Here is a 115,343-nt window from a genome sequence, read left to right as displayed (position 1 = left end):
GATGATTCTTTTGGACTTATGTCGCGCTGTAAGCGCATGGTTACTTCGGTGCAAAGCCTTTTAGGGGAAGGGGATGTTTGTCATTTTCATTCCAAAATCATGCAAAAAGAACCGCGCGTAGGCGGTGCCTGGGAATGGCATCAAGATTATGGCTATTGGTATAAAAATGGGTTTCTGTTTCCTGAGTCGATGGTTTCGGTGATGATTGCGTTGACGGATGCAACGATTCAAAATGGTTGTTTACAAGTACTGAAAGGCACACATCACATGCAGCGAATTGAACACCATTTTGCGGGAGAGCAGCAAGGAGCCGACATGGCTTTTGTGGAAGAGGCGGAGAAGGTTTCGGAACTGGTCTATTGCGAATTGAAGGCGGGGGATGTGCTGTTTTTTCATCCTAATTTGCTGCACCGATCGGAAGCGAATTTGTCCGATAATGCGCGTTGGTCGGTTATTTCAGCCTATAATTTAGCTTCAAATAAACCCTTTTTGGAGAAAAACTTATCTTGTATTACGCCTATCAGCATGGTGCCGGATGAGGCCATTTTAGTAAGCGGAAAAAAAGCAGTGATTGGAGCTGACTTCCTCGCTAAAGAACAAGAGATCACGTTAAAAATCAACAAATAATGGCAAAAGTATGTATTCTGGGTGGAGGTTTCATTGGTAGATTCTATGCCGAATCCCTGTGTGGCAGACGAAGCAAAGATAGCGTCACCGTCGTTTATTCAAGAAAGGAATCCACAGCCTCTCGCTTCGCGAAGGATTATTCGGTACCCCATTATTGCACAGAGATGGAAGAGGCCATTGCACATCCGGAATCTGAATTTGTCGTTATTGCCTTGCCTAACTATTTGCACGAAGAAGCGGTCATGCTTTGCGTGAAACATAAAAAAGCGGTTCTGTGTACGAAACCCTTAGGCCGAACGGCCGAAGAAGCGCTGCGCATGACCTTGGCTTGTGAGGAAGCTGGGATTTTTGCGGGGTATTTAGAAGACTTGTGTTATACGCCTAAATTTTTAAAATCAGTCAAAAGTGTGGAAGATGGGGCGATAGGGCGTATTCTTTGGGCTAAATCCCGAGAGACTCATCCTGGCCCACATGCTGATTGGTTTTGGGATATGGAGAAAGCTGGGGGTGGTGCCGTGATCGATTTAGGATGTCATTGCATTGAGATTGCGCGTAATTTTATAGGCAAAGATGTGCTTCCCGTGGAGGTCATGTGCTGGGCTGATACCCAGGTAAAACCCATTGACGCAGAGGATCACGCCATTGGATTAGTTAAATATGAGAATGGGGCTATCGGTCAGTTTGAAGTTTCCTGGACGTTTAGAGGCGGAATGGACTTACGGGATGAAGTGATGGGAACGGAAGGGACAATTTGGGTTAATTCATTTTTGCGTACTGGATTTGAGATGTTCACGAGTGGGAATACGGATAATTATGTTGCTGAAAAAGCAGAAACGTACGTAGGTTGGCAATTTCCAGTGGGCGATGAAGCACATGAATTAGGCTACCCTACGATGTTCAATGACATGTTTGACGCTTATGAAAAGGGCCTACAACCACGCGAAACATTTTATGATGGTTATGTAGTCAATGCGATCATAGATGCGGCGTATAAATCGGCCAAAACGAAGCTTTGGGAAACCGTCCAACTCCCGGAATGGCGTGGAAAAAGGGGACTAACGAAACCGTCAGTCTACCAGGAATACGATGAAAAGCATTGGCTCATCAAAGAAGAAATTCTTCCGAATGGCGATAAAAAAATTATCGTGAAGGATAAATCAACAGGTGTTATTTCAGAAATAGCGTAACTAGGCTAATTTGAACTCACTGGTGAAGTGGAATACTATCTCTGGATTATTTGTTTGATTCATGCGAAGGATCCAGTCAGATTCAGCTAAGAACACGTAGTTGCCGTCTTTGTCTTGGGCGATGTTTTGGCCCTTTAAGCGGACAAATTCTTGCAATTTCTTCGGGTCTTCGGACGTAATCCAGCAGGCTTTTGTTACTGACATGCCTTCAAAGCGACATTTAGCGCCATATTCATGCTCAAGGCGGTATTGAATTACTTCGTATTGAAGTTCCCCTACCGTACCCACGATCTTACGATTTCCGAGTTGTGGTTGCAAGAAAAGTTGAGCCACTCCTTCGTCGGTTAATTGGTCGATGCCTTTTTCGAGCTGTTTGGCCTTCATCGGATCGAGGTTCATTAACTCCTTGAATATTTCTGGAGAGAAAGAAGGGATACCTTGGTAGTTCAATACTTCGCCTTCAGTAAGTGTATCGCCGATTTTGAAGTTACCTGTATCATATAATCCGACTACGTCGCCTGGGAAACCTTCATCGATGACCTCTTTATCTTGAGCCATGAAATTATAGGGATTCGCAAAACGCACGTTTTTCTTTAAGCGAATGTGCTGGTAAAAGGTATTCCGTTTAAAAGTACCGGAGCAGATGCGTAGAAAAGCGATTCTGTCGCGGTGTTTCGGGTCTAAGTTAGCGTGGATTTTAAAGATGAATCCAGTGAATTTCTTTTCTTCTGGTTCCACGATACGTATGTCGGTGCCACGCGCGCGAGTAGAAGGTGCGATGCGAGTGAAAGTGTCTAATAATTCTTGTACACCAAAATTGTTCACCGCAGAGCCAAAAAACACAGGAGCAATATCCCCAGATAAATAATCATTGCGATCGAATGCTTCGTAAACACCGTCAATCAATTCGACGTCTTCGCGCAATTGATGTGCGTCACGATCTCCCACGCGCGTATCTAAGTCGGGGGAATCGATGTCCACTGCAACTACTTCTTTTTCGATTCTGGTCTTATTCGCAGAAAATAAATTCAGCGATTTGTCCATCAAATTATATACCCCTTTGAAGTTTTGGCCCATATTAATCGGCCAGGTCAAAGGTCGCACCGAGATGCCTAATTTTTGTTCTAATTCGTCCAAAAGATCGAAAGGGTTTTGGCCTTCTCGGTCCATCTTATTGATAAATATGATGACGGGAGTCTTGCGCATGCGACAAACCTCCATTAAACGTTCTGTTTGTTCCTCAACCCCCTTCACGCAGTCAATCACCAAAATCACGGAATCTACGGCCGTTAACGTACGGTACGTGTCTTCTGCGAAGTCTTTGTGACCTGGCGTATCCAAAATATTGATTTTTAATTTATTATACTCGAAAGTCATTACGGATGTCGCGACCGAAATACCACGCTGACGTTCGATCTCCATAAAGTCAGACGTCGCGCCTTTCTTAATTTTATTCGATTTCACCGCGCCGGCTGTTTGGATCGCACCCCCGAAGAGAAGCAATTTCTCTGTCAATGTTGTCTTACCAGCATCGGGGTGAGAAATAATCCCAAAGGTTCTACGTTTCGCAATTTCAGTTTCAATCTGACTCATTCGTTCTTCATTAAAAAATCAAGGTGCAAAAATACGCCAAAAAAGGGGGAATTAAAAGGCAAAAAAAGAGCCGGGGCTTTCGCCCCGGCTCCTAACTACACGAAGAGAATTACTCTCTCGTATTCAACAATGATCTTGGTCTACTATATAAGAAGTAAACTACTAATCCGAATACTAACCAAGCCATGGCAAACAATTGCGCCGTACGGCCTAAGTTCAAGATTAAGAACGTGTTCACCAAAATACCTAACGGCGCCACGATATTCAAGCCAGACACTTTGAATGGGCGGTCACGGTTTGGATCACGGAAACGTAAAATCCATACCGCTAAGCATACCATCGTGAAGGCAAATAAGGTACCGAAACTAGTCATATCACCTAATAATGAGATAGGGGTGAAACCAGCTACGATAGAAACTACGGCTCCTACAAGGATCGTTGATTTCCAAGGTGTTTTTAAAGTAGGGTGAACTTCCGCAAAGAATTTTGGCAATAAACCATCTTTCGCCATGCCTAAAAAAACACGTGTTTGGCCTAACATCATCACAAGCATTACAGATAATAAACCAGCTGTAGCTGCCGCCGTTATGATAAATACCGCCCAAGGCTGACCCGCCTTATCAAATGCAAAGGCAACTGGCGCCTTTAAGGCATCACCCGTAATATCTTTGTAATTGATCATTCCTGTTAACACTAATGAAACCGCGATGTACAATACGGTACAAATCAATAACGAAGCAATAATTGCAAATGGCATATCCTTCTTTGGATTAATCGCCTCCCCCGCTTGCGTAGACACGGCATCAAAACCGATGTATGCAAAGAAAATCGCAGACGCACCCGAGATAATACCGCCCCAGCCATAAGCAGGAAGCATTTCTCCATTTTCACGGGCAACGGGTACTTCTGCAGGAATGAACGGAGTCCAATTCGCTACATCGATGTAGAAAGCTCCCATGATGATCACAAACAAGATCACGGCTACTTTTATAACAACGATTAAATTATTTGCGCTCGCCGCTTCTTTGATCCCTCTCACTAAAATCCAGGTCACAAACCAAACAATCACAAGAGCAGGTAAATTCACTGAAGCTCCACCGAAAGTAACCGGATCATTCGTCAAATTTTCAGGTAAATGTATCCCAAAGAGATGGAGGAGCTTATTAAAATAACCCGACCAACTCACGGCCACTGTCATCGCGCCCATGGCATATTCTAAAATCAATCCCCAACCAATAATCCAAGCAAATATTTCACCTACCGTTCCGTAAGCATAGGCATAGGCACTACCTTCAACAGGTAACATCGCTGCAAACTCGGCATAGCAAAGTGCCGCAAAAATACAGCCAATACCAGCGATCACGAATGAAAGCGCTAAGGCTGGACCTGCATGATAATGCGCCGCAGTTCCCGTTAAAACGAAAACTCCACCACCGATGATTGCTCCGATACCGATAGCAGTCAAACTCCATTTACCTAATACACGCTTGAGCTCGCTTTTTTGCATGTCTTGCTCAAACATATGCATAGGTTTCTTTCTCCAAATACTATTGTTCATAATCGTAATTTATTTGATGAAAAATAAAAAAACCGGCCAATCAAACGATCAGCCGGCAAAAATTAGTTCTTTACTTTCTTCGAAGTACCGAAGTCGATCACAATAGGTGCCGCCACGAAAATAGACGAATAAGCACCAAACACAACCCCGACGAACATCGCGAAAGAGAAACCTCTTAACACATCACCTCCGAAAATCAATAACACCGTAACTACTAAGAATACCGTAGTCGCTGTCATCACCGTACGAGACATCGTGTGGTTAATAGACTCATTGATCGTTTTGATCATCAATTCTTTATTACCAAGATCAGCATCTAAACCAATCTCCTCCCGGATACGGTCAAATACTACCACCGTATCATTAATTGAGTAACCGATCACCGTTAATACTGCCGCAATAAATACTTGATCGATTTCTAATTCGAAACCAAACAAACGAACGATACCCACCGCTCCTAATACCACTAAAGTATCGTGAACTAAGGCAACTATTCCACCTAATGAATATTGCCATTTGCGGAAACGAATCAAGATGTAGATAAAGATAGCAATCAAGGCGTAGAAGATCGAAACAAAAGATTGCATCAAAATATCATCGGCTACCGTTGCCCCTACTTTAGAAGTAGAAACAATCTTAGGCGACTGAGCTGAGAATTGTTTTAATCCATTTTCTAAAGCCGTACGAACTGTATTATTCGCCGTAATCGACTCGTCTTCTACTAAATAAGACGTAGTCACTTTCAATTTCGTAGGACCATTGAACGTTTTCACTTCCACTCCTTTTCCACCGAAATCATCCGCCAAAGCTTCTTTCACTTTTCCTGATTCAACCGGCGTCGAGAATTCTACTACATACGAACGACCACCTTTGAAATCCACACCTAGGTTAAATCCACCTTGCATGAATAATACGATGGCACCGATAGCAATTAAAGCCCAAGAGAACCAATATGAATATTTACGCTTTCCGATGAAATCGAAGTTCATTCCTTTGAAAAGATCACGAGAGATGAATGTCTCGAAAGTCATTTCTTTCTCCTTACCTGCTTTAATCGCACGTTTTGCCATCCAATCAATTAAGATGTGAGAGATGTAAACCGCAGTAAATACGGATGTAATTAAACCGATACAAAGTGTTACCCCGAATCCTTTAACAGAACCTGAGCCGAAGATAATTAAGATCACACCGATCAAGACCGTGGTAATATTACCATCCAAAATCGCACTCAATGCTTTCTCGTAACCTACGTTAATCGCATCTAATAAGCCTTTGCCTTTATGTAATTCCTCGCGAATACGTTCATTAATCAATACGTTCGCATCGACTGCCATACCTAAGGTTAACACGATACCGGCGATACCAGGAAGGGTTAATGCTGCTTGAATTTGGACTAAAACACCTGCAATAAAGAAGACGTTAAAGAATAATGACAAATTCGCCATCCAACCCGGAGTGCCATAATAACCGATCATAAATATGATGACAAGTAAAAGACCTAAGCCCATCGACATATACCCTTGATCAATTGACTCCGCTCCTAAAGAAGGACCGATGAACGCATCTTCTACGATACGTGTGGGAGCTGGTAATTTACCTGCTTTCAACACATTCGCTAAATCTTTTGCTTCCTCTACTGAGAAACTACCTGAGATCGACGAACGACCACCTGGAATCTCTCCATTAATAACAGGAGCAGAATATACATACCCATCTAAAACGATCGCGATACGACGTCCGATGTTTGCACCTGTTAAGTTTTTCCAAATACGAGCACCTGTTCCGTTCATCGCCATCGTTACCTCAGCACGACCTGCTTGATCGAAATCTTGCGCCGCATCCGTGATCACATCACCCTCTAATGGAGCTGATTGGCCTTCGCCTTTCTTCAAAGCCTCTAAAGAAAGAATTTCGTCACCATTCTTAGCTGGAATTCCTTTCGCTGCCCAAGCAAACGTTAAGTTCGCTGGGAACATCGCCTTCACTTCTGCACGAGCAAACAAAGCGTTCACACGAGCCGTGTCTTTTACATAAACACCGATGTTATTTCCTAAAGGCAAGAATAATTTCGTTAAAGCGGAACCTGCAGACGTATCTGCTTTTGCTTTTCCTGAATCTTTCGTAGCAGGTGCTGCAGCTAATTTATTTGCCAACGCATTCGCTGCCGTATCTTTAGTTGCCGGAGCCGCCGCTGTTGCAGCCGCCACTGGCGCTTTCGCTTCTTTATCTAATAAAGCACCTAAGGCATTTAAGCCTCCGCCGTACTCGTTTAATTCATAACACTCTACGAATTCTAATTTCGCAGCACCTGATAATAACTTGCGTGCACGCTCTGGATTCTCCACCCCTGGCAATTCTACCTGGATACGGTTTGTACCTGGTAAACGTTGGATGTTCGGGTTAGCTACACCGAATTTATCGATACGTGCTTGGATAATCTTATAAACACGATCTACCGCACCGTCGATTTCCGCATCAATCACCTTCTTCACTTGTGAATCTGTCGATGTAGAGGATATTTTTCCGCGGTTCACTGAATTAGCGAATACCGATGCCAAAGTTTGGTTAGGAGCTGCCTTCGCGAATTCTTCATAGAACAATTCGTTAAAAGATTGCGTAGAACTAGCCTGAGCCGCACCAGCCGCAGCTAATGCTTTCTCAAATGCTGGATCATTACTCTTTCCAGATAAAGCACGCAAGATCTCTGCTGGAGAAACCTCTAAAACCGCGTGCAATCCACCTTCTAAGTCAAGACCTTTTTGCAAGGCATACTGAGTCACTTCTTGTAAGGTATATCCGATATAAACCGGTTGTTTCCAAAGGGAATCAATGAAATGTAAACGCTTCGCCGCATCTACTTGACCATCTGCAGAAGTTGCATATTGGATGGCTTGGTCTTTTAATTGATTAGACTTCCAAGTAAATGATAGGAAGAATATACATAGGGCTGAAACTATCGTAGACAGCCAAATAATGGCACTTTTGTAACGCATAATCTAAATGGTTAATGGTGAATGGTAAATGAATGGTAAATGGTGAGTGGTAAATGGTGAATGTTTGCTGGAGACTGATTACTGTCTACTGGCTACTGATTACTGTCCACTGATTACTGCCTCTCACGGCGCCAGAGTGGCTATAAATTGGGTAAATAAAATTCGTAAGAATTGCGTGCGATGTGTAAAAGCAGGCAATTTAATCGCTTGCATCGAGCGCGTAACGAAGATTTCCGTAGGGCTTGTGAAATTCCAATCTTGTGGAAAATCGAGTTGTAGGTTCGTAGCGACTTGATATACATGCTGCTCTGCCTTTACAATCGTTTGCTTCGAAGTCTTCTCCGTCTTTACTGCACCTGTCTCGACTGCGAACAGCGAAATAGGCTTAGCCACCAGCCAAAATAGCACGGGGATAAACAGAATGAGATGAGATATTTTAACCTTCTTTTGCATTGTGGGTAGCAAAAATAGGATATTTTTCTTAGAAATCAATTCTCCGGGTAATTTTCGTAATTTTGGGAGGTAAAATACCCGCATGTTTAACTACAAAGACCCTTCTTACGTCCAAGCCTTCATTCAATCAGCCCTTCTGGAAGATGTGGGTGGGGGTGACCATACCTCTCTTTCCACTGTTCCGGTAGACGCAAAAGGAACTGCGGAATTAAAGGTAAAAGATAGAGGCGTACTGGCTGGCGTGGAATTATCGTTGGCTATTTTCAAAGAGGTAGATTCGGCATTACAAGTAAAAGTGTTCATACACGATGGTTCTTGGATCGAGCCTGGACAAGTCGTTTTAGAAGTAAGCGGTTCTTCCCAATCCATATTGAAAGCGGAGCGTTTGGTCCTTAATTGTATGCAACGCATGTCAGGGATTGCAACTTATACGCGATCATTAGTGAACATCCTAGAAGGAACCAGAGCTAAATTATTAGATACTCGTAAGACCACGCCTAATTTTCGCTTAGCGGAAAAATGGGCTTGTCAGATCGGTGGCGCAGTCAATCACCGCTACGGCTTGTTTGATATGATTTTGATTAAAGATAATCACGTGGATTTTGCGGGAGGAATTAAGCAGGCTTTGGACAAAGCATTTAGCTATAACCAAACCTTAGCTAAACCGCTCGAAGTGATGATTGAGGTGAGAAATGAAACAGAATTAGACGAAGTGCTAGCGATAGGTGGGGTAAAACGCATTATGTTAGATAATTTTACACCCGATCGCCTCCGCGATGCGATTAGAAAAATTGATGGACGTTTCGCGACAGAAGCGTCTGGTGGAATCACAGAAAAAACACTCCGCGCCTATGGCGAAACCGGGGTAGATTACATATCCGTGGGGGCTTTAACCCACCAGGTAAAGAGTTTAGATTTAAGCCTAAAAGCAAAATGAATTTAATCGAAGAAGCAAATGCTGTGGGCTATATTGCCCGATCTACACCAAAAGGTGTGGAATTAATCACCGAAATCCAACGATTGAAGAAGGAGAAAAATGCGGTGATTTTAGCGCACTATTATGTGGATGGTGAGATTCAAGAACTAGCTGATTATGTAGGCGATAGTTTGGGTTTATCACAAGCTGCGGAAAATACGGAGGCGGATTTGATCGTATTTTGTGGCGTTCATTTCATGGGCGAAACGGCTAAAATATTGAATCCGACGAAGAAAGTGGTAGTACCCGATTTTAATGCGGGTTGCTCGCTGGCGGACTCCGTTCCCGTAGCAGAATTTGCCGCTTTAAAAGCGAAACACCCGAACGCAATTGTCGTTTCCTATATCAATTGCTCTGCAGACATTAAAGCGATGACGGACATCATTTGTACCTCTTCGAATGCGGTCCAAATCGTGGAATCTATTCCAGCGGATCGCGAAATTATTTTCGCCCCAGATGCGAATTTAGGCCGATATGTGGCGCATAAGACAGGACGGGAGTTGATTCTTTGGGAAGGGGCTTGTATGGTGCATATCGATATATCCTTAGAGAAATTATCTGTTTTAAAGCAAGAATATCCGGAGGCGCTTTTGATTGCTCACCCAGAATGCAAGGAAGTGATCTTAAAAGAAGCGGATTATGTAGGCTCGACGACGGCCTTATTGAAATTCGTGGAAACGTCACCTAATTCGACGTTCATTGTGGCGACAGAGGCGGGTATCTTACACAAGATGAAGCAATCTGTTCCGCACAAGCACTTGATTCCAGCGCCTGCTAATGAACAAAATACCTGCGCTTGCAGTGAATGTCCTTATATGAAGATGAATACATTGGAGAAATTATACAATGCTTTGTATTATGAGCTGCCGGAAATTCATTTAGCCGAAGAAATACGCGTTCCTGCCTATAAAGCACTGAAAGCCATGTTAAATATCTCTGTTTAATCGTTTAGCTCGAAAATTGCTTCGATTTCTACCGGAATATTATCGGGCAAAGTTCCCATTCCCACGGCGGAACGAACGCCTATTCCATTTTCCTCTCCCCAAACCTGGGCGAACAATTCGCTACATCCATTGATGACATAAGGATGACGTGAAAAATCCTCCGTGGCATTGACCATGCCTAGGACTTTAATCACGCGTTTGATGCGATTCAGCGATCCTAATTGTGCTTTTAAGGTCGCCAAAATAGCCAAACCCACCTGACGTGCCGCTAATTTCCCTTCCTCGATATCGAGAGCCGCACCGATTCGACCGATGATCAACGATCCATCTGTTTGCACCGTACCATGGCCTGAAACATAATAGAAATGATCTACCTGTAAACCTGGTTTGTAAACTCCTAAAGGTTTAGGAGCCGGGGGAAGCACAAGGCCTAAGGCCGCAAAATTCTCTTCTGGACTAGTTTTTGCCATGTAATTGTCTGATTATTTCGGAGATTAAGCCTGTCCAACCCGTTTGGTGGTTTGCGCCTAATCCCTTTCCTGTGTCTCCATCGAAATATTCGAAGAAGAGGTGTGAATCTTTAAAATGGGGATCTTGGAATTTATTGTATTCGCCGTACATCGGAATTTTGCCGTCTTTACCTGGCACAAACATCGCTAATAAACGTTCGGAAACTCCACGAGCAGCGTCTTTGATATTCATCATTTCGCCTGAATTCGTCGGGAATTCTACTTCATAATCCGTTCCATAATAGTCGGAAAATTTCGATAGTGAGTCCAAAATCAAGTAGTTCATCGGGAACCAAATCGGTCCACGCCAGTTCGAATTCCCCCCAAACATATCGCCTGTAGACTCTGCCGGCGTATAATCAACCTGCAAGGTGCCTCCCTCGTAACTAAATTTATATGGGTTCTCTTTGTGGTATTTGGACAAAGAACGAATACCGTAATCCGATAAGAATTCCGTCTCATCAAACATCCGTTTCATGATCATCTTCATTCTATGACCCCGCAAGATCGAAAGCAAACGTGTCTCCCCTTTTCCTGGTTCATACCAGCGGGAAATTAAACCCGCTAAGTCTGGACGATTAGCTAATACCCATTCCACCCTACGTTTAAAGGCCGGTAATTTCTCTAGCATCTCAGATGTCAGCGTTTCCACAGCGAAAAGTGGAATCAAGCCCACCATCGAACGCACCTTTAATAATTCGGCTGATCCATCTTCTTTATGTAACATGTCATAATAGAATTGATCGTCTTCATCCCAAAGATCTAACTTATCCCCTCCGATCGATTGCATCGCCCCAGCGATATGCAAGAAATGCTCAAAGAATTTCGAAGCCATATCTTGGTATACGGGATTTTCGATCGCGATTTCGCAGGCAATACGCAGCATATTCAAGCTATACATTGCCATCCAACCCGTTCCATCCGCTTGTTCGAGGTGACCTCCGGTAGGTAATTGTGCGGAGCGATCGAACACCCCGATATTATCCATGCCTAGGAATCCACCTCCAAAAATATTATTCCCTCCCTCATCTTTCAAGTTCACCCACCAGGTGAAATTGAGTAATAATTTATGGAAAATACGTTCCAAAAAGACCACATCGCCTTTCCCGCCATTCATCTCCTTGTCTATCTCATACACTTTCCAGGTTGCCCAGGCGTGCACTGGTGGGTTAACGTCGGAGAAGGACCATTCGTAGGCCGGAATTTGGCCGTTCGGGTGCATATAATATTCACGAAGGATAACGGCTAGCTGTCTTTTGGCAAAATCAGGATCTAATCTGGCCAAAGGCAAGGTATGAAAAGCTAAATCCCAAGCCGCAAACCACGGGTACTCCCACTTATCCGGCATAGACAAAATATTTGCCGCAGACATGTGCCTCCACGTACTGTTTCGGCCATTTTTACGACTCGCATCTGGCTTCGGCATAGACGGATCGCCCTTAATCCACTCGAATACATTATAATAATACCATTGTTTAGTCCATAACATTCCCGCACAAGCCTGGCGCTGCAAGGAACGTAAATTCTCCTCCTCGATTCCCTTTTGCAATTCCGCATAGAATTGATCGGCATCGATGATTCGGTCTTCGAATATCTTATCAAAATCTGCAAATGGCTCCCGCTGGGTCACATTACTCAAACGCAAACGATATACTTTCTTGCCTCCCCCCGGTATCTTATCCGTGAATTTCACTGCGGCCTTAGTCCCGATGTGGTTCGGATTTACCGCATGCTTATTTTTATTTACGATATACTCATTTATCCCGTCTTTCGTAAAATGGGAATTATTAGCAGAGTTATGTAAACGCTGAAGATTGGTCTCATTATCGCAAAAAAGGAATTCATCTGCTTCCTCAGCGTATAATTTAAAACGACCCACCACGCGGTGATCTACCTCGATGAAGGAATTTCCTACCCCTGTTAAAAGTGGTTTGTAATTATACTTCTCGTACCCCCAGCACCAGGTATTTCGGTACCAAATGGTAGGTAAAACCGTGATGGGCGCCGCTACTTTCGAGCGATTTTCTACGGTCACTTTAATTAAAATATCCTGTTCGTCTGCTTTCGCATATTCGATGGAAATATCGAAGTATTCATTATTGTCAAAAATCCCGGTATCTAACAGCTCGTATTCCGGCTCTTTCCGGTTACGCTTTTGGGATTCATCGATGAGTTTTTGGTAAGGAAAAGTCTGATGAGGATACTTATACAGCATCTTTTGGTAGGAATGCGTAGGCGTAGCATCCTGGTAATAGTAGAGTTCCTTCACATCTTCTCCGTGATTAGATTCGGCCCCAGTTAGACCAAAAAATCGCTCCTTCAGGATATGATCCCGGTGGTTCCAAAAAGAAAACGCAAAGCAAACGTGTTGTTTATTATCCGAAATACCACCAATCCCCTCTTCGCCCCAGCGATAGGCTTTAGAACGAGCCATATCATGCGTAATCGTACCCCAGGCATTTCCATGGGCAGAATAATCCTCTCTCACCGTTCCCCATTGACGTTCCGTCAAATAAGGACCCCACTTTTTCCACCCTTTATTATCGTTTCGTAATTGCAATCGTGCGCGCTCCGCTCCTATTCCTGACATAATAATTTCTTAAATATATTATTTTCTACTTAGTTATAAATGCAATGACCAATTTACGTAAATTGCCCCTAAAATCAGCAAATTCACTATGAAAAAACTCATCTATTTATGCCTTCTTTTGTCCTTTTTCTCTTGTAAAAAGTCAGACCAACCCTCTTCAGAATTAGCCAAAATCGTAGGCGATTATTACGAAGAACAACTAAAACTAAGTCCTATTTCTGCTACATCTAATGGTGATAATCGCTATAATGATCAATTAAATATTGATTTTACGGATAGTCACCGCGCTTTAGTTAAATCGGTTTTAGAAAAATACCAACAGTCTTTAGCCGCTTTAAATCGGGAAAATTTGAATTCGAACGATCAAATCACTTACGATTTATTAACGCGTGATATTAAACTAGCATTAGAGGGCTTGACATATCCCGATAACCTTACACCATTGAACCAATTTTATGGTTTTCATTTAACATTCGCTCAACTAGGCTCCGGTCAAGTAATTCAACCTTTCAAGACGGTGAAAGATTATGAGAACTGGGAAAAGCGCATGAAAAGAGGTGTGGCTTACTTAGACTCGTCTATCGTTTATTTCCGCAGAGGAATGAAGCAGGATTATGTGTTACCTAAGGCTTTGGTCATCAAAATGATCCCTCAATTTACTTCTTTCGCAGTGAAAGATGTAAAAGAATCCACTTTCTATGGTCCATTGAAACAATTTCCTGCAGACTTTTCTGAGGCTGATAAACAACGTTTAACAGCGGCCTATTCGGCAGCAATTGAAAATGAAATCATGCCCGCTTATGCTCGTTTAGCGACTTTTTTACAAAACGAGTATTTACCTAAGGCACGCACAAGCACGGGTATCAGTGCGTTGAAGAATGGCGCTGCCTATTACCAATATTTAATTCGCGTACTTACTACAACGGATAAACCGGCTGACGAAATTTACCAAACCGGCCTAAGCGAAGTCAAGCGCATCCGCACGGAAATGGAGAAAACGAAAGATGCGGTGGGCTTTAAAGGAACGTTGGCAGAATTCTTCACCCACATGAAGACCGACCCTAAATTCTATCCATACAAGACCCCGGCGGAGGTATTAGCTGCTTTTCATACGATTCACAAAAAGATGGAACCGTCATTAAAAACGATGTTTGGTCGCGTTCCGAAGACGCCGTTTGAGATTCGCCAAACCGAAGCCTTCCGAGCTGCCTCTGCTTCTGCCGAGTATTTCCAAGGTTCAGAAGATGGAACGCGTCCGGGAATTTTTTATGTGCCTATTTTGGACGCTAAAAAATTCAACTTCACATCCGGAATGGAAAGCTTATTCTTACACGAAGCAATCCCGGGACATCATTACCAAATCAGCTTGCAACAAGAAAACAGCGATTTACCTAAGTTCCGTCGCTTCGGCGGTAATTCGGGTTATGCGGAAGGCTGGGCTCTGTATACGGAAAGTTTAGGTAAAGAATTAGGCCTTTATACAGACCCATACCAATATATGGGAGCTTTAGGAGACGAAATTCACCGCGCGATCAGACTCGTGGTAGATGCCGGTATGCACACGAAAAACATGACCCGAGTAGAAGCGATCCAATACATGATGGACAATGAACCATTAAGCGAAGAAGGGACCATTGCTGAAATCGAACGTTATATGGCGATTCCTGCACAGGCTTTGAGTTATAAAATAGGTGCTTTGAAAATCCGTGAGATTCGTGAGCGTTTAACAAAAGAAATGGGGCCTAAATTCAAATTATCCGATTTCCATGACGCACTATTGAAGGATGGAAACATGCCTTTGGATGTTTTGGAGACCAAAATGAATGCTTGGTCAGCCTCTGTAAAGTAATGCAATTAACAACTTCATTTCCCATTCCACCAGCACCTTCACTCTTGAATCACAGGAGTAAGGTGCTGAGTATGGGCTCCTGTTTTGCGGCCTCGATGGGTTCGCGTTTAAGCAAATTGCCTGTAGAGGTGATGACACAACCTTTTGGAACTTTATTTCATCCTTTTGCTATTTCTCGGGCTTTATCAGGGGAGGTTTCTGAGGATTTATATGAGCATTGTGGGTATTTTTTGCATCCAGATTATCACTCGAATTTTACGGATACATCGCAAGCAGAATTAATAAATGATATCCGTTCTGTGGCATCCGACGTTTCAGCATTTATCGGTGTGGCGGATTTTTTAATCCTTACCTGGGGAACTACATTTAGTTATTTTGATAAATATCTAAATAACAGCGTAGCTAACTGTCATAAAATGCCAGCAGAGCGTTTCGAAAAACGATTATCGACGGTAGATGAGATAGTTTCAAATTTCTGCTCTCTACTCTCTACTCTCCCATCTACAACGCAAGTGATTTTAACCGTTTCCCCCGTTCGCCATACAAAAGACGGCATGATGGAAAACCAAGTTTCTAAATCTAGCCTGCGCGTAGCGGCTGACATCGTTTCCAAACAATTCAAAAACGTGCACTATTTCCCTGCGTATGAGATTATGGTGGATGAATTGCGCGATTACCGCTTCTATGAGGCAGATATGATACACCCGAACGAGCAAGCGCAAGATTATATATGGGAACGATTCGCGTCTGTATTTTTTGATGCGGAATTGCAGGTTATTCAGAAAAAATGGGATTCCATTTACCGAACTTTGGCACACAAACCACATCCGGCAAAGTTGTTCGATCATCGCCGAGTTTTAGAGGTATTATTAGCAGAACTGAATGAGGAAAAATACCAAGAAATTGATACGTGCAAAATCGCCGAATACGTCGCGCATGAAATAAAAAACACGTATATTTGAGGTTGAAAAGGAAAAGAGATTCATGGGAGAATTAAGTATTAGTAAAGAGATTATATTAGGTGCCTTAAGTACCGTTCAAGAACCTGATCTGAAGAAAGATTTAGTGACATTGAATATGATTAGGGACGTAGAATTAGGCGTGGGTGAGGTTCGCTTCACGGTCGTTCTAACGACACCAGCTTGTCCATTAAAAGAGAAGATCAGAAAAGATTGCGAGGATGCCATTCATAATTTAGTGCATCCGGACTTGAAAATCGTTATTAACATGACGGCTGAAGTCACTTCGTTGACTTCGAAAGACCCACTCATTCCAGGCGTTAAAAACGTGATTGCTATTGCATCAGGAAAAGGTGGCGTAGGAAAATCTACGGTAACCGCGAACTTAGCTATGGCCTTGAAGAATGCCGGAGCAAAAGTGGGAATTTTAGATGCAGATATTTCTGGGCCTTCGATTCCGGTGATGTTTGGGGCGGAAGATTTACAACCCTTAGTAACCGAAGTAGACGGCAAAAACCGCATACAACCGATTATGCAATACGGCATCAAGATGATCTCCATGGGCTTTTTAGCTCCTAGCGAAAGTCCTGTGCCTTGGAGAGGACCTATGATGACGCAGGCGCTTCGCCAATTTTTTGGAGATACGAACTGGGACGAATTAGACTATTTATTAATCGACCTTCCTCCTGGAACGTCAGATGTTCATTTAACCTTAGTGCAGCTCATTAAACTGACTGGTGCGGTGATCGTGACCACTCCTCAAAAAGTGGCCCTTTCCGATGCAACAAAAGGTTTAGCCTTCTTTAAGCAAGCAGGAATCAATGTTCCGCTTTTGGGTTTAGTAGAAAATATGGCTTATTTTACTCCCGCAGAATTACCTGAAAACAAATATTATTTGTTTGGTAAAGATGGCGGAAAGCAATTAGCTGAAAAATATGCAGTTCCCTTCTTAGGAGAGGTTCCGTTAATTCAGGCCATCCGTGAGGCAGGGGACGAAGGCAAACCGATCGCCTCTAGCGAAGGGCCGAGTGCAGATGCCTTTATTGCGATTGCCGCTAATTTAGCACAACAAGTAGCGATTTCAAACGCGAAAAACCAAGCTTCTTAATATGGAAAATCACCCACTTTACCGCCGCATTCAGACGACCTTAGATAGCATTAGACCTTATCTAATAGCGGATGGCGGAAATGTGGAAATCACCGAGATTACGCCGGATAATATATTGAGATTAGCGCTAACTGGCAATTGCCAAACATGTAACATATCTGCCATGACTTTTAAGGCAGGAGTAGAAGAGGCGATACGCAGAGATGTACCAGAAATTATTGCAGTAGAAGAAGTAAAACCCTAAAGGGCATATGATGCGGATAGGAATATTTTTTGGCGGACCCGCGCGTGAACGGGAAATTAGTTTTTTAGGGGGCAAAACTGCCATGGCTCACCTGAACAAGGCATTATTTCAGCCCGTCCCCGTTTTCGTGGATAGCTTAGGTAATTTCATCTTGATCAAAGAGGAGCTTATATTCGAGGAATCGATACGCTCCTTCTACCCTCCTAAAAGCTCACAAACCGCCCCTTTCGAAGTCTATATCGAGTCTTTGCCAGATGCGGATGCTGCGGCGTTATTAGCAGAGGTGGGAACGGTCATTCAACCGGCTGATTTTGCCTCCCATTTTGACTTTGCCTTCATCGCCATGCACGGCCCTGGAGCGGAAGACGGAAGTATTCAAGGTCTGTTAGAATGGTATAATATACCTTATTCTGGGCCTAGCGTCTTAGGATCAGCTATCGGTATTGATAAGGCCAAACAAAACGAGTGGCTGAAGAAATCCGTGGGTTTGGAGAAGAAATTCTTCGTTTTACAAAGAGACGACTATACTAAATACGGTAGAGAAACACTTTTCGAGCAAATTAAGAAAGAAATCGGTATTCCTTTTGTGGCCAAAGCTCCACACCAAGGTTCTTCCATCGGTCTTGCTTTCGTGAAAGAAGATTCCATCGAAGATTTCGACAAAGCCATCAAAAAATGTCTTTTCATCGAAGAAATCTACCGTGAGGATTGGTTAAAATTAGACGAAAATGGCCAGGTAACCCTTTTACAAAAGATGGTGAATTTAGACGAGGGAATCGGGTTCCCTGTCGTATTCTCAAAACAAATCTACCACCACCCTAGCTCATTATTAAGTGCCTTGGTGGATTATTTCACTCATACCGTTACTAAGGCAAGCATTCAATCCATCCACTCCGAAGACACGATTTTACTCGAGTCTTTCGTGAACGGAAATGAATTCAGCTGTGGTGTGATTCAAACCCCTACCGGTGAGACGGTAGCCCTTCCTCCGACCGAAATCGTCATCGATGAATCAGTCGAAGTCTTTGATTTTAATGCCAAATATAAATCGAAATTAACGCGCAAACGCATTCCGATGCATGCTAGCCTAGCTCACCTACAATTGATTCAAGCGCAAGTAAAACAGGCTTTTGATGATTTAGGTTTTGGTGTATGCACCCGAATTGATGGATTCTTAGACACCCAAGGAATAGTGGTTCTACACGACCCTAATACCATTCCAGGCATGTCCCCTAGTTCCTTAATTTTCAAGCAAATGGCTGAAATAGGGCTAAATATATGCGATTCATTAACCTATTTCGTTCGTCAATCCATCCGCGAACGTTTAAGAACAGGTAAAAACTATTATATCTTAAACCTACAATTAAAGGCATTAGATGAAGCCATTGCTGCCACTTTGCAAGCAAAGGCTGCGCAAGAAGTCCAAATTTTAGAAATCAATGGTGCGAACGAAGAGGCTTTGGAAGCAAGTTTCCAAGCCATCAAAATCCAAGCTGCTGAATTAGCCGCCTTAGGCACAGAAAACTTCCTTGTTTGCACTCCTCTAGAAATCGAAGAAGGCGAAACATTGCTTCCTTTGCATGTGGCTCATTTAAGCAAAGACTCTGCCAAAGAAATGCTAGAGACCATCAAAACAGGCGTACATCCTTTGATCGCTCATACCCGCGAGGCAGCCATTTCCATCACTAAATTTTATACGAATGTCTAATACGGAATTAAACCCTTTGCAATACCCCATCGGGAAATACAAAAATCCGGAGGTCATCACACCAGCAATTAGAGCCGAATGGATCAAAACCATCGCCTCTACAGCAGACGATTTAGCTACCATGTTAGAAGGGGTGGACGAAGCTCTTCTGGAAAAACCGTATCGCGAAGGCAGCTGGTCAGCTCGCAAAGTGATCCACCATTTAATGGATAGCCACATGAACAGCTACATCCGTTTTAAAATGGCTCTAACAGAGGATAATCCTAGTATCAAACCATATAGCGAAGACGATTGGGCATCCATGCCAGATGGCAATCAAGCTCCCATCGCCTGGTCGATCGAAAGCTTGCGTTACATTCACCTTCGTTGGGTATACTTAATGGAAACCGTTTCAGAAGCTGATTGGAAGAGAACCTATTTCCATCCTGAACGCGGAATTACGTATCCTTTGGACAAGGTGTTGGGGATATATGCGTGGCATTGTACGCATCATCTTCGTCACATATCTAGTGTACTTTAGAGTATAGATCTAAAGCACAAAGAATAGAGCATAGAGCATAGAGTTTGAATCGCCTTCGGCGATGCATTCGTGAAATGTTTTATCATTAAAATCAAAAGGGGCTAAGGCCCCTTTTTTCATATATCATTTAAAAGAAAGATGGAGAGATTCTACATTCACAAAATCATTGCGCAGCACGATTTTAGAATGTAGAATCCGACATAGCACGATTTCTGGATTTTAAAGACGATTTTTTATTCCACGGCGCCGTCGTATGACTCGCCATCTGCACCGCTAACGCGATCATCAACAACGTAAATAGAATTAATATCCAGCGAAAGATTTTTTGGTTTTTGTTCATAGTTGGTGGGTAATGATGGCTGAACCTTTGGTGATTTCTGACCAGGAATTCAGACCTGGGAAATGCAAAGATATACATCCAGCCGTTTCCATTTGAATCATTTCGCCGGTTACATAGGAGGCTAAATACGAGATGGATGGATTATGAGCAACTAGGTAAATAACAGGCTCCGTACATTTCATTAATTTTTCTAGATAATCTGGACCGCTCGAGACATACCAAAATTCTGAATTTTCAAATTCAGAAAAAGGTTTTCCGAGTAATTCTGCTGTTTCTCGCGTACGAATGGCATCAGAAATGAGCCAAAAACCAGCAGGGATTTGTTTCAAATGCATCCATTCCCCTAATAACAAGGCTTCTTCGATTCCTCTCTCAGAAAGATGACGACCTTTATCATCGGATGTATGTGGCCCAGCATGGGCATGGCGAATTAAAATAAGTTCCATTATTCGAAATCAGCAGCGGTTAATAGAGGAAATTTTCCTGATTTATGTTCGGCTCCCATTTTTACATAATGAGGAGGGCCAAATTTCAATCGATTGATCTGGTCTTCAGTTAGTGTTTTTACCACTTTAGCAGGGGTTCCTAAAACGAGCGAATAGTCGGGAATTTCCATTCCTTCTGTGACTAAAGCGTGGGCACCGATGAGGCAAAATTTGCCTACTTTGGCCCTATTCAAAACGGTCGCTTGCATTCCTATTAAGCTTCCTTCCCCTATTTCTGCGCCATGGACAATCGCACCATGACCTACGGTTACGTTCGCTCCGATGATGGTCTTTTCGCCTTCATCTGCATGTAAAACAGCATTATCTTGAATATTGCAGCCTTCACCTAAATGAATTTCCTCCACATCCGCACGAATCACGGCACCGTACCAGACGGAGACGTCTTTCGAAATGAGAACACGACCCATCACGCTGGCCGTAGAAGCAATAAAAATAGCCATGTTGTTTTTTATTTAATTCGTCAAATATACCTTAAATTGCGAATCGATGAAAGAATTCTATGAATTTGGGCTTTGGCAAAAAGACGATCACATCACCTCCATAGGCTGTGGTTATGGCTGGTGGGAAGTCAGTCTCTGCCTCCATTATCCTGCGAGGCAATTAACGCTGATCGATCCCCTGGTGGACGCCGATGACGTAGCGGATAGCATTGCCTATTTCACAGAAAAAACGGGAATAATATGGGAGACGGAAGTGGAGTTGAATCCAGCAAGCCTACAGAAATCAAACCAAATTTGGGTCTTCAATGCTTGGCACGAATTCGAGAATTGTGCGCAAATGTTGTTAAAAATCATTGACGCAATTGAAGAAGGTGGAACGATTATTATCGAAGAGGAAATCTCGAAAAGTGTACGTTTACAACACGAGGGATGTGGAAAAGAGTTATTTTTTGAAAAGGAAATCATCGACGAATTCGCAAAAGCTGGACTGCATCACGTAGCCTCTAAAACGAAGGACGAGGTAGCCATATACCTCAAATTCCGAAAATGAAAGTCCCTTTTTAACTTAAAACAAAAACCTTTTCGCAAATTTGCATCTGAATAGTACACATGTCAACAATAGAACGTCCCTTTATTATCGGAATCACAGGAGGTAGCGCCTCAGGTAAAACCCTGTTTTTAAGCCGATTAATGGAGCAATTTCAAACCGACGACATTTGTCTTTTATCTCAGGATAATTACTATCGCTCGATTGAAGAACAAACTAAAGATCATAATGGTATTGAAAACTTTGATCTTCCTGGGGCAATTGATGATAAAGCCTTCGCAGCTGATATAGAGAGATTACGAAATGGCGAAATCGTCAGCCGGTTAGAATATACCTTCAATAACACGGTAAAAGTGCCCGATATGCTGCATTTTTACCCGCGCAAAATCTTAGTAGTAGAAGGTATTTTTGTTTTTCACTTCCCTGAAGTGGCCTCACTTTTGGACCTAAAAATCTTCATCGATGCACAGGATAAAATCAAATTAAAACGCAGAATTAAGCGGGATAACGAAGAACGCGGATACGATTTACAAGACGTGATGTACCGGTGGAAATACCATGTGAAACCTACTTATGAGGAATTCATTCGCCCACACAAGCGTTCTTGCGATATCGTGATTCCGAATAATCAACACTTCGAGAAAGGACTAGACGTCATTGTTTCTTACCTAAAGAATCAGATCTAGGTTATAGTGCAAACCTTTATTTTCGCGTTGTGCTCGGGCGTGTTTGATGATCAAATAAGCCACATTAATCATATTTCTTAATTCGCACAAAGGCACCGTAATCTTAGACTGCCGGTATAATTCCTCATGCTCTAAATAGATTAATTCCAAGCGATCGTAGGCTCTTTTCAGACGGCGATCCGTGCGAACGATGCCTACATAATTAGACATAATGGATTCTAATTCTCGCGTCATTTCCGTCACTAAAACCATCTCTTCTGGATTCCTAGTTCCCTCATCATTCCAAGCTGGAATGCCTGCAGGAAGTACTTGCGTTCCAAATTCCGCCACCGATTTTTCAAAGGCACGGTGCGCAAAGACGATGGCTTCTAAGAGTGAATTCGAAGCTAAACGATTCGCTCCATGCAATCCAGTGAACGAGCATTCGCCAGCTGCGAAGAGATTTTCAATATTGGTTTGGCTGTGTTCATTCACGATAATTCCGCCGCATAAATAGTGTTGTGCGGGGACGACTGGAATCATTTCTTCCGACATATCAATACCTAAAACCTGGAGGCAATGATCGTATATCATCGGAAAATGTTGCAGAATTTCTTCTTTCGGGATATGCCTCGTATCTAAAAAAACGTGATCTGTTCCATGCGTTTTCATTTCCGAGTCAATCGCGCGTGCCACAATATCCCGAGGGGCTAAGGACAAACGTGCATCGTACTTTTCCATGAAAGTGCTACCATCTTGGTTCTTTAATATTCCTCCATGGCCACGAACGGCTTCTGAAATCAAGAAAGAAGGTTTCTTGCCTGGATTATATAAGGCCGTCGGATGAAATTGTATGAATTCCATTCCTTCTACGAAGCCTTTGGCCCGGTAAGCCATGGCAATTCCGTCCCCCGTAGCAATCGTCGGGTTCGTAGTCGATTGATAGACTTGACCTATTCCCCCTGTAGCTAACAAGGTAGTTTTACCTAAAAAAGTTTCAATTTTATTTGTTTTGAGGTTCAAAACATACACCCCAAAACACTTTTTCTCGGGTGTGTCTTTGGTTACTTTTTCACCCAAATGATGCTGAGTAATTAAATCGACAGCAAAATAATGCGTGAAGAAATCAACTGTTTTATAAGACTTGACTTTAGCTAATAAGGCCCGCTCAATTTCGTTTCCTGTCGAATCTTTATGGTGCAAAATCCGTTTGTCCGAATGACCTCCTTCTTTCACTAAATCAAAGGACCCATCTTCCTGGCGATCAAATGCCGTGCCATACGCAATCAATTCCTGTAAACGCTCAGGAGCTTCTTTTACCACTATTTCAACCACTTTTCGGTCGCTCACAAAGTCGCCAGCCACCATCGTGTCGTCGATGTGTTTTTCGAAAGAATCGGCAGAATCCCAAACAGTTGCTATCCCACCTTGTGCATATTTCGTATTCGTTTCCTCAGCTACGGTCTTCGTAATCAAGGCAATTTTGATCGGAATTTTGCGCTCCTGAAAATAGTCTGCGACTTTAACCGTATAGGATAAACCCGCAATTCCAGAACCGATGACAATAAAGTCGTATGTAGGCATAGGTTGTATAAATGGTACGCAAATTAATCAAAAAGAGTCTTCAATCCGAAATGTGAACTTTATTTTGTATTTTTGAGGCATTAAAAATTATAAACCCTTTAAAATCAATTTATAACCAAATGGAACAATCGCCTAATAACAATTCCAAAATTGCCATTATTGTCTTAGCTGTGCTAACGGCAGTATTAGGAGTTTTGTACTTCCGCTCAAACCAAACGACGAAAGATCAAGCAACTCAAATCGAAGAAAAAGCAGTAGAGTTATCCAATACTCGCGCGCAATTAGATTCGATTTCAACTCAATTAGATGCAAAAATTTCTGAAATCAAATCTCTAGGCGGTCAAGTAGCCGATTTAGAAGCATTAAAAATTCAATTACAGCAAGATAAAGCTTCTTTAAAGAGTGCTAATCATGCAACGATTGCTTCATACGAAGCAAAAATCAAGGAATACAACGCCGTATTAACGACTAAGGATGGTGAAATCGTAGAATTGAAAAAGCAAAACGGAATTTTAACAGAGAATAACCAAGTATTAACTACGCAAAACACAACGTTAAATACAGAAAACTCTGGCTTGAAAAATCAAAACCAAACGCTTGCTGACACCCTTTCTTCTGTAAGCCAACGCAATAAGGAATTAGCTCGCAAGGTAAGCATCGCTGCTGCTTTGAAAGCGCAGAACGTTAAAGTTCTATCTGTTAATTCAAAAGGGAAAGAAACAGAAAGATCTCGTTTAAATGGAAAGAAAATCGAGAAATTGAAAGTGGTATTTAGCTTGGCTACAAACCCAATCACGAAATTAGAAAACAAGACCGTTTACGTTCGTATTATCGATGGTGAAGGCGCTACTTTATCGGATGAGGCAATCGGTTCTGGCCGTATCTCTTTTAACGGTAAAGAAGTGGCTTACACAGCTAAGCAAACTTTTGAATATACTAATGATAGCCAAACAGTAGCTGTAACCTACCCTCGTGGTGGTGTAGCTTACAAGGCTGGTAAATATTCAGTGGAATTATATGCAGAAGGTTTCCTAGTAGGAACTGGTGCATTCGAGGTAAAGTAATTTCCTCCTTCGTTTTATAAAATGGGCCATCCGAAAGGGTGGCCTTTTTTATTTCTTTTTCTGCCAAAAAAACTGATTAAATCCTTTGTTATACAACAAGCTGGCACCCACGGTTTGGTTAATCTGGTAGGAGTTAAAGGATCCTAAGATCGTCGTTTGAACGTTTCGATTATAGGTCTTTAAACGCAAACTTCCATCTGGTCTAACGAACCATTCCAAGGCCCAATCACCAAATAAAATTTGAGGACTCGTTTGATTTCGGGCATCCGTAAATCCTCCACTCCGAGTAATTCGAAGTCGATCATTAAAATTATAAGAGGCTCTTAGTTGTAGGTTGGATAGGATATCTTGGTTCAATTCGCCACCGCCTAACGACACGGATATGTCGAGATCTTTATTGATTTTAGAGGCCAAATTACTCAGCTGATTCGAAAGCATTTCCGTGAAATTACCCATCAAATTCCCCAGCGCTAAACCACTTCCACCGAATGGAGAAACTAATTGGCCAAACAATAAGATATTACTTACTTGGCGGGTCAACTCTTGATCATCCGTTTTGATCCGATTAGTGAAGGCCGTAACCGCACCGTTTAAGGTCATGTCTTTCGGATAGTCCCTTATACCAATATCAAAGTTTACGCTAGGCGATAATAATCGGTCCTGCAAACTAATCGTCACATCTACTGGATAACGTCGCTTTAACTCAGGTAAATTGCTTTTGTTAGTCGTATCTAATAGGATAGGGAATAGAGAGGTGTACTGCGTATAAATTGCCTTAATATTAACATTAGCTTCTAACGGATCCCCTGTCCACGAAATTTTGGAACCCCGCTGAATTGCAAACTTTTTATTAATCAAATTTTGAAGCGTAAAGGTATAATCCCCCTGATCGATGGCATAATCCCCCACCATTTTAAAGGCTCCTTTTTTGTCCAAATTCATCTTAATATCACCCGAACCATACATCCGCATCACATCCCCCTTTTTCGAATCGAATTGAACTTCACCGTATGCTTCTGGAGTTAAGGCTAAGCGTAGATCAAGCGTAATTCCATCTTCTTGTAATTTAGTCGAAACAGTGGACTGCACTAAATCTAGATTAGAAGAGGCTAATTCGCTCACAAAACTATAATCCTCAGCTTCTGTCGCATCTTCTTCCCGATCTAGTGGAATGAACAAACGGGTTCCTTTTTCTGATTTCAAATTCGCCGAAACCACTAAATTATCAATCGTACCCGAAACACGCATGGGACCAGAGGCATAGCCTAATCCATAATAAATGGAGTTCGGTTCGCGGCTTGTATTTAGTATTTTATAGTGATCTAAATTAGCCTGAATATCGAGTTCAAAAGGTTTTTGTTCGGGGAAAAGCAAAGCCGTATTAACGACCGCTTTATTGCCCTCGGCATCTAAGACATTCCAGTTTTTGGCATAAATCTTTCGAGGCGTAAAATTAACTGTATCAGACACAGATACGGATGTTTTTAAATAATCAAAGACAGCTCCAGCCTTTGCGAAAACAATTTCGCCCGTAATTTCTGGCTTCGTAGGTAAACCTCCGATATGCAAATTCCCGGAGGCTGAACCTTTTAATCCAGAGAAAATGCCTTCTGTAAATGGTTCCAAAATCTGCAAGTCAGTTTGATTCAACTCCGCATTCACATTCAATTTTTGCTCTTCCTCGAAAGGAAGATAGCTACCTGTCAGCGATAAAACAGTTTCCCCTAATCGATTTAAATTCAGGTTCAAATCCATCGCCTTATCATCTGTCAAATAGGTTCCCACCCCCTGAAAATTGCCTATGTAAAACTTATTCAATTGCAGAGAATCCACTAGTACCCAGGAATCCAAGCGAGTATGATTATACCAATCTTGAATACTAATTTCACCATTTAATTCCCCCTGAGCCTTGGTCGCAAATAGTGGCTTTAAAGTCGATAATTGAAAATGGTTCGCCTTTAACTTAATGGTTTCTGTGGTGTCTGTAGAGAGACTTCCTTGCAGCGAAATAGATTGATTTTGGTTAGACACGACAACCCGATCCGCCTTCCATTCTTGTCCTCGAATGGTGATTTTATTCGCCGCGTCCATCGCCCAATCTTGCCCCAAAATTCGGAAATACGTATCCTTGAATTTCAAGGATAAACCATCTTCCTCGAAGACCCATGCCCCTGCTAAATGGGCTGCATTCTCTTCTCCTTGTTGTTTGAAATCGAGACCAAAATTAATGCGATCTTGATCCCAAAGCGCATCCAATTTTAGATTCTCGGTAGGTGCTAAAAAATTCAATTGCTGCTTTCTGGATGAAAAAACAAGACTAGAAGAAACCTCTGGAGCACCTAAGAATTTAGAGCTTTGGAATGAAAATACCGATTGATAAAAATGATATCCTCCGAATACGAGCGTATCTGGATAGGCCTCTAAGCTAAGCGAAAGCGTTCTTCCTTTGGATATGTTTCCAGAGAAAACCGTATTCTGACCGATTTGAATAGACGGAAAAAAGCGGGATAAAATCGGATCAATTCGATGACAAATCACCGTAAAATCTGCCTTGTATTTCGTCTGCACCTCGTGTTGACGTGTGGCATAATAACCCCAGCGCTCATCCTCTCCTTTTTGGAAATATAAGGCATATTCATCTGCTAACTGACGTAACTGAGATTGCAATATACTCGGTGTAAACTCGCCACTAATTTCGGCTGAAACTAAGTCTGAAGTCAACTTATAATTCCGTTTTTGACCTGGCCCATTTTTAGAGGTGAGCGTCACTAAGTCAACATGCAAATCCGCTTGTTTCGGGGTCCGCAAGGTGGTATTAAAGAATACCGTTCGCCCCTCCAAATCATCAAAACGATCCCCTTTGAAATCTAATTCAAAATCAGTGGATAAACTTAGTTGCGAATCTAATAAGCGGATATTATGTAAGTTCGAATGCGTGAATTCCCCTTGCATTTGATACACTGGCTTAGCGCCTCGAAGGTCAATTAAACCTGACATCGTTGCGACTAAATTAGAGTCTTTAGAGATCACATCCCCCTTGAATAATTGCTTTTGGAAGTTCCCTTTTAAGGCAATTTTATGATAGAGGTATTGATTAAAATATATCTCTGACACTTTGCCATCGAAATCGATATTAGCCGATTTCTTAGCAAATCCACTCCCTTTCAAATTTCCCTCCGCATCTAAGGTTCCAAAGACCGACTCCAATCCTAAAAATTTACCCAGCTTAAACTTCTGTAATTTGATCTTTCCATCATAGCGTGAAAATGCCATCGAATCTTGCAAATTCATCTTGACATCTGCCTCCACATAGCCTAATCCTGTCTTTAACTTTCCAGCTGTTCGAAACACTTTATTATTGCCCTTAAAAAGACCATCAAAGGCAACAGGGCCTAAAATAATCATATTTTCAGCTGCCGGCTTCGTAATATAGGTACCTAAGTCTTGCGGGTAAAATAAGGAGGAACGCATGGTAAAATCCATCTCCGTTTTATCTATATTAGGCAAGCCTTTAAAACCAAAATCACCCCGTAAAACACTCCTATCACCAAAACCTAGTTCGAATTTCCGCAGATTTAAATTAGCCACCGTGCCCTTCAATAATCCTTTCAGACGATACATTCCTTTGTAATCATACATCGCCTCCACAAATCGACCTAAATCCTCTCCTTTCACAAGCGCACCATCAAAATCAGCCTGCATATCTGCGTCCGTTATCCAACGCGTTAGAGAGTTCATGTCGCGGTAATTAACGACGAACTTTCTAGTTACACGAGAATCATTAAAGCGCAAATCCAATTGATCAAAGCGCATTTGGTGATCCGATATCATAAATACCGTATTCAAACTTTTTACGTCAAATCCCGTTAATGGATCTTTCGTCCGCAGGCCAATTGCTTGAAGACCTAAGGTGTCGTTTTTTAAATAAAAATTCTTGACTTTGGAATACACTTTCGCTAGCGTAAAGTGTGAAATATCGAAATGCCGACTGGTTGCTTCGTTCTTTCGAGTCTGGTCATCCAAGGAAAATGCTCCATCAATTACCTCCGCTTCGGGTATGGTAAAAATAGAAGATGGTCCTTTTTCCGCGGTTTTCACCCCACCTGAAATCCACTTATCAAGCCTTATAATAAACTCTTCAATGTTCATTTTACCTGACTTCTTTTCAAAAATCAACTGTACATTTGGTCGAGTTAATCGGGCATAATCTAGACTCGGTTTTCCCGGCTGCAGGAACAAATGCGTAATGCTAAAATTGACATCTAGCTGCTCTATTTGGATCATTTTAGCCCCCCAAGGGTCTTTAACCTCTAATCCATAAATACTCAATTCATCAAAAAATTTGATTTGGATCCCCTTCATTTGTACAGGATATCCAATCGCCTTTTCGACTTTAGGCGCTAAATAATTCGCTAATAAGGTTTGATTAACGGGGGCTCGTAAGAGAAGAACCGTGGCAAAAATCAACAAAAAAATCCCCAGCAACCCGTACAGGATTGTTTTGACGAAGATTTTTAGATATTTGACCATATTGCCGTATTTTTGCGCAGAATTCTATTTTTTATGAAGCTACTGGCTATTGAATCTTCTTGCGATGAAACTTCGGCTGCCGTGATGGTAGACGGCGTTTTGAAGTCTAATATCATCTCGACACAACTCATTCATACCGAATGGGGTGGCGTCGTTCCCGAATTAGCCAGCAGAGCTCATCAAAAATCGATCATCCCTGTCGTGACAGAGGCCCTGCAAAAAGCAAATATAAACAAAAATGAATTGAATGCCATTGCCTTCACAAGGGGCCCTGGGCTTTTAGGGGCTTTATTAATCGGTACCTCTTTTGCTAAATCTTTGGCCTTAAGCCTTGACATTCCTTTAATCGAAGTAAATCACATGCAGGCCCACGTTTTGGCCCATTTTATCGAAGACCCTAAGCCTGCCTTTCCTTTCCTTTGTCTGACGGTCAGCGGTGGGCATACGCAGCTAGTTTGGGTGAAATCCGCGCTCGATATGGAGGTCATTGGTGAGACGCAGGACGATGCTGTAGGTGAGGCATTTGATAAAACGGCGAAGCTGCTCGGGCTACCTTATCCAGGTGGTCCGTTGATTGATAAATTGGCCAAAGAAGGTGATTCCAATCGCTTTCTCTTCTCGCTAGGCGAAATGCCCGGTTTAAATTTCAGTTTCTCCGGCATCAAAACGGCTATCCTATATTTCCTTCAAAAAGAGGTTAAAAACAACCCCAACTTCATCGAAGAAAACAAAGCAGACATCTGCGCCTCCGTCCAAAAATCCCTCATCGACATGCTCTTACGCAAAACGAAAAAGGCGATGAAGGAGATGAATTGTACCCAAATCGCCATCGCCGGCGGCGTATCCGCCAACTCGGGTTTACGAACGCGACTTCAGGAAATGGGAGTTGAAATGGGTTGGGAAGTTTTCATTCCTGCTTTCAGTTATTGCACCGATAACGCCGGCATGATTGCTATGGCAGGGCACTTTAAAGCAGAAGCTGGGGAGTTTTGTGGGCAGGATGTGAGTCCGCTGGCGAGGTACGAGCTCGCGGCGAAGCCGCTCATTTAGTCGTCACTGCGTGACTAAGTCAAAGGGTCGCTGCTACGCAGCTTAGTCATCGCTACGCGATTTAGTCGCCTACGGCTGAGTCGCGACTTCGTCGCTTGGTCAAAGGGTCGTCACTTTGTGACCAAGGCGCATCGCGCCGACTAAATCGCGAAGCGATGACTAAATCCGAAGGATGACTAAGCCGAAGGCGACTAAACGACGCAGTTGTGACTAAGGCGCAAAGCGCCGACTACCCTTTCATTTCCTTCAACGCATTCCAAAATTCCATCTTCAATTTCTTCTCCGCATCCGTCAACGACGAAATGTAGCGGGGGAAGAAATAAACTAATTTGGATTCGATTTTGTCGATCTCGGTGGTAGGTAATTCGGCTTGCCAAATAGCGGGCTGCTGGCCAATAAAGATATATCGGGATGCGCTGGTCTCTTTCAGGAATTCTGTAAAACTAGGCTCGTCTTCCGATGGGGTATAAATGGACCAATCCGCGGGTCCTAAAACCAAAGGAGGTGCTGAAAAAATGAGCTTTAGGCGGGATAGTTCGGCTTCGGCGATTTGGCCTACAACTACCCATGGGGTAGCTATCTTAGGTTTCACCTCAGCGATTGTGTCAGCTGCTACTTCAATAGTAGGGGATTCCGCTAGCTGCGCCTCTGTCTTATCCTGCGGAACCCAGTAGATCTCGTCGAATTTGTACAAATCAGCTAATGAAACCCCTTCCATTTGTATTAGGCTAATGAACCTCTTAACACACAAGCCTCGCGGTCTGGACCGGTAGATATGAAGTTAATAGGTAGGTTCAAGTGTTTTTCTAAGAATTTAATGTAATCCGCTAATTCAACAGGCAACTCGTTAAAGTCACGCATGCCTTCTAAACTGCAAGCCCAACCTTTCAAGGTTTCGTACACCGGCTTCACTTTGATATCGGTGATTTCAAAAGGGATTTGATCTGTTATAGAACCGTTGGGCATTTCGTATGCTGTACAAACTTGAATCTCATCAAAGATATTCAAAACGTCGGCCTTCATCATAATCAACTGCGTCACGCCGTTAATCATCATTGCATATTTCAAGGCTGGCAAATCTATCCAACCACAGCGACGAGGACGACCAGTTGTAGAGCCGAATTCACGTCCTTCAACACGCATACGCTCACCTACTTCATCTTCTAATTCTGTCGGGAAAGGACCAGAACCTACACGCGTGGCATAGGCTTTGAAAATACCGAATACTTCTCCAATATTTTTAGGAGCTACTCCTAAACCGGTACAAGCACCTGCGGTAATCGTATTAGAAGAAGTAACGAATGGATAGGAGCCAAAGTCCACGTCCAATAAAGAACCTTGTGCCCCTTCAGCTAGGATCGTTTTCCCTGCATTGATGGCGTGGTTAACGGAATATTCAGAATCCACTAATCGGAATTCCTTCATGAAAGCAACCGCTTCGAAGAATTCCTTTTCAGCTGCTGCTAAATCATATTCAAATTTATATACGTCCAAAATTGCTTTATGGCGATCAACTAATGCCTTGTATTTCGTAGGAAAATCTGGCGAAATCATATCACCCACGCGTAATCCTTGGCGAGAGATTTTATCCGTATAGGTAGGTCCGATTCCCTTTAAAGTGGAACCGATTTTTGCATCGCCTTTTGCTTTTTCATAAGCCGCATCTAATAAACGGTGCGTAGGTAGGATGACCGACGCTTTCTTCGAAATCTCTAAGTTCTTGCGCAAGTCTAAATTGAAATGAGCTAAGCCGTCGATTTCTTTTTTGAAGATGATGGGATCTAAAACCACCCCGTTACCGATGATGTTTTGAACTTCTTGGCGGAAAATCCCGGAGGGGATTTGATGCAAAACGTGCTTAAATCCGTCGAATTCTAAGGTATGACCCGCATTAGGTCCGCCTTGAAAGCGCGCTACTACTTGATATTTGGGTGCTAAAACGTCTACGATCTTTCCTTTACCTTCATCGCCCCATTGTAAGCCTAATAATACATCAACTGCCATAATATTGTTTTATTCTTGATTTCTTGCTTGGTAATTATCTCTGTGTTCACAACTCTTGTTCGTACAAGAACCGTAAAAAATTAGGGAATGGTGCATTACATTGAATTGCAACATTTCACCTACTAAACTCTGGATGGTTTGAACCCGAGGATCACAAAATTCAGTGACTTTATGACAATCGGTGCATATTAAATGATCGTGTTGGCGACGTCCATACGACTTCTCGAACTGTGCCTGATTACGACCAAATTGGTGTTTTACTACTAAATCACATTCCACTAACACATCGAGCGTATTATAAACTGTGGCTCTAGAGACTTGGTATTTCTTGTTTTTCATGGAAATATACAGCTCCTCCACATCGAAGTGATCGTCCCGTAAATAGATCTCTTCCAGGATCGCAAAGCGCTCTGGAGTCTTCCGCAAACCCTTGTTTTCCAGGTAGGCCGTAAAGATCTTTTTTACTGAATCTAATTTATCTAATTCTTGGGACATTTATAGGAAAAAAACGACGTAAAATAAGCAAAAAATACGGACAAAAACTAAGAAATTTTCCGTTCCACCTCAATCACGCCAGGAACTTGTTCCATTTCAGCACTTAAGGTATCGAGGTGATCGGTGTCTTGCACCATGAGTGAAATTTGGCCTTCAAATAATCCATCTTTCACCCCAATATTTAAACCGGTAATGTTCACTTGCAACTTCTCTGAAATCAAACGGGTCACATCATTTACGAGACCCACGCGATCGATTCCTCGAATGACTAAATCTACATCGAAAGACATCGCAATTTGAGATGCCCACTTCGCTTTGATCACCCGATCTCCGTGACGAGAAAGTAATTCGGGTGAGTTAGGGCAAGCTGCACGGTGAATTTTAATTCCTTCATTGATGGTCACAAAGCCAAACACTTCATCCCCCGAAATCGGATTACAACATTTAGCCAAGGTATAATCAACCTTGTCCATATCCTCCCCGATTAATAACGTATCCGAACCCTTACGTTCATTATGGTACTCTAGCATCTCCTTTTTAAAGGATTTGCTGTCTACGATGGGAGCTTGAATAGATTTCTCAGCCTGTTTGCGCTCGTGTAATTCTCGATCTAACTTCCAGTGTTTCAGTTGATCGATATTGATATAGGCTTTGCCAAAACGGTAGAATAAATCATTCGCGTCTTTAGCATTAAAATAAGCCCGCAACTGATTCGTAATCTCCAAGGTTAACATCGGATAGCCCAAATGCTTCAAGCGATGCTCGATCAAATCGCGTCCTTTAATGAGGTGGGTTTTATTCTCCTCCTTGATGAAGCTCTTGATTTGGGCTTTCGCCTTCGTTGTAAATACGATACGCAACCAATCTTCCGATGGCTTCTGCTTCGAGGAAGTCAAAATTTCTATTTGATCCCCGTTCTGCAATTTATGTGAGAGCGGAACCAGCTTCCCGCCTACCTTAGCCCCTATACAACGCGCACCCACTTCTGAGTGAATCTCAAAAGCAAAATCCAAAGTCGTGGCGCCAGATTGCAAGACGATTAACTTACCTTTTGGACTAAATACAAATACTTCCTCGTGGTACAACGAGTTCTTAATGTCCTCCACTAATTCCACGGCAGATTGACTCTTGTCATTCGCCTCGATGGCCTCGCGCACCTGGGAAAGCCAGGATTCAAACGCATCACTGGTCCGCGTATCGGTTCCTTTGTATTTAAAGTGTGCCGCCACCCCTTTCTCCGCAATCTCATCCATACGCTTCGAACGAATTTGAACCTCTACCCAGCGACCTTCTTTATCATGGGCAAAAGGCTGGCTCATGACCGTGGTGTGCAAGGACTCGTATCCATTCGATTTAGGAGTAGAAACCCAGTCTTTCAAACGGCTCGGGTTAGGGCGGTAATGATCTGTTACGACCGAATATACTTCCCAGCAATCTGATTTCTCCCTTTCTAAGGGCACATCTAACACGACGCGCACGGCAAAGAGATCGTATATTTTATCAAAAGAGGTATTCCCTTTCTTAATCTTATTATAAATGGAAAAGATGGATTTAGGGCGTCCTTTGATTGTATAATTCAATTTTCGCTCATCTAATGTTTTCTTAATCGGCTTGATGAAATTTTCAACGAAGCTCTCTCGGCTACGCTTATTTTCTGTCAATTTATGCGCGATTTCCTTATAAGCTTCCGGCTCCGTATGCTTCAAACCTAAATCTTCTAATTCCGATTTAAATGCATTTAAACCCAAGCGGTGGGCTAAGGGCGCGTACAGATAAATGGTCTCCGAAGCGATCTTCATTTGCTTTTCTTTGGCCATACTAGTCAGCGTCCGCATATTATGCAAACGATCCGCGAGCTTGATCAAAATCACCCGAATATCATCAGATAGGGTTAAGAGCATTTTTCGGAAATTCTCGGCTTGCTGAGACGTTCCATATTCGAAGGTACCGGCGATTTTCGTTAGACCATCGATGATGGCAGCAATTTTGGGATTGAATTGTTTTTCGATTTCTGCCAAAGTCGTATCGGTATCCTCCACCACATCGTGCAATAAAGCCGCTATAATCGAAGTAGTCCCTAAGCCTATTTCCTCCACACAAATCTGTGCAACGGCTAATGGATGATAGATATAAGGTTCCCCTGACTTGCGACGCATATCCTTGTGCGCCTCCGCTGAGATTAGAAAGGCTTTTTTGATTTGCTTCGCGTCATCATCCTTTAGAAATGGCTTCGCCGTCCGCAATAATTTGCGGTATCTCTTCAAAATCTCTAAACGTTCCTTTTCTAAATCTATCTGCATTTTTATGCTTTCATAATTAGAGCTACCGCAGTGGCAGAAATTCCTTCTGCTCTTCCCACGAAACCTAATCCTTCTGAAGTAGTGGCTTTAAGGGAGATTTGGTCTACCTCTACCCCCATTACAATGGCAAGGTTTTCCTTTATGGCAGGAATAATTGGATTTAATTTAGGTTGATCTAAAATCACCGTCACATCCGCGTTCGCTAATTCCCAACCCGCTTCCCGAATCATCTCCATGACCTTTTTTAACAAAAGAGTAGACGCTACTCCCTTCCACATCGGATCTTTGTCCGAAAAATGATATCCGATATTGCGCATATTCGCAGCCCCTAAAAGGGCATCACATAAAACATGGCAAACCACATCCGCATCCGAATGACCTAGTGGTCCTTTATCTGAAGGAATTTCTACTCCGCCTAAGATACAAGGACGCCCTTCCACCCAGCGATGTACATCATAACCTTGACCTACCCGAATCTTCATTTTGCTATTTTTTTATAAAGTAAGGTATTCGATTTTCCTTGAATAAACAAGCGCTGAGCCCATTTTTCCAAATCAGCCACCTGTACTTTGGCTATTTTTTCTGACTCCTCATTCACTAAATTAACATCCCCCGCATTCGCAGCCATGGCTAAATTCATTGCCCGATTCAATACCTCAACCTCCCCAAAAACCAAGCTAGCTTCAGATTGATTTTTAACCATTTGCAGATCCTTCTCTATAATTGGGGAGGCAGCGAAATCTTGTAAGGCTTTCTCCAAAGCCTTCTCCGCTTCTTCGATCTTTACATCATCACTTACCTGGCCTTGAATAATCAATAAACCGGGATCAATCGAACTTGTTTGATACGTTCCGATGGAATCGAAAATGCGCTGTTTTTGAACTAAATGTTCATATAAATACGAGGACTCGCCTCGTCCTACTAAATCCGACATCAAATCAATGGCATAATAACCCGGCTCATACCGACCGATCACTGGATAAGCTTTATAAATCCGATTAGCAGGAACATCCCCACTGATTTCCATGCGGCGATCTTCAGATTGTTCCGGCTCCTGAGGGAGTTTGCGATTCGGTTTAATCCCCGCATCTATGGGCGCAAACCATTTTTCTGCCAAAGCCTTTACCTGATCCACCTTCACGCGTCCAGCCACCACCAGCACCGCATTAGAAGGTACATAATGTTTTTCGAAAAAGGCCCTCACATCACTCATCTGCGCCTCCTCGATATGCTGAATTCCAGCACCGATCGTAGGCCAGCGATACGGATGCTTTTGATAGATCATAGGTCTAAACTTCAACCAAACATCACCATAAGGCTGATTCAAATAGCGCTGCTTGAATTCCTCAATCACCACCTTGCGTTGCGTTTCTAAACTTTGAGTATTGAAGGCTAATTGCTTCATTCGATCCGATTCGAGCCAAAAAGCTGTTTCGATATTTTGGGCAGGAACAGAAATATAATAATTCGTTAAATCAGGCGTGGTAAAGGCATTATTTTCGCCCCCTACTTTTTGTAAGGGCGTATCAAACGACGGAATATTCTCCGAGCCCCCGAACATCAGGTGCTCGAATAAATGAGCGAAGCCCGTTAGATTTTCGTCTTCATCTCGAGACCCCACATTATAGATCACATCTACCACCGCCATGGTCGTGGCCGGATCTTCATGTACGATAACTTGGAGACCGTTAGCGAGGGTAAATTTTTCGAAAGAAATCATGTGGTGGGGTTTATAAACAAAAGTAAAAAATTAGACCCAAAAACCACAGAGCTTAACTAAATTTACAGAGTAAACAATTATGATGATTCGGGTCGCCCTTCTTTTTATTTTCCTTTCCACTTCATTGCAGGCTCAAATCCTCCAGGACCCGGTAGCTAAAGCCCAAATCACCCAAGGCTTATCCAATTTGTATCAATACGATTTTAAAGAGTCTACCGCCCTTTTCACTAACCTTAAAGCAAAATATCCTCGCCATCCAGCCCCCTATTTATTATTAGCCATGCAATGGGAACAGCAATATTTCCCTTTAAAAGATCATCCAGCACAGAGCAAAAACTATTTAGCACACCTAGAAAAGGCCTACGAATTAGCTCAGGAATTATATGACCGGGATGAAAATGACTTAGAAGCGTCCTTTTTCTGCACAGCTTCCCTCGGATTTTTAGCTGCTTATGAAGCAGACGAACAGAATTTTATGAAAGTGGTAAGCTATGCAAAAAAGGCTTATGGATTCTTGAAAATTGGACTTCAAAACACCGAAAAACAGCCAGAATTTCTTTTTTCTACCGGTATGTATAACTATTATAGTGTGGCCTATCCTGATTTGCATCCCGTATTAAAACCCTTGATGTTTTTATTTCTAGAAGGGAATAAACGCATGGGCTTATCTCAACTAGAAGCAGGCACAAGACGAACGACCTTTGTCAAAAATGAATCCTTGTTTTACATGGGATATGTTCAAAATAAATACGAGGGTAACCCCTCGAAAGCCCTAGCCTATAATCAACTATTAGCTGAAAATTTTCCAAACAACCATTGGTACATTTTGCAAAGAGCTGAATTATTAACTTTGACGGGGAAATTCGAAGAAGCAGAACCCTTTATTGAAAAAATGGAGGCCCTGAAATCGAACTATTATACCGGCGCGGCCTATACCTTACGCGGAATGCGGGAGGAAGTAGAACGAAAAGACTTTCATAAGGCGGAGTTTTGGTATACGAAGGCGATCCGCTTCCCCTTCGAAGAACGTCTCACTAAAGACATTCGAGGTCTCGCCTATTTAGGTCTCGCCCGCATTTCTTACCGAGAAAAAAAGCCATTCTTGTTCAAAAAATACCTCAAACAATCTGCGGATTTTATTGAATACAAAAATTCGTTGATCGAATATAAACGACTAAATAATGGAAAGTAGAGAAGCTGGAATCGAACGTTTGTATCCCAAAATCACCGGCCGCATGTCCGCGCGTTATTACTATTTGATTCAATTGCGCAAGCAATTAGAACGCGTCATTTCTTTATATGTTCGAAATTCTCCACACCAATTAGTAGCGGATTATGGTTGTGGGAACAAGCCTTATGAGCCTTTATTTAAGCCCTTTGTGGAACAATACATTGGATTAGATTTAGCCTATAATACAAAAGCGGATGTGGTGGTGGATCCAGCTGGCATCATTGATATGCCTGCAGAAAGTGTTGGCTTTGTGTTATCAACGCAGGTTTTAGAACACGTGGAAGATCCCAAAGCCTATTTAAAGGAGGCGCACCGAATTCTAGAAAAAGAAGGCAAGTTGATTTTATCCACACATGGCTATTGGATGTTCCATCCGGATCCGACGGATTTTTGGCGCTGGACCTCGACGGGTTTGAAGAAAATTGTAACTGAGGCTGGATTCGAAGTGGTTTATTTCGAAGGCATTTTGGGTCGTTCTTCGATGGGATTGCAATTATTCCAGGATGGTCTTTTATTTAAATTGCCAAAGCCATTGCGCTTCTTACTGTCTTTGGTTTTACAACCCTTGATTATCTTTTTTGACAAAATCATTACGGCTAAATCCCGAAACGAAGACGCTTGCACTTTCGTTCTTGTAGCTAAGAAAGTCTAGCTTTTTCGTAAGCGATTGTGGCGTCTAAGGCTTGGTCAAATGAAGTAATTTCCCAGTTTATCCTAGACGAAAGTTTCGAAGTATCTAAGCAGATTTTTTGCACATCTGTCAGCTTTGCGTCTTTGTACTCGACTCTGAATGCTGGTAGTTTCCCTTGAATACGCTTGATAATCTCGTTCAAGGTTAGGGATTCGCCGGAACCCACATTAATCGTCTCATTTTTTACGCCTGCTTGCATCAAGCCATCGATAGCTTTTCCGATATCAGCGGCGTAGATATAATCTTTGGCCTGCGACCCATCTCCCCAAATCGTCATTACCTCCCCTTTCAGCGCCTTGCGAACCGCAATATTTATCACCCCTTGTTTAGGCGAGCGATGAAACGAACCGAAAGGATTCGACAAACGCAAAATCAAATAATCAATCTGGTATAAATTCGCATACAATTCAATATAATGCTCAACCGCCAGCTTAATAATTCCATAGGAACTGATGGGCTTACAAGGAAAATCCTCCGGCACTTTTTCTTGATTCACATTTCCGTAAACCGCGCCACCCGTGGACAAATAAAGTAATTTAGAAACCTGGTGTTTCTTCATCATCTCCATTAAACCGATGGTAGGCAATAGATTAGATTCTATGTCTTGGCGAATATTCTCGGAGGAAATCGCAGGAATGATAGAAGAGGCAAAATGAAATACGCGATTAAAGGAATGCTTTGAAAATAAGTCATCCAAAGCTTTCGCATCCGCATAATCCCCCACCACGAATGTCACAAAGGAAGGAAATTTAACTCCCACCGGTTTTTCATGGGCAAAAACAATCACCTCCGCTGTTGAACCATTCTGCTGCAAATATTCCAGCCAGTTCAAGCCTAAAAAACCACTTCCTCCAACGACTAAATTTTTCTTCATGACGCGTATTTGCTGTAAAAATAGCCGAAAAATTTAGCTAATTTCGGTTTTCGTAAAAAATACCAGCCTGAATGCGTTTAATCATCGCCCGCTCTAATTTCTTTTCTTACTCTGAGACCTTCATTGAAGAACAAATAAAACAATTAGAGCCAGTTCACGTAGTATACGAAGGCTGGCAACCGAGCCGATTAAAAGCAGGTGGTTCTATTTATCCGCTGCCTTTTTCGATCCTAGCAGTAAGAGGGGTTTTGCGGCGCGTGGTGCCCGCCCTCTATCAAAAGATTTATACCTATTACCTTCGTAGATTTTTGCGCGCGTCTAAAGTGGACGCCTTCCTAGCGAATTATGGACCATTAGGTACAACTATTTACGAGGCATGTCTGGCTGAAGGCATACCCTACTCCGTAGTTTTTTTAGGCTTTGACGCGGCAGAAAAGAAGACCTTAGCTACCTATGGCGCACGTTATGCGCTTAGCTTGCCGAGAGCGAAAGCCATCATCTGCGTGGCCGAATCGATGCGAGCGAACCTAGAAGAAATCGCGGGTCCTTTACCGAATTTATATGTGATTCCGTGCGGAGTCGATGTGTCAAAATTCACCCCTAGTACTCCGAGTGATGGATTTAACGTCATCTCCGTGGCACGCTTTGCAGAGAAAAAAGGATCCTTAAAAAGCATTCAAGCTTTTGAGATTTTATTGCAGGAATTTCCAACTGCTCAATTACGAATGGTAGGTGATGGACCCTTATGGGAAGAGGCGAAAAATTACGTTTCTTCGCAGGGACTCTCCGAAAACATTCACTTCTTGGGTGCGATGGGACAGTCGGAGTACTTGCCTTTATTGCAAGAGTCAACTGTGTTTATTCAACATTCGGTCCTAACTCCGAGCGGCGATTCAGAAGGAACGCCAGTAGCCATTTTAGAAGCCTCGGCTTGCGGTTTAGCCATTTGCTCCACCAGACATGCGGGAATTCCGGAGGCAGTGATCGAAGAAAAAACAGGTTTATTAGTAGACGAACATGATGTGAAAGGTATGGCAAAAGCTTTGAAAAAATTAGCTTCGAATCCTTCCCTGACTCGCTCCTATGGTGCAGCGGCGCGTAAACATATGGAAGAACAGTACGACGTGGTAAAACTCTCAGCAAAAATCAAAGGCCTCCTCGTATAAATAATGCCCCGCAAAATCGTATTTTTGTAAATTACTATAATAATAAGGTATGGGGATCGTCATCCGACAAAGTTTAAAGGGCTCTATCGTAACCTATTTAGGTACGGCGATCGGGACTTTTAACGTCATCTTCCTCTACAATAAATTCCTTTCACAGGAGCAGGTTGGTTTAATCGCTGGCGCCTTAGTAAGTATTCCACTCATTTTTGCGTCATTTACTCAGCTGGGAATTCCCCACATTGCGGTTCGTTTTTTCCCGCATTTTGACGACCCAGCGAATGGACATAAAGGCTTTTTTACGTTTCTTCTCGCAGCACCGCTGTTTGGATTATTGCTTTTTGTACTAGGTTATTTAGCCTTAAAACCGCTATTTTTCGATGTATACAGCGCAAATTCCCCACTTTTACCGCACTATTTCTATTATATCATTCCGCTCACCGCAAGTTATCTGTATATGAGTGTGCTGGAGGCCTATGCCCGCGTGCATTTGCGCATCGTGGTGCCGGCGATGATAAGGGAATTGTATTTACGGGTCTCCAATGGGGTTTTGGTGATCGCCTTCGCTATGGGTTATTTGACTTTTGATCAATTAATTCTGGCAATCACTTTGTCTTATGTGGTCGCGGTGGCTGGTTTGTTGGCCTATATAAAACAATTGAAGCGCTTTTATACGAAAGTGGATTTCTCGTTTTTACGCACCCCTATTTTCAAAGAAATGCTCTCCTATGGAGGCTGGGTTATCTTGGCTGGAGCTAGTTTTACCCTCATTCAGCACATCGAAAAAGTGATGTTGCCTGCCTACATGGGAGGTTTAAGTACGACAGCGATTTTTGATATTAATTCCCGGATGGCGATTATGATTTCGATCCCTCGCAATGTGATTGCGGCGATTGCTGCCCCTATTTTAGCCCAGGCTTGGAACCGGAATGACCGCGAAAATATTCAGGATATTTACCAAAAATCGTCCTTAAATCTCCTCCTCATCGGCTGCGTTTTATTCTTGTTGATCTGGTGTAATTTGGACTTCATCTATACCATCATCCCTCGCCACGAAATCTATGAAGCGGGTCGCTGGGTGGTCTTAATGGTCGGCCTAAGTAAGATCATCGATATGGGTACGGGCTTGAATTCTGAGGTTTTAATCAACTCCAAATACTACCGCTACGACCTCGTTTTTTATATTATTCTCGCAGTAGGATTAGTGGTGGGAAATTTAATTTTGATCCCTCTGTATTCGTATAATGGGGCTGCCTTGGCCTCCCTATTGGCTTTAGCGGGCTATAATTTATTGAAGTTTGGATTTATCTGGTGGAAACTTGACCTGCAACCGTTTGATTTCAGATCACTAGGGATTCTTCTTGTCAGCGGGGTGATCTACCTGGTAGTTTCCCAAATTCCTATCATCGAAACTAGTCCTATTTTAGGCTGGTTTTTAAATGTAGGCATCCGAAGCCTAGCGATCGGAGGATTATTTATCCTAGCGGTTACTAGATTCAAATTATCCCCTGACATCAGCGAGTTGGTCGTTAATTGGTTTAAGAAATGAAAATAATGTCCCTGGCCGGTGGCCTGCCTCACTATTATAACCTAGTCCTGAATAAATTGCAACGCGATTATCAGGTGGAGGTTTGCGTGGTGGTGCCCACAGAAAAAGGCGCGACTTTAGGTGCGGGGGTTTATACATCGGACAAAGGCATCGAGTTTAAGGTGTTCCGGCGCGAGGAATACACGACCTATTATGGCAAGAAGTTTTTCCGCGGGATGAAGGAATTGATTTTGGCAGAAAAACCAGACATCTTAATGGTCAACTGGCCCTACCAGGCGTCTTTTGTTTTCTATCCAGGCTGGTACCGCTTTTTACGCCTTAATCATGTTGCGCTCATTTCAAAAGAGATTCCATTCCAAGTGCCTCATTACGATGACGCCATATCCTATTATTTACAAGGTGGCGGGGTGACAGAAAACAACCAAGCACATCAATCGAATCCATCGTTATTAGCGCGTTTAAAATTCTTCATCGTTCGTGAAACCAGAAAGCGTTTTTCCAACCTGGTCGATGCGCACATCAATTATTTAGATGAAGCGGTGGCCCTGCATGGGAGTTACAGTGTTCCAGCTGAGAAAGTATTTATTACGGCAAATTCCCCGGACACGGATGCTTTATTAGCCACAGCAAACGAGCTCAAAAAGGTTAAATCGAATCCGTTTCGCTTATTACACATCGGACGTTTAGTGAAATGGAAGCAGGTGGATTTATTGATTGAGGCGGCCATTGCTTTGCGTCAGAAATTCCCACAGACCGAGTTAAGTATCGTGGGAGATGGCCCACAATTAGCTTCTCTAAAAGAACAAGCTTCTGGTCACGATTTCATCCATTTTCACGGAGGTATTTATGATCCCAAAGAACTAGGCAAAATCACCTGCGAATCAGGCATCTATGTCCTTGCGGGCATGGGTGGCTTATCCATTAATGAGGCAATGTGTTTCTCTAAACCGGTGATTTGTTCAGTAGCGGATGGCACCGAAAAACGTCTCGTGCGTGAGGGATATAATGGACATTACTTCGAATCGGGATCATTAGATAGTCTACAAGCGGTGATTGAAAAGCTATTTTCTAACCCTGAAATGATTACGCAGATGGGCCAAAGGTCTAGAGAGATTATTGAGAAAGAGATTAATATACATACTGTGCTGGGGAATTATATGGAGGCATTTCAGTATTCAGTAGCCAGTAGACAGTAGTAAGTCCGAAGGAAATGAGTCCGAAGGATTTATTTAACGAATTCATCCCCGAAGGGGATTCCTACTTTGGTCTTTGAACTTTGTTCTTTGTTCTTCGTATTTTAGAGCTTATAAATAAGTAAAAATGAAAGTAATTCAAGTCGTAGGGGCGCGTCCCAATTTCATGAAAGTAGCACCGCTACATCGAGCGATCCAAAAATTAGCTGGCTGGACATCCATGATTGTTCACACGGGTCAGCATTTTGACGCGAAAATGAGTGATGTATTTTTCACCCAATTGGAATTACCTAAACCGGATTTCTTCCTAGGAATTGGTGGAGGAAGCCACACGGAGGTAACGGCAAAAATCATGGTGGCCTTCGAAAAAATCGTGGAAGCGGAAAAACCAGATTTGGTTATTGTGGTGGGGGATGTTACGTCGACTTTGGCCTGTACCCTTGTTGCCATCAAAATGGGAATCAAAGTAGCTCACGTGGAGGCGGGTTTACGCAGCTTTGACCGTACGATGCCGGAGGAATTAAATCGTATTCTAACAGATAGCGTTGCTGATTACCTTTTCGTAACAGAAGAAAGTGGAATGCAGCATTTGAAAAATGAAGGCGTAGCAGATGAACGCGTTTTCTTCGCCGGTAATGTGATGATCGATTCACTTGTGCGCTACCAAGAAAAAGCAAAGACCACGACAATACTAGAAGACCTAGGACTACGGGCTTCGGACTCCGGAATATCGACTTCGGACTACATTGTCATGACCATGCACCGCCCTGCGAACGTGGATACGAAAGAAGGCCTTGAGTCTATTCTTGAATTGATCGAATTAAGCAGCAAAGACACGAAAATTATCTTTCCTATTCACCCGAGAACAAGGGCGCACATGGAGAAATTTGGCTTAGCGGAAAGACTTGATCAGGCGAAAAACTTGATTATGACGGAGCCTTTGGGCTATTTAGAATTCATTCAATTAATGTCAAATGCCACCGCGATATTAACAGATTCCGGTGGAATTCAAGAGGAGACCACCTACTTAGGTGTCCCTTGCTTAACCTTCCGCGATTCGACCGAACGACCGATTACGGTAACTTTAGGTACGAATCAATTATTATCTGATTTAGATCCTAAGAAAACCTATGCCGCGCTTCAGGAAATCTTAGCGGGCAAAGTGAAGAAGGGAAGTATTCCTCCGCTTTGGGATGGAAAGGCAGCCGAAAGAATTGCCGCACAACTAGCTGAACTATTCGCTTAATGTCCTTTAAAAAGCTCCATATCGTTCTTTTATCCTACCACGACAGCAATGGCGGGGCAGGAATTGCAGCGGGACGATTACAGGTAGCTTTGGAAAATGCGGGACATCAGGTGGATTATATTGTTCGAGAAAAAGCGAGTTCTTCAAATGCCACTAAATTCGGAAATGGGATTATTTCTTGGTTAAAATTCATTGCAGAACGCTTATTTTTTCTGCGATTCGAGAAAGACAAATCCATCCGCTTCCTGTTTAATCCGGGCGTTTTCGGAAGTGATATTTCTTCGCATCCCATCATAAAAAAGGCAGACATTGTGCATTTACATTGGGTGAATTTTGGCTTTTTATCTGTAGACGACATTGCTTCCTTAACCCGGTTGAATAAACCGATTTTTTGGACCCTGCACGATATGTGGGCCTTTACGGGCGGTTGTCACCATAGTGGAGATTGCGATCATTTTCAACAAAGTTGTGGTGATTGCAAATTCGTAAAAAATCCGAATCCGAATGACTTTTCGCACCGGATGTGGGAAGCGAAAAAGCAAGGATTCGCTTCGAAAAATCTACACATCATAACTTGCAGCGATTGGCTGGGGAATCGAGCCAAACAAAGTAGCATTCTGGGGGATCATGACATCCAGACCATTCCGAATGCCATAGACACGGATTTCTTCTCGCCTACTGCCAACAGCTTAGGATTAGATTCGAGCAAAAAATATATTCTATTTGTAGCTATGCGCGTGAATGCCCCGGCGAAGGGATTTCATTTATTAAAAGAGGCGCTACAATTCATCGATTCCGCTACAACTGAATTATTACTTGTAGGTGGGGAAATGACAGAAGATTTACCACTTAGATCGCATAGTTTTGGGCAAGTGACTGACCCGGCCATAATGCGCGACATCTATGCCGCGGCAGATGTTTTTGTGACACCTTCTTTGGAAGAAAATCTACCTAATACCATTATGGAAGCGATGGCCTGCGGAACGGCCTGCGTCGGATTCGAAGTAGGCGGTATTCCAGAGATGATTGAGCACAAAAAAACAGGTTATGTGGCTCAGGCATTTGACCCAGCAGATTTGGCCAAAGGCATCAACTGGTGCCTAGAATCAACGACAGCAGGAGCAAAATCCAGAGAACGCGCCGTCAACTTATACAATCAAAAAATCATTGCTCAGCAACACCTCGCCTATTATGCCAAAGCTTAGTATCATCACGATCACCTACCAGGCAGAGGCCTACCTAGAACGAACATTTAAAAGTGTGTTCGAACAGGGCCTAGCGGATGAGATCGACTACATCGTAGTAGATGGGGCGTCAAAAGATCGAACTTTAGAAATAATTGAAGCATATAAATCAAAAATTAATCAATTCATTTCGGAGAAAGATAAGGGTATATACGATGCGATGAACAAAGGAATGCAATTAGCCAAAGGCGATTATATACTCTTTTTAAATGCAGGGGATACCTTTGCATCTCCAGACACCTTGAAAAACCTTTTACAAGAACTCGCAAAAAATCCAGATGTACTCTACGGCGAAGCGGTTTTTGTGAATAACGAAGGTCGGCACTTAGGCTTACGTAGCGAGGTGACACCTCATCGTTTACCAGTTAATTTAACGTGGTGTGATTTCAAATTTGGTATGTTGGTTTGCCATCAAGCCTTTATTGCTAAACGAAGTATTTCGCCGCTTTTTGACCTACAATACAAACTCAGTTCAGACATCGACTGGGAAATCAAGGTATTGAAAAAAAGTAGTTCCATTATTAAATCCGAAACTCCTATTTGCAATTATTTGATGGGAGGAGCATCCGTTCAGAATTTAAAACGATCCTGGAAAGAGCGATACCTAGTATTGAAATCTCATTTTGGAGGAGTGGCTAACCTGCTTAATCATGTCAACATTATTTCAAGGGGCGTGATTTTTGCCTTGAAAAATCAGGGGAAGTATTGGTAAATCAGCTATATTTGTCTCTATGAGATTTTCGATTGCGCTTCTTTTTTTATTTATCTCCACTGGAATTTTTGGTCAAAAATTTCGTTTCAACTCCAGCATCGGAGCATCTCATTTCATTTGGCATGAATCACAAATGACAGTAGATTTAGCCGCAGAAATCTCCTTTCAAAATCCGAACAAAAATCGCCGTACTTTCATCGCCTTAAAGACCTTAGGGAATGTCATGGGTAGTTCAGTGGATCGAAGTAAATATCAATTTATCGACCCACCGTTAAATAACTTCAACCAACCATTATCCCCTACAGAAAGCTTGAATTCGACCTATCGAGGTGGAGAGGCTGAAGTAGGTTTGCAATGGAATACATCACCTAAATTGAATAAAACAAGGTGGATTCCGAGTTTGAGTATTTATAGTAAATCGATCGGACGCAAGATAAGTTCAGGAAAAGCGGAGTTTATAGAGGAAGAGAAATATTCGCTACATGGAATTAGTGCAGGCATAGGTTTATATATTCCTGGCACAACAAATGTGTTGATCCAAGCTAAGGTTTTCGAACCTCTTTACCGAGAAGTCACTCTTTATGGTCGTTACATCGGTGTACCTTTCCAATCACTTATTACAGAAAACGACCTAGGCTACAAAGCAAAAATAGATCTAACTAAGGGTAAATTCGGCTTATCATTTAATGTAGAAGTACTCAACTTAGGAGCAGTCGCTAATCCAAAGTCAAAGTCGATTATAGCTTCTCAAACAATTATTCCTTCTACCTTATTTACCTATTTCTTCTAAGATGAAGAAACTGATACTACTCCTACTTTTGTATTTACCTGTTTTGGGCCAAAAGGATTCAACTACTCTATTAGACGAGGTAAAAGTCACTATTTTCGAACAAAAACGCAGTGCCTTAAATACACCAGATGCATTTGTGCGCAGTTTTGATTTGCAGCGCTTCAGTTCGACTCATTTCGTATCCGCTCTAAATTCTATGGCAGGTATCCGAATGGAAGAACGCTCTCCAGGCAGCTACCGTATCGCCATTCGAGGAAGTTCTTTGAGAGCCCCTTTTGGCGTTAGAAATACCAAAGTCTACTGGAATCAAATTCCCTTCACGGATGCAGGAAATAACACCTACATTTCACTGCTAGAACCTGCCCTATTTTCGTCCCTAACAGTCACAAAAGGTCCATCTGCCGGAATATATGGCGCTGGAACTGGAGGCGCTCTACTTTTTGAAAGTGCCCCACAAGGAAATAAAATTAGTGCGGAGAATGTCTACCACTCTTTAGGCGGACTGAAAACTGCGATCGATATCTCCTCTGAAAATCACCGGCTATATGCTTCATTTAACCAACAGGAAGGTTATCGAGCGCAATCTGCCATGAAAAAGCAATGGATTTCGTATGAATTTCACCACAGCTTTGCGAAGGATTTGAACATCGATCTGACGACCTATTATGTGGATTTAGCTTACCAAACACCAGGAGGCCTCACGAAAGCACAATTTCTAGCTAATCCAGAACAAGCCAGACCCGCAGCAGGTATTTTCAAAAGTGCACAACAACAAGGAGCCACATTCAAGATAAAAAGTTATGGATTGAGTGCAAAAGCCTCACAAGTGATAAATAAGCAATGGGCCTGGGACCTCGGTCAATCCTTGCAAGTGAACGATGTCGAAAACCCGACGATACGGAATTATGAAATCCGGAATGAACCCAATTATTCAACTAGAGGAGTCATCCATCGAAAAGGAATCATCAGTTCTGACCTCGGATTTGAATACCAAACTGGTCAGATGAATAGTTCCACCTTTGGCAATAGAAATGGAATAAGAGACACCTTGCAGCTAACTCAAAACACGCATGTGCAACAAGGAAGTCTATTTTTGCAAAACGAATATGCTGGTTTAACTAATTGGGTATTTACCTTCTCCAGCAGTTTGAGCAGCTATTGGACTGAATACATCGGAAACGAAGCCATCTTCTCTCCCCGTTTAGCCATTTTACGTAAATTAGGTAATCACCAAAGTATCGTCGCTAAAGTGGCGCATGGTTATTCCCCTCCTAGTATTTCGGAAATGCGTCCTTCGACCGGAATAATCAATAGGAATTTAAAGGCAGAGAAAGGTTGGAACCACGAAATAACCTACCTAGGGAAATATGCAAAGTTCAACTGGGATCTGAGTGTCTATCAGTTTAATTTAGACGAAACAATCGTCATAAGAAGAGCGGCGGACGGATCGGATTATTTCACGAATGCGGGTTCTACTACACAGCAAGGTTTGGAATTGAGTTCTACCTGGAAGGTAAGTCCCACCCTGACTTTAGAACAATCGCATACTTGGCAAAACTTCCGTTTTGCTAATGGAAACTTCTTGACAGGAACGACTCCTTACCAGCAAGCAACGACTTTGTTTTGGCGCCACCCCTCTGGTTTGAGTTTGATGCAAAACTTTCAATTCGTAGACTACCAATTCTTAAATGATACGAATGCGGAGAAAATGGGCTCTTATCGACTTTGGAATACAAAAATTAGCTATGAAAGAAAAAAATGGACTTTGTGGGCTACTGTAGATAATGTAGGCGATGAACGCTATTCATCCGGTCCAGATTTAAATGCCACCGGTGGTCGATTTTACAATCCATCTCCCGGAAGAAACTTCCATGTAGGCCTACAACTTAATTTAGCCTACTAGCATTCAGGCGCTCCATTAATTCACCTATATGTGAATCGCTCACAGCAATTTCAAAATTGCCTATCTTAATGCGCTGTTGTTTAATCGATTCGATCTTCTTCAAATTCACAATAAATGATTTGTGCACGCGCATAAAATCATGTGGCACCACTTTAGCTTCGACACTTTTCATTGTCTGTTTGGTCAAAATAGGATGGCGCTCCCCCTCCACAAAAATCTTCACATAATCCTTCAAACCTTCCACATAACTGATGGTAGGAATCGAAATCCGAACTAGCGAATATTCCACATTCGCGAAAAAGAAATCTTCCAGTGGTTCCTTCTGAATCACGGTCTTACCCATAAAAATATGGTAGGCCTTGTTCGAACTTAACATAAATCGATCTAAGCTAACAGGCTTCATTAAGTAGTCTACCGCATCCAGGTTATAACTTTCCACCGCATAATTTGCATAGGCCGTGACGAATATAACTAAAGGTTTTATGGCCAAAGAAGATAAAAATGACGTCCCTAAAATTCCGGGCATTTGGATATCTAAAAAGATCAAATCAACTTTTTCCTTCTGCAGCACCTCCATCGCCTCAAAAGCATTCGAACAAGATCCCACCAAATTCAAGAAAGGAATTTGCTTCACATTCTCTTCGATTAATTTACGGCCCATCACTTCGTCATCCACGACTAGGCAATTCATTTTTTCCATCTTATTTTAATTCTAACGTTAGATCCACAGAGAAATTCAATTCATCTTCCTTTATTTCCAAGGTGTGTTTATTCGGATAGAGTAATTCCAAACGCCGTTTCACATTTTTTAAACCAATGCCAGAACTCGGATCTTTAAAAACCTGCTCCTCTTTACCCTTTTTGTTCTTCACCTGAAAATGTAATCGTTGTTCATTCGATTCGAGTTGCACCTTGATAAAAGGCTTTTCCACCAGACCGACCCCGTGTTTCACCGCATTTTCTACAAAAGGGATTAATAACATAGGTTCGATCATCTGCCCCTGCCCATCGCCTTTGACTTGAAAATCAAAAGCAACATTACCGTCGAAACGCATTTTTTGAAGATCTATATAGTTTTCTAAGTACGCTAATTCATTCGTCAAGGGAACCATTGTTTGGTCCGAATCATACAACATATAGCGCATTAAAGAAGATAAACGCATGGTTACGTCCTCCGCCTGCTCAGAGGCTTTGGTCCGAATTAAATAGACAATGCTATTCAGGATATTGAAGATAAAATGCGGACTAATCTGCGAGCGCAAAAAGGATAATTCCGATTTCAATTGTTCATTTTTTTGTTCCTCCTTATTCGAATCCTGCTCTAAAAATTCTAACAACAAACCATAAGAGGACGCAATCGCAGACACCATGATTAATGGAAAAATCCCTAACATTTCCGGCGCTGTACCATGTTCATGTTCAAATTCCAAAAAGAAATGGTGAAATACCTCCTGAAAAAAGAAGAAGCCGACATTAGTAAAAATCAAAACGGCGAAAAATACCCAAATTCCTTTCTTCTTAAATACATAGGGAATCAATAACAGGGTTATCACATAGAATAAGGGCATCACCGTCATGAGCTCCACCCAAATATGCGCGGAAAACTCCGGATTCTGGTGAGGGTTGGGCGTATTATGCGTCTGGTGTACGGGACTTAGCAATGGCAAACCCACCCACATCCCCCAAAGGATCAGATTAAACAACACCTGAAAGGTGCGCTTCGTATTTTTATAATTCCCAGCCTGCCACATAGAAAATTGATTTTTACAAATCTAGATAAATATGCGCAATCCACGCTATGGCTTCATCGATAGAATCAGACCATTAATCTTCAAAATACGACCTTCTATCTAAATAGATTTTTTCAAACGTATTATATTGTATTTTCGTAAAAAAACACACAGATATGAACTATTCAATCCGCCTACTTGCATTTCTACTAATTGGATTCAATTCCTTTAGTCAAGAAACCTTAATCAAAATCAAGAAAGACACTTCTTCTTCCATGAAGACTCTTTTCAAACCGCACAAGCTGACATCTTTCGGCTTATCATTTCAATCTCAAGTGCTATTCGGCAAAGGAGGCCCTGAACGTGGGATGGGATTACAAGTTCATTTGAACAATAAATTATCCCTAGGTATTGCCTCCTTTAATTCGATGGATAGAAGAGATGATCGCAATGGAATGGCTCCTGAACCTCGTCAGCGCTTTAGTGCTTTGACGTTAGAGGCTACACCCATGGCAAACAAGGTTATCCATTTGAGCTTTCCGCTAGCGATTGGAAGAATTCAAGAGGACGGTCCACTAATGGCATATCCTGCCTATTTAAGTAGTATGATGATGCCTCAACCCGGTCCTGGAAGAGGAATGAATAGAAATGATAGGAGAGGACCTGGAACCTTAGGTATTCAACCAGGAATCAATTTAGAAGTAAATCTATTTAAATATGTCAAAGTATTTGGCGGTGCGAACTACCGCTTCGCTTTCGGTGAGGAAAAAACACCAGGCATGTCCAGAGCTGCAGGTACGCTGGGGGTGAAGGTGGGGGTTTTTGACAAAAAAGTGAAGAGATAAGAGAGTATAGAGTAGAGATTTAAAGCATAGAGCACAAAGAATAATGTATAGAGTTTGAATCCGCTGCGCGGATACGTATGTGAAATGTGCTTCACGAAATCATTAAAAAAGGGGATCGAATTGATCCCCTTTTTTAATACAAACTTTATTCTTTGTGCTTTATTCTTTATGCTTTAAAGAAGAGAGTGAAACTTCTAAGCATTTTGAAAAATATCGCGCAGCGCATTTTTAAAATGTTTAGAAGTTTCGCTCACCAGCCTCCCGTTTCCCTAACAACACCGCCCCCACCATCGCCACAAAGAACAAGATAGAAACAAGCTCAAAAGGCAATAGATATTCTGAATACAAAACTTTACCTAGGTTTTCGACCATACCTGTTTGGGAGTTGAAACCTTCTATTTTAGGTGACATGAAATTGTTTTGACGAACTAGAGCGATTAAAACCACTAAAAGGGAACCCGCTACTACGGAGCCTGCTAACTTCGTTAGGTTCGATTTAGACTCTGGTTGATTCTTGCGCAGATCAAACATCATGATCACGAACAGGAATAAAACCATGATCGCACCTGCGTAGACAATAATGTTTACTGCCATTAAGAACTGAGCATTTAACAGAACGTAATGACCTGAGATGCAGAAGAAAGTAAACACCAGGTAAAGAACCGAGTGAATCGGGTTCTTGGCTAAAACGACCATTAGGGCGCTAAGCAAGGTTAAACCTGAAAGAAAATACCAAATATTCGAAATCTCCATAATTATCTTATTTCCAGCCCTCGCGTAAATAGCGTTGGTCCATTTTTTCAACTAATTTATCTTTTCCGTAAATCACTTCATCGCGGCTACTGAAAACAGGAACCATTTGATCGTGACGCAAGAAAATGGCTTCTTTCGGGCAAGCCTCCTCGCAAAGACCGCAGAAGATGCAGCGAAGCATATTAACCTCGTATACTTTGGCATACTTCTCTTCTCTGTATAATTTCTCCTCCCCTTTCTTACGCTCCTCAGCAACCATCGAAATAGCCTCCGCAGGACAAGCCACCGCGCAAAGACCACAAGCCGTACAACGTTCTGCACCTTGCTCATCTTTCTTTAAGATGTGTAGACCACGGTAAATTGGGCCCAAATAACGCGTTTGCTCTGGGTAACGAATCGTCACCGGCTTTGAGAAAAAGTGCTTTAAAGTCGTCGCCATACCGCCTACAATCGCAGGAAGATACATACGTTCTGCTAAAGTCATTTCACCTTGCTCAACTACCTTCGTTCGGTCACTTAATTTCATATCGCTATGCTATTTTTTTCTTAACAAATAATTGATCGTACACCACGATTCCCGCGATGAAAACGACCACTCCACCGATTCCAATTAGAATCTGTTGGTCTAATAAAACACCCAAACCTGTTACCACGATATTAAACATGGCTAAGGGTATTAAGCCTGACCAGCCTAAGCCCATTAATTGATCATAACGGAAACGAGGTAATGTCCAGCGCACCCACATGAAGATAAATACGAAGGCCAAAGCCTTGCCAATCAGTACACCAAAGCCAATCAAATGCGCCGCTGTCTCACCTAATTGAGCCGTCACAAAATCAATGCCTGGATAATCATACCCGCCAAAATACAAGGTAGCCATCACCGCTCCCGAAATAAACATATTAATGTATTCCGCGAACAAATAGAAACCTAATTTCATCGAAGAGTACTCCGTATGATATCCCCCGATTAATTCGGTATCACACTCGGGTAAGTCAAAAGGTGTACGGTTACATTCCGCAAACGCACAAATCAAGAAGATAATAAAGCCCATAGGTTGATACAAGATGTTCCAGTGACCGTTTTGTTGTGCCTCTACAATTGCCTTCGTGGAAAGAGATCCTGTCATCATCAAAATCGCAATAATGGAAAGTCCCATCGCTAATTCATAAGAGATGTTTTGAGAGGCTGCACGAATCGCGCCTAACAAGGAATACTTGTTATTCGAAGCCCAACCACCGATCAAGACGCCATAAACACCTAGAGAAACAATACCGAACACCCATAGAATACCGATGTTCACATCGATTCCTTGTAAGTCAAAGGTCACACCAGAAATGGTTACTGTATCCCCGAAAGGAACCACCGCCGATGTCATCAAAGCCGTCAACATGGACAAACAAGGACCCATAATGAACAACCATTTGTTCGAGTTCGCCGGAATGAAATCCTCCTTCATGAACATCTTCACCGCATCCGCTAAAGGTTGCAAGATACCGAAAGGACCCGCACGATCTGGACCGATACGGTCTTGCATGAAAGCGGCGACCTTACGTTCGAAATAAGTCGAATAAGCCGCAATCCCCAGTGTAATCAGGAATATGATGCTGATGAAGGACGCTTTGGCAATAAAAACTGAATCAATTAATTCCATCTATTTCTTTTTAGCTACAGGTAAAGCAGGTTGAATGCCTACAAAACTACGGTCACGGTCATCATTAATCAGCTTATAATCACGAGCAGCTTGCAACACCGGGAAAGCAGGATTAATCAAATTAGCCCCATATTTATTCGCAGAGATCACCGAATGACGCGACACATTCGTCGGCCCTTCGATCACCCAATCCGCTGTTTTCTTCTTATCAAAACGGCAGCTATTGCAAATGAAATCAGAAACTTCGCCCCATATGTTCTTACGACCAGTCACGCGAATCACTTCCTCGCCTTTGTACCAGATTGTCGCCTTTCCAGAACATTTACTACACTCGCAATGCGCATCCACTGGTTTAGAGAACCAAACACGGCTCTTAAAACGATAGGTTTTGTCGGTTAATGCTCCCACCGGACATACATCAATGACGTTACCCGAGAAATCATTATCAATCGCCTTCTCGATATAGGTACTGATTTCTGCATGATCACCCCGGTTCATGACACCATGAACACGGCCATCTGTGATTTGGTCGGCGGTATACACACAACGGTAGCATAAAATGCAACGATTCATGTGTAACTGAATATTGGGCCCTAAATCCGTCGGCTCGAAGGTATTGCGCTCTTCCACAGTACGTGTCGAAGAAACACCATGCTCGAACGAGAAGTCTTGCAGATGACATTCTCCCGCTTGATCACAAACTGGGCAATCTAATGGGTGATTTAATAACAAGAATTCGACAATCCCCTTGCGAGTTTCGATCACATCCTCGTTCACCGTATTTTCCACAATCATCCCGTCTTGAACGGCAGTAATACAGGCTGGAACTAATTTAGGCATCGGGCGAGGGTCTTTTTCAGAACCCGCAGTCACCTTCACTAAACAAGCACGGCATTTTCCACCTGAACCCTTCAATGGCTCATAATAGCACATAGCTGGCGGAGCAATCTCAGGCCCGATCATGCGAGCTGCCTGCATGATGGTGGTTCCTGGTTCTACCTCAAGGGTGATATTATCTATCGTAACTTTCATATTCGTTAATTTCTGCCAAATTATTTAGCCCAACTAGCCCCCTTACGCATAAATACTGCGCCTGGTTTTGTGGCTAATTCAGGGTGTTCAATATGCCATTCGAACTCATCACGGAAGTGGCGAATCGCCGCAGCCACTGGCCAAGCCGCTGCATCCCCTAAAGGACAAATTGTATTTCCTTCAATTTTCTTTGCTACATCGACTAATAAATCGATGTCTTCTTTGCGACCTTGACCGTGCTCGATGCGGTTAATTACTTTATCCATCCAACCCGTTCCTTCCCGGCAAGGAGAACATTGTCCACAAGACTCATGGTGGTAGAACTTCGCAAATGTCAAGGTATTGTGTACGATACAAGCCGTCTCATCCATCACCACAAAACCTCCAGAACCTAACATCGTTCCGGATAAAAATCCTCCATCCGATAAAGATTCATACGTCATCAAACGTTTCTCCCCTGCCGCTGTGGTTAAGATTAACTCCGCTGGCAAAATAGGTACAGACGAACCACCGGCTACGACTGCTTTTAATTTATGTCCATCACGAATGCCGCCGCACCACTCCTCCGAATAGATGAATTCTTCTACGGTAATTCCCAATGGAATCTCATACACACCTGGTTTCTTAATGTGACCCGATGCCGATATTAATTTTGTTCCTGTACTGCGTCCTACACCGATCGCCGCATACGCATCACCACCGTTATTCACGATCCATGAAGTTGCAGCGATAGATTCTACGTTATTAACTACCGTAGGACATTGCCATAAGCCTTTTACGGCTGGGAATGGCGGTTTATTACGAGGATTTCCTCTTTTACCTTCCAAAGATTCTAATAAAGCCGTTTCTTCTCCGCAGATATACGCACCACCACCTGGTTGAACGAATAAATCTAAATCATAGCCTGAACCTAAAATGTTCTTGCCTAATAATCCTTTATCGTAGGCCTCTTGAATCGCTTTTTCTAAAATAGCAATCACATACATTAACTCGCCACGCACATAGATGTACGAGGTATTTGCTCCCAAGGCAAACGAAGAAACAATCATTCCTTCGATTAAGGTATGTGGGGATTTCCACATCAAATAGTGGTCCTTGAACGTACCAGGCTCTGATTCGTCTGCATTACACACTAAATAACGAGGCACTCCCTCTGGTTTAGCTAAGAATGACCACTTCATACCCATCGGAAAACCTGCGCCTCCGCGGCCACGAAGCCCTGACTTTTTCACCTCTTCGGTTACCTCGTCGGGAGTCATTTTCTTTAATGCTTTTTTGACCGCTGAATACCCCCCATGCTTCATGAACACGTCTATGGTGTCGATGTTAGGTACGTCTAAATGTTCGGTTAATATCTTCATCCTATGCCTTATTTGCTTAATTCATCTATAATTTCATCCACCTTTTCGTTCGTTAGGTGCATGTAATATTTTTCGCGGATTTGGAATACAGGACCCCAACCGCATGCGGCTAAACACTCGACTTCTTTGATAGTAAACTTGCCATCCTTCGTCGTTTCGCCCGTATTAATCTTCAAACGTTTCTTCAAGTGATCGTATACTTCCACGCCACCCATTAAACAACAAGGGCCTGTACGGCAATACTCAATCACGTTCTCTCCTACCGGCTCCAAGTGGAACATCGTGTAGAAAGACGCCACTTCGTAAACCTCGATGGAGCTGATGGACATCAGGGTTCCTACATAATCCATTACCTCTGGCGAGCACCATTTCCACTCAGCTTGCGCTAAATGAAGAATAGGCAAAATAGCCGACTTCTGCTTTCCTTCCGGATAGCGGGCGATAATTTTTTTCACTAATTCCAGCGTTTCTGCTGGGAAAACAATCTTGCTCATACCTTAAGTATCTAACTCTCCTGCAATTACGTTCATCGATGACATCGTTACGATCGCATCTGAAAGGGTGGTTCCCTTGATCATCTCTGGGAAAGCCTGGTAATATATAAATCCGGGACGACGGAATTTCAAACGGTAAGGAGTACGACCTCCATCAGAAACTAAGTGGAAACCTAATTCCCCGTTTCCGCCTTCTACCGAGTGATAAACCTCTCCCACTGGTGCATCAATCTCCCCCATCACAATTTTGAAGTGGTAGATCAAGGCCTCCATATTGTGGTAGACGTCTTGTTTGTCTGGCAAATAATAGTGTGGAGCGTCTGCGTGGTATGGGCCTTCTGGAAGGTTATCCAAGGCTTGCTGGATGATGCGCAAACTTTGCCACATCTCCTCTTCACGTACTAAGAAACGATCGTAGGTATCGCCTTTCGTTCCTACCGGAACATCAAATTCGAAATCTTCATAAGAAGAATACGGATTCAACGAACGCACATCGTAATCAACTCCCGCTGCACGTAAATTAGGACCTGTAAATCCGTAGTTTAACGCACGCTCTGCAGAAATTCCGCCTACATTTTGGGTACGATCCATGAAAATACGGTTACGCATCACCAAACCTTCGAATTCCTTCAAAGCCGCTGGAAGTTCTTTCAATATTTTTTTGATTTTCTCGATCGCTACCGGCGTAAAATCACGCTCCATACCGCCGAAACGACCCATATTTGTGGTTAGACGCGCACCGCACATCTCCTCATAAATCTCATAGATAAACTCTCTCCACTGGTACACGTACAAGAAACCTGTTAAGGCTCCGGTATCTACCGCTAAGATCGAATTACAAACGATATGGTCAGTTAGACGCGCTAATTCCATCATAATCACACGCATGTATTGCGCACGCTTCGGAACTTCGATACCTAATAATTTCTCTACCGTCATGTGCCAGCCCATATTATTAATAGGAGCTGAACAATAGTTCATGCGGTCTGTTAACGTGGTGATTTGGTAGAATGGACGACGTTCTGCGATTTTTTCAAAAGCACGGTGGATATAACCAACCGTTTGCTCCGCATCCACGATTGTTTCGCCATCCATCGTTAAGATGTTTTGGAAAATACCGTGAGTCGCCGGGTGTGTAGGACCTAAGTTTAAGGTAGATAGTTCATTCACATAAGGTCCCCCTTTTTGTGTTTTGTCTAAACCTACGTTAGGATTATTTACTAAAGCTATTTCAGACATGTCTATTTATTATCGTCCAAACAATTCATCAATCTTATCGTTACGCGTCGCATCCTCTAAAGGATATTCCTTCCGCATCGGATGGTAATCCATATCGTCCATATTTAAAATACGGATCAAATTAGGATGACCCTCGAAAATGATCCCATAAAAGTCAAACGCCTCGCGCTCCATCCAGTTCGCAGTCGCAAACAAATCCGTGATGGAAGGGAAATTAGGCGCTTCGATAGGCGCATAAGCCTTAATCCAAAGGCGTACGTTATTTTCCAAGCTATGCAAGTGATAAATAACACCCAATTCCTGGCCTTTTGCTTCTGGAAAATGTATCCCAGCTAAATCCGTTAAAAACTGAAACTTGAATACTGGATGCGCATACAAGAAGTGGATCATAGGCACGATATTTTCTACCGCCGTCGTCACCTGTAAAATGCCATGTGACTCCCCTATTCCATAAACACCGTCCTCGCCAAACTGCGCTTCAAGCGCTTCGATTATCTTTGCGTTCATATCTTATTCGATTCCGTAAGAAGCTAATAATGCCGTATACTCTGGCGTATTTCTCCTGCGTGTACTTTCTTTTTTCGCTAATTCTTGGATTTCCATAAAGCCATCCAATATTTGCTCCGGACGTGGCGGACAACCTGGCACATATACGTCCACTGGAATGATACGGTCAATACCTTGCAAGACAGAATAGGTATCAAAAATACCTCCTGAACAAGCACAAGCCCCTACAGATAATACCCAGCGAGGTTCGGCCATCTGTAAATACACTTGCTTTAAAACTGGCCCCATCTTCTTCGAAATCGTGCCCATCACCATTAAAACATCCGCTTGACGAGCTGAGAAACTTAAACGCTCTGCCCCAAAACGACCAATATCATAATGTGATGCCATCGTCGACATAAACTCAATACCACAGCAAGAAGTGGCGAAGGGTAATGGCCAAAGTGAATTAGCACGTGCTAATCCCACTAAACTATCCAATGACGTAGCGAAAAACCCTTGTCCTTCTACACCCTCCGGTGCTTCTACGATTTTTACAGATGACTCACTCATTATTTCTCCCACTTTAAAATTCCTTTTTTCAATACGTACAAAAAGCCCACTAAAAGCAAGCCCATGAATACAAGCATCTCGTAAAAACCATTCCACGACAATTGTTTGAAATTCACCGCCCATGGATACATAAAGACGATTTCTATATCGAATAGCACAAAAAGAATGGCTACTAGAAAATACTTAACTGAGATAGGAGTTCGGGCATCTCCGATCGATTCGATCCCACATTCAAAGGTATCATCTTTCTTTTGCGAATGTCTTTTAGGACCTAATGCGTGAGTAGCTAACATGGTAGCTACAATAAATGCCAAAGCAGCAGCAAGCTGAACAAAAATCGGAAGAAAATCCTGAGGTTGATAATTCATTACGAAGGCTTAAAATTCAAGACGCAATTTACTGCTAAAAATCTAAATCCGAGAGAAAAATTCAGAAAAGGATTGAATTATTTCAGAAATTTCGTGTAATTTTGTCCTGCAAATAAGGGTAACACACATCACCCTATTCAAATTATTTGCTATGCTTGATTCCAACAAATTTATTTTCGAAGCTTTAACCTACGACGACGTACTTTTACTTCCCGCTTATTCCGAGGTTTTACCCCGCGAAGTAAGCACCTCATCTCGTCTTACACGCAATATTTCGTTACATATTCCGATTGTTTCTGCCGCGATGGATACGGTGACGGAAGCTGCTTTAGCCATTGCACTAGCGCAGGAAGGTGGCATTGGAATCATTCACAAGAATATGACGATCGAGCAACAAGCAGCTCAGGTTCGTAAGGTAAAGCGTTCTGAATCAGGGATGATTATCGACCCAGTGACTTTGAAGGATAATTCCACATTAGGGGATGCGCAACGTATCATGAAGGAATTCAAGATCGGGGGTATTCCGGTGATCGATAATGAGGGGAAATTAGTGGGGATTTTGACGAACCGTGATTTACGTTTCCAAAAACAAACCACTCGTCCCGTGAAGGAGATCATGACGAAGGATAATTTGATTACGGCCAAAGAAGGAATCAGCATGGAAGAGGCCGAAAGCATTTTGCAAGAATACAAAATCGAAAAATTACCCATCATCGATAAGAATGGAAAATTAATCGGTTTGATTACTTATAAAGATATTTTGAAGCGCAAGTCACACCCTTTGGCATCGAAAGATCTCTTAGGTCGCCTTCGCGTAGGTGCCGCCGTAGGCGTGACCCCCGATTTACTCGATCGAGTTCAAGCTTTAGTTCAAGTAGGCGTAGACGTTATCAGTATTGATACAGCGCACGGTCACTCGAAAGGAGTGATTGAGGCATTAAAATCAGTCAAAAAAGCATTCCCTACATTGGATGTTATCGTAGGTAACATCGCCACCGGAGAAGCTGCTGTCGCCTTAGCGGAAGCAGGAGCCGATGCAGTGAAAGTAGGTGTAGGCCCAGGCAGTATTTGCACTACGCGTATTATCGCAGGTGTGGGTATGCCACAATTAACAGCGGTTTATGAAGCGGCCAAAGCTTTACAAAAATACGATGTCCCAGTAATCGCTGATGGAGGAATTCGTTATTCAGGAGATGTGGCAAAAGCCATCGCTGGCGGCGCTAGCACCGTAATGATCGGCTCTCTTTTAGCAGGAACAGACGAAGCACCAGGCGAAATGATCATTTTAGAAGGTCGTAAATTCAAATCATACCGCGGAATGGGTTCTTTAGAAGCCATGGAAGATGGATCGAAAGACCGCTACTTCCAAGACGCAGAAGACGATATCAAAAAACTAGTTCCGGAAGGAATCGTAGGTCGCGTACCGTTCAAAGGTTCAGTAACAGAGATTTTATACCAAATGGTCGGAGGCCTAAAAGCAGGTATGGGTTATTGCGGTGCATCTTCGATCGAAGTAATGCAACAAGCGAAATTCGTCAAAATCACTTCCGCCGGTGTGAAAGAAAGTCACCCACACGATGTGAGCATCTCGAAAGAAGCGCCTAATTATTCGGTATCCTAACAAATGAAAGCCTCCTGATCAGGAGGCTTTTTTTATGATTGATAGTTTTGAATCGTATCCACAAAACATTGAACCTTATCAGGATCAATGTCAGGATAGACTCCATGACCTAAGTTCGCAATATAACGCTGCGTCCCAAATTGACCAATCATCTTCTTCGTCTCCGCCTCTACCGTCTTAAAGTCACCATACAAAGCACAAGGATCTAAATTTCCTTGCAATGTTTTATTAGGCCCCACTAAGCGACGAGATTCTGCAATATCCATATTCCAATCCAAACCAATCGTTGCACAATTCAATGCAGCCATTTCTTCGCGAGCGAAGAATGCCCCTTTGGCAAAAAGCGTCACCGGAACCTCCGTCACCGCATCACAAATTTGCTTTAAATAAGGTGTCGAAAATACCGAGTACTGCGTCGGCGATAGAATGCCAGCCCAGGAATCGAAGATTTGGACTAAATTAGCTCCCGCCGCTACCTGCGCCTTCAAATAAGAAATCGTCGAATCCGTAATCTTTTGCAACAAAGCATGAGCCAATTCAGGCTCTGCATACAACATCTTTTTAGCCTGAGAAAAAGTCTTCGACCCTTTTCCCTCCACCATATAACAGAAAATCGTGAATGGCGCACCGGCAAACCCGATTAACGGAACCTTGCCAGCTAGCTCTTTCTTCACGATCTTAATCGCATCCAATACATATTTCAAATCCTCCTCCGGATTCGCATCGCGAATCTTCGCTAAATCCGCTTTCGACCGAATCACCTCCGGAAAAACCGGACCCTTCTGCTCCTCCATCACGTATGGCAAACCCATCGCCTCCGGCACCACTAAAATGTCCGAAAAGATAATCGCCGCATCCACCCCAAAACGCGTCACCGGCTGAATCGTCACCTCCGCAGCCATCTCTGGATGCGTCGCAAGTCCAATAAATGATCCCGCTTTCGCCCTTACAGCTCTATATTCAGGTAAAATTCTCCCCGCCTGACGCATCACCCAAACTGGGATTCGCTCCACAGGCAGACCCTGCGCAGCACGAAGAAGTAGATCGTTTTGTAGTTTTTCCATAAGCGTACAAAGGTAAGGGAAAAAGCGGGTTGAGGCAAGGGTAGACAGTAGTCAGTAGACAGTAGTCAGGGTTAAATGGGCAGGGAGATCGATAGCCGATAAAGCATTTTACCTATTTCATCAATCTGCTTGTAATAGTTTTTCATTTCTAGATTAGAAAAATAACCTAATTTATTTCCTAAAATTAACATTGATTTTACCTCACTGGATGAGCCTTTGGCAAAATATAAAAACCGATTAAAATCCTTATTGGAATTTCGTTCGAAACCTTCAGCTATATTATTCGAAATTGAAATAGATGCCCTTTTTAATTGATTCGTAAAACCAAAATCAGGATGTTTATCAAAGTGCTTATATAGCTGAACGGCTATTTCTATGGATTTTTGCCAAACTATTAATTCTTCAAATTTACAAACCTTCATGTCCCGATTGTTATAATGTTTGCCAAAAGAATAGTTTTACTACTAGTAGAACAAGAACCAAGCTGATAATTAAGAAAAATTATCACTATCTACTGGATACCGACTACTGACTACTGTCTACTGACTACTGATTACTTTTCCTTACCTTTGTCCCTCAACATCACCCGCCCCATGGCTCAGATTAACGCTAAATTCGTTACCAGTAATACTGACTTCAAGAATTGTCCTCCAGCACGATACCCGGAATTCGCCTTCATTGGCCGTTCTAATGTGGGAAAATCATCGTTGATTAATTCATTGACTTTTCATAAAGGTTTAGCGAAAACATCACAAACACCAGGTAAAACACAGTTGATTAATCATTTCATTATTGATGAAAAGTGGTTTTTAGTGGATTTGCCAGGTTATGGTTTTGCCAAAGTAAGCAAGGAAAAAAGGAAGGAATTTGAAAAGATGATCTTCGATTATTTGATACATCGGGAGAATTTAACCTGTTTATTTGTCCTGTTAGATATACGATTGAAGCCGCAGGCAGTGGATATTGAATTTATGAGCCGAATGGTGGAAGATGAAATTCCATTCTATATTGTGTTTACAAAGGCTGATAAAATATCCCAAAAGCAGGTGAATGAAAGCGTCGAAGTATATAAAAACTTCCTTTTAGATATGTGGGATGAGTTACCTCCTCTTTTTATCACGTCTGCTGAGAAACACGTGGGACGCGAAGATATTTTAAAGTCAATCGATGAATTAATTAAGACATCCCCTTACAGAATAGGGAAATAATACTAATTTTGCCCCCATAACAAGCTAAAAAACATGGATTTATTGAATGAAGTTGCCCATATCTCGGGAAAAAGTGGATTGTACAAAGTGCTAAAACCTACACGAACGGGAGTGATTGTAGAGACGTTAGATGCTGCAAAACATAAATCAGTGGTAGGTGGCCAAACACGTATTTCCGTGTTAAAAGACATCTCTTTGTACTTAGATGATCACCAAGATAGCACCTTACCTTTGGCAGATTTATTCTTACAAATCCATGCTAAATTCAATGGAAACTTACCCATAGAACCGAAGAAAGCAAGTGATGTTGAATTATTTAGCACCTTAGCTGAGGTGGTTTCTAACTACGATTCTGATCGCGTTTTCGCTTCAGATATCAAAAAAATCTTAAGCTGGTACCTGATTTTAGTGACTAATGCTCCGGAATTATTCCCAGCAACTGCGAAAGCTGAAAAGGCGCCTAAGGTAGAAAAAGTAGCTGCAGAAAAAGCAGTAAAAAAACCAGCCGCGAAGAAAGCCGCAAAATAAAACCATGCAAATTCGGCCCATCGAACCCGGAGATAATCAAGCACTGGCGAATATAATTCGGACAGCATTGGCGGAGTTTGGTGCTAATAAACCAGGTACGGTTTATTTTGATCCTACGACCGATGCTTTATTCGAACTATTCCGAACGCCGGGCTCTTATTTTTATGTGGCTATATTAAACGATAAAATAGTAGGAGGGTGCGGAATCTACCCTACGGATAATTTACCAGAAGGAACCTGCGAACTTGTAAAGCTATATGTTGCAAAAGAGGCCAGAGGAACGGGTTTAGGTAAAGAATTGATGGAAAAATCGATGATCTGGGCGAAGGAAAATAACTACACCCAAGTTTATTTAGAGTCCATGCCGGAATTAGCAAAAGCTGTTTCCATTTATGAAAAAGTGGGATTTAAACCACTGGATGGACCCTTAGGTAATAGCGGCCATTGCGGTTGTGATATTTGGATGCTGAAAGAAATCTAAAATAAAAAAGCCCTCGAATTTCTTCGAGGGCTTTTTTATTGTCTATTTAACTAGCGTAGTGAGTTGATAAATTTAGCTAATTTAACTGCATCCTCTTTAGGAACATTAGCCATCGGAGCCATTGGAGGATATCCGGGCCAGTTAGCTGGTTGAGGCTTTGCAATTAAAGCAACTATTTTGTCCACTGAATATTTCTTTTTAGCCACATCTTTATAAGCTGGGCCTACTAAACGAGCATCTACTTTGTGGCAAGCAGAGCACGCATATTTTGTCATTAAAGGTTTGATATCTGCCGGAAAATCTTCCGCTTTTGCTTGAAATCCAAAAGGCATTGTTCCGAATACAAAGGTTAAAATAAGTTTAGATATGTTTTTCATTGGAGGTAGTAGATTAATTATGTTACAAATAAAGCGATTAAAGCGTTATTATCCCAATTTATTTTGTTTGAATTACATCAACTGCATTCCGAACACTTCCGTGCTTTTCTAAAAGTTCTGCTGCTTGCTGCTCGCTTACGCCAGTCGCTTCACAAACCATTCGAATAGCGCGAAGCACTAATTTATGATTACTCAATTGCATATCGACCATTTTGTTCCCCCGCACGCGACCTAGTTGAATCATAACAGCGGTGGAAATCATGTTAAGTACGAGTTTTTGGCCTGTACCTGATTTCATACGTGTGCTTCCTGTCACATATTCCGGACCTACGATTACTTCAATCGGATATTGCGCTTCGGCTGCGACCACACTTCCTGCATTACAAACAATACAACCCGTTAGAATCCCTTTCGCATTTGCATCCCGTAAACCACCCACAACGTAAGGCGTTCTTCCAGAGGCAGCAATTCCGATAACCGTATCCAAACTGTCGATTTTATAGGCATCCATATCGACCCAAGCCTGCTTTTCATCATCCTCCGCATTTTCTACCGCCTTGCGAATCGCCGAATCACCACCGGCAATAATTCCAATGACCCAATCATGCGGCACGCCATAGGTAGGTGGACATTCAGAAGCATCTACCACACCTAAGCGTCCAGAAGTGCCGGCTCCTATGTAAAAAAGGCGGCCACCTTGCTTCATACGTTTCACGATTTCATGGACCAAAGCCTCGATTTTCGGAATGACCTTTTCCACAGCAAATGGAACTGTTTTGTCCTCTACATTGATTTGGCGCAAAATGGTATCGACCGATTGCAGTTCTAAATCCTGGTAAGTCGAGGATGATTCAGTCGCTAAAGCACTTAGATTCTCAGCCATATTATTTCGATAAATCTGCGAATTTTTGGTAGAAATGAGGAATCGTCTCTATTCCTTTATAAAAATTAAATAAGCCATAATGCTCGTTAGGCGAGTGAATAGCATCTGAATCTAGACCAAAACCCATCAAGATCGACTTAATTCCTAACTCTTTTTCGAACAACGCCACGATCGGAATACTTCCTCCTCCACGCGTAGGTACAGGAACCTTCCCAAAAGTTGTCGTCAACGCATCCGATGCCGCTTGAAAAGCCACACTATCGGTCGGCATCAAATAAGCCTCTCCACCGTGGTGAGCGGTCACTTTCACCTTTACCCCTTTAGGAGCAATGGAAATAAAATGCGCTGTAAATAAGCGGGTAATTTCCTCTGATGATTGATTAGGAACTAAACGCATCGATATTTTTGCCTGCGCTTTCGATGGCAAAACGGTCTTCGCACCTTCTCCTGTATATCCACCCCAAATACCGTTCACATCTAAGGTAGGACGAATGGAAGCACGCTCTAATGTCGTAAATCTTTTTTCCCCGTAAACGGTGTCGATACCTAAATCTTTTTCATAAGCGCCTAAATTAAAGGGCGTTTGAGCCATAGCTGCCCGATCGGCCGCACTCACCTCTAACACCCCATCGTAAAAACCTGGGATGGTGATGTGATTAGACTCATCGTGCAGGGAGGAAATCATTTGGCATAAAATATTTACCGGATTCGCCACCGCACCGCCATAGACACCGGAGTGCAAATCGCGGTTAGGCCCTTGAATTTCAACTTCCATATAACTTAAACCGCGTAAACCCACGTCGATGGAAGGAATGTCATTCGCAATGATGGCGGTATCTGAAATCAATATCACATCCGCCTTTAATAATTCTTTATTCGCTGCTACGAAATTGCCTAGATTATCTGATCCAATTTCCTCTTCTCCTTCAATCATGAACTTGACATTACAAGCAAGGTTGCCAGATGCCAGCATTGATTCAAAGGCCTTCACATGCATAAAAACCTGGCCCTTATCGTCGCAAGCACCACGCGCATAAATAACGCCGTCTTTAATCACCGGTTCAAAGGGAGGATTATCCCAAAGTTCTAAGGGATCAGCTGGCTGAACATCATAATGTCCATAAACTAAAACAGTAGGAGCCGCTGGATCCACCATTTTCTCACCATATACAATCGGAAAACCAGCGGTCTCTTCCAGTCTCACCTTATCGGCTCCGGCCTTTTGTAAATTATCTGCTACCCATTCCGCTGCTTTTCGAACATCCCTAGCATAAGCTGGATCCGCAGAAACAGATGGAATTCGCAATAAGTCTAATAGCTCCGCTAAAAACCGATCCTTTTGAGCGGCAATAAATTCGTGTGTTGATTGCATAATAAATGAAATTGTTAGGCTATAAACGACCTTTTCGAGTAATAAGATACATCCGATTTTCCGTTCCTGAAATAATTCGACCGATATTTTTACGGTGCGTAAATATCACTAAAAAGGAAATAATAAATCCAAAATAAATCAATATGGGTTCTTCTTTGCCAAAAACGCTAAACTGAAGCAATAAGGGAAAGATTAACGAAGTAACCATCGATCCTAAAGAGACATAATGCGAAAACCCAAAAACAAGTAAAAAGACTAGGCTACTCGCTAAGGCCGCTTGCGGATGCAAGGCGATAACCATACCTAAAGTGGTGGCTACTCCTTTTCCTCCTTTGAAATCACAGAAAACCGGAAGCAGATGACCAATAATAGCTAAGAATCCGAACAGAATCTTTAACGTAACACAAGTTTGCCAATCTACAACACCAAACGTATACAACACCGTCGCTAAACTAGCTGCTGCAAAACCCTTTAAGGCATCCACAAATAGCACAATTGATCCGGCTTTTTTTCCTAATACCCGAAAGGTATTCGTGGCTCCTGCATTACCACTACCATGCTGTCTAATATCAATACCATGGTAGCGATCACCATACCAAATAGCTGTCGGGATAGAACCTAACAGGTAACTTAATAAGGAGAGTCCCACGAGAATTAATATCATATTGGAATTGATGTAACCTTGTAAATATAGGTGCTCGAACTTATGAAATCAACTAGATGATAAACATTCTTGAAATGTTTAAACTTTCTTCTTCATAATGTTCTAAAAAGAAAAATTTATCGAAGCCATTAACCGGAATTTTTGTGGATTTCCATGATCCAAATAGGTCAAACGATGAAAGGCTTGAATTCTAAAAATCTTAAAAATATTATCAATTCCATAGCCCACTTCAGCAAAGGGTTTATTGGGATCTAAGGAATCAAAGGAGTACTGATCTAAGAATTTGGAACGTAATGGACTATTTACATCCTTCATTATATCACGGTTAGCAGAACGTTGGCTTCCCATCAGAATATTTCCAGAGGCAATAAAGCGCCATTTCAATTTCTTAATGAGCGGAATGCGGTTAAAAAATAGTCCGTCGAAATTGTGATTGTATTGTATTGAAGCATATTGATCACTCACAAATTCAAAATAACTCATCGTTGAATAGGCGGAGCGCACGAAGAAAAATGTCTCATTTCCTAAATGGGGGAATAATAATGGGGCTGGTAAATTAGATGGAGTGTATCCCGCCGTAAAGGTATAATCAGAACGACCTAATGTGCCTAAACGAAAGGTTTGGTAGGCCTTCAACGTCACCCGGTCATAGGTAAAATCCCCACCTAAAAATCCTTTAAATCCATGCTGGTACTTTAATGTTATCACTGGAATTCGTTTAGTAGCTAACGTAATCCGCTCATTTCCATTCATGATAAACGTTTCATTTTTAGCAAAACGCAATTCCAGGGTGGCTAAGGTTTCTTGGTAATAATCTTGTACCGCAGAGGCAGCTCCTAACTCTGGATTTAATCGGTAATGAAAGCGAAATAAAGGATCAAATGAGCGTGTATTTAAGGACGTGGTCACCGTTATACCTTTGAAAAGTTCGGAAGAGAAAAAGGCCTCCGATTCGCGTCTAAAGAAGGCCCCTGAAAAGGCTCCCCAGCGCGTGAAGGCATAAAATAATTTATTGTCTCCGATTAATTCAGGCGTTAAACCCACTCGTTCGATATCATAGGAATGTCTTAACCCAGCTACTGTCCATTTCTTTTTAGAGAAAAGATAATTCACTTCAATGGCGTATTTAGGAACTAGGTCCCTTGTACCAAAACCAACATTACCCCGCAAAATCCAATGCTTATCGAAATTCGCGTTGGTTCTGAATCCGAGGCGGAAACGTGCCCCTTCGACTTTATTGATCGCAAAACTAGAAACATAGGGACCTACTTCGATATCATTAAACTTCTTATAACCACTTAAAACAATCTCCGCAATTTCGACATAAGTTCGGACTACGGGTAGATTTTTAACAGAATCAATCAAGGCCGATGCCATTAAATCTTGTGTACTTAAAGGTTCATGCCGCGCATTTTTCCAAAAATCAGGATTAGGTTGCATCGCATCTTCCGCCACCTCTGAAGTTAAATCATAAAACCCTACTTCGTGGGGTTTATTTACCACAAAATTCTTATTCGAAATGTACATTTTCAGCAACATTCCAGCACTTCCTTTGGTGATTTCCTCCAGGTCAATGAGGAATCTTGTTCTGGCTGGTAACCAAGCTCCTGAACTCGTTTGTTCTAATTCTTGAGATATCTTAATCTTATCGATAAAGTTCAAATTTGCCCCTTTATCCACAGATGCATCGATTTGAACTAATGCAAAGGAGGTTGTATCAATCCACATTTGGCCATTAAAGACTAGATCCATCGGATTCTTGGGATCAAAATCCATCTGGTAGCAAACGTGGCCATCTATATTAACTGTGTCGCCTAAGAAAAAATTATAACTAGCTTTCCAATTATCGCCAATCGGACTTGCAAAGTCCTTGCCGAAGAAGCCTACAAAGTTTTGGTAGAAGTTGTAATTCGCCACTAAATTACCACCCACTAACTGAGAAATTAGTGAACCATCTTTTACCCCTACACCCTTAATATTGGTCTTTAAAATTGTTTCCTTTTTACGCTGAGGACTCTCTAAATAATAAAACTTACCCAAGGACTCTGAGATATAGGTCGGAATAATTAATTTACCATCCTCTCCGGCGATTTTTTCAAATTTCTTAATCGCGGCCTCAATATCCTTCATTACCTTTTTCTCCTTGAATTTCTCCGAGATATTATCTACATCGAGCTCCATCTTCGCATAGGAATCGTATTCATAGGCATTTAGTTTCGAACGATCATTTATCTCTCGATTTCGAATAACTCCACGAAGGATTTTGAAGGCTGGATTTTCACCCGAATAAACAATCACTTCCGCCATTTCGCGGCCTGTTGGATCTAACTGAAAATCAATTTCTTGGTTTTTAGACCCGCGCGTAATTTTTTTAACCCGCTTTTTGTATCCCACAAAGGAAGCAAAAAGACTGTCAGCTGAATACTTTGAATTCAATAAAAACTCCCCTTGAAAATTCGTGGTGGCTCCTTGACTAATACCGACTAAACCAACCGAGGCAAAAGGAATGGGATCTCCATTTTTAGCATCAGTCACACGACCTTTAATCACGAATTGACCTAAGACCGGAATGACTGCAAACGACAAGAAAAACAACAGCAAAATGCTGAATTTCAATTTCATGGAGGGGTTTTATAATGCAAGAACTACAAAAATAGCAAGGGATTTGAATAATCCACTATTCGTCGGCACATTTCTAGTTTTCGTCTATGAAGTTGATGAATTTCTCCAATGCACGAGCCCGGTGTGCGATTAGATTCTTCTCTGCTAAAGTCATTTCAGCAAAAGTCCTTTCTTCATTTTCTGGTTGAAAAATGGGGTCATATCCAAAACCCTGGTTACCCTGAGGGGCCTCCACAATCTCTCCTTGAATCTCTCCCTCAAAAGAATGATAGGCTCCATCATGAAAATAGGTTAAGACGGTCACAAAGCGCGCGCGGCGATTAGCTATTCCGACAAGATTCTTTAAAAGCAATTCGAGGTTCGCTTGATCATTTTTGGGTTCTCCGGCATAGCGAGCAGAATAAACTCCTGGAGCTCCAGCTAATACCTCCACTTCTAAACCAGAATCATCTGCAAGGCAAGAGACATGGAATTTTTCGGCAATGTATCGTGCCTTCTGCAGGGAGTTCTCCACCAGCGTAGCGCCTGTCTCTGGAATTTCTTCTGTAATGGCTAAGGTGCTTAAATCACGCACGATAAAATGATCCTGCAGCAAAGAACTAAGCTCTTCGACTTTGTGCTTGTTTTGGGTAGCTAAATAAAGAATGGGACGCATTATTGTGCAGAAACCACTTCGATTTCAAAGTAAAGAGGAGAATATCCTGGAATAGATGAATTCCCTGCAGTACCATAAGCGATTTTATAGGGCAAGATGGCTTTCGCTTTTTCACCCACCCTCATCTTTAAAACAGTTTCCTCGAAACCGGAAATCAATTGACCTGTACCCGCAATGAAGGTTAAGGTACCAGATCCAAACTTCGAATCATAAACTACCTTATTGCTGGCATCAGTTTGGATATAACCATAACCTAAACGACCTAAATAATTAATTTTGATAGACTGACCCGTAGTCACTGCGGCACCCGTAGGATTTTCTAGCGTCTTTTGAAATACTAAACCAGAAGCTGTTTTTTCTGGATTAGAAAAACCATAGACCGTTTGCATGGAACTGATTTGAGCAGACTCATTTTTTATTGAAACTACTTCGACGTCTGCCTTTATAACAGAATAAGCAGGAACATTACCAAACGTATTACCCCCAAATGCAAGTGAAGAAGGAAGTAAAAACGTCCCTTTATCCCCTACCTTCATCAGAGAAACAGGCAAGGCAAACATACTTTGTGAAACCCCATAAACGATCGACTTCGACTGATTTGCTACTTTAGAGGTAGAATCAACGAAAGTTCCGTCTAATAAAGTCAATTTATAATGCAAGGTAACCAAATCTGCCACAGCGGGAGTGACAGAAGCTCCGGCAGGAACGATAGAATAATACATCCCATCTGTTGTTTTTTGATACGTTAAGTTACGCTGCTTCAGGTAATTCTGAATGTCAGAATCATTCTTAGAAACCTCTAGCTCTACTGGATTTTCTACAGAACAACTCGTTAAACCCGTCGCCAAAGCGAAAAATAAAACAACATACTTCAACATAACTAGTCAATTTTAGCGAGGTAGATTTCAAAACTTAAAGGTGTAAATCCGGGAATGCTGCTATTTCCATTCACCCCATAACCAAGAGCTGATGGGAAAACAATAACTGCCTTCTCCCCCAGACGCATTTTTTCGATACCCATTTGAAAACCGGGTACCGTCTGGGTTCCACCGATGGTAACGCTCATACTATCCGTACGAGACATATTGCCATCGAAAGCTCTAGAACTTAAAAAACGCCCTATGTATTTAATTTTAACAATTTTACCTTTAGCAGGAATTTCTCCAGTACCTGCTTTCAAACGAATGTAACGAAGTCCATCTGTTTGAGTTTCTGTAACTGTAAAAGCATTCCGAGCGATGTACTCCCGAATCAAATCATCTTGAGTACGAACTATATAGGATTTTATTTTCACCTTCATAGGTGTGTAAACCGGTAAATCGGGAAATGCCTGAGCTGTTCCTGGTAAAACTAAAGTGGCTTGTTCTCCTTCGCGCAAGGCTGACATTAAGGTAGCGAAAACAGGATTTGCATAGCCATACCGGAAAAAATAAGGAGAATTAGTCGCCCGATTTGTACTATCAAGCACCTTTCCTGTCACCAAGTTAGAGAACTCATAATGTACGTAAAGCGTGTCGCCCTTGGACGCTAATTCCCCTGCTGGATTCGATTTAGTCACAAAATAATAGCCTCCATTCTCCAGGGAAGATGGGCTTTGACTTTGACCAGCAAAGTAGGCTAAAATTTGTGTTTGGTTTTCTTTCGCATTCACATCGTCCTCTAAGGCAATATCAGACAGACAGGAAAACGTAAAAAAGGCAATAAATAAGAATCCGAAAACTTTCATTCAATTATTTCTTAGACAATACTTCTAATTCAAATACTAAGATAGCATTTGCAGGGATACGTGGAGCAGCACCTTGAGCGCCATAGCCTAAAGCTGATGGGATCACAAATGTACCTTTACCCCCTTTTTTCAATAACATTAATGCTTCATTAAAGCCTGGAACTAATTGACCTACTGGTGGCATAGCTACTCCTGCTCCTTTATCAAATTCTTTTCCATCTAAGAAAGTACCGATATAGTTCACTTCCCATGACTCTCCCATTTGAGGACCTTCGCCAGCACCAGGGTTTGAAATGGATGCGTATAAGCCGGTCGATGTTTTAGTAAATTTCTTACCCGAACCTGCTACATAAGCTTCGATTAATTTAGCGTCTTTGCCTGTTTGCTCTGCCGCTAATTTGCTCATGTCTTTTTCGAAATCTGCACGAGATTGTGCTTTCTTGATTTTTACGATGAATCGAACATCAGTTCCACGCTTCAAGAAGGGAGGAACTTGTTGGTTCGCATCTTTAAATAAACTGTCTACTGGAACAAAGATAGTTGCGCTATCCCCTACCGATAATAGACGAAGACCGTTTTCAAAAGATCCTTTAAATGCTCCTGCAGCAGCAGCTGGGGGAACTAAATCTTGTAAAGGCTTTCCTTCCTTGCGGGAATCTTTAATAGTAGAATCCGCCGCATTTTTGATAACTAAATCAAACGTAATGATATCACCTTCTTTTAATTTAGCGGCGCTATCGTCATGTTCGTGCTTTTGGATTTTAACTCCGTCTACTACTTCGACATTGTTACACGATGCTAGTGCCATTGCCGCTAATAAAATCACTCCTAGTTGTTTACGCATGATATTAGTTTTATAGATTTTTAACTCGATTTATTTCAGAAAGATACAAAGGTAACACTTCCATTAGTTTTTTCTTCGCATCCGCTAAAGTTCCACCAGAAAAACGTCCGCCAGACGCATTCTTATGCCCTCCGCCCTCAAAATAAGATGACGCAAATTCATTTACTGCAAATGGTTCAATAGACCTAAAAGATAGCTTCACGCCATCTGGACGCTCAATCATGAGGATAGACCAGACACAGCCAGCAATTTGCAAACCATAATTTACGATACCTTCCGTGTCGCCAGCTTGCGAATTAAATTTTGTTAAATCCTCCGCAGTTATCCAAATAAAAGCTAGGTGGTACTCGGGTAAGTATTCCATTCTTTGGCCTAATACATGTCCAATGAATTTCAAGCGATCAATACTCGAGGAATCAAACACCTTGCGATGCACCTCATTTGTATTCACCCCTAAACGAATTAAGTCAGCTACTATGGTATGCACATGAGCTGTCGTGTTTGGGTGGCGAAATGAACCCGTATCGGTCATTATACCGGAATATAAACAGGATCCGATGGAAGTGTCTAACAAAGTTTCATCACCCCATTCTAAGATTAAATCATAGATTAATTCGCAGGTGGAGGCAGCAATCGTCCGATGGTAATAATAATCGCCAAAGTCCTCCGGATCCAAATGGTGATCAATCACCACCTTTTTTGCCCTCGACTTACGCACCAAAGGCGCCATGTTATGGAGTCTTTGAATGCCGGAAAAATCCAAACAGAAAATAAAATCTGCTTCGTCTATTAGCGCATCAATTTGCACTTTGTGAAGCAGCTCATCATAGGTCAAAATATCCGCCGCACCCGGCATCCATTGTAAGTTGCCCGCAACGGCAGAAGGTACCGCCACCGTAGCCTGAATACCTTTTTTTGCTAAATGCCCTTGAAAAGCTAGTGTCGAACCTATGGCATCCGAATCCGGATTGAAATGGGCGGTGATCACGACTTTTGTGCCGGGAATTAGCTGGGATTTTAACTCAGAGATGGAGGTCATAAAATGGTTTTGCCAGAAATAAATTTGGGCGAACGCAAAGTTAAAGATAAATTTGTTGAAAATTATACCCATGTCAACAAATAGAACTTTTACCATGATTAAGCCGGATGCGGTTGCAGAAGGTCACACTGGAGCTATCATTCAACAGATTGAGAAAGCCGGATACAAAATTATAGCTCTTACTAAATTGCAGATGAGCCCAACGCAAGCAGCCGAATTTTATGCGGTACATCAAGCGCGTCCTTTTTTCCAAAGCCTATGCGACTTCATGACGATGGGAGAAATCATTCCGATGATTTTGGAGAAAGAAAATGCAGTGGAGGATTTCCGTCAGTTGATCGGTTCGACAAATCCGGCAGATGCGGCGGATGGGACTATTCGGAAGAATTTTGCCAAATCCATTGAGGTAAATGCCATCCACGGATCCGATTCAGATGAAAATGCGGCCATCGAAGGCGCATTCTTCTTCCCAGGAGTCTAAAAATTAGCGGTGTTTGTAGAAGAGAAATCCATTCTCTTCTTTTAAGAAGATCAGGTTAGGGTGATACTTAAACCGGTCTTCTGCATCCGCTTTCATAATAAAAAAAGCAGGTCTATCCAGTTTCTTTGCGGCTAAAAGCACATCGCCAGCGGGTGTCTCTGTGGGCTTTTGGAAATATAATAAATGGGCATAGGACTTAAATCCGACGGGTTCGATGTAGACTTTTTGTCCTGCTTTTGCGATGTAAAAATCAATCACGGTTCCCTGGGTATAGCCCTCGATTTTAGGAACCACCACCGCCATATAGGTCATAATAACGATAATCGACGCGGACATCAGCGAATGCAATTTCTTCGTGAACAAAAAATAGATCACCGAAATACCATAAACCACCCCGATTAAAAACTCCCATCCCGCCCAGTAAACCGGCGCATGCAAATTCCCTTGCACAAAAACATCTTGAATGTAAGGAATGATGACACCCGCATTTTGACCTATTAAAGGAACGGCCGTCAAAACCACCGCCAATAGCAGCCCAACCAATCCCATCGCTGTCATATTCTTCCAATTCCACCGGTATCCTTCCCATTGCCATTCCTGAATAACAAGTGCAGAAAAATAAGTCAATGGAATCCAGCACATCGAAGAATAGTGTACAATTTTCGTCTTCACGATGCTAAATAGAATCAGCACCACAAAAAACAACACTTTCATCCAGTTCGAGAAATCTAACTCCTCTCGCTTCCATCTAAACAAATGTGCGCCTGCCCAAATCGAGACTGGAAAGCAGCCAATCAACAACACCACAAAATGGTAATAGAAAGGCTGTCCGTGTCCGGCATCCCCCGTCGTCATCAAGCGAACTTGGTAGGTGAAAAAATCCTCAATAATCTGCCAGCCAAATTTATAGGCGATCAGTCCATACCAGGCAGCGAAAAATAAAACAGAGATCAAACCTGCTACGACCGCTCCTGTGAATAAACGAGTTGTTACACGCGATCGATAAAATAATCCCACCACCAACAGCGTCAAAGCCCAAAGTAATAATGCTGCGGGACCTTTAGTCAACAACGCTAAACCGATGGCAATACCAGCTAAAATCACATTTTGAAAGCGGCTAGAATCCTTAAAAAACTCAGCGAAAAAATAAACGCCCAGAAAAATTAACAGATTAAAAAGCGGATCAATAATCCCCGAACTCGCGTACACATGCGGGGTAATCGCCACTAAATAGGAGAAGGCCCAAAGATGACCAAAATTCTCATTCCAAGTCTTCTTTCCAATGGCATACAGCGTGCAAAGCGTCGCAATGCCAATTACTGCATTGGGGAAACGGGCCGCAAATTCCATCGAAATATCGGATTGGCCTGAAAAAGAATCAAAGGCCAGGAAGCTCAATGCCTGCAACCACAAGAACAAAGGGGGCTTCTCCCAGAAGGGCTGAAAATTGATTTGGACGCTAAAGAAATCCCCTGTCACAATCATCTCCCGTGCCGATTCAGCAAAATTCACCTCATCCCAATCGAATAAATGTGTTGATCCCAAAAAAGGGATATAGATCGCTGCACCTACGAGAGCCCAGAAAAGATAGGGTTTATTTTGAAGGGCTTTTAGCATAGATCAGGGTATAAAATAAATAAGATGACACGGTGCCGATGGCTGCACCCACCAGGGTATCCACCGGAAAATGTTGAAATAAATAGACTCTAGAATAGGCCACTCCCACGGCTAATAAACCAGCTATTAGGCCCCCGGAGAAACGACGTAGTAAAACCGCTATCCAGAAAAACACAAAGAAAGCGGCCCCCGTGTGTCCTGAAGGCATCGAATTATATTCACTGATCAGCAAACCGGGAATGATATGCCATTTAACACCTGAGTTTGCAAAATAAGCCAAAGGCCTTAAGGACTCCGCAAACACGAAATGCTTCAAGCCTTGAATCAACGCAGTAGAAAAAGCACAGGAATAGACATAAGGCAAAGCGTATTCTTTTCGAAAACGAAACAAGTAAATCAGAAACAGGGTGGGCAAAACCACTTCAGCAATGGAAGTTAGTGCTTGGAAGACAAGGTCGGCAGCAGCGGAATGATTTCCATTGATAAATAGCAGTTGATCAAGGCGCGTAAATGAGCTTACTCCTAGCCAGCCTATCACTTCAAAAATAAAAAAGATCCCTAAAAAAGCTTTTGCAGCCGGAGTCCAATGCTTCATAGCCCGAAATTACGAATTTGTTATCTCCATCTATTGCTGTTTTCGAATATTTTCGTAATTTCGCATTCTTTTTTACCCAAGAGTGAAAATGAACGTCCTAGAAGCATACCAGATACCGATACTTTCTTTAGAGGATAAAGTATACCCGTATTCCTTCACAGGTAACGACGAGTTTTTCGCTGCTTTCGAGCAGGAATGGGTACAAAAAGGCGAATTTAACGCAAAAGTGACGTTAGATAAAGGGGCCACCATGATTCAGGTTAGACTGATCATTGAGGGTCATTTGAAATTAATTTGCGACCGATCGAATGAAGAATTTGAATTCCCTATTCTCCTAGATGAGAAGATTATCTATAAATTCTCGGATCACAATGAAGACATGGGAAATAATTTGTTCTTACTAGACAGAAAGTCCCCTAAGTTAGATTTATCGCAAGATTTATTTGATTTCATTGCCTTGCAGGTGCCTATGAAAAAATTGCACCCGCGGTTCGTAAAACCCTTAGAAGAAGACGTAGATGGCGAGTTGATTTATACAACAGACCCGGAAGACGATAAAGCAGATCAGGAGCCAGAAATGGATCCTAGATGGGCAGCATTAAAAAAATTAACAGATAATAATTAATAAATAACAATACCATGGCACATCCTAAAAGAAAAATCTCTACTACTCGTCGTGATACAAGAAGAGCGCATGATTTTGGAACCCCTAAGCATTTAGGAGTAGATCCACAAACAGGCGAAACTCACCTTTATCACCGTGCTCACGTACATGAGGGAAACTTGTTCTACAAAGGAAAAATGATCGTAGAAGGATTCACGGTTAAGTAATTCCCTGATAGACTGCAGCTTTTCTCTGTTTTTTCAGCAAAACTGAAAAAATCCCGTTAAAATGCTATTTTTTGACTAAATTTAATACTATTTTTGCCAAAAGATTTAGTAATTAAACACAATTGAATGAAAATAGCCGTTGATGTGATGGGCGGGGATTATGCCCCAGAAGCAATAATACAAGGAATACTTTTATCGTTAACCAGTCTTTCAAACGACGACACTATACTAGCTGTAGGTCCTAAGGACACCATTGAGCAATTATTAGCGAAACACGGGTATGCTGGTAAGCAAATTACCATCATTCATGCGGACCAAGTAATTGAAATGGGTGAACATCCGACTAAGGCATTATCTCAAAAACCCAATTCCAGCATCGGAGTTGGGTTTCATCTTTTAAAAGAAGGCAAAGCAGACGTCTTTGCTTCTGCGGGAAATACCGGCGCTATGATGGTCGGATCTTTATTTTCCGTAAAAACTATCGAAGGAATTTCTCGCCCAGCGATCGCCGGTTTCGTACCTCAAGAGGACGGCACCTATGCATTAATGTTGGATATTGGCGCGAATGCTGATTGCAAGCCAGAGATGTTAGACCAATTTGCCCTTTTAGGCTCTGTGTATTTTGAGTCTACGACTGGAAAGAAATCTCCACGCGTGGGCTTGATGAGTATCGGAGAAGAAGAGCAAAAAGGAAATATGCTTACCTTAGCGACGCACGCCCTTTTAAAAGAAAATAAGAAGATTAACTTTATTGGAAATCTAGAGGGGAAAGACTTCTTTAAGAATAAAGCCGATGTGATTGTAACGGACGGATTTACGGGAAACATTATTTTGAAGATGGGCGAATCCCTTTACAAGATCATGAAAGACCAAGGAATCATGAATGAATTCATAGAGAATACGAATTACGAAAAATACGGCGGTAGCCCGATTATCGGGATTAATGGAAATGTGATTATTGCGCATGGGTCTTCGAGTCCTTTGGCCATACAAAACATGATCAAATTATGTAGATCCGTCGTAGAATCAGATGTTTGCGGAAAAATTAAGGCCGCTATCGAGAACCAATAATTATTATGAGCCAAAAAATAAGTGCAGCCATTACCGGAGTCGCAGGATATGTGCCGGATTATGTGCTGACGAACCAAGAATTAGAAAAAATCATTGACACGAACGACGAGTGGATTACCTCGCGTACCGGCATCAAAGAAAGACGTATTTTAAAAGGCGAAGGCCTAGGAACGTCTTTTATGGGAGCTAAGGCCGTAGAGGATCTCTTGAAGAAAACGAATACCAAGCCAGAAGAAGTAGATATGGTCATCTGCGCGACGGTAACTCCAGATTATTTTTTCCCGTCAGCTTCTAACCTTATTTGTAAGGCAGTAGGCATCCGTGAAACGGCGTCCTTCGATTTAGCCGCTGCTTGTTCCGGTTTCCTAAATGCTTTAGGAGCGGGAACTGCCTTTATCGAGTCAGGTCGTTACAAGAAAATTGTAGTGGTGGGAGCAGATAAAATGTCTTCGATTGTAGATTATACAGATCGTACGACGTGTATTCTTTTTGGGGATGGAGCTGGAGCAGTTATGCTAGAGCCTAATTTCGAAGGTTTGGGAGTACAAGATTTCATCTTAAAATCAGACGGAGATGGCTGTGAAGCCTTAATGCAAAAAGGGGGCGGAAGCGCCTACCCTCCTACGATAGAAACAGTCGAAGCTAAATGGCATTATATTCGCCAAGAAGGTCAATCCGTATTTAAATTTGCAGTGACTCGTATGGCGGATGTTTCCGAAGAAATTATGAAGCGTAACCACTTAACGGGCGATGATATTAAATACTTAGTGCCTCACCAGGCAAACAAGCGTATCATTGATGCGACAGCAAGCCGCATGGGTGTGAGTGACGATAAAGTGATGTTGAATATCCAAAATTATGGAAATACAACAGCGGCGACGATTCCACTTTGTCTTTGGGATTACGAAAACAAACTAAATAAAGGAGATAATTTGATCTTAGCAGCCTTCGGCGGAGGTTTCACCTGGGGATCAGCTTACGTTAAATGGGCATACGACCCTAAATAAACAGAAATGGCAACTACAGCAGACATTAAAAATGGTTTGGTGATTAAATACAATGACGATTTATATTCGATCATTGAATTCCTTCATGTAAAACCGGGTAAAGGCCCCGCTTTCGTTCGGACTAAATTGCGTTCATTAAGCTCAGGAAAAGTATTAGACAACACCTTTAACTCAGGTGTGACAATCTATCCAGTGCGTGTAGAACGTAGAAAATTTCAATTCATCTACAAAGACGAATATGGATTCAATTTTATGGATCAAGAATCTTTCGAGCAAATTCTGTTGAATGAGAACCTTTGCGTCATGGCTGATTTAATGAAAGAAGGCCAAGAAGTAGAGATTTTGATAAATACAGAAAACGATGCCGCTTTATCTTGTGAATTACCTCCTTTCGTAGAATTAAAGGTAACTTACACAGAACCAGGCGTTCGTGGGGATACGGCTAACTCGCCGAAGAAACCCGCAACGGTAGAAACGGGAGCAACGATTACGGTCCCTATTTTCATCGAACAAGATGAAATAATAAAAGTAGATACAAGAACCTATTCATACGCTGAGCGTGTAAAATAATTAGCTACCTTTGTAGCGCTTAATTAATAAAAAAGAATGGATACTAAAGAAATTCAGCGATTACTTGATTATATCGCAAAGTCTCCGCTAGCTGAGGTTAGCATCGAAACAGAGGGTTTAAAGGTCTCTGTGAAGAAATTTAGCGAAGCAGCACCCGTAGTTAGTGTAGTGGCGACAACGCCCGCAGCTGCAGCTCCGGCGGCAGCAGCACCAGCGGCTCCAGTTGCAGCAGCTCCGGCTCCCGTAGCAGATAACTTATACACCGTAAAATCACCTATGATTGGTACGTTCTACAGAGCGGCTGGTCCAGATAAAGATAATTTCATCGAAGTAGGATCAGAAATCGCTCCGGGTAAAACCGTTTGTGTGATCGAAGCGATGAAATTGTTTAACGAAATTGATTCAGAGATCTCTGGAAAGATCGTTAAAATCTTAGTTGATAATGCTAGTCCAGTAGAATTTGATCAACCATTATTCTTGGTTGAAAAAGCGTAATCTATGTTTAAAAAGATATTAATAGCGAATCGCGGGGAAATTGCCCTGCGTATTATTCGTACTTGCAAGGAAATGGGCATTAAAACAGTGGCCGTTTTCTCTACTGCTGATCGCGACAGTTTACATGTTCGCTTTGCGGATGAGGCCGTTTGTATCGGACCTCCACCCAGCAAACAATCCTATTTAAATATCCCGGCGATCATTTCGGCTGCAGAAGTAACTGGAGCAGATGCGATTCACCCAGGATATGGTTTCCTTTCAGAAAACGCGGAATTCTCCCGCATTTGTTCAGAACATGGAATTAAATTCATCGGTGCTTCGGCAGAGATGATTAATTCGATGGGGGACAAAGCGACGGCGAAAGACACGATGAAAAAGGCAGGAGTTCCGGTTATTCCCGGATCTGATGGCCTAATTGACACCGTAGAGGAAGCGAAGGAATTAGCTAAAACCATTAAATACCCGGTAATCATCAAAGCTACGGCTGGGGGTGGTGGTCGTGGTATGCGTATCATTCGCGAGGAGTCTGAATTTGACAAATTGTGGGAAGATGCGAAGATGGAATCGGCGGCGGCTTTTGGAAACGATGCCATGTACATGGAGAAATTTGTAGAGGAGCCTCGCCACATTGAAATCCAAATCGTAGGAGATAAATTTGGTAAAGTTTGTCACTTATCTGAACGCGATTGCTCGATTCAACGTCGTCACCAAAAATTATGTGAAGAAACTCCTTCCCCTGCCCTTTCTGACGAATTACGTAAGAAAATGGGGGATGCTGCGATTGCAGGTGCGACAGCCATCGGTTACGAAGGTGTTGGAACCGTTGAATTCTTAGTGGACAAAAATGGGGATTTCTACTTCATGGAGATGAATACACGTATCCAAGTAGAGCACCCGATTACAGAAGAAGTAACAGATTTTGACTTAATTAAAGAGCAAATCAAGGTAGCAGCAGGTATTCCGATTTCGGGCCAAAACTACTTCCCTAAATTATTCGCTCTCGAATGTCGTATTAATGCGGAGGATCCAGCGAACGGTTTCCGTCCGTCTCCAGGTAAGATCACGAATCTTCACCTTCCAGGCGGCCATGGGGTTCGTATTGACTCCCACGTCTATTCTGGTTACACGATTCCACCTAATTACGATTCGATGATTGCTAAGGTGATCGTTTCAGGCCAAAGCCGCGAAGAGGTTCTTCTTCGCATGAAACGTGCTTTGCAAGAATTCGTGATCGAGGGTATCAAAACAACGATTCCATTCCACATTAAATTAATGGATGATCCGATATTCAAATCGGGTAAATTCACGACGGCCTTCATGGACACTTTTGATTTGAATGACTTATAATTTTGCCCATTCAGGGATTGAAAAAGGAGGCTTTCGGGTCTCCTTTTTTTATTATAAAACATTTTCAATTAGACACTTGCATATCAATTGAAGATTTTATAAATTTGCACTCCCATTTTTCGATTGAATGCCCGTTTGAAAGATAAAATAGGTCATAATCAATTCCTTTAGACAAATTCCGTGGTCTAGGTGGAAACGATTGAAACAGTTAAATTATAAACAAGTGGATACTTTAAGTTACAAAACCATCTCCGCAAACAAAGCTACTGTACAGAAAGCTTGGTTTGTTGTAGATGCTGAAAATCAAATTTTAGGACGTGTTTGTTCTGAAATTGCGAAAATCATTCGTGGAAAACACAAGCCTTCTTTTACTCCACACGTTGATTGTGGCGATCAAGTGATCGTTATCAACGCGGATAAAATTCGCTTAACTGGTAAGAAAATGACAGACAAGGTGTATATCCGTCACACGGGTTACCCAGGTGGTCAGCGTTTCGCAACTCCACGCGAGGTTTTAGTAAAGAACCCAAGAGGTGTTGTAGAATCAGCAGTAAAAGGTATGTTACCTAAAAACCGTTTAGGTCGTGAATTATTTCACAACTTATTCGTTTATGCGGGATCAGAACATCCTCACGCAGCTCAACAACCTAAAGTAATTACCTTTTAACGGACATTAAGATAATGGCAGAAATAACAAGTAAAATCGGTAGAAGAAAGACAGCAGTAGCTCGTATTTCTATGACACCAGGTAAAGGCCAGATTAAAATCAACGGCCGTATGTTAACTGATTACTTTCCATCTGAAATTCTTCAGATTGTTGTTAATCAACCATTCGCTTTAACGAACACAGTAGGTTCATTTGATGTAACAGCTAACGTAGATGGCGGTGGTATCAAGGGACAAGCTGAAGCGCTTCGTATGGCGATTTCACGTGCACTTCAAACGCAAGATGCAGAATTACGTTCCCCTTTGAAAAAAGAAGGATTCTTAACTCGTGACCCACGTATGGTGGAGCGTAAGAAACCGGGACGTGCGAAAGCTCGTAAGAGATTCCAGTTCTCTAAGCGTTAAGATTTGTTCGTGGAAAAGGCTTGTCTGTTGCCGATGCCTTTTCCACTTTTATATTATTCACACTTAAACAACCAAAATGGCACAATTAAGCTACAACGACTTGCTTGACGCAGGCGTTCACTTCGGTCACTTGACTCGTAAGTGGGATCCTAAAATGGCTCCATATATCTTTATGGAGAAAAATGGTATCCACATCATTGATCTAAATAAAACTATCTCTTCTTTAGAAGAAGCTTCAGCAGCTCTTCGTTCGATTGTACGTTCTGGCCGTAAGGTTATGTTCGTTGCAACGAAAAAGCAAGCACAAGAAATTGTGACGACAGAAGCAGATAAATTAAAAATGCCCTACGTTACTGACCGTTGGTTAGGTGGTATGTTGACTAACTTCGCGACTGTACGTAAGTCCATCAAGAAGATGTCTAGCATTGATAAAATGTTAAAAGACGAAGTTCTTGTTAAAACGATCGCTAAGCGTGAGCGTTTAATGTTAACTCGTGAAGAAGAAAAATTAAAGCGTGTGTTAGGTGGTATCACTGAATTAACTCGCCTTCCAGCGGCTTTATTCATTGTAGACGTTAAGCGTGAGCACATCGCGGTTTCTGAGGCTAAGAAATTAGGTATCCCAGTTTTCGCTATGTGCGATACTAACTCTAACCCAGACTTAGTTGATTACCCTATCCCAGCGAATGATGATGCATACAAGTCTATCTCTATCATCATCACAGCTATTTCTAAAGCAATCGAAGAAGGTTTAGCTGAAAGAAAGCAGGATAAAGATGATGCTCGTGAGGCGGAAGAAGTAGAAGCTAAAAAAGCAGCGGACGACGATTCACAAGAGGCAGCTAAGGTAGCGGCTAAATACGAAAAAGAAGCAGAACAAGAATAAATATTCATAACATGTCAATTACAGCAGCAGACGTAAATAAGTTACGCCAAATGACAGGCGCGGGAATGATGGATTGCAAAAAAGCTTTGACAGAAGCCGAAGGTGACTTCGAAGCAGCAGTTGATTTCCTTCGTAAAGCAGGTCAAAAAGTAGCCGCGAAACGTGCAGATAATGAAACGAATGAAGGTGTTGTTTTAGTAGCACTTAATGCGGATCATTCTAATGGTAAAATAATTGCTTTAGCTTGTGAAACTGAACCAGTTTCTAAAGTGCCAGACTTCAATAACTTAGCAAAAACAATCATTGACAAAGCAGCAGCGTCTCACGCTCCTTCAGCGCATGATTTATTAGCTGAGCCATTAGCAGATGGACGTTCATTAGAAGGTCACATCATTGACTTAACTGGTAAAATTGGAGAGAAAATTACCTTAGCTGCTTACGAAAACGTAACAGCGGAGAAAGTTGTTTCTTATATTCACTCGAATAACAAAATCGGTGTTTTAGTTGCATTCGAAAACGTTCAAGGAGCAGATGTATCTGAAGTAGGTAAAGATATCGCCATGCAAATTACCGCTATGAAACCAGTCGCTTTAGACAAGGATGGCGTTGATTCTGAGACCATTGAAAGAGAAATCGAAATCGGAAAAGATCAAGCACGTCAAGAAGGTAAGCCGGAGGCGATGTTAGAGAAAATTGCGGTAGGTAAATTAGAGAAGTTCTACAAAGAGCAAACTTTATTGAACCAACAATTCGTAAAAGACTCATCTATCACGATTCGTCAACTATTAGAGCAAACGCAAAAAGGTTTAACGATTTCATCGTTCAAACGTATTTCTTTGGTTTAATAGCACTCGAATTATAGGAAAGGCCCACCCGAAAAGGTGGGTCTTTTTTTTGTCATGAAAATTATCGTCTCTACGCTCAATTTCTTTGATAGAATGCGCTACATTTTCTAACTTGTAGTTGAATTCAAATTCTGAAAATTTTAGTCGAGAATGGCGTTAATTAGCATCTTAGGTGGAGGAGAAAGTGGTGTAGGAGCCGCTTTATTAGCTAAATCAAAGGGATTTGCCGTGTTTTTGTCCGATGCTGGATCGCTAAAAGAAAATCACCAACAGACATTACGTGAAAATCAAATTGAATTCGAGACGGGCGAACATAGTTTAGACCGTATTTTGAATTCGGATGAAATCATCATCAGCCCTGGGATTCCGGAGAAAACGGATATCGTAAAGGCCATTAAAGCAAAGGGGATTTCGCTTATATCTGAGATTGAATTCGCCTCGCGATACACGAAGGCGAAAATTATCGCTATCACCGGATCAAATGGTAAAACAACAACAACCTTATTGACTTACCATTTCTTGAAATCAGCAGGTCTAAAAGTGGGTTTGGCGGGAAATATTGGACAGAGCTTTGCCAAGAAAGTGATGGAAGATCAACATGATATTTATGTGCTAGAGATCTCCAGTTTTCAATTAGACCGCTGCTTTCAATTCCAACCAGATGTCGCTGTATTATTAAATATCACCCCCGATCACTTAGATCGCTACGAGTATAAATTTGAAAATTACATTGCCTCGAAGTTCCGTATTTTCCAAAACGCGGGTGCTAAAACGAGCTGTGTGCTTTGGGCAGATGATGAAGTGATTAAAGCTCACTCAGCTAAAATGCCATCCAATGCGCGGTTAAAAACCGTCAGTTTTCATCAAAAAGCGGATGCTTTTATTTCGGCCGAAAAAATTCAATTCGATGGCGCTGAATTAGTTTTAGCTGATGCTCCATTGAATGGCCCACACAATGCCATCAATATGTCAGTTGCTATTTTAGCAGCACATGAGGCGGGGCTAACCTTCCCGCAAATCCTTCAGTCCCTTCCCTTATTTGAAAATGCCCCGCACCGATTAGAATCATGTGGGTTATGGAAAGGGGTTGAATTCATTAATGATTCCAAGGCCACCAATGTGGATGCCGTTTTTTATGCCCTAAATAGCTATAAGCAACCTTTGATTCTTCTCATGGGAGGTGTAGACAAAGGGAATGAATATGAAGTCTTAGATGCCTTAGTAAAAGAAAAAGTGAAAGGTTTGATCTGTCTAGGGACAGATAATTCGAAATTAGAGAGTCATTTTAGTGCTATCGTTCCGAAGCTTTTTTCGACAGATCAATTAGAGGCCGCTATTCATAAAAGTATGGAATGGGCGAGCGAAGGTGATGTTGTGTTGCTTTCTCCAGCTTGTGCTAGCTTTGATTTGTTTAAGAATTATGAAGATCGAGGAGATCAATTTAAGAACACTCTAAAACGTTTGATCCATGGATAGTAAAATCAAGGCCTTTTTTCAGGAGCATCTAAAGGGGGATTACAAGATTTGGTTGATCGTGTTTATTTTAAACGCGTTTGGTTTAGTAATTCAGTTTTCTGCTAAAGCAAAACTGACGATGGATGGGCCGCTTGAGCCGCTTTCCAGTTTTGTCAAAACTTTAGCCATTTTAGGCATATCCTTTTATTTAATGTCCTTCTTCTCTAAATCAAATTATAGTAGAGTGGCTAAATTTAGTGATTTAGCCTTAATTCTATCTTGGGGATTAGTACTAATTGCCCTATTATTTGGGCCAAAAATAGGGGGTGCAAATCGCTGGGTGAACCTAGGGCCTATCTCCTTTATGCCATCAGATATGGTTAAATTATGCCTCATCACGAGTCTCGCTAAAGATTTCTCCTCTAAACAAGCTGACCCCGAATCATATAATTACGTGATGTTCATTCGAATGCTTTTTAAAATCGGCATTTCGTGCTTCCTAATTATGCTTTCAAACTTTTCGACGAGTGTTTTGATTTTTTTCACCAGTTGTATTCTGATGTATTTTGGTCGTGTTCCGGCGAAGCAAATTATCGCCATTATTGTAGCGGTTGGCGTTTTAGCTGTGACTGTAGTTGGATTGGGCATTGGCCAAAGAGCCCAAACAGTAAAAACTCGAATGGAGAACTTTGTTCAACGTATAGGCAAGAATGAAACAAAAGTAAATAAGGCTGCTAAAAACGAGGACTACCAAATTACGAATAGTCTTTATGCTATTTCCACTGGAGCCATTCACCCGAAAGGACCTGGAAAAAGCCAACAACGCTTTATCTTATCTCAGGCCGAATCCGATTTCGTGTATGCCATCATTATTGAAGAATATGGTATCGTGGGCGGTCTAGCTATTCCGATCCTCTTCCTCATCTTTATGTATCGAGGGGCGAAAGCCATTCAGTATAGCAATAAACCTTTTGGCGGATTGCTATCCGCTGGGTTAACATTCTCCATTGTTTTCCAGGCTTTCATTAACATGTTAGTAGCGGTGGACGCGGGTCCGGTAACCGGTCAACCCATGCCCATGATTTCTGCGGGAGGTACGTCCTTGATTTTTACTGCGATTAGTATTGGATTAATTTTAGCCGTTAGCAAGGACAAAGATCCTGAACCTGTTCAAACTGCTCTAGCCTAATGTCCATTCAACGCGTCATTATTTCTGGAGGGGGAACAGGGGGACATATTTATCCCGCTATTTCAATCGCGAACGCGATGAAGGAAATTGACTCGTCCATTGCGTTTTTATTCGTGGGTGCGGAAGGAAAAATGGAGATGGAAAAAGTACCTAAAGCTGGCTTTAAGATTATCGGTTTACCGATAGTGGGTATCCAAAGAACCCAGGTTTGGAAGAACCTCTTCTTCCCTTTTAAGCTTTTGAAAAGCCTTTTTTTATCCGTTAAAATTTTGCGGGAATTCAAACCAGATGTAGCTGTAGGCGTGGGCGGTTATGCCTCTGGGCCTTTGTTATTAGCCGCTCGATTTCTAGGTATCCCCTATTACATTCAAGAACAGAATTCCTTCGCAGGAATAACGAATAAAGCATTAGCCGCTAAGGCAGAACACATTTTCGTGGCTTATCTTGGTATGGAAAAATTCTTTCCTGCGGAAAAAATCACCTTGAGTGGAAATCCAGTTAGAAAAGACTTACTCGATGCGAAGGGTAAAAAAGCGAAGGCGGCAACTCATTTCTCCTTAGATCCAGCGAAAAAAACTATTTTAATCATCGGCGGAAGTCAAGGGGCGCTCAGTATCAATCAAAGCATCTTAGCCGGATTAGATCGATTAGCGAAAGCGGGAATACAAGTGATTTGGCAAACAGGAATCGCATTCGAATCCACCGCAAAGCAAGCTACTGCAAATCAACCTTCCCTCTACGTCTCCGCCTTCATCTACGAAATGGACTTAGCTTATGCCATGGCTGATTTAGTCATCTCCAGAGCCGGAGCGTCCTCCGTATCAGAGATTTGTTTAATCGGTAAAGCAAGCATTTTAGTCCCTTTACCTGGCGCCGCAGAAGACCACCAAACGGAGAACGCGAAAAGTCTCGTTTCCCAAAATGCAGCCATTTTAGTGCGCGACTCTGAGGTGAAGGAAGCTTTAATTACGGAAGCCCTGAAGGCGATTCAATCTGACTTAAGTTCCATTGAGAAAAATAGTCTTCGTTTAGCAAAGCCGAACGCAGCACATGATATTGCCCAATTCATTTTACACGCATGAAAAAAGAGTTAAGCCTTAGTGATTTAAAACAAGTCTATTTTTTAGGAATTGGAGGTATTGGTATGTCTGCCATCGCACGCTGGTTTTTGCACAATGGATTCCCGGTAGCGGGTTATGATAAAACAGAAAGCCCGCTAACGAAAAAATTAGCCGAAGAAGGCATGGTCATTCACTATGAAGATTCCGTCGATCTAATCCCTACAGCTTGCCTTTCAGACACCGAACATAGTTTATTCATCTATACCCCAGCGATTCCGAAGGATCACATCGAGAAGAATTATTTATTAACACAAGGAATTCGCCTTTACAAACGTTCCGAAATTTTAGGTTGGATCACCCAACAAATCCTTACCCTAGCGGTAGCTGGAACGCACGGTAAGACGACGACATCCTCCCTTTTGACGCATTTATTAATTCATGCTGGTAAAAATGTGACGGCGTTTTTAGGTGGTATAACCGTGAATTACGGCACTAATTTCATCCCAAACCAGTCAAAAGAAAACATCGTTTGTGTGGTAGAGGCGGATGAATACGATCGCTCTTTTTTAACCCTACATCCTCAAGCGGCCGTAGTAACTTCCACCGATGCGGATCACCTGGACATTTATGGCGATGGCGATTCTGTTGTAGAAAGTTTCCAATTATTCGTAAACCAAATCAAGTCAGACGGATTCTTTATCCAGAAAAAGGGATTGAGTTTAAAATCAGCCTTAGGTGGCTCGACTTTTGGGATCGATCAAGGGGATTTCCAGGCAAATAACATTCGAATCAAAGATCACCGAATGATTTTTGATATGAGCTATCCGGGTGGCGATGTGAAAGATATTCCCATGCGAATTCCGGGCTTTCATAATATTGAAAATGCGCTGGCAGCAGCCGCTCTTGCCATGCAAGTGGGAGTTAGCGGGGAAGAAATCAAGGCAGGTATAGCGTCGTTCTTAGGGGTTAAGCGCCGCTTTGAATACCAAGTAGAATCAGATGAACACGTCATGATCGATGATTATGCGCATCATCCGACGGAGATCGCCGCTTGTCTGAATTCGGTTAAAGCACTTTATCCAGGTGTAAAAATTACAGCGGTATTCCAGCCGCATTTATTTTCGAGAACCCGCGATTTTATGGAGGATTTTGCCAAAAGTCTAGCTATCGCAGATGAACTCTATTTATTAGACATCTATCCCGCGCGGGAACTGCCTATTGAAGGCGTCACTTCAGACTGGTTATTGAATAAAATTGAACTGAAAGAGAAGCAAGTTATCTCTAAAAAAGACTTACTCCAGGTGATCGATGAGAAAAAACCCGCTTTATTAGTGACGATGGGAGCAGGAGATATTGATCTTCTTTTGAATGATTTAAAATTGAGCTTATCTTAGTATAATATTTCAAAATGAAAGCAAATTCGACTTTAATCAAGCAGGTAATCGGGATGGTGATTTTATTCACCCTCGTACTTTCTGCGGTCGTATTTGCAGAAATAAGTTTCAATGAAGTCGTTTGTAAAGGTCTGGAGATAAATGTCGATTCCGATAATGAAAAGACGCTTTTGAGTAAAAAAGATATTCAACTAATGGTGTCAGAACAAGGCACAGACTATTTCTTAGACAAACCTATCACCCAGATTTCTTTGCGAAATATTGAAGATCGCGTGAAGCGAATTCCTTTAGTTAAATCATGCGAGGCGCACCACGATTTCAGCGGCATCATTTCGGTTTCGGTCAAAGAATATAAACCGATAGCCCGCATCGTCCGTTCGACGATGGGAACATCGCCCTTTCCGGATCAATACATTTCAGAAGACGGGAAATTCATAGGGACTAGTCCGCTGTTTACTCCACGAATCCTTGTGACTGGCGGTCCCTATTTTGATGGGAAACGCGATCTTCAAGATAAAAGAGGAAAGACATTGATTCCTTTTTTTCAGTACATTGCAAATAACGCCTTTTGGAAGGCGCAAATCTCTCAAATTATCGTCGCAAAAGACGGGGGAATCGTGTTAATTCCGACGATAGGAACTACACGCATTGATTTTGGCCTAGCGGTTAACATCGAAAATAAGTTCAAAAAATTGTTCATATTCTATCAAAAAGTGATCCCGAATAAAGGGTGGAACAAGTATAGCTGGGTGCAGCTAAAATATAAGAATCAGGTTATTTGCGAATAATGGCCAAATGTTTTAATTTAATATTCGTTCTACAAAAAATATATAATGCGTAACGACTTAATTATTGGTTTAGATATTGGTAGCTCACATGTTAGAGCTATTGCAGGAAAGCAAAATGACCGCGGCAGATTAGAAATTTTAGCAACAGGAACCTCTGTTAACAGCAATAATGTGTTAAATGGGGAAATTGTTAATATCAATAAAACGACGGCAGCTATTTCTGAAGCCATGAGTCAAATTTCTCACGTATTAGATGGAAAGAATTCAGATCATTTCTTTTCCTCTAATCTATCAGGATCGCATATTAAAGTGCAGCCTTTTAGCTTATCGAAAATAAGAAAAAATGAAAGAGATGCTGTTTCGAACAATGAGGTAATGAGCCTTTTTGAGGAAGCTAAGCGTACTTTTGCAGACAAAAATCCTTGCGTTTTACATACTTTACCTATTGGATTTAAGGTAGGAAATTTACCTGAAACCCTAGATCCTATCGGTCAAATAGGCCCAAAAATTCAAGCCGATTTCGTATTCATCTCGGCTAATCCAAGCAAGAATGATTTATTAACACAATGTTTGAAATCTGCTGAAACGAAGCATTTAAAGAAAGGAAATGTGTATTTCAGTTCTTTAGCTACGGCGAGTTCTGTATTGAACAAAGAAGAAAAGCAGGAAGGCGTTGTATTAGTCGATTTAGGTAGTGGTACCACGGAGATCAGTATTTTCCAAAACAACCGCATAAAGCATGCTACCGTATTAAACTGGGGTGGCGATTTGCTTACTGCTGATATACAATCAGGCTTAGATATCTCTAAGGACCATGCCGAAACATTAAAAGTTCGTTTTGGCTCAGCGATTCAGAAAGACATTCCCGTAAGTGAAGTAGTCCTGATTCCGGGAATCGCAGGTCGTAAGGCAACGCCGGTATCGGTGAAGAACTTAGCCATCATCATTGAAGAGCGTTTGAAAGAATTAGCAGCCATTGTGGTAGCCGAAGTTTCGAATCACGCTGATTTAAAGAATTTGAAAGCAGGGATTGTATTAACCGGTGGCGGTGCGCAATTGCCTTATATTGATGAATTGTTCCAAAAATTCACCGGCCTAGATGCCCGCATTGGAGATCCTAATGCTTCTTCAAGCAATCCTGAAATTGCCGCAGAAATCAAAGATCCTTCCTTTGCCACGGTAATTGGATTAGTTCAAGTGTATTACGATCAGCAAGAAACAGCTGAGGCAGATGAGGCTCAGATGGCTATCGTGCCTATGAAAGAAATGGCAACAGAATCAGCTTATACTGAATCGAAAACTTCGAAACCAGCTCCACGCATCGGTGATTTATTCCGCAAAATGGTGGATGTCGTGATGGGTGAAGAAGATGAAGGTGAAGCTACGTATTAAAAAAGCTCTTTAGAATAGCTTTGATTCGATCAATTGAATCAAAATGTGGATCACTTTGATGTGGATTTCTTGAATGCGATCTGCGTAACCAAAGTGGTCCACTCTTATTTCATGGCATCCATAAGAGGCTAATTGTCCTCCATCTTTGCCCGTTAATAGAATCACTTCCATTCCTTTAGCCTGAGCTGCTTTTACGGCTTCGATAATATTAGCCGAATTTCCTGAGGTGGAGATTCCTACTAAAACATCCCCTGCATTTCCTAGGCCCTCTATAAATCGAGAAAATATATAATTATAACCAAAGTCATTACTCACACAGGAAATGTGCGAGGGATCTGAGATCGCCATAGCGGCTAAAGCCGGACGATTTTCGCGGTAGCGACCTGATAATTCTTCTGCAAAATGCATCGCATCACAATGGCTTCCACCGTTCCCACAAGACAAAATTTTATTCCCTTTTTTTAGTGCATTAACAAGCACATCAGCCGCCTTTTCGATCGATTCGATCTTCGCTGGGTTGGCTAAAAAGTCAGCTAGAACTTGCTGGGATTCTTGAAGGGATTGGGTGATCAGATTATTCATAAGACAAAGATAATTAAAAATTGCCTCCTGCACCGCCTCCGCCGAAGTCCCCTCCGCCAAAGCCGCCAAAATCAAATCCACCGCCGCCACCAGAGCCACCGCCACTGCCGTAATTCCCGCCACCTAAGAAAATAGGAGGAAAGAACATGCCGCCTCCGCGAGATCCGGGACCACCTTTTCCGCCACCATTGCGTACAGCCTTGATAATGGAAATGATGATTAATAAGAGGAAAATGATAATAACGGGAGGAATACCCTGCGGCTCTTCACCGCTATCCTCGTTTTTAAATTCCCCACTCGCGCGACGCATCATTTCGGTGGTCGCTTCATCTAATCCTTGATAATAGACCCCTGCCTTGAAGGTGGGTTTTAAAATTCGATTAATGATTCGTTTACAAACGGCATCTGGTAAAACATCTTCGATGCCTCGACCCGTCACGATGCGAAGCTTGCGATCTTGCATGGCTACCAGGATGACGACGCCGTTGTTTTTGCCTTTTTGGCCTACACCCCAGACTTTCCCTATATCAATCGCGTAATCGTAAGGATCGCGGCCATTCGTGGAATTAACTAGAACTATCGCAAATTGGGTGGAGGTGGAATCTGCATAACCGCGCATCTTCTGCTCTAGCGCATTTTCCTCTTCCGGATTTAATAGGCCAGCCTCATCTAAAATAAAACCGTTGGGTTTTGCGGGAATGCCTTCTTGCGCAAAAATAGAGGAACAGGAAAGTAAGAATAGGAGGAGAAGTTTCCGCATATATAGGGTTAAATGCCAAAAGAAATTTCGTTCGACAATTCATTGACATCCCCCGCATCGTAAGGGAAAAAGTTAGCTAATACCTCTCCGGTGCGCTTCACACCATGAGCAAGACCTGCGCCAAACTCATTTTTCGCTAAGTAAACCCGCATCTCATCTCGAATGGTTTCCCAAAACTCGGCCGGCACTTTCGCATCGATTCCTTTATCCCCGATGATACTATACTTGCGGTCTTTCATCGCCAGATACACCAAAACCCCATTCTGCAAATCCGTTTTCTGCATACCTAATTGAAAGAATACCTCCTTCGCCCGATCAATCGGATGTCCTGCGCAATGACTTTCAATGTGCACACGAATTTCTCCAGATGTGGTTAATTCCGCATCTCGAATGGCTTGTAAAATTAGGTTTTGGTGTTCTTCTGACAACATCCTTATTTCTTCTCGTCAAAGTTTACTTCTGGCGCTTTATCCGATCCAGCATCCGCTTGGAAGAATCCTTTCTCTGCAAATCCAGAGAACGACGCGATTAAGCTATTCGGAAAAGTAACGATCAAGGTGTTATAGCCCTGAACCGCTGCATTGAAATTATCGCGCTCCTCTTTGATTCGGTTTTCTGTACCTTCTAATTGAGCCTGCAATTCAGAGAAGTTCTCCGTTGCTTTCAATTGCGGATAGTTTTCAGCTACCACCATCAAACGCGATAAGGCACCCCCTAAAGAAGACTGTGCCGCTTGGTATTTTTGCAAATTCTCTGGGCTTAAATCCTTCGAGTCTAATTTCATTTGTGTAGCACTGGCACGAGCTTCGATCACCGCTGTTAACGTCGATTTCTCGAAATTAGCTACGCCTTGAACTGTTTTCACTAGATTAGGAATTAAATCCGCCCGACGCTGGTAGGCACTTTGAACGTTTGCCCACTTAGCTTTTACGTCTTGATCCGATGTAGCCATGCTATTGCGAGAACCTACACCCCAAAAAATCACGAGAGCAATAACTCCCAAAACAATCAATACTGTTAATAAGGTCTTATTCATGTTGATAAATTTTAATTGGTTTTATTTGAAACAAAAATAACTATTAAATATTAAAGACCTGATTTTTGTGCGACAATCATCCGGTCATTTTCTTTAAAGTCCTGCAACAGCTTGACTTCTTGGAAACCCTTGCTAAACAAGAGCTCGACAGTTTGAGTTCCAAAATGCTGGTTAATTTCTAGACATAGATAACCTCCAGCCCGCAAACGCTCCTGAGCAAAATCAGCCAGCGCCACATAATATTTCAAGGCATCGTCATTAGGCACAAATAAGGCTAAATGCGGTTCAAAGTCTAGCACATGCTTTGCCATCTCTTTGGCCTCGTCCTGAGTCACATACGGTGGATTCGAAACGATTACATCCCACGAACCCTCCGCAGAAGGCCAGGTAAAAATATCTTGTTGTTTAAATTCAACCGAAGCGCCCAGCAAAAGAGCATTCTGACGCGCCACCTCGAGTGCCCCTACTGAAATATCCCAAGCCTCCACATTCAATGAGGGACGCTCTAATTTTAACGAAATAGGTATGCAACCAGAACCTGTTCCTACATCTAGTACGGATTCATTTTTAGGTGCATGACGTAATACGAGATCCACTAGCTCCTCGGTTTCAGGCCTAGGAATCAAGGTATCCGAATTCACTGAAAATAAATGATCGCGAAAATAGGTCTTCCCCATCACGTATTGGAGGGGTTCTCCTCCCGCCAGGCGCGCCATTCGCAACGACCAATCTGCTGGCAATTCCACCTCTTTTTTAAGTACGATATCCATAGAGCTCAAATTCCATCCCAGATCAAGGCAGCGAAAAGCGATCGCACGAGCTTCCGAGGCCTCATAATGAACACTAATTGAATCAGTGATTTGTTGGAGGAGAATAGGACTAGAAATCGATATCATTTGTGGATAATTTGGGTAAATTTACGAATTATAAACCGATGAAAACGCTATGAAAAAATTAATACTACCGCTCATCACAATCCTAGGATTCCAGTCGACGGTGAATGCACAATACAAGACGATCGGCAAGATTCATGTCTATGATGAATCCGTTAAAAGCTTGATCGACCCAGCCACTCCTATTGAGATTGTGGCGGAAGGCTATACTTGGTCGGAAGGCCCGGTTTGGGTGAAGAAAGGGAACTACCTTTTGTTCTCAGATGTACCTGAAAATAAAATTTATCAATGGACCGCGGATAAGGGAGCCGTTCTTTATTTGACGCCATCTGGCTATTCAGGCTCCGTGTATTATTCTTATGAACCGGGTGCGAATGGTTTGATTATAAACCAAAAAGGGAACCTGGTATCTGCCGAACACGGAAATAGACGAATTGCGGAGATGCCTTTGGGAAAACCGGAATTAAAAAAATCCCTGAGTGGATTATGGGAAGGCAAAAAACTGAATAGCCCGAACGACGTCATTCAAGCAAAAAATGGGGATTATTACTTCACCGATCCTCCTTATGGTCTGCCGGGCCGCGGAAAAGACGAGCCAGCGAAGGAAATAGCCTTTCAAGGGGTCTACCGCATCACGAAAAAAGGGGAGATGAGTTTGCAATATGCTAAAATGGCTAGACCCAATGGTTTAGCGATGAACCCAAACGAAAGTATCCTGTATGTGGGCTCCTCAGAACCGAAGGAATCACATATTTTAGCCTTCCACGTGGGCAAGGACGGAAACCTGGGCGAACCTAGTGTTTTCTTTGATGCTGCCGAATTAGCCAAACAAGGAATCCGTGGAGGTTATGATGGGATGAAACTAGATAAAATGGGTAATATTTGGACGACTGGGCCAGGGGGAATTTTGATCATCAGCCCAGCTGGGAAATTATTAGGACGCATCGAGACGGGGAACCCGAATTCAAATGTAAATTTTGGGGAAGATGGCTCGACCTTGTTTATTACCTCTAAGATGAATCTGTTGAGAGTGAAGACGATGACGAAAGTGCTGAAATAGCCTAAGCGATACCTAAAAAAAGGCCTCGATCACAAAATCGAGGCCTTTCTCTTTTACAATTCTTTGATCTTAATGTTTCGGTACCAAACCGGATTTCCATGATCTTGCAAAGCAATACGCCCTTGCATATTCACACCAAATCCAGGCATTGTTTTGAATTTAGAACCAGCAATCATTGCCTTCCAATTCGCATCATCTGTACGCGTTTCTACGACTTTCGATCCATTTAAATACAATTGCAATAAGCCTTTGTTATTTACGATACGTGCCGTGTTCCACTCCCCTACCGGCTTAGTTACCTTCACTGATGATTTAATTAAATCATACAAATCTCCTGAATTGTGTTTGATGATTTTTCCATCCGGATGGCCGTCATCATCTAATACTTGCATTTCAGGTCCTGTATTATAGGTGCTGTGGTATTTAACGGCATCTTCTGTGACATTGAAAATAATTCCGCTATTCCCATTAGGTGAGATTCTCCAATCCACCGAGAAATCATAATCCACATAGGCTGCATCAGTAATCAGATCGCCGCCGTCTTTTTTAGTTAAATCAAATCCAATTATGCCATCTTCAATCGTCCAAGATGCCCCTACTTTACCTGGTTTGCCATAGGTATGCCAGCCAGTGAAAGTTTTACCGTCAAATAAAATTTTAGTTCCATTTCTCTTCTCGGCCTTCGAAAGTTGGTTTGCAACCTGACCAAAAGAAGATAACGCTAAGCAAATCGCCGCGCAACTCAAAAGTAATTTGTTCATGTTTGTAAGGTTTATGATTTTTACAATACTACTAAAAGTCTGCAACAATTGTATCCCTTGCGGACAATTTTAGCTTGAAATCTTCGTAAATTGCGGGCTGATATAAAATCCATGAAGACTAAAGTAGCCCCAAAGCCCTCCATCAACATCATCACCCTCGGTTGTTCGAAGAATCTTGTCGATTCTGAAGTACTCTACACCCAATTAAAAGGGAATGGATTAGAGGTGACCCATGAGGCGAAAAAGGACAAGGCGAACATCGTCGTGATTAATACCTGTGGGTTTATTGATAATGCCAAACAAGAATCGATCGACACTATTTTGCGCTATGCAGACGCAAAGCAGGCTGGCAAGATCGATAAATTATACGTGACGGGTTGTTTATCCCATCGCTACAAGGAGGATTTAGAGCGGGAGATTCCGATGGTTGACTCCTTCTTTGGCACGAATGAATTACCTCGCTTACTAAAGGCCTTAAAGGCTGATTATAAGCATGAATTAGTGGGCGAGCGTTTATTGACGACGCCAGCGCACTATGCCTATTTAAAGATTGCAGAAGGTTGTGATCGCCCTTGCAGTTTCTGTGCGATTCCATTAATGCGTGGAAAACACGTATCGACGCCGATGGAGGAATTAGTGAAAGAGGCTTCGTTGCTGGCGAAAAAAGGCACGAAAGAATTGATATTAATCGCCCAAGACCTTACTTTTTACGGCTTAGACCTAAAAGCGGACGGCAAATCGGGTCGCCAATTAAAAGAATTATTAGAGCGCTTATCTGATGTCAATGGCATCGAATGGATCCGCTTGCAATACGCTTATCCAGCGGGATTTCCAGTCGAAATACTGGATACCATGGCAGAGCGCGATAATATCTGTAAATACCTTGACATGCCACTCCAAAGTGGTTCTGACGCCATGTTAAAGCACATGCGTCGGGGAATTACCCGGGCTAAAACGGAGGAATTAATCCATACGGTTCGCGAAAAAGTGCCGGGTATCGCTTTAAGAACGACTCTGATTTCGGGTTATCCAGGGGAAACAGAAGAGGACTTTGAGGAAACTTATTCCTTCGTGGAACGTATGCGTTTCGATCGTTTAGGCATCTTTAATTATAGCCACGAGGAAAATACGCATGCTTACCTAGTGAACGATGATGTGCCGGAAGAGGTGAAGCAATATCGTTCGGATGAGATTATGGCAGTACAACAAGGTATTTCGGAAGAGTTAAATCAGGAGAAAGTAGGCCAAACACTGAAAGTGATGGTCGATCGCAAAGAGAGCGGCTTCTTCGTAGGGCGTACTCAGTTCGATTCTCCAGAGGTGGATAACGAAGTGTTAATTCCGGCGCAACAATACGCACGTTTGGGAGATTTTGTGAATGTGAAGATTAATAAAGCCGAAGAGTTCGACTTATACGGTGATATTATAGCGTAAACGAGCTAATTCGCATATCGCGCAGATCAAATGTCAGTAGGCCTTTTTGGGCTGGCGATTCGAAGCCGGCTAGGTAGAAAATGGCTTCTTTGGCCTGAAATAAACCGATAATTCCTGGCAATACGCCTAAAACTCCTACTTCATCGCAGGACGGTATTTCTTCAGGACTCGGTTCGACCGGAAACAAAGATCGATACGACGGGCCCACCGGATGAAACACCGCAAATTGACCTTCCCAGGCGTGAATCGCACCATAGACAAATGGCTTTTTCAAAGCCACACACACATCATTAATCAAATACCGAGTTTTGAAATTATCCGTGCAATCGATGATAAGATCGTGTTGATCGATATAAGCCGTTGCGTTTTCTGCTGTTAAATTCTCCTCGATGCCTTTGATTATAATCGCTGAATTCAAGACTTGCAATGCCTCCGCTGCCTTAAAAGCCTTTGGCGCTCCCACATCCGATGTTTTATACAGCACTTGACGCGCTAGGTTCGATAATTCAATGATGTCCGCATCCAGAATCGTGATCAATCCCACACCAGCCGCTGCTAAATAAGGCAAGGCGCCACAGCCCAAACCACCAGCACCCACCACGAGAATGGACGCCTCTTTCAGGCGCAATTGCTGCGCTTTCCGCCATTCCGGCAGATTTAGTTGTTTACGGTAGCGTTCGAATTCTAAATCGCTTAACATATACGTGGGTACAAATAAAAAAAGCCTCCCTGAATTTCAGGAAGGCTAATTTCGGTAATTATTTTGAAAACTAAACGCTTAACGTACCCTTACGAGCTGCAGCGATTAAAGTTTTTTCGAAACCATTCTTGTTGATCGTGCGAATTGCTTTCGCACAAACCTTCATACGAACCCAAACACCTTCTGACTCTAAGAAGAATTTCTTAGTCTGTAAATTCGGGTAGAACTTACGCTTAGTCTTGTTATTAGCGTGAGAAACGTGGTTTCCTACTTGAGTTTTGCGTCCTGTAATTTGACAAACCTTTGCCATAGTATTTTTTATTTAATATTGTTCTTTCCTAAAGGGATTGCAAAATTAGGAAATAATTTGAAATAACCCAAACCTCGATTGAAAATTTATAAAATGCAAGACAATGTGTATCTTTGGGGATGGCTAAGCGTAATACGAAGGCACCCCTAAAGAAAAAAATCGTCTCTTCCCTGATCTGGTTAGGAACCTTGCCTTTGTGCCTATATACGCTCCTGACCTATCTTTTGAGCTATTCTCTCATCGTGGAGCATTGGGTCGCCGGCTTTATTATGATGACCATGCCTTACGCACAATTATTGTGCTTTTTCTCCTTGATTTACTGGCTTTTTCAGCGAGCGAAGCGAGCGCTTTTGCCCTTGATCGTGCTAGTGCTAGGTTATGGATTTATCGGGAGAACCATTAGCTTTAATCAACCCGTGGCAAGTTTAGCGAAGCCGATGACGGTGATGAGTTATAATGTTTTTGGGATGTATTCAAATGAGTATGAGGCCAAAAAAGAGCAATTAGAAGAACTGAAAAAAATCATCCGCGATTACGATGCGGACATCAAATGTTTTCAAGAATTCTATTCCCATTCCGATCGCAAAGCCTTTCACACCGTTTCCTTTTTAAAGGAAAAATACCCGCATTATGCCTTCATTCCACTGAAGAAGCAATTATTTGATTCGCACGAGAAAATGGGATTAGTGGTATTTTCTAAATACCCCATCATCCATGAGGAAGGCGAGCAATTCGAAAATTCGGCGAATGGATACCTATTAACTGATATTGTGAAGGATCAAGATACGATTCGGGTGATTAATATGCAGCTTTGGTCCATGGGAATTCGGGTAAATAAGATGACCTCTAAAATTCGTTTGCAGGATTATACGGATGCCCAAAAAGAAGGACGCGGCATCATTTCCTCCCTACGCAAAGGCTTTATTGAGCACAAAAAGGAGATGGACAAAATCAATCGCTTGATCCAAAAAAGCCCCTATCCCATCATTGTAGTAGGGGATTTAAACGAAACTCCCTCTGGCTGGGCCTATGGAACGATTCGCGAGCGCTTAAAAAACTCATTCGAAGAAGCAGGTTCAGGTTTTGGCTTCACTTTGAATCGCAGCCCGTATTTAGTCCGCATCGACGATCAATTCTTCTCGAAGGAATGGAAAGCCATTAACTTCCAAACCCTGAGAAGTATCAAATACTCCGACCACTTCCCTACGGTAGGCCAATACATCTTGCATGGAAAATAAGCTCTGGAAGGTCTTGGGCACCACTTTTGGCGTGGCCGTCACCCTGGGTGGCACCATAGGAACCGGAATTCTCCGTAAACCAGGCCCTATCGCCGCCTCCCTTCACGATCCCGGCTTAATCATTGGCTTGTGGATTCTGGTAGCCATTTATGCCCTTTTAGGCGTTAGCTGTCTTTTAGAATTAAGTTTATCCATTCCCAAAGCCGGTTCTTGGTATGTCTATGCCGAACGCGCTTTTGGCCGTTATATCGGCTTCCTGGTAGGCCTCACGAGTTGGTTAGGAACCGTCACTGCCTTAGGCTTCGGCTCTTATACCTTCAGCGAATACCTGATCATCATATTCCCCTCCTTAAGCCCTTATTTAGTCTATTGCGCCATCGGCATTTTAGCGCTTTTGTGGTTTTTCCATCAATTAGGCGTGGTCATGGCAGGCAAATCACAAGAATGGCTCAGCGGCATTAAGGCCTTAGCTCTCTTACTATTTATCGCTATTTGTTTCTTGTATGGTGGCGGTGGAGTTTTCAATGAGCAGGCCAAAGCCCCAGCAGGACTCCCCCTCGCAACGGGCATCATGACCGCGCTTTTATCTATCTTTTATGCCTTCGACGGCTGGCACACCGCCAGCTATTTCACCGAGGAAAACAAGGATCCCGTCAAATCCATGCCAAAATCGATGTTCATCGGAGTCATCATCGTCGCAGTGATCTATTTATTAATAAACGTGGGCATACTTTATAGTCTACCGCTAGAAACCCTTTCAAGCAGTAAATTAGCGGCTGCAGATGCCATGAAAGCCTTATTTGGCGCAGATATGGGACGCTGGATTACCGTCTTTTTAATGCTAAGTATTCTAGGAATTTTGAACACCCAAGTGATGTTCGCCCCCCGCGTGATTTATTCAATGAGTCGCGATGGCCTGTTTTTCAAACAAGCAGAGAAAGTAAACGCGGCCGGATCTCCTACCACAGCTACTCATTTAACGGTTTTCTCCGCTTGTATTTTCCTTTTAGCAGGCAAAGAGATTAACGAACGTTTATCTGACATCGCCACCTTCTTCTTTGTAGCAAGTTATTTAGCCGGATTCGCATCATTATTAAAGCTACGCGTCTCGGAACCTGATTTAAAACGCCCTTACCTCGTGTGGGGATATCCGATTCTTCCGTGGATATTGGTGATTATCTCGGCGCTATTCTTGATCGGAACCTTGGTGACGAATCTGGGGAGTGTGGTGTATGTGGTGGGGTTTATCCTAGTTAGCTTTTTCATTTTCAAATTTGGTGGACTTTCTAGTCCAAAGAATAAAGCATAAAGCACAAAGAATAAAGTACGATTCGCCTACGGCGATTAATTTGGAAATGTTTTTTCCTACGGACTCATTCCCTACGGACTTTATTCTTTGTGCTTTATGCTTTATGCTTTAATTTTCAATGTATCGCTCTCAAAAACTCCAGCACCGATTGCTTAATTTCCTTCACCGACGTATTGCCCAGATTAGATAATACAGAGAAGGCAAGCGTCTTTCCTTCTTTGGTCAAATAATACCCAGATAGATCATAGGTATTCCCAAAAGAGCCAGATTTCGCCCAAATACGCACGCCGTCATTCAGGTCCTGCACATTCCGCATAGTTCCTGTCTTACTGGCTTCAGGCAAAAGTGCATGCAAGCGATCCGGAGCGACTTCTTTCGCTAATAACTCTAAGATGTAGATGAAATCCTTTGGCCTGAAAAGATTATAACGAGACAAGCCTGAGCCGTCTACCCACCTAATATCTTTCAAAAACTCATTTCCTGGTTCTTTCTTTAAATTTTCTATCACCTGCGCCGGATCCCAGCCCTTCTCGGCTGCGATCATCACTAAAAGCTGCTCGGCAACTGCATTATCACTTTGATGAAGTAAGGATACATACAAACTATCGATCTTACCCGCATAGAATATGCGCGCATCCGGATGAACGGCTAGCGGCATCGTCTCCACCGATTTGTGTAAGGTATCCGTTAACAAGAAGGTCGTCATATCCGGGGACGTGATGAAAGGGACGTCTTGGGCACCGTATTTTTCTGACTTCAGCTCGGGTAAGGTAAACTCATTTTTCAAACGATTGCGTCTCACCTCGAGCGTCGATCCGGTTTTAGCAACCGCCTCAAAAGCATCTGGCATGATGGCCCACCGGCGCTGCGAGGCAGAGAAATTAATGACATTCCCATACAAGGGCATATCAGAAATTTCGGCAGAATAGTAGTCATTATAGTCATCAACAGCCCAGCCAGTCCCTTGTGGGAAAAGTGGCTTTAGGGGTGCTCCATACACTAAAACTTTCGAAGAAGCTGCTAAAAAATCACGTAATGCTGTATTTTTCAGAGTTGGATGCAAGTTGCTAATGTCGCCGGTTCCCCAGAAAAAGAGGGTGTCCTTTGTTTCGCGGTATTTAAAGGAAGGGATTTGATTTCCTAGGATTCGATTAGCTTGTAAAAAAGTCAAAAGCTTCGTGTTAGAAGCTGGCATGAAATAGTGATCTGCATTTTGTTCAAAAAGAACTTTGCCAGTGGCTAAATCCTTAATCATCACGCCACTGGCGCGCTGAGATAGACTAGATTCATTGAAGGCGATCTGTAAATGAGAGCTTTGGCAACCTGCTAAAGCGAGCAGGAGTAAAAAGGCTAAATTTTTCATGCAATAAAGGTAAAAGGTTTAGCGAATTATTACAGCCAAATCTGCTTAATAGTCCCCAAGTAGTGACCCTTCTTTCCAGCATGCACAAAATCAAGAATGGCATCGTTCATAGAAGGATAGATATTTAATTCTGCGATTTTGTCCACAGGCACCCAGACTAAATCGTTTGCCGTTGTTTCACCTGCTTGTAAAACGGGAATTCCTGCAACAATATCTCCTTCGAATATTACATGTAAGCAAGCATCGTAATCGGTTGTAGCGTGTACCTGGCCTACCGCTATCATTTCCCCCACTTCTACCTCGATACCTAACTCCTCCTCACATTCACGTGAAATGCAAACTGGAAATGTTTCGCCTGAATCCACATTTCCACCGGGCAAAGCGAATTTGCTACCACTTGGATAATCATAGCGCAAGAAAAGCACATGATTATTTTCAATGATAAGGGCAGCTGGTCTAATTCGCATAAGGTAGGATAAATTTGAAAGATTAAATATACCATTAGATTTCCTAAATTGCAGGCAAAATGAACGTATTAGCATGCAAATAAGAGAAATTTGTCAGGTGATGGAAGCTTGGGCACCTTTAGCCTGGCAAGAATCATACGATAACGCGGGTCTACTGGTAGGGGACGCTTCCACGGAGGTGAAAGGCGTATTAATCAGCCTAGATTGCACGGAAGAGGTCGTGGAAGAAGCCATTCAGAAAGGCTGCAACTTGATTATTTCCCATCATCCGATCGTTTTCTCCGGTTTAAAGCGGATCACTGGTGCAAACTATGTCGAAAGAACAGTCATTAAGGCCATCCAAAACAATATTGCTCTATACGCCTCTCATACCAATTTAGACCATGCGCCGAAAGGCGTTAGCTACCATTTGGCTGCTAAGCTAGGAATCACAGGACAGGTATTGAAACCAATGCGCGATGCCTTGAAGGCCTTGCAGTATTATGTGCCAGCGACGCATGAGAAAGCCCTGCGAGACGCATTGCACGCGGCTGGTGCAGGAAATATTGGGGAGTATTCGAATTGCAGTTTCACTCAGGAAGGTTTGGGTCGTTTTCAACCTTCCTCTGCATCGAATCCACATACGGGGTCAGCTAATGTTTTATCTGAAGTAAACGAAGTAAAAGTGGAGATGATTTTTCCTGCGCACCTCTCAGGCCCCGTTTTGGACGCATTAAAATCAGCTCATCCCTACGAGGAAGTTGCTTATTCGATTCATTCATTGGATAATTCTTGGCAAGATGTGGGATCTGGATATATTGGAACTTTAGAGAAACCTTTGTCGCCAGACGAATTTTTAGATTTTGTCAAAAAACGTTTAGGCCTGAAAGCCCTCAAACATACGGCTTTAGCTACTGGACCGATTTCAAAGGTGGCGGTTTGTGGGGGTGCCGGAAGTTTCTTGATTAAAGAAGCAAAGCAGCAGGCAGACGCTTATATAACCTCAGATATCAAGTACCACGAATTTTTTGACGCAGAAAATCAATGCTTACTTATTGATGTGGGGCATTACGAATCGGAAGTCATGATTATTGATGCGATACATGACTATTTATCAAAAAAAATTAGTACTTTTGCGGTTCTCCTGAAAAGCAAAACAAATACAAATCCTGTATTCTTCTCTTGATAAAAGGATAGAATTTAGACAATTCAAATAAATTAGAATAATGGCTACAGTTACCGAAACAACAATTGCTCAACGGCTTGAATCGCTTTTAAAGCTTCAATTAATTGACTCCAACTTAGATTCAATTCGTAAGGTTCGTGGTGATTTACCCGAAGAAGTTCGTGATTTAGAAGATGAGATCATGGGTTTAGAGACTCGTTTAGCTAAATTTCAGCAAGATATAGCTGAATTCGAAGAGCAAATCAGCAACTATAAAATCTCGAAGAAAAATTCTGATAACTTAATCATTAAGTATAAGGAACAACAAATGAATGTGCGTAATAACCGCGAATTCGATGCAATTTCTAAGGAAATTGAATTGCAAGGAATCGAAATGGAAATTGCAGACAAACGTATCAAGGAAATTGATTTTAAAGTTTTGAACAAAAACGACGAAATCGCTTCAGTTGAATCAAACTTGTTCGAGCGTAAGAAAGATCTTGAGATCAAGCAAAACGAATTACAAGTGATCATCGCAGAAAGTGAAGAAGACGAGCAAAAATCATTAAAAGATCGCGAGAAAGCTGTGAAAATAGTAGACGAGCGTCTTTTCAAATCGTACACAAAATTACGCGATAACGCACGTAACGGCTTAGCAGTTGTTTTAGTGAAGCGTGGTGCATGTGGCGGATGTTTCAGCTCTGTACCTCCACAACGTCAAACAGACATCAAAGACAAGAAGAAAATCTTAGTTTGCGAGCATTGCGGACGTGTATTTGCCGGCGTGGAAGATGTGATTCCAGCTCCAGAAAAAGAAAAGAAATCTCGTGCTAAAGCAACTCCAGCTGCAGCTAAAGAAGCCGTTGCTGCTGAGTAATTTCAAGAAGTATATAGATAGAGAAAGCCCGCTAGAGATAGCGGGCTTTTTTTGTTACCTAATCATAGATAACAAGATTCTGAAGTTATCTGCAATTAATTCCTCTGGTGGTATGGGTTTATAAGCTAGTGCCGTCAATTCTTTTTTATATCGAGATTTTAACTGACGCCAAATCCCATCAAAATCAGTTAACAAAGGAGAATCGGTAATTAATTTTTCGTTCCAACCAGCTGGCTCATCAAAAAGCGCTAAGTCATGTTCCCACAATTTACTGAAGCGAATTTTAATTGTTTTTGATTGAAATAAGTTAATACAATCTACGTGTGAGCATAAAAAATAAATATCATAAAAATGCCTAATTTTTTTTGAGAGGCTTTCAACAGGATTTTTATCAAAAGAAAATCGGATTAAAGAAACCATTTTTTCAATCAGGGTCTGATCAAGACTCAATACATTTAGTTCAAATGGATGAAGGTTAAAAATGTTGACATAATCCTGATTTTTGCTAAAAGTTAAAAACTCAAAAACTAGACTACTTAACGTCATTCGTTTAAAAGGGAAAGGATTCGCAAATGCATTAACTTCTATAATCAACTTATCAAAAATAGTAGAATCGTGAGATGACTGAAATTGAATGACTGACTTTCGATACCTAGAACCTTTACTTGTTATCCCATCCAAATGAAAATCAATAAAACCTCTAGTTATTTCCTTCTCTATTGACCTCAAGAGATTTTTAACATCATTACCTGAATCTGAACTTTCACTTATGATAGCTATATCTATATCTTCTGAAAATCTATCAATTAATTTATAGGCCTTGGACAATGAAGTACCACCCTTAAAAACAGCATTTTGTACATAATTAGAATAGGCTAGTTGCCTCAAAACAAAAGTTAACCAATAATCTTTTTCAATAAATTCACTCTTTATTTTATGGTGGTTTGAAGTGGCTCTTATTAATTCTATAAATATTGTTTTATCATCATGAAGATTCATTTAATATTCCATTTATTAGTGGTTATAAGTGCTTTTTGCAGCCCTTCAAATTTATAGGTAGTAATGGGATTCAATGTTTTCAATAAAGAGAAGGTTAACTCTTCCTTATTTAACTGATCAAACATGGCACCTGCTAAGGCACGAGTTGCTGGATTGTATTGAAATGCCAACTGCACTAGAGCGCTCTGCTCTTGGGATGACAAGTTAGAAAGTATATCAAGGAGTCTGTAACAACAACTTGATAATGATGCATCAGGTACTTTTTTGATAAATCGAATTGAATCCAATATTTGCAATAAGGGTATTGATGCCGCTGTTATCTTATTTTTTTGCTTAACAAAAGTGATGGAATAAAAATCACGGCTTAAAGGTGGCCTAAAATCATTCCTTCCTATTTGAATAGCGTTACTTACTTGGGTAGTAAGTCCTAATTTATTAAAAATAGAATATCCTGTTAAATACCCTTTTACACAACCCTTTTCTTCTATTAAATCCTTAAGTATTTCATCACTAGATGGCTTAAGTTTACCAAATACGGTTACTTCAGGTTTGTAGAATTTCCCTTTAGCCAATTTTTCAATTTCCCCAGCTTCAACTAATCTATTTAAGGCTTTTATAACAGCTTCCCTTTTAGCATTATCTAACTCAAAGCTAGACTGAGTAAATACTAAACCCACTGGCATTTTCTTTATCTTTTCTGAAATAAATTGTGCGACCTTCATATATTTGTCCAATAATTTATATAAAAAACTGGACAAATATAGATAAAATTTTATACTTTAACACAATGAAAAAAAAGACCCTAACCACTGAAGAAGATTAATTACATCCCCTTCATCCACTCGAACTCCTCAGAAAAGGCATCCATCCAGCAATCTGCGAAGTACACCCGGTTGCGATTCAATCCTAAAACTAGTTCGCGGGTTCCTTTAATGAAGTACGCTTTTGCCGTTTCTTTCGCCCAGGATTCGTCGTCTTGAAATTGCTGAAAGCCATGCGTAAAGGTAGCGTTAACTCTACTCACTAAGGTGGCGATGGCTGGGTTTTGGTATTCTAGCGGTTTTCGAGGATCAGGAGTTCCGTATCTTTTTAACAGCGTCATTTCTTCATAACGTTCATTCGCTGTAGCCGCTAACGGCTGGGTGAGCACGGAGCCTTGGGCTAATCCTACAATCCGTCGCATGAGCTGAAAATGGGATGCGTCGTTAATCCACTCGCTTAAATGTACGGTTCTATTAATCAGAAGCAGGTATAGGTAGAATACAAAATAGGACATCTCGCCTACATTAGCAGAAAAGGGAACTTGTACAAAATTATTATTCATTTCGTACCTAATCTCTAACCGATTTTGATAAACATAAACAAGACCATTTTCGAATGGGTCTGTTTCTTCGTTCGCGAGGACTTTTTCCCTGATCTTTTCAAAGAGTTTTTTAATTACGGCCAAATGTTGTGCAGATACCCCCCCCTCGATAATACCTCTATAACATCCTGGACAAATATATACGCTTGATAAAAGTGTTTCAATTTTACGCTTTTCGACTACCCAGTTATTGAAGCAAGGCTTTGTATCTCGGTGGACAAAAGGAGCTGTTGCAAACACTTCATAATAAGACGAATAATCGGCAGCGCTGTACTGAAACCGGCGAAGTACTAAGGAATAAATTAAATACGCATTAGCATATGCTTCTGCTCGGGTGGAAAGATCTGGGTAAGTGTGCTTCCAGGATTTGGCATGTATGAAACCCCCGCGTGAGTCTCCGTCTGCTAATGCACAAAAAAATCCCATTTGATTGCTCTTCTCAGAAACGACAAAAATGAAATCCTCTGGGCGAATCTTATGTTCAGTTCGGTAGGCATCTGAAATGGCAAAATATTCCTGAAAAGAGGGAAAAGAAGAGAGAGTAAAAGATGTTTTTGTCCGAGGTTTTGCGGTATGGGTTTCGAATAGTTTAGATTTTACCTCGCTCTGAATCACCTCAACTAAGTCATTAAATGTGGTACTAGAGCAGTCGTCAGATTTCAATAAGTGGAGGATGATTCTAGCCATAGATTTTAGAGGTTTATTCTTCCAAAAATATTAAATTTTCTAGATTAAAATTCATCTTTAGAAAAAGAGATTCTTGGCTTATTTTTAGGCCAAAGGCATAGAACTCAAATCCATATTCTTCTTTATAGGTTTTGATCAACTCACCCAGCGTTTCCACGGTATAAAAACGGCTAGCATTTTCTTCAAAATCTGAAAAGACCAAAACATGCTTAGTGTAATCAGCTAGCTCTAAGTGTTCTTGTATCCAAGAACTCGTCATTGCCATGGCATCTATAATAGCAGAACCAGGCTTATAGTCAAATGTCTGTTGCATCTTGTTTTGTAATTCGGCTATCGGTATGGTTAAAATTCGTAACCGGAGATGATCATCGAAAATAGTCAAACCTACCTGGTCAGGATTGGACTTGTTTTGATTTAACTCAATTAGGTGATCGAGCTGATCCAAAAGTCTGGTATAGACTGGGGTATTTTGAAAAACTCGATGGGAGACGCTTGCGTCAATTAAGAAATGGAAGTAGGCCATAGGGTTACATTTTATGTTAGACGAAGGTCGCAGTAAAGAGCAAATTAGGGAATCTGATGTAAGGTTACATCTACTTCATACAGGGTAAATAAGCACGTAAATTTGTGTTAACAAAAACGGCAGATTAAAGAGATGAAATTGTCACTGAGCTAAACTCAATTCGATTTTGTCAATCTAAAAAATACCTATTTTAGTACAATTGAGTAATATTTTACACATAAATCAATTAAATACGATGAAATTTTGACATTGGAATATCAGCTATTTTAAGACACTGTCGAAATGATTTAAAATAAAAAAATAACTTTGCATCCTCATTTAAAAAGACCTGTTCTATGAAGCCAAAAACCTTCCCTTCGAAATCAGTTATTTCTGTAGCAGATTTAGACCTTGGAATTAAAAGTAATTCCAAAAGACAGCGTGTTGTAGCCTTGCTACTTTTCCTTATCCAGCATAAGGGAACCTTCGTAAGTAAGCGTAGAATGTCAGCGTTCCTGGGTGTCACGGATCGTTCGCTGTTCCGCTACTTAGGGGAGTTAAAATCGGTAGTCCCGTTAGATACTAAGAGTGGTATGTACGGAATTAGAAATGTGGCTTAATAGTATAAACCTTAAATGAAAAAACATGAGTAAGACTAAAAAACAAAAAATGGAATTGTTGTACCGTATTTGTAAGGCTTTGTCCCCTTTATATGGTGAGTTAGAAGACGAGAAATTGCGCGGGCAGATCTCTGTGATGTTAGGGGCCCAAATTTTTTATGTTGGGTGTCCAAAGGAATCCTTCCAGAAAATTTCCGTAGAAGGAAAGAAGGAGTTAGCTGCCTTACAGTCGGCGGGTTTGAGTAAGGCGAAGGCCTTACAGAAGTTAACGAAGGAACACCAAACTTCCCCGTAAGATTGGTGGATTACAGTTGATGGAATACATGTCAGGTCACCAGGTGACCTATGAAGAATTTGAGTCTTTGTTACATACCTACTTAGAGTGGAATTATGTGACGAGACAGGAGAATAATAACTTGAAACCTTTCCAAAAAGTGGGAAAGTTTACCACCCCAGAAGAAAGTTACCGCGCTGCGGGTGTGGCATTAACTGATTTTTAATTGTGTTTGTGTGTTTTCATAATTGTTGTTTGGTGTTTAGTTGTTAAACAATGAAATTCGGCTGCTTTTAGCGGCCGAATTTATTTAAAATCTAAAGAAATATGGATGCATTTTTTACCGGTTTAGGCATTATTTCTGTTTTAGGACTGATCATTTCGTTCTTTATGGAGGATCCAAAAGCCATAGATGATATCCATAAAAACCTTCGAAAATTAGGCGTTTATCCACTGGGAAAGGGCAAGAAAAGTCCGTATAAATTAACGATTACTGATAAAAAAGAAGACAAGGTAACATACCCATTAGATCAGGAAAACTTCTTTTTTGTTATTTGTCATTTTTCTCCTGATTGTGAGGCTTTTGCGAACTATATGCTGGAATTATGGTGCTTAACTCCGTTTAATTTAATACTTACCGATGGTTTAGGGGAAACGAAGAAGACTGAAACGCTGGGGCTTTGGCAATATAATGGGAAGCAGCATACGATTAGTATTTGTAGTAAAGACGTGAAAACCGAAGTAATGGCTCTCATCCTTATTCATGAGATTGCCCACCTGCGGATTCATACGCTTAGCTCCTACGCCTATGTCTATAATTTGAGTGGCAAAAAGATTAAGTCGCCCTATTACGGGATGAGTCTGAAGCCTCATGGCCCACAGTTTGCCGCCGTTTTTTCTGAGATTAGCCGGCCCACTTTAGAGATGAAGAAACTATATTCTTCTAAACAAAAGAGGCACCTGACTTCTTATTTTCAATCGCCCAAAAAAGTGCATTTAACTCCCCTCGCAAAGTGCGGCAGCATTCCGGTTTATTGATGAAACAGATAATTACAAATCGCATTCAGACTACCATCTCCATCACTAATGGGGATAGCCATGTGTTTATTCAGACGAATCATGACTCACCTAGCCTGATCCAGGTCAATACAAACGGTATCCATATTCAGATTCAAACGGGTGGAAACGCGCGCGTGAATCCTACCTATGATACTTATGAGGAAGTGAGGCCCATTGCTTTGCCTGGGCCTGTGGCACCTACGCCTATTAGTCCGAAGCCGCCGGTACCTCCTAAGCCTTTTAATCCGGGATTCAACTTTTGGCCTTTCCAAAAATCCATTAAATACGTCAGCGACCTCCCCATTCAAACAACGGAATTCGTTCGCTTAGCGCTGAAGTGGTGCGAGGAGCATATCGAAAAGTCGAAACGCAAGTACACCTACGAATTAAAGTATTATAAGCCCAAAAAGACCATGGGCACCTACCAATATTCCACTCGAAAAATTACGATTTATGTCTATCCCTCTTTAGAACTAAAGTCGCTTTGCAGCACCCTGATTCACGAGTATGCGCACCATTTGCATTTAAAAAGCCAAGCAGATCAAAACGAATATGATCGCTTAGAACGCAAGCATGGCTATTGGAATAATGCTCACGAGAGGCTGAGTCGAGCTTATGAAGCAAAGTTTGGTGCGGCATTGTGGAGGTATATAAAGGTGGCTATTACCGATACATAAAATATGTTTTAAAAGTTATTTTATATATTTATTTAATTACAAAACTATTCTATTATAGTTTTGTAATTAAATAAACACTAATATTCTGAAATGGCCGATTATCAATTGACAAATAACATCAGTAGATGTTTAAATGTGGATTGATAATAATGACATGGATTCATTATAGAGTTTCTCTAAATCAATCCAAGTACTTTGATAATTGCGCAGAAAGTATTGCAAAAAAAATTTATTGATGACTTTACTATTTAAAGAACATTAAAAAAACAATTCAATTTAATATTAAAATATAAATAAAATATGGAATATAAAATCGAAATATCAGATGATAACGGTTTATTTGGTTTAGTTGATGTTACTGGAAAAGTAGTAATAGAATGCAAATATTCAGACATTAGTACAATTAAAAATTATTCTGATTTATCTCTGACAAATTTTTCTACAATCTATCTACTTTTTGGTGGTGATGATGGAGATTGTACTTTTGCATATTTTTCTTACTTTGAAAATGATAATTTAATTATTTCAAAATCTCCTTATTCGTTTTCTGTTATCAGTCATCGCGAGTCCCATTTTTATAAGGGATTAACAATTTGCACATCAAAATCATTGGATGAAATAATAATTAATCTTAAAGAAGAATTAATTGGTGGGCCCTATAATGATTGGGCTGAATGTTATGCAGGTCACAATATTAATTTGGAGGAATACGAATCACTCGTCTGTGAACTTTGTAGATCATACGATTTACTTGGATTTGAGTATGGTTACGGAAACGAAATAAAACCGTATTATAAAAAAGAAAGAGATGAAAATCTATATTATTTGACACCAGGATTTGCTTGGTCTACAGATGAAGAAAGTCAATTAGGCTATGATGTAGCTGAGAGTGAAAGTATGGTTTATAATGAAATACATAATTACAACTTGGAAAATGGACTAGCTTTAGTAAATGATCATGGAAAATTTAAATTTATAAATAGGTATTACTTTGAAATAGGTCAAAGTTTTGATTTACTAGTTTCAAAAGAAGATTTTGGCTTGTTTTTAAAAGATAAGAAATGGGAAATCGGATATAGTTATATTAAAGTGGGGAATACGATCAAAAAGATTCAGTTTACAGGAGACTTTATTAGTGAAATATGTCTTAACCCAACAATATTTACAGAAAATGAAGTTTTAAAAAAATTTATTAGATCGAAAAGATTTTGTGACCCATTAATTCAAACAAACCCAAATAGTATAGTGTATAAAATTGACATTGGTTATTTAGATGAGAAGGAAATTGATGCTAAAATTATCAATGAAAATTTTATAAGAACCAATGAATGGGAAAAACAAATAATTAATACAGATATGCTAGTAGAAGAATTTATTGATAATCATTTACCATTTCAAATATCGCCTAATGCTGATTTAGTTGGATTAAAAAATAATATTCAAGAGTTTAATACCCTTTTTGGAAATGCTTTTAGTGGTTATAAGGTTATTGAAACATATGAAATTTAAAATTAAAGATTTTTTCTTCGATTATAAACTGTCTGTTAATCAGGGACACTTACAGATCGAGAAAGAATTTGATGGGATAAAGATTGACTTAACTAAAATTCCTATAAAAAGAGAAACGAAAAGACCCCATTCAATTGATTTAATAGCGCTATTAAAAGCTAAATATATTTAATAAACTTGGAGCTATTTAAAGGCACCATCTCAAAAAGTGTGTTAGTGGCACCATCTCGTAAAGTGTGTAAGTAGAAATATTTAGGGTTTCGACCTTGATAATTTTTTTTTACTTTTAAACACTAAATAAAATGGAAGTGGAATTACCCGATTCATTAACCGATGCTTTCTTAA

General features: G+C 41.8%; 117 protein-coding genes (1 of these 117 running past the window's edge). 59 read left to right on the top strand and 58 right to left on the bottom strand.

Annotated features, from left to right (window positions below):
• Both ACST13_RS09250 and ACST13_RS09245 read left to right on the top strand, forming a co-directional pair.
• Positions 1-627, top strand: partial view of a phytanoyl-CoA dioxygenase family protein gene (locus ACST13_RS09250; protein WP_459522909.1) — the 3' portion only. The gene continues 189 nt to the left of window position 1, outside the view; the window shows 627 of its 816 coding nt (coding positions 190-816); its start codon lies off the left edge, out of view; it ends in the stop codon at positions 625-627.
• Positions 627-1,814, top strand: a complete 1,188-nt coding sequence (locus ACST13_RS09245) for a Gfo/Idh/MocA family protein (protein WP_459522908.1) — start codon at positions 627-629, stop codon at positions 1,812-1,814. The genes ACST13_RS09250 and ACST13_RS09245 overlap by 1 nt, the downstream gene beginning before the upstream one ends.
• Here the strand turns inward: ACST13_RS09245 and ACST13_RS09240 are convergent, their stop codons facing one another.
• From ACST13_RS09240 to ACST13_RS09225, 4 genes are all read right to left on the bottom strand, one after another.
• Positions 1,815-3,407: a peptide chain release factor 3 gene (locus ACST13_RS09240; protein ID WP_459522907.1), complete on the bottom strand. Its 1,593-nt coding sequence runs from the start codon at positions 3,405-3,407 to the stop codon at positions 1,815-1,817.
• 109 nt (positions 3,408-3,516) lie between these two features.
• Positions 3,517-4,965, bottom strand: a complete 1,449-nt coding sequence (locus ACST13_RS09235; protein ID WP_459522906.1) for an APC family permease — start codon at positions 4,963-4,965, stop codon at positions 3,517-3,519.
• 62 nt (positions 4,966-5,027) lie between these two features.
• Complete coding sequence (secDF, locus tag ACST13_RS09230; RefSeq protein WP_459522905.1) at positions 5,028-7,958, bottom strand: protein translocase subunit SecDF; 2,931 nt, start codon at positions 7,956-7,958, stop codon at positions 5,028-5,030.
• 123 nt (positions 7,959-8,081) lie between these two features.
• Positions 8,082-8,411, bottom strand: a complete 330-nt coding sequence (locus ACST13_RS09225) for a hypothetical protein (protein WP_459522904.1) — start codon at positions 8,409-8,411, stop codon at positions 8,082-8,084.
• An 82-nt stretch (positions 8,412-8,493) separates the two neighbouring features.
• Here ACST13_RS09225 and nadC point away from each other — a divergent pair, with 82 nt between their 5' ends.
• Entirely contained in the window at positions 8,494-9,348 is an 855-nt protein-coding gene (nadC, locus tag ACST13_RS09220) for a carboxylating nicotinate-nucleotide diphosphorylase (protein ID WP_459522903.1), read from the top strand.
• Positions 9,345-10,331, top strand: coding sequence for a quinolinate synthase NadA (nadA, locus tag ACST13_RS09215; protein WP_459522902.1), 987 nt, complete (start codon positions 9,345-9,347; stop codon positions 10,329-10,331). Before nadC ends, nadA begins: the two co-directional genes overlap by 4 nt.
• Here nadA and ACST13_RS09210 read toward each other — a convergent pair.
• Together ACST13_RS09210 and ACST13_RS09205 are read right to left on the bottom strand one after the other, a co-directional pair.
• Positions 10,328-10,801, bottom strand: a complete 474-nt coding sequence (locus ACST13_RS09210; RefSeq protein ID WP_459522901.1) for a RidA family protein — start codon at positions 10,799-10,801, stop codon at positions 10,328-10,330. The two genes, nadA and ACST13_RS09210, sit on opposite strands and share 4 nt — an antisense overlap.
• Positions 10,788-13,430: an MGH1-like glycoside hydrolase domain-containing protein gene (locus tag ACST13_RS09205; RefSeq protein WP_459522900.1), complete on the bottom strand. Its 2,643-nt coding sequence runs from the start codon at positions 13,428-13,430 to the stop codon at positions 10,788-10,790. Before ACST13_RS09205 ends, ACST13_RS09210 begins: the two co-directional genes overlap by 14 nt.
• A gap of 88 nt (positions 13,431-13,518) precedes the next feature.
• On the opposite strand from ACST13_RS09205, the gene ACST13_RS09200 reads away from it, so the two are divergent.
• From ACST13_RS09200 to ACST13_RS09175, 6 genes are read left to right on the top strand one after another with little or no spacing between them, the layout of a single operon-like run.
• A complete protein-coding gene (locus ACST13_RS09200) occupies positions 13,519-15,279 on the top strand; it encodes a DUF885 domain-containing protein (protein WP_459522899.1) in 1,761 nt (586 codons plus the stop codon).
• Positions 15,279-16,241, top strand: a complete 963-nt coding sequence (locus ACST13_RS09195) for a GSCFA domain-containing protein (protein ID WP_459522898.1) — start codon at positions 15,279-15,281, stop codon at positions 16,239-16,241. Before ACST13_RS09200 ends, ACST13_RS09195 begins: the two co-directional genes overlap by 1 nt.
• Before the next feature lie 22 nt (positions 16,242-16,263).
• Positions 16,264-17,346 (top strand): Mrp/NBP35 family ATP-binding protein, encoded by a 1,083-nt coding sequence (locus ACST13_RS09190; protein WP_459522897.1) that lies wholly within the window; start codon positions 16,264-16,266, stop codon positions 17,344-17,346.
• Position 17,347: 1 nt separating this feature from the next.
• Complete coding sequence (locus ACST13_RS09185; protein WP_459522896.1) at positions 17,348-17,590, top strand: NifU family protein; 243 nt, start codon at positions 17,348-17,350, stop codon at positions 17,588-17,590.
• Between the two features lie 7 nt (positions 17,591-17,597).
• Positions 17,598-19,298, top strand: coding sequence for a D-alanine--D-alanine ligase family protein (locus ACST13_RS09180; RefSeq protein WP_459522895.1), 1,701 nt, complete (start codon positions 17,598-17,600; stop codon positions 19,296-19,298).
• Positions 19,291-19,818 (top strand): YfiT family bacillithiol transferase, encoded by a 528-nt coding sequence (locus tag ACST13_RS09175; protein ID WP_459522894.1) that lies wholly within the window; start codon positions 19,291-19,293, stop codon positions 19,816-19,818. Before ACST13_RS09180 ends, ACST13_RS09175 begins: the two co-directional genes overlap by 8 nt.
• A 181-nt stretch (positions 19,819-19,999) precedes the next feature.
• On the opposite strand, the gene ACST13_RS09170 is transcribed toward ACST13_RS09175, so the two are convergent.
• The 3 genes from ACST13_RS09170 to ACST13_RS09160 are packed head-to-tail and all read right to left on the bottom strand — an operon-like array spanning position 20,000 to position 21,104.
• On the bottom strand, positions 20,000-20,158 hold the full coding sequence (locus tag ACST13_RS09170; RefSeq protein ID WP_459522893.1) for a hypothetical protein: 159 nt from the start codon (positions 20,156-20,158) through the stop codon (positions 20,000-20,002).
• On the bottom strand, positions 20,155-20,604 hold the full coding sequence (locus ACST13_RS09165) for a SixA phosphatase family protein (protein WP_459522892.1): 450 nt from the start codon (positions 20,602-20,604) through the stop codon (positions 20,155-20,157). Before ACST13_RS09165 ends, ACST13_RS09170 begins: the two co-directional genes overlap by 4 nt.
• Positions 20,604-21,104 carry a gamma carbonic anhydrase family protein gene (locus ACST13_RS09160; protein WP_459522891.1) on the bottom strand — a complete coding sequence of 167 codons (501 nt, stop codon included), beginning with the start codon at positions 21,102-21,104 and terminating at the stop codon, positions 20,604-20,606. The genes ACST13_RS09165 and ACST13_RS09160 overlap by 1 nt, the downstream gene beginning before the upstream one ends.
• Positions 21,105-21,150: 46 nt before the next feature.
• Between ACST13_RS09160 and ACST13_RS09155 the strand changes: the two genes are divergently transcribed.
• Both ACST13_RS09155 and udk read left to right on the top strand, forming a co-directional pair.
• The gene (locus tag ACST13_RS09155) at positions 21,151-21,654 is read left to right on the top strand and encodes a hypothetical protein (RefSeq protein WP_459522890.1); all 504 of its coding nucleotides are present in this window, start codon (positions 21,151-21,153) and stop codon (positions 21,652-21,654) included.
• 59 nt (positions 21,655-21,713) lie between these two features.
• Positions 21,714-22,337 (top strand): uridine kinase, encoded by a 624-nt coding sequence (gene udk / locus ACST13_RS09150; protein ID WP_459522889.1) that lies wholly within the window; start codon positions 21,714-21,716, stop codon positions 22,335-22,337.
• Here the strand turns inward: udk and nadB are convergent.
• Positions 22,320-23,900 (bottom strand): L-aspartate oxidase, encoded by a 1,581-nt coding sequence (nadB, locus tag ACST13_RS09145; protein WP_459522888.1) that lies wholly within the window; start codon positions 23,898-23,900, stop codon positions 22,320-22,322. The genes udk and nadB overlap by 18 nt on opposite strands.
• A gap of 119 nt (positions 23,901-24,019) precedes the next feature.
• Here nadB and ACST13_RS09140 point away from each other — a divergent pair, with 119 nt between their 5' ends.
• Positions 24,020-24,964, top strand: a complete 945-nt coding sequence (locus ACST13_RS09140; protein ID WP_459522887.1) for a hypothetical protein — start codon at positions 24,020-24,022, stop codon at positions 24,962-24,964.
• 48 nt (positions 24,965-25,012) lie between these two features.
• Here ACST13_RS09140 and ACST13_RS09135 read toward each other — a convergent pair whose 3' ends face one another.
• On the bottom strand, positions 25,013-29,494 hold the full coding sequence (locus ACST13_RS09135) for a translocation/assembly module TamB domain-containing protein (protein ID WP_459522886.1): 4,482 nt from the start codon (positions 29,492-29,494) through the stop codon (positions 25,013-25,015).
• A gap of 33 nt (positions 29,495-29,527) precedes the next feature.
• Here ACST13_RS09135 and tsaD point away from each other — a divergent pair, with 33 nt between their 5' ends.
• Positions 29,528-30,544, top strand: a complete 1,017-nt coding sequence (gene tsaD / locus ACST13_RS09130) for a tRNA (adenosine(37)-N6)-threonylcarbamoyltransferase complex transferase subunit TsaD (protein ID WP_459522885.1) — start codon at positions 29,528-29,530, stop codon at positions 30,542-30,544.
• Between the two features lie 229 nt (positions 30,545-30,773).
• On the opposite strand, the gene ACST13_RS09125 is transcribed toward tsaD, so the two are convergent.
• The 6 genes from ACST13_RS09125 to ACST13_RS09100 are packed head-to-tail and all read right to left on the bottom strand — an operon-like array spanning position 30,774 to position 37,063.
• Complete coding sequence (locus ACST13_RS09125; RefSeq protein WP_459522884.1) at positions 30,774-31,262, bottom strand: hypothetical protein; 489 nt, start codon at positions 31,260-31,262, stop codon at positions 30,774-30,776.
• 5 nt (positions 31,263-31,267) lie between these two features.
• On the bottom strand, positions 31,268-32,548 hold the full coding sequence (locus ACST13_RS09120; protein WP_459522883.1) for an adenylosuccinate synthase: 1,281 nt from the start codon (positions 32,546-32,548) through the stop codon (positions 31,268-31,270).
• A 9-nt stretch (positions 32,549-32,557) separates the two neighbouring features.
• Positions 32,558-33,043 carry a Fur family transcriptional regulator gene (locus ACST13_RS09115; RefSeq protein ID WP_459522882.1) on the bottom strand — a complete coding sequence of 162 codons (486 nt, stop codon included), beginning with the start codon at positions 33,041-33,043 and terminating at the stop codon, positions 32,558-32,560.
• Positions 33,044-33,090: 47 nt separating this feature from the next.
• Positions 33,091-35,343, bottom strand: a complete 2,253-nt coding sequence (locus ACST13_RS09110; protein ID WP_459522881.1) for a RelA/SpoT family protein — start codon at positions 35,341-35,343, stop codon at positions 33,091-33,093.
• Between the two features lie 2 nt (positions 35,344-35,345).
• On the bottom strand, positions 35,346-35,825 hold the full coding sequence (gene ispF / locus ACST13_RS09105) for a 2-C-methyl-D-erythritol 2,4-cyclodiphosphate synthase (RefSeq protein ID WP_459522880.1): 480 nt from the start codon (positions 35,823-35,825) through the stop codon (positions 35,346-35,348).
• A complete protein-coding gene (locus ACST13_RS09100; RefSeq protein WP_459522879.1) occupies positions 35,822-37,063 on the bottom strand; it encodes a M16 family metallopeptidase in 1,242 nt (413 codons plus the stop codon). Before ACST13_RS09100 ends, ispF begins: the two co-directional genes overlap by 4 nt.
• 79 nt (positions 37,064-37,142) lie before the next feature.
• Between ACST13_RS09100 and ACST13_RS09095 the strand changes: the two genes are divergently transcribed.
• Both ACST13_RS09095 and ACST13_RS09090 read left to right on the top strand, forming a co-directional pair.
• Positions 37,143-38,255, top strand: coding sequence for a hypothetical protein (locus ACST13_RS09095; RefSeq protein WP_459522878.1), 1,113 nt, complete (start codon positions 37,143-37,145; stop codon positions 38,253-38,255).
• Entirely contained in the window at positions 38,245-38,946 is a 702-nt protein-coding gene (locus tag ACST13_RS09090; RefSeq protein ID WP_459522877.1) for a class I SAM-dependent methyltransferase, read from the top strand. Before ACST13_RS09095 ends, ACST13_RS09090 begins: the two co-directional genes overlap by 11 nt.
• On the opposite strand, the gene ACST13_RS09085 is transcribed toward ACST13_RS09090, so the two are convergent.
• Entirely contained in the window at positions 38,933-39,859 is a 927-nt protein-coding gene (locus ACST13_RS09085) for an NAD-dependent epimerase/dehydratase family protein (protein ID WP_459522876.1), read from the bottom strand. The two genes, ACST13_RS09090 and ACST13_RS09085, sit on opposite strands and share 14 nt — an antisense overlap.
• A gap of 71 nt (positions 39,860-39,930) precedes the next feature.
• Here ACST13_RS09085 and ACST13_RS09080 point away from each other — a divergent pair, with 71 nt between their 5' ends.
• The 8 genes from ACST13_RS09080 (at position 39,931) to ACST13_RS09045 (ending at position 49,659) form a co-directional block, all read left to right on the top strand.
• Positions 39,931-41,025: a glycosyltransferase gene (locus ACST13_RS09080; protein WP_459522875.1), complete on the top strand. Its 1,095-nt coding sequence runs from the start codon at positions 39,931-39,933 to the stop codon at positions 41,023-41,025.
• A 49-nt stretch (positions 41,026-41,074) separates the two neighbouring features.
• Positions 41,075-42,571, top strand: a complete 1,497-nt coding sequence (locus ACST13_RS09075) for a lipopolysaccharide biosynthesis protein (RefSeq protein ID WP_459522874.1) — start codon at positions 41,075-41,077, stop codon at positions 42,569-42,571.
• Entirely contained in the window at positions 42,568-43,767 is a 1,200-nt protein-coding gene (locus tag ACST13_RS09070) for a glycosyltransferase family 4 protein (RefSeq protein ID WP_459522873.1), read from the top strand. Before ACST13_RS09075 ends, ACST13_RS09070 begins: the two co-directional genes overlap by 4 nt.
• A gap of 124 nt (positions 43,768-43,891) precedes the next feature.
• Positions 43,892-45,010 (top strand): non-hydrolyzing UDP-N-acetylglucosamine 2-epimerase, encoded by a 1,119-nt coding sequence (gene wecB / locus ACST13_RS09065; RefSeq protein ID WP_459522872.1) that lies wholly within the window; start codon positions 43,892-43,894, stop codon positions 45,008-45,010.
• Entirely contained in the window at positions 45,010-46,215 is a 1,206-nt protein-coding gene (locus ACST13_RS09060; RefSeq protein ID WP_459522871.1) for a glycosyltransferase, read from the top strand. The genes wecB and ACST13_RS09060 overlap by 1 nt, the downstream gene beginning before the upstream one ends.
• Positions 46,202-46,966: a glycosyltransferase family 2 protein gene (locus ACST13_RS09055; protein ID WP_459522870.1), complete on the top strand. Its 765-nt coding sequence runs from the start codon at positions 46,202-46,204 to the stop codon at positions 46,964-46,966. The genes ACST13_RS09060 and ACST13_RS09055 overlap by 14 nt, the downstream gene beginning before the upstream one ends.
• Before the next feature lie 19 nt (positions 46,967-46,985).
• The gene (locus ACST13_RS09050) at positions 46,986-47,756 is read left to right on the top strand and encodes a hypothetical protein (protein WP_459522869.1); all 771 of its coding nucleotides are present in this window, start codon (positions 46,986-46,988) and stop codon (positions 47,754-47,756) included.
• Between the two features lies 1 nt (position 47,757).
• Positions 47,758-49,659, top strand: coding sequence for a TonB-dependent receptor (locus tag ACST13_RS09045; protein ID WP_459522868.1), 1,902 nt, complete (start codon positions 47,758-47,760; stop codon positions 49,657-49,659).
• Here the strand turns inward: ACST13_RS09045 and ACST13_RS09040 are convergent.
• The gene (locus tag ACST13_RS09040; RefSeq protein ID WP_459522867.1) at positions 49,643-50,359 is read right to left on the bottom strand and encodes a LytR/AlgR family response regulator transcription factor; all 717 of its coding nucleotides are present in this window, start codon (positions 50,357-50,359) and stop codon (positions 49,643-49,645) included. The two genes, ACST13_RS09045 and ACST13_RS09040, sit on opposite strands and share 17 nt — an antisense overlap.
• 1 nt (position 50,360) lies before the next feature.
• Positions 50,361-51,410 (bottom strand): sensor histidine kinase, encoded by a 1,050-nt coding sequence (locus ACST13_RS09035; RefSeq protein WP_459522866.1) that lies wholly within the window; start codon positions 51,408-51,410, stop codon positions 50,361-50,363.
• Positions 51,411-51,565: 155 nt separating this feature from the next.
• Between ACST13_RS09035 and ACST13_RS09030 the strand changes: the two genes are divergently transcribed.
• Positions 51,566-52,234, top strand: coding sequence for a hypothetical protein (locus tag ACST13_RS09030; RefSeq protein WP_459522865.1), 669 nt, complete (start codon positions 51,566-51,568; stop codon positions 52,232-52,234).
• A gap of 237 nt (positions 52,235-52,471) precedes the next feature.
• On the opposite strand, the gene ACST13_RS09025 is transcribed toward ACST13_RS09030, so the two are convergent.
• The 10 genes from ACST13_RS09025 to ACST13_RS08980 are packed head-to-tail and all read right to left on the bottom strand — an operon-like array spanning position 52,472 to position 60,195.
• Positions 52,472-52,987 (bottom strand): NADH-quinone oxidoreductase subunit J family protein, encoded by a 516-nt coding sequence (locus ACST13_RS09025; protein WP_459522864.1) that lies wholly within the window; start codon positions 52,985-52,987, stop codon positions 52,472-52,474.
• 7 nt (positions 52,988-52,994) lie between these two features.
• Positions 52,995-53,513, bottom strand: coding sequence for a NuoI/complex I 23 kDa subunit family protein (locus ACST13_RS09020; protein WP_459522863.1), 519 nt, complete (start codon positions 53,511-53,513; stop codon positions 52,995-52,997).
• A 4-nt stretch (positions 53,514-53,517) separates the two neighbouring features.
• On the bottom strand, positions 53,518-54,642 hold the full coding sequence (gene nuoH, locus ACST13_RS09015) for an NADH-quinone oxidoreductase subunit NuoH (protein WP_459522862.1): 1,125 nt from the start codon (positions 54,640-54,642) through the stop codon (positions 53,518-53,520).
• Positions 54,643-55,674 carry an NADH-quinone oxidoreductase subunit G gene (locus ACST13_RS09010; RefSeq protein ID WP_459522861.1) on the bottom strand — a complete coding sequence of 344 codons (1,032 nt, stop codon included), beginning with the start codon at positions 55,672-55,674 and terminating at the stop codon, positions 54,643-54,645. It abuts the gene before it with no gap.
• A gap of 20 nt (positions 55,675-55,694) precedes the next feature.
• Complete coding sequence (gene nuoF / locus ACST13_RS09005) at positions 55,695-57,035, bottom strand: NADH-quinone oxidoreductase subunit NuoF (protein WP_459522860.1); 1,341 nt, start codon at positions 57,033-57,035, stop codon at positions 55,695-55,697.
• A gap of 8 nt (positions 57,036-57,043) precedes the next feature.
• The gene (locus ACST13_RS09000) at positions 57,044-57,529 is read right to left on the bottom strand and encodes an NADH-quinone oxidoreductase subunit NuoE family protein (RefSeq protein ID WP_459522859.1); all 486 of its coding nucleotides are present in this window, start codon (positions 57,527-57,529) and stop codon (positions 57,044-57,046) included.
• A 3-nt stretch (positions 57,530-57,532) separates the two neighbouring features.
• Entirely contained in the window at positions 57,533-58,768 is a 1,236-nt protein-coding gene (locus tag ACST13_RS08995; protein ID WP_459522858.1) for an NADH-quinone oxidoreductase subunit D, read from the bottom strand.
• Positions 58,769-58,777: 9 nt separating this feature from the next.
• Positions 58,778-59,275, bottom strand: a complete 498-nt coding sequence (locus ACST13_RS08990; protein WP_459522857.1) for an NADH-quinone oxidoreductase subunit C — start codon at positions 59,273-59,275, stop codon at positions 58,778-58,780.
• Positions 59,276-59,278: 3 nt separating this feature from the next.
• Positions 59,279-59,827, bottom strand: coding sequence for an NADH-quinone oxidoreductase subunit B (locus ACST13_RS08985; RefSeq protein ID WP_459522856.1), 549 nt, complete (start codon positions 59,825-59,827; stop codon positions 59,279-59,281).
• Complete coding sequence (locus tag ACST13_RS08980; protein ID WP_459522855.1) at positions 59,827-60,195, bottom strand: NADH-quinone oxidoreductase subunit A; 369 nt, start codon at positions 60,193-60,195, stop codon at positions 59,827-59,829. The genes ACST13_RS08985 and ACST13_RS08980 overlap by 1 nt, the downstream gene beginning before the upstream one ends.
• 151 nt (positions 60,196-60,346) lie before the next feature.
• Between ACST13_RS08980 and guaB the strand changes: the two genes are divergently transcribed.
• A complete protein-coding gene (guaB, locus tag ACST13_RS08975) occupies positions 60,347-61,816 on the top strand; it encodes an IMP dehydrogenase (RefSeq protein ID WP_459522854.1) in 1,470 nt (489 codons plus the stop codon).
• A 32-nt stretch (positions 61,817-61,848) separates the two neighbouring features.
• On the opposite strand, the gene hemE is transcribed toward guaB, so the two are convergent.
• Positions 61,849-62,880, bottom strand: coding sequence for a uroporphyrinogen decarboxylase (hemE, locus tag ACST13_RS08970; protein ID WP_459522853.1), 1,032 nt, complete (start codon positions 62,878-62,880; stop codon positions 61,849-61,851).
• Between the two features lie 71 nt (positions 62,881-62,951).
• The gene (locus ACST13_RS08965; RefSeq protein WP_459522852.1) at positions 62,952-63,302 is read right to left on the bottom strand and encodes a four helix bundle protein; all 351 of its coding nucleotides are present in this window, start codon (positions 63,300-63,302) and stop codon (positions 62,952-62,954) included.
• Between the two features lie 171 nt (positions 63,303-63,473).
• Between ACST13_RS08965 and yihA the strand changes: the two genes are divergently transcribed.
• Genes yihA through ACST13_RS08950 form a run of 3 tightly spaced genes read left to right on the top strand, consistent with a single transcriptional unit; the run spans position 63,474 to position 65,097 of the window.
• Complete coding sequence (yihA, locus tag ACST13_RS08960) at positions 63,474-64,088, top strand: ribosome biogenesis GTP-binding protein YihA/YsxC (protein WP_459461889.1); 615 nt, start codon at positions 63,474-63,476, stop codon at positions 64,086-64,088.
• Positions 64,089-64,121: 33 nt separating this feature from the next.
• Complete coding sequence (locus tag ACST13_RS08955) at positions 64,122-64,616, top strand: DUF5606 family protein (protein ID WP_459522851.1); 495 nt, start codon at positions 64,122-64,124, stop codon at positions 64,614-64,616.
• Between the two features lie 4 nt (positions 64,617-64,620).
• Entirely contained in the window at positions 64,621-65,097 is a 477-nt protein-coding gene (locus ACST13_RS08950) for a GNAT family N-acetyltransferase (protein ID WP_459522850.1), read from the top strand.
• 50 nt (positions 65,098-65,147) lie between these two features.
• On the opposite strand, the gene ACST13_RS08945 is transcribed toward ACST13_RS08950, so the two are convergent.
• From ACST13_RS08945 to ACST13_RS08900, 10 genes are all read right to left on the bottom strand, one after another.
• Positions 65,148-65,474 carry a c-type cytochrome gene (locus ACST13_RS08945; protein WP_459522849.1) on the bottom strand — a complete coding sequence of 109 codons (327 nt, stop codon included), beginning with the start codon at positions 65,472-65,474 and terminating at the stop codon, positions 65,148-65,150.
• A gap of 58 nt (positions 65,475-65,532) precedes the next feature.
• Positions 65,533-66,357, bottom strand: coding sequence for an N-acetylmuramic acid 6-phosphate etherase (murQ, locus tag ACST13_RS08940; protein WP_459522848.1), 825 nt, complete (start codon positions 66,355-66,357; stop codon positions 65,533-65,535).
• Position 66,358: 1 nt separating this feature from the next.
• Entirely contained in the window at positions 66,359-67,729 is a 1,371-nt protein-coding gene (locus ACST13_RS08935; protein ID WP_459522847.1) for a dipeptidase, read from the bottom strand.
• A gap of 19 nt (positions 67,730-67,748) precedes the next feature.
• Complete coding sequence (gene plsY / locus ACST13_RS08930) at positions 67,749-68,393, bottom strand: glycerol-3-phosphate 1-O-acyltransferase PlsY (protein WP_459522846.1); 645 nt, start codon at positions 68,391-68,393, stop codon at positions 67,749-67,751.
• 102 nt (positions 68,394-68,495) lie between these two features.
• Positions 68,496-71,015 carry a DUF5686 and carboxypeptidase-like regulatory domain-containing protein gene (locus tag ACST13_RS08925; protein WP_459522845.1) on the bottom strand — a complete coding sequence of 840 codons (2,520 nt, stop codon included), beginning with the start codon at positions 71,013-71,015 and terminating at the stop codon, positions 68,496-68,498.
• Positions 71,016-71,088: 73 nt separating this feature from the next.
• Positions 71,089-71,670 (bottom strand): RdgB/HAM1 family non-canonical purine NTP pyrophosphatase, encoded by a 582-nt coding sequence (gene rdgB / locus ACST13_RS08920; RefSeq protein WP_459522844.1) that lies wholly within the window; start codon positions 71,668-71,670, stop codon positions 71,089-71,091.
• The gene (locus ACST13_RS08915; protein WP_459522843.1) at positions 71,670-72,548 is read right to left on the bottom strand and encodes an FKBP-type peptidyl-prolyl cis-trans isomerase; all 879 of its coding nucleotides are present in this window, start codon (positions 72,546-72,548) and stop codon (positions 71,670-71,672) included. The genes rdgB and ACST13_RS08915 overlap by 1 nt, the downstream gene beginning before the upstream one ends.
• Positions 72,549-72,550: 2 nt before the next feature.
• Entirely contained in the window at positions 72,551-73,396 is an 846-nt protein-coding gene (locus ACST13_RS08910; RefSeq protein ID WP_459522842.1) for an FKBP-type peptidyl-prolyl cis-trans isomerase, read from the bottom strand.
• Between the two features lie 4 nt (positions 73,397-73,400).
• Positions 73,401-74,240 carry an FKBP-type peptidyl-prolyl cis-trans isomerase gene (locus ACST13_RS08905; protein WP_459522841.1) on the bottom strand — a complete coding sequence of 280 codons (840 nt, stop codon included), beginning with the start codon at positions 74,238-74,240 and terminating at the stop codon, positions 73,401-73,403.
• Between the two features lie 10 nt (positions 74,241-74,250).
• Positions 74,251-75,279, bottom strand: coding sequence for a DHH family phosphoesterase (locus ACST13_RS08900; protein ID WP_459522840.1), 1,029 nt, complete (start codon positions 75,277-75,279; stop codon positions 74,251-74,253).
• 70 nt (positions 75,280-75,349) lie between these two features.
• On the opposite strand from ACST13_RS08900, the gene ACST13_RS08895 reads away from it, so the two are divergent.
• On the top strand, positions 75,350-75,760 hold the full coding sequence (locus ACST13_RS08895; protein ID WP_459522839.1) for a nucleoside-diphosphate kinase: 411 nt from the start codon (positions 75,350-75,352) through the stop codon (positions 75,758-75,760).
• Positions 75,761-75,763: 3 nt separating this feature from the next.
• On the opposite strand, the gene ACST13_RS08890 is transcribed toward ACST13_RS08895, so the two are convergent.
• Both ACST13_RS08890 and ACST13_RS08885 read right to left on the bottom strand, forming a co-directional pair.
• Complete coding sequence (locus tag ACST13_RS08890; RefSeq protein WP_459522838.1) at positions 75,764-77,377, bottom strand: ArnT family glycosyltransferase; 1,614 nt, start codon at positions 77,375-77,377, stop codon at positions 75,764-75,766.
• A complete protein-coding gene (locus ACST13_RS08885; RefSeq protein WP_459522837.1) occupies positions 77,355-77,972 on the bottom strand; it encodes a phosphatase PAP2 family protein in 618 nt (205 codons plus the stop codon). The genes ACST13_RS08890 and ACST13_RS08885 overlap by 23 nt, the downstream gene beginning before the upstream one ends.
• A gap of 88 nt (positions 77,973-78,060) precedes the next feature.
• On the opposite strand from ACST13_RS08885, the gene ACST13_RS08880 reads away from it, so the two are divergent.
• From ACST13_RS08880 to ftsA, 17 genes are all read left to right on the top strand, one after another.
• The gene (locus ACST13_RS08880; protein WP_459522836.1) at positions 78,061-78,597 is read left to right on the top strand and encodes a YceD family protein; all 537 of its coding nucleotides are present in this window, start codon (positions 78,061-78,063) and stop codon (positions 78,595-78,597) included.
• Between the two features lie 14 nt (positions 78,598-78,611).
• Positions 78,612-78,803 carry a 50S ribosomal protein L32 gene (rpmF, locus tag ACST13_RS08875; protein WP_130895023.1) on the top strand — a complete coding sequence of 64 codons (192 nt, stop codon included), beginning with the start codon at positions 78,612-78,614 and terminating at the stop codon, positions 78,801-78,803.
• Between the two features lie 126 nt (positions 78,804-78,929).
• Entirely contained in the window at positions 78,930-79,874 is a 945-nt protein-coding gene (gene plsX / locus ACST13_RS08870; RefSeq protein WP_459522835.1) for a phosphate acyltransferase PlsX, read from the top strand.
• Between the two features lie 5 nt (positions 79,875-79,879).
• Positions 79,880-80,881: a beta-ketoacyl-ACP synthase III gene (locus ACST13_RS08865; protein ID WP_459522834.1), complete on the top strand. Its 1,002-nt coding sequence runs from the start codon at positions 79,880-79,882 to the stop codon at positions 80,879-80,881.
• Positions 80,882-80,887: 6 nt separating this feature from the next.
• A complete protein-coding gene (gene efp / locus ACST13_RS08860; protein ID WP_459461850.1) occupies positions 80,888-81,451 on the top strand; it encodes an elongation factor P in 564 nt (187 codons plus the stop codon).
• Between the two features lie 36 nt (positions 81,452-81,487).
• Positions 81,488-81,946, top strand: a complete 459-nt coding sequence (accB, locus tag ACST13_RS08855; RefSeq protein ID WP_459522833.1) for an acetyl-CoA carboxylase biotin carboxyl carrier protein — start codon at positions 81,488-81,490, stop codon at positions 81,944-81,946.
• 3 nt (positions 81,947-81,949) lie between these two features.
• Positions 81,950-83,293 carry an acetyl-CoA carboxylase biotin carboxylase subunit gene (gene accC / locus ACST13_RS08850; RefSeq protein ID WP_459522832.1) on the top strand — a complete coding sequence of 448 codons (1,344 nt, stop codon included), beginning with the start codon at positions 81,950-81,952 and terminating at the stop codon, positions 83,291-83,293.
• A gap of 223 nt (positions 83,294-83,516) precedes the next feature.
• Entirely contained in the window at positions 83,517-83,960 is a 444-nt protein-coding gene (gene rplM / locus ACST13_RS08845; protein WP_459522831.1) for a 50S ribosomal protein L13, read from the top strand.
• A gap of 14 nt (positions 83,961-83,974) precedes the next feature.
• Positions 83,975-84,364: a 30S ribosomal protein S9 gene (gene rpsI / locus ACST13_RS08840; protein WP_459461841.1), complete on the top strand. Its 390-nt coding sequence runs from the start codon at positions 83,975-83,977 to the stop codon at positions 84,362-84,364.
• Between the two features lie 76 nt (positions 84,365-84,440).
• Complete coding sequence (gene rpsB / locus ACST13_RS08835; protein ID WP_459461839.1) at positions 84,441-85,250, top strand: 30S ribosomal protein S2; 810 nt, start codon at positions 84,441-84,443, stop codon at positions 85,248-85,250.
• Positions 85,251-85,261: 11 nt separating this feature from the next.
• Positions 85,262-86,095: a translation elongation factor Ts gene (gene tsf, locus ACST13_RS08830; RefSeq protein ID WP_459461837.1), complete on the top strand. Its 834-nt coding sequence runs from the start codon at positions 85,262-85,264 to the stop codon at positions 86,093-86,095.
• 150 nt (positions 86,096-86,245) lie between these two features.
• Positions 86,246-87,571, top strand: coding sequence for a UDP-N-acetylmuramoyl-L-alanine--D-glutamate ligase (gene murD / locus ACST13_RS08825; RefSeq protein WP_459522830.1), 1,326 nt, complete (start codon positions 86,246-86,248; stop codon positions 87,569-87,571).
• Positions 87,564-88,739 carry an FtsW/RodA/SpoVE family cell cycle protein gene (locus ACST13_RS08820; RefSeq protein ID WP_459522829.1) on the top strand — a complete coding sequence of 392 codons (1,176 nt, stop codon included), beginning with the start codon at positions 87,564-87,566 and terminating at the stop codon, positions 88,737-88,739. The genes murD and ACST13_RS08820 overlap by 8 nt, the downstream gene beginning before the upstream one ends.
• A complete protein-coding gene (gene murG, locus ACST13_RS08815; protein ID WP_459522828.1) occupies positions 88,739-89,821 on the top strand; it encodes an undecaprenyldiphospho-muramoylpentapeptide beta-N-acetylglucosaminyltransferase in 1,083 nt (360 codons plus the stop codon). The genes ACST13_RS08820 and murG overlap by 1 nt, the downstream gene beginning before the upstream one ends.
• The gene (gene murC, locus ACST13_RS08810; RefSeq protein WP_459522827.1) at positions 89,818-91,194 is read left to right on the top strand and encodes a UDP-N-acetylmuramate--L-alanine ligase; all 1,377 of its coding nucleotides are present in this window, start codon (positions 89,818-89,820) and stop codon (positions 91,192-91,194) included. Before murG ends, murC begins: the two co-directional genes overlap by 4 nt.
• Before the next feature lie 14 nt (positions 91,195-91,208).
• Complete coding sequence (locus ACST13_RS08805; protein WP_459522826.1) at positions 91,209-91,982, top strand: cell division protein FtsQ/DivIB; 774 nt, start codon at positions 91,209-91,211, stop codon at positions 91,980-91,982.
• A 45-nt stretch (positions 91,983-92,027) separates the two neighbouring features.
• On the top strand, positions 92,028-93,374 hold the full coding sequence (ftsA, locus tag ACST13_RS08800; protein WP_459522825.1) for a cell division protein FtsA: 1,347 nt from the start codon (positions 92,028-92,030) through the stop codon (positions 93,372-93,374).
• Between the two features lie 9 nt (positions 93,375-93,383).
• Here the strand turns inward: ftsA and lpcA are convergent, their stop codons facing one another.
• From lpcA to prmC, 5 genes are read right to left on the bottom strand one after another with little or no spacing between them, the layout of a single operon-like run.
• Positions 93,384-93,956, bottom strand: a complete 573-nt coding sequence (gene lpcA / locus ACST13_RS08795; protein WP_459522824.1) for a D-sedoheptulose 7-phosphate isomerase — start codon at positions 93,954-93,956, stop codon at positions 93,384-93,386.
• A 13-nt stretch (positions 93,957-93,969) separates the two neighbouring features.
• Positions 93,970-94,716, bottom strand: a complete 747-nt coding sequence (locus ACST13_RS08790) for a TPM domain-containing protein (protein ID WP_459522823.1) — start codon at positions 94,714-94,716, stop codon at positions 93,970-93,972.
• A gap of 8 nt (positions 94,717-94,724) precedes the next feature.
• The gene (locus ACST13_RS08785) at positions 94,725-95,147 is read right to left on the bottom strand and encodes a TPM domain-containing protein (RefSeq protein WP_459522822.1); all 423 of its coding nucleotides are present in this window, start codon (positions 95,145-95,147) and stop codon (positions 94,725-94,727) included.
• 2 nt (positions 95,148-95,149) lie between these two features.
• Positions 95,150-95,752, bottom strand: coding sequence for a LemA family protein (locus ACST13_RS08780; protein WP_459522821.1), 603 nt, complete (start codon positions 95,750-95,752; stop codon positions 95,150-95,152).
• A gap of 50 nt (positions 95,753-95,802) precedes the next feature.
• Positions 95,803-96,648 carry a peptide chain release factor N(5)-glutamine methyltransferase gene (gene prmC / locus ACST13_RS08775; RefSeq protein WP_459522820.1) on the bottom strand — a complete coding sequence of 282 codons (846 nt, stop codon included), beginning with the start codon at positions 96,646-96,648 and terminating at the stop codon, positions 95,803-95,805.
• A gap of 49 nt (positions 96,649-96,697) precedes the next feature.
• On the opposite strand from prmC, the gene ACST13_RS08770 reads away from it, so the two are divergent.
• The gene (locus ACST13_RS08770) at positions 96,698-97,705 is read left to right on the top strand and encodes an SMP-30/gluconolactonase/LRE family protein (protein WP_459522819.1); all 1,008 of its coding nucleotides are present in this window, start codon (positions 96,698-96,700) and stop codon (positions 97,703-97,705) included.
• Between the two features lie 53 nt (positions 97,706-97,758).
• Here the strand turns inward: ACST13_RS08770 and ACST13_RS08765 are convergent, their stop codons facing one another.
• Positions 97,759-98,466: a 3-keto-disaccharide hydrolase gene (locus tag ACST13_RS08765; RefSeq protein WP_459522818.1), complete on the bottom strand. Its 708-nt coding sequence runs from the start codon at positions 98,464-98,466 to the stop codon at positions 97,759-97,761.
• Positions 98,467-98,577: 111 nt separating this feature from the next.
• Between ACST13_RS08765 and rimO the strand changes: the two genes are divergently transcribed.
• On the top strand, positions 98,578-99,900 hold the full coding sequence (gene rimO, locus ACST13_RS08760; protein WP_459522817.1) for a 30S ribosomal protein S12 methylthiotransferase RimO: 1,323 nt from the start codon (positions 98,578-98,580) through the stop codon (positions 99,898-99,900).
• Here rimO and ACST13_RS08755 read toward each other — a convergent pair.
• Together ACST13_RS08755 and rpmB are read right to left on the bottom strand one after the other, a co-directional pair.
• Positions 99,890-100,600, bottom strand: coding sequence for a HesA/MoeB/ThiF family protein (locus tag ACST13_RS08755; RefSeq protein WP_459522816.1), 711 nt, complete (start codon positions 100,598-100,600; stop codon positions 99,890-99,892). The genes rimO and ACST13_RS08755 overlap by 11 nt on opposite strands.
• A 70-nt stretch (positions 100,601-100,670) precedes the next feature.
• Positions 100,671-100,910 (bottom strand): 50S ribosomal protein L28, encoded by a 240-nt coding sequence (rpmB, locus tag ACST13_RS08750; protein WP_459461803.1) that lies wholly within the window; start codon positions 100,908-100,910, stop codon positions 100,671-100,673.
• A 119-nt stretch (positions 100,911-101,029) separates the two neighbouring features.
• Here rpmB and ACST13_RS08745 point away from each other — a divergent pair, with 119 nt between their 5' ends.
• The gene (locus ACST13_RS08745; protein WP_459522815.1) at positions 101,030-102,148 is read left to right on the top strand and encodes an endonuclease/exonuclease/phosphatase family protein; all 1,119 of its coding nucleotides are present in this window, start codon (positions 101,030-101,032) and stop codon (positions 102,146-102,148) included.
• Positions 102,138-103,457, top strand: a complete 1,320-nt coding sequence (locus ACST13_RS08740) for an APC family permease (protein ID WP_459522814.1) — start codon at positions 102,138-102,140, stop codon at positions 103,455-103,457. The genes ACST13_RS08745 and ACST13_RS08740 overlap by 11 nt, the downstream gene beginning before the upstream one ends.
• A 115-nt stretch (positions 103,458-103,572) precedes the next feature.
• Here ACST13_RS08740 and ACST13_RS08735 read toward each other — a convergent pair whose 3' ends face one another.
• Both ACST13_RS08735 and ACST13_RS08730 read right to left on the bottom strand, forming a co-directional pair.
• Positions 103,573-104,820, bottom strand: coding sequence for a D-alanyl-D-alanine carboxypeptidase (locus tag ACST13_RS08735; protein ID WP_459522813.1), 1,248 nt, complete (start codon positions 104,818-104,820; stop codon positions 103,573-103,575).
• A gap of 29 nt (positions 104,821-104,849) precedes the next feature.
• Positions 104,850-105,287 (bottom strand): NUDIX domain-containing protein, encoded by a 438-nt coding sequence (locus ACST13_RS08730; protein WP_459522812.1) that lies wholly within the window; start codon positions 105,285-105,287, stop codon positions 104,850-104,852.
• A gap of 73 nt (positions 105,288-105,360) precedes the next feature.
• Between ACST13_RS08730 and ACST13_RS08725 the strand changes: the two genes are divergently transcribed.
• Both ACST13_RS08725 and ACST13_RS08720 read left to right on the top strand, forming a co-directional pair.
• A complete protein-coding gene (locus ACST13_RS08725) occupies positions 105,361-106,452 on the top strand; it encodes a Nif3-like dinuclear metal center hexameric protein (protein WP_459522811.1) in 1,092 nt (363 codons plus the stop codon).
• Positions 106,453-106,492: 40 nt separating this feature from the next.
• Positions 106,493-107,308, top strand: a complete 816-nt coding sequence (locus ACST13_RS08720) for a zinc ribbon domain-containing protein (protein ID WP_459522810.1) — start codon at positions 106,493-106,495, stop codon at positions 107,306-107,308.
• Between the two features lie 54 nt (positions 107,309-107,362).
• On the opposite strand, the gene ACST13_RS08715 is transcribed toward ACST13_RS08720, so the two are convergent.
• The 4 genes from ACST13_RS08715 to ACST13_RS08700 all read right to left on the bottom strand — a co-directional run bounded on the left by ACST13_RS08715 (position 107,363) and on the right by ACST13_RS08700 (position 110,880).
• A complete protein-coding gene (locus ACST13_RS08715; RefSeq protein WP_459522809.1) occupies positions 107,363-108,307 on the bottom strand; it encodes a nucleotidyl transferase AbiEii/AbiGii toxin family protein in 945 nt (314 codons plus the stop codon).
• Positions 108,304-109,029 carry a DUF6088 family protein gene (locus tag ACST13_RS08710; protein ID WP_459522808.1) on the bottom strand — a complete coding sequence of 242 codons (726 nt, stop codon included), beginning with the start codon at positions 109,027-109,029 and terminating at the stop codon, positions 108,304-108,306. The genes ACST13_RS08715 and ACST13_RS08710 overlap by 4 nt, the downstream gene beginning before the upstream one ends.
• Before the next feature lie 101 nt (positions 109,030-109,130).
• The gene (locus ACST13_RS08705; protein WP_459522807.1) at positions 109,131-110,357 is read right to left on the bottom strand and encodes a hypothetical protein; all 1,227 of its coding nucleotides are present in this window, start codon (positions 110,355-110,357) and stop codon (positions 109,131-109,133) included.
• Positions 110,358-110,370: 13 nt separating this feature from the next.
• Positions 110,371-110,880 (bottom strand): vWA domain-containing protein, encoded by a 510-nt coding sequence (locus ACST13_RS08700; RefSeq protein ID WP_459522806.1) that lies wholly within the window; start codon positions 110,878-110,880, stop codon positions 110,371-110,373.
• 335 nt (positions 110,881-111,215) lie between these two features.
• On the opposite strand from ACST13_RS08700, the gene ACST13_RS08695 reads away from it, so the two are divergent.
• From ACST13_RS08695 to ACST13_RS08670, 6 genes are all read left to right on the top strand, one after another.
• Positions 111,216-111,479, top strand: a complete 264-nt coding sequence (locus ACST13_RS08695; protein WP_459522805.1) for a hypothetical protein — start codon at positions 111,216-111,218, stop codon at positions 111,477-111,479.
• A 25-nt stretch (positions 111,480-111,504) separates the two neighbouring features.
• Entirely contained in the window at positions 111,505-111,774 is a 270-nt protein-coding gene (locus ACST13_RS08690) for a hypothetical protein (protein ID WP_459522804.1), read from the top strand.
• A 19-nt stretch (positions 111,775-111,793) separates the two neighbouring features.
• On the top strand, positions 111,794-111,979 hold the full coding sequence (locus tag ACST13_RS08685; protein WP_459522803.1) for a hypothetical protein: 186 nt from the start codon (positions 111,794-111,796) through the stop codon (positions 111,977-111,979).
• A gap of 101 nt (positions 111,980-112,080) precedes the next feature.
• Positions 112,081-112,791, top strand: coding sequence for a hypothetical protein (locus tag ACST13_RS08680; protein ID WP_459522802.1), 711 nt, complete (start codon positions 112,081-112,083; stop codon positions 112,789-112,791).
• Positions 112,791-113,489, top strand: a complete 699-nt coding sequence (locus ACST13_RS08675; RefSeq protein WP_459522801.1) for a hypothetical protein — start codon at positions 112,791-112,793, stop codon at positions 113,487-113,489. The genes ACST13_RS08680 and ACST13_RS08675 overlap by 1 nt, the downstream gene beginning before the upstream one ends.
• 300 nt (positions 113,490-113,789) lie before the next feature.
• Positions 113,790-114,998 (top strand): hypothetical protein, encoded by a 1,209-nt coding sequence (locus ACST13_RS08670; RefSeq protein WP_459522800.1) that lies wholly within the window; start codon positions 113,790-113,792, stop codon positions 114,996-114,998.
• Positions 114,999-115,343: the final 345 nt, after the last annotated feature.

The sequence above is a fragment of the Aquirufa sp. A-Brett2-W8 genome, assembly GCF_054558755.1.
The sequence above is the reverse complement of the archived record's forward strand: the minus strand, read 5'-3'. Positions and strand labels throughout refer to the sequence as shown.

Excerpts from the sequence above, each read along its gene's own strand:
- secDF (WP_459522905.1), bottom strand. The coding sequence starts at position 7,958 with ATGCGTTACAAAAGTGCCATTATTTGGCTGTCTACGATAGTTTCAGCC.
- ACST13_RS08890 (WP_459522838.1), bottom strand. The coding sequence starts at position 77,377 with ATGCTAAAAGCCCTTCAAAATAAACCCTATCTTTTCTGGGCTCTCGTA.
- efp (WP_459461850.1), top strand. The coding sequence starts at position 80,888 with ATGGCAACTACAGCAGACATTAAAAATGGTTTGGTGATTAAATACAAT.
- ACST13_RS09050 (WP_459522869.1), top strand. The coding sequence starts at position 46,986 with ATGAGATTTTCGATTGCGCTTCTTTTTTTATTTATCTCCACTGGAATT.
- ACST13_RS08705 (WP_459522807.1), bottom strand. The coding sequence starts at position 110,357 with ATGGCTAGAATCATCCTCCACTTATTGAAATCTGACGACTGCTCTAGT.
- ACST13_RS08700 (WP_459522806.1), bottom strand. The coding sequence starts at position 110,880 with ATGGCCTACTTCCATTTCTTAATTGACGCAAGCGTCTCCCATCGAGTT.
- ACST13_RS09125 (WP_459522884.1), bottom strand. The coding sequence starts at position 31,262 with ATGGAAGGGGTTTCATTAGCTGATTTGTACAAATTCGACGAGATCTAC.
- lpcA (WP_459522824.1), bottom strand. The coding sequence starts at position 93,956 with ATGAATAATCTGATCACCCAATCCCTTCAAGAATCCCAGCAAGTTCTA.
- ACST13_RS09120 (WP_459522883.1), bottom strand. The coding sequence starts at position 32,548 with ATGGCAGTTGATGTATTATTAGGCTTACAATGGGGCGATGAAGGTAAA.
- ACST13_RS09080 (WP_459522875.1), top strand. The coding sequence starts at position 39,931 with ATGCGTTTAATCATCGCCCGCTCTAATTTCTTTTCTTACTCTGAGACC.
- ACST13_RS08785 (WP_459522822.1), bottom strand. The coding sequence starts at position 95,147 with ATGTTGTCAGAAGAACACCAAAACCTAATTTTACAAGCCATTCGAGAT.
- ACST13_RS09085 (WP_459522876.1), bottom strand. The coding sequence starts at position 39,859 with ATGAAGAAAAATTTAGTCGTTGGAGGAAGTGGTTTTTTAGGCTTGAAC.
- ACST13_RS08770 (WP_459522819.1), top strand. The coding sequence starts at position 96,698 with ATGAAAAAATTAATACTACCGCTCATCACAATCCTAGGATTCCAGTCG.
- ACST13_RS09170 (WP_459522893.1), bottom strand. The coding sequence starts at position 20,158 with ATGAACAAAAACCAAAAAATCTTTCGCTGGATATTAATTCTATTTACG.
- rdgB (WP_459522844.1), bottom strand. The coding sequence starts at position 71,670 with ATGCGTCCCATTCTTTATTTAGCTACCCAAAACAAGCACAAAGTCGAA.
- hemE (WP_459522853.1), bottom strand. The coding sequence starts at position 62,880 with ATGGAAAAACTACAAAACGATCTACTTCTTCGTGCTGCGCAGGGTCTG.
- ACST13_RS08820 (WP_459522829.1), top strand. The coding sequence starts at position 87,564 with ATGGATAGTAAAATCAAGGCCTTTTTTCAGGAGCATCTAAAGGGGGAT.
- ACST13_RS08765 (WP_459522818.1), bottom strand. The coding sequence starts at position 98,466 with ATGAACAAATTACTTTTGAGTTGCGCGGCGATTTGCTTAGCGTTATCT.
- ACST13_RS08995 (WP_459522858.1), bottom strand. The coding sequence starts at position 58,768 with ATGTCTGAAATAGCTTTAGTAAATAATCCTAACGTAGGTTTAGACAAA.
- nadB (WP_459522888.1), bottom strand. The coding sequence starts at position 23,900 with ATGCCTACATACGACTTTATTGTCATCGGTTCTGGAATTGCGGGTTTA.
- rpmB (WP_459461803.1), bottom strand. The coding sequence starts at position 100,910 with ATGGCAAAGGTTTGTCAAATTACAGGACGCAAAACTCAAGTAGGAAAC.
- ACST13_RS08885 (WP_459522837.1), bottom strand. The coding sequence starts at position 77,972 with ATGAAGCATTGGACTCCGGCTGCAAAAGCTTTTTTAGGGATCTTTTTT.
- ACST13_RS08990 (WP_459522857.1), bottom strand. The coding sequence starts at position 59,275 with ATGAACGCAAAGATAATCGAAGCGCTTGAAGCGCAGTTTGGCGAGGAC.
- plsY (WP_459522846.1), bottom strand. The coding sequence starts at position 68,393 with ATGATATTAATTCTCGTGGGACTCTCCTTATTAAGTTACCTGTTAGGT.
- ACST13_RS09210 (WP_459522901.1), bottom strand. The coding sequence starts at position 10,801 with ATGGCAAAAACTAGTCCAGAAGAGAATTTTGCGGCCTTAGGCCTTGTG.
- ACST13_RS08690 (WP_459522804.1), top strand. The coding sequence starts at position 111,505 with ATGAGTAAGACTAAAAAACAAAAAATGGAATTGTTGTACCGTATTTGT.
- tsf (WP_459461837.1), top strand. The coding sequence starts at position 85,262 with ATGTCAATTACAGCAGCAGACGTAAATAAGTTACGCCAAATGACAGGC.
- ACST13_RS08895 (WP_459522839.1), top strand. The coding sequence starts at position 75,350 with ATGTCAACAAATAGAACTTTTACCATGATTAAGCCGGATGCGGTTGCA.
- ACST13_RS08985 (WP_459522856.1), bottom strand. The coding sequence starts at position 59,827 with ATGAGTGAGTCATCTGTAAAAATCGTAGAAGCACCGGAGGGTGTAGAA.
- ACST13_RS08980 (WP_459522855.1), bottom strand. The coding sequence starts at position 60,195 with ATGAATTATCAACCTCAGGATTTTCTTCCGATTTTTGTTCAGCTTGCT.
- ACST13_RS09225 (WP_459522904.1), bottom strand. The coding sequence starts at position 8,411 with ATGCAAAAGAAGGTTAAAATATCTCATCTCATTCTGTTTATCCCCGTG.
- ACST13_RS09025 (WP_459522864.1), bottom strand. The coding sequence starts at position 52,987 with ATGGAGATTTCGAATATTTGGTATTTTCTTTCAGGTTTAACCTTGCTT.
- murC (WP_459522827.1), top strand. The coding sequence starts at position 89,818 with ATGAAAAAAGAGTTAAGCCTTAGTGATTTAAAACAAGTCTATTTTTTA.
- ftsA (WP_459522825.1), top strand. The coding sequence starts at position 92,028 with ATGCGTAACGACTTAATTATTGGTTTAGATATTGGTAGCTCACATGTT.
- ACST13_RS09030 (WP_459522865.1), top strand. The coding sequence starts at position 51,566 with ATGAACTATTCAATCCGCCTACTTGCATTTCTACTAATTGGATTCAAT.
- ACST13_RS09205 (WP_459522900.1), bottom strand. The coding sequence starts at position 13,430 with ATGTCAGGAATAGGAGCGGAGCGCGCACGATTGCAATTACGAAACGAT.
- ACST13_RS08730 (WP_459522812.1), bottom strand. The coding sequence starts at position 105,287 with ATGCGAATTAGACCAGCTGCCCTTATCATTGAAAATAATCATGTGCTT.
- ACST13_RS09020 (WP_459522863.1), bottom strand. The coding sequence starts at position 53,513 with ATGAAATTAAGTGACCGAACGAAGGTAGTTGAGCAAGGTGAAATGACT.
- tsaD (WP_459522885.1), top strand. The coding sequence starts at position 29,528 with ATGAAGCTACTGGCTATTGAATCTTCTTGCGATGAAACTTCGGCTGCC.
- ACST13_RS08805 (WP_459522826.1), top strand. The coding sequence starts at position 91,209 with ATGAAAGCAAATTCGACTTTAATCAAGCAGGTAATCGGGATGGTGATT.
- ACST13_RS09240 (WP_459522907.1), bottom strand. The coding sequence starts at position 3,407 with ATGAGTCAGATTGAAACTGAAATTGCGAAACGTAGAACCTTTGGGATT.
- nuoF (WP_459522860.1), bottom strand. The coding sequence starts at position 57,035 with ATGAAGATATTAACCGAACATTTAGACGTACCTAACATCGACACCATA.
- ACST13_RS09175 (WP_459522894.1), top strand. The coding sequence starts at position 19,291 with ATGTCTAATACGGAATTAAACCCTTTGCAATACCCCATCGGGAAATAC.
- ACST13_RS08865 (WP_459522834.1), top strand. The coding sequence starts at position 79,880 with ATGAGCCAAAAAATAAGTGCAGCCATTACCGGAGTCGCAGGATATGTG.
- ACST13_RS08910 (WP_459522842.1), bottom strand. The coding sequence starts at position 73,396 with ATGAAAGTTTTCGGATTCTTATTTATTGCCTTTTTTACGTTTTCCTGT.
- ACST13_RS08710 (WP_459522808.1), bottom strand. The coding sequence starts at position 109,029 with ATGAAGGTCGCACAATTTATTTCAGAAAAGATAAAGAAAATGCCAGTG.
- ACST13_RS08680 (WP_459522802.1), top strand. The coding sequence starts at position 112,081 with ATGGATGCATTTTTTACCGGTTTAGGCATTATTTCTGTTTTAGGACTG.
- ACST13_RS09040 (WP_459522867.1), bottom strand. The coding sequence starts at position 50,359 with ATGGAAAAAATGAATTGCCTAGTCGTGGATGACGAAGTGATGGGCCGT.
- ACST13_RS08965 (WP_459522852.1), bottom strand. The coding sequence starts at position 63,302 with ATGAAGGTTTGTAAATTTGAAGAATTAATAGTTTGGCAAAAATCCATA.
- ACST13_RS08790 (WP_459522823.1), bottom strand. The coding sequence starts at position 94,716 with ATGCGGAAACTTCTCCTCCTATTCTTACTTTCCTGTTCCTCTATTTTT.
- ACST13_RS09045 (WP_459522868.1), top strand. The coding sequence starts at position 47,758 with ATGAAGAAACTGATACTACTCCTACTTTTGTATTTACCTGTTTTGGGC.
- ACST13_RS09135 (WP_459522886.1), bottom strand. The coding sequence starts at position 29,494 with ATGGTCAAATATCTAAAAATCTTCGTCAAAACAATCCTGTACGGGTTG.
- ACST13_RS09195 (WP_459522898.1), top strand. The coding sequence starts at position 15,279 with ATGCAATTAACAACTTCATTTCCCATTCCACCAGCACCTTCACTCTTG.
- ACST13_RS09185 (WP_459522896.1), top strand. The coding sequence starts at position 17,348 with ATGGAAAATCACCCACTTTACCGCCGCATTCAGACGACCTTAGATAGC.
- ACST13_RS08675 (WP_459522801.1), top strand. The coding sequence starts at position 112,791 with ATGAAACAGATAATTACAAATCGCATTCAGACTACCATCTCCATCACT.
- murQ (WP_459522848.1), bottom strand. The coding sequence starts at position 66,357 with ATGGCTGAGAATCTAAGTGCTTTAGCGACTGAATCATCCTCGACTTAC.
- ACST13_RS09200 (WP_459522899.1), top strand. The coding sequence starts at position 13,519 with ATGAAAAAACTCATCTATTTATGCCTTCTTTTGTCCTTTTTCTCTTGT.
- ACST13_RS09190 (WP_459522897.1), top strand. The coding sequence starts at position 16,264 with ATGGGAGAATTAAGTATTAGTAAAGAGATTATATTAGGTGCCTTAAGT.
- nadA (WP_459522902.1), top strand. The coding sequence starts at position 9,345 with ATGAATTTAATCGAAGAAGCAAATGCTGTGGGCTATATTGCCCGATCT.
- ACST13_RS08935 (WP_459522847.1), bottom strand. The coding sequence starts at position 67,729 with ATGCAATCAACACACGAATTTATTGCCGCTCAAAAGGATCGGTTTTTA.
- ACST13_RS09165 (WP_459522892.1), bottom strand. The coding sequence starts at position 20,604 with ATGGAACTTATTTTAATTCGCCATGCCCATGCTGGGCCACATACATCC.
- ACST13_RS08715 (WP_459522809.1), bottom strand. The coding sequence starts at position 108,307 with ATGAATCTTCATGATGATAAAACAATATTTATAGAATTAATAAGAGCC.
- ACST13_RS09140 (WP_459522887.1), top strand. The coding sequence starts at position 24,020 with ATGGAACAATCGCCTAATAACAATTCCAAAATTGCCATTATTGTCTTA.
- nuoH (WP_459522862.1), bottom strand. The coding sequence starts at position 54,642 with ATGGAATTAATTGATTCAGTTTTTATTGCCAAAGCGTCCTTCATCAGC.
- ispF (WP_459522880.1), bottom strand. The coding sequence starts at position 35,825 with ATGAAGATTCGGGTAGGTCAAGGTTATGATGTACATCGCTGGGTGGAA.
- yihA (WP_459461889.1), top strand. The coding sequence starts at position 63,474 with ATGGCTCAGATTAACGCTAAATTCGTTACCAGTAATACTGACTTCAAG.
- rpsB (WP_459461839.1), top strand. The coding sequence starts at position 84,441 with ATGGCACAATTAAGCTACAACGACTTGCTTGACGCAGGCGTTCACTTC.
- ACST13_RS08955 (WP_459522851.1), top strand. The coding sequence starts at position 64,122 with ATGGATTTATTGAATGAAGTTGCCCATATCTCGGGAAAAAGTGGATTG.
- ACST13_RS08720 (WP_459522810.1), top strand. The coding sequence starts at position 106,493 with ATGGCTACAGTTACCGAAACAACAATTGCTCAACGGCTTGAATCGCTT.
- ACST13_RS09115 (WP_459522882.1), bottom strand. The coding sequence starts at position 33,043 with ATGTCCCAAGAATTAGATAAATTAGATTCAGTAAAAAAGATCTTTACG.
- murG (WP_459522828.1), top strand. The coding sequence starts at position 88,739 with ATGTCCATTCAACGCGTCATTATTTCTGGAGGGGGAACAGGGGGACAT.
- murD (WP_459522830.1), top strand. The coding sequence starts at position 86,246 with ATGGCGTTAATTAGCATCTTAGGTGGAGGAGAAAGTGGTGTAGGAGCC.
- accC (WP_459522832.1), top strand. The coding sequence starts at position 81,950 with ATGTTTAAAAAGATATTAATAGCGAATCGCGGGGAAATTGCCCTGCGT.
- ACST13_RS09100 (WP_459522879.1), bottom strand. The coding sequence starts at position 37,063 with ATGATTTCTTTCGAAAAATTTACCCTCGCTAACGGTCTCCAAGTTATC.
- ACST13_RS08915 (WP_459522843.1), bottom strand. The coding sequence starts at position 72,548 with ATGTTGAAGTATGTTGTTTTATTTTTCGCTTTGGCGACGGGTTTAACG.
- ACST13_RS08735 (WP_459522813.1), bottom strand. The coding sequence starts at position 104,820 with ATGAAAAATTTAGCCTTTTTACTCCTGCTCGCTTTAGCAGGTTGCCAA.
- ACST13_RS08900 (WP_459522840.1), bottom strand. The coding sequence starts at position 75,279 with ATGACCTCCATCTCTGAGTTAAAATCCCAGCTAATTCCCGGCACAAAA.
- ACST13_RS08755 (WP_459522816.1), bottom strand. The coding sequence starts at position 100,600 with ATGTTAAGCGATTTAGAATTCGAACGCTACCGTAAACAACTAAATCTG.
- ACST13_RS08905 (WP_459522841.1), bottom strand. The coding sequence starts at position 74,240 with ATGCGTAAACAACTAGGAGTGATTTTATTAGCGGCAATGGCACTAGCA.
- ACST13_RS08780 (WP_459522821.1), bottom strand. The coding sequence starts at position 95,752 with ATGAATAAGACCTTATTAACAGTATTGATTGTTTTGGGAGTTATTGCT.
- ACST13_RS09055 (WP_459522870.1), top strand. The coding sequence starts at position 46,202 with ATGCCAAAGCTTAGTATCATCACGATCACCTACCAGGCAGAGGCCTAC.
- ACST13_RS09155 (WP_459522890.1), top strand. The coding sequence starts at position 21,151 with ATGAAAGAATTCTATGAATTTGGGCTTTGGCAAAAAGACGATCACATC.
- ACST13_RS08685 (WP_459522803.1), top strand. The coding sequence starts at position 111,794 with ATGGAATACATGTCAGGTCACCAGGTGACCTATGAAGAATTTGAGTCT.
- rpsI (WP_459461841.1), top strand. The coding sequence starts at position 83,975 with ATGGCAGAAATAACAAGTAAAATCGGTAGAAGAAAGACAGCAGTAGCT.
- guaB (WP_459522854.1), top strand. The coding sequence starts at position 60,347 with ATGCTTGATTCCAACAAATTTATTTTCGAAGCTTTAACCTACGACGAC.
- ACST13_RS09095 (WP_459522878.1), top strand. The coding sequence starts at position 37,143 with ATGATGATTCGGGTCGCCCTTCTTTTTATTTTCCTTTCCACTTCATTG.
- plsX (WP_459522835.1), top strand. The coding sequence starts at position 78,930 with ATGAAAATAGCCGTTGATGTGATGGGCGGGGATTATGCCCCAGAAGCA.
- ACST13_RS08945 (WP_459522849.1), bottom strand. The coding sequence starts at position 65,474 with ATGAAAAACATATCTAAACTTATTTTAACCTTTGTATTCGGAACAATG.
- ACST13_RS09000 (WP_459522859.1), bottom strand. The coding sequence starts at position 57,529 with ATGAGCAAGATTGTTTTCCCAGCAGAAACGCTGGAATTAGTGAAAAAA.
- ACST13_RS09010 (WP_459522861.1), bottom strand. The coding sequence starts at position 55,674 with ATGAAAGTTACGATAGATAATATCACCCTTGAGGTAGAACCAGGAACC.
- ACST13_RS09110 (WP_459522881.1), bottom strand. The coding sequence starts at position 35,343 with ATGCAGATAGATTTAGAAAAGGAACGTTTAGAGATTTTGAAGAGATAC.
- ACST13_RS09070 (WP_459522873.1), top strand. The coding sequence starts at position 42,568 with ATGAAAATAATGTCCCTGGCCGGTGGCCTGCCTCACTATTATAACCTA.
- ACST13_RS09060 (WP_459522871.1), top strand. The coding sequence starts at position 45,010 with ATGTCCTTTAAAAAGCTCCATATCGTTCTTTTATCCTACCACGACAGC.
- rimO (WP_459522817.1), top strand. The coding sequence starts at position 98,578 with ATGAAGACTAAAGTAGCCCCAAAGCCCTCCATCAACATCATCACCCTC.
- ACST13_RS08950 (WP_459522850.1), top strand. The coding sequence starts at position 64,621 with ATGCAAATTCGGCCCATCGAACCCGGAGATAATCAAGCACTGGCGAAT.
- wecB (WP_459522872.1), top strand. The coding sequence starts at position 43,892 with ATGAAAGTAATTCAAGTCGTAGGGGCGCGTCCCAATTTCATGAAAGTA.
- ACST13_RS08745 (WP_459522815.1), top strand. The coding sequence starts at position 101,030 with ATGGCTAAGCGTAATACGAAGGCACCCCTAAAGAAAAAAATCGTCTCT.
- ACST13_RS09160 (WP_459522891.1), bottom strand. The coding sequence starts at position 21,104 with ATGGCTATTTTTATTGCTTCTACGGCCAGCGTGATGGGTCGTGTTCTC.
- ACST13_RS09245 (WP_459522908.1), top strand. The coding sequence starts at position 627 with ATGGCAAAAGTATGTATTCTGGGTGGAGGTTTCATTGGTAGATTCTAT.
- ACST13_RS09235 (WP_459522906.1), bottom strand. The coding sequence starts at position 4,965 with ATGAACAATAGTATTTGGAGAAAGAAACCTATGCATATGTTTGAGCAA.
- ACST13_RS09035 (WP_459522866.1), bottom strand. The coding sequence starts at position 51,410 with ATGTGGCAGGCTGGGAATTATAAAAATACGAAGCGCACCTTTCAGGTG.
- ACST13_RS09180 (WP_459522895.1), top strand. The coding sequence starts at position 17,598 with ATGATGCGGATAGGAATATTTTTTGGCGGACCCGCGCGTGAACGGGAA.
- prmC (WP_459522820.1), bottom strand. The coding sequence starts at position 96,648 with ATGATATCGATTTCTAGTCCTATTCTCCTCCAACAAATCACTGATTCA.
- ACST13_RS08695 (WP_459522805.1), top strand. The coding sequence starts at position 111,216 with ATGAAGCCAAAAACCTTCCCTTCGAAATCAGTTATTTCTGTAGCAGAT.
- ACST13_RS08670 (WP_459522800.1), top strand. The coding sequence starts at position 113,790 with ATGGAATATAAAATCGAAATATCAGATGATAACGGTTTATTTGGTTTA.
- nadC (WP_459522903.1), top strand. The coding sequence starts at position 8,494 with ATGTTTAACTACAAAGACCCTTCTTACGTCCAAGCCTTCATTCAATCA.
- rpmF (WP_130895023.1), top strand. The coding sequence starts at position 78,612 with ATGGCACATCCTAAAAGAAAAATCTCTACTACTCGTCGTGATACAAGA.
- ACST13_RS08925 (WP_459522845.1), bottom strand. The coding sequence starts at position 71,015 with ATGAAATTGAAATTCAGCATTTTGCTGTTGTTTTTCTTGTCGTTTGCA.
- ACST13_RS08725 (WP_459522811.1), top strand. The coding sequence starts at position 105,361 with ATGCAAATAAGAGAAATTTGTCAGGTGATGGAAGCTTGGGCACCTTTA.
- ACST13_RS09090 (WP_459522877.1), top strand. The coding sequence starts at position 38,245 with ATGGAAAGTAGAGAAGCTGGAATCGAACGTTTGTATCCCAAAATCACC.
- ACST13_RS08740 (WP_459522814.1), top strand. The coding sequence starts at position 102,138 with ATGGAAAATAAGCTCTGGAAGGTCTTGGGCACCACTTTTGGCGTGGCC.
- udk (WP_459522889.1), top strand. The coding sequence starts at position 21,714 with ATGTCAACAATAGAACGTCCCTTTATTATCGGAATCACAGGAGGTAGC.
- ACST13_RS09075 (WP_459522874.1), top strand. The coding sequence starts at position 41,075 with ATGGGGATCGTCATCCGACAAAGTTTAAAGGGCTCTATCGTAACCTAT.
- ACST13_RS08880 (WP_459522836.1), top strand. The coding sequence starts at position 78,061 with ATGAACGTCCTAGAAGCATACCAGATACCGATACTTTCTTTAGAGGAT.
- accB (WP_459522833.1), top strand. The coding sequence starts at position 81,488 with ATGGATACTAAAGAAATTCAGCGATTACTTGATTATATCGCAAAGTCT.